This is a genomic window from Pseudomonas sp. 10S5 (genome assembly GCF_035019745.1).
Lineage (GTDB): Bacteria > Pseudomonadota > Gammaproteobacteria > Pseudomonadales > Pseudomonadaceae > Aquipseudomonas.
Genome location: NZ_JASJVL010000002.1, coordinates 230687 through 346029, shown reverse-complemented (window position 1 = coordinate 346029; position 115343 = coordinate 230687). Strand labels below are relative to the sequence as shown.

Here is a 115343-nt window from a genome sequence, read left to right as displayed (position 1 = left end):
CCAGACCCATACCGACCGAGGCATTGCGTTCGAAGTAGTGGCAAATGGTATTGCCAGTGCTTTAAAAGACGGTCAGGAGAAGCTCGGTATTAGCAGTGGTCTGATTCTTAGCTTCCTGCGCCACTTGAGCGAAGAAGAGGCCGAAAAAACCCTGGATCAAGCACTGCCGTTCCGTGACGCTTTTGTCGCCGTCGGGCTCGACAGCTCGGAAATGGGTCACCCGCCTAGCAAGTTCCAAAGAGTATTCGACCGTGCGCGAAGCGAAGGTTTTTTGACGGTTGCCCATGCAGGCGAAGAAGGGCCACCCGAATATATTTGGCAAGCGCTGGACCTGTTGAAGATTGAACGCATTGACCACGGCGTCCGGGCTATGGAAGACGACCTACTAATGCAACGCATCATCGACGAACAGATTCCGCTGACGGTATGCCCTCTGTCCAACACCAAACTATGCGTGTTTGACGATATGGCTCAACACAATATTCTCGAAATGCTAGAGCGAGGCGTGAAGGTGACAGTCAACTCAGACGACCCTGCTTACTTCGGGGGGTATGTGACGGAGAATTTCCATGCGCTGCATACCCATCTCGGCATGACCCAGGACCAGGCCAAGCGCATGGCGCAAAATAGCCTGGACTCGCGACTGGTCAAACCTTGATAGCGACGGATGTGTTCCCGTGAAAAAGGGAACACATCCCGAGGTAGCATCAGGCAGCGGACGCGATTTTGCTGATTTCACGTTGCCCGCTGGAAGAGACCTGCAAGGCGGTGGATTCTTCGGTAGTGCGCAACCACCCCAATTGAATAAACAATTGCAGCAAGCCCGCACCCAGGGCGCCGCCCAAGTGCGGTGTACGTTCACTCCAATCCGGACATGCGCACACGGTCTGGCGCTTTCGATGGGCCAGAGCGGGAACATAAATCCCACGCTGGGCAAACTGGGCGACGCCCTTGCTGGTGACTTCGATACGCTGCTCCTGCTGCTCGATCCACCCGGCTCCCAAGAGGCGTTGATACAGCTCAGCAGCTAACTCACCACCTAAATGATCCGCACAAATCCTTGCGCGTCGAAGCGGCAAGGGCGGCGTGGATAAAACAGGTTGCGACACACTTTTGCTCACGCGGTCGATACTGACCAAAGATGCGCTGGCCAATGCCTCGACCGCAGCCCCAACCTCGGGTCCAGCCAACCGGAAGAACCGCTTTCGGCCTCGCGCCTCCTGCTTTAATAAACCGCCAGTAGCCAAGCGCGCCAAGTGGGCACCTGCCGAAGACGTGGATAGACCCGCCAGCAGGGCCAGCTCATCCGCCGCACGGGCGGTCCCATCCATCAAAGCCCAAATCATTGCGCTGCGTTTTGGGTCAGCCAACAACGTGGCAATCTGGCTAATGCAAGGTGCATATTCCATGTATTCACTCCCTGTTGAAACATTCATCAATCGCACTGACATAGTGAACAGCAAATTGGATCCAGCCAAGACGCTAAGCCGCCAAAACGAGGGCTATATTTCACCGGAGTAGCGAAAACGTCATGTTGTAAAACCTATATGACGCAATATTTAAATCTCTGGCACCGATCACCTACTCATTAATCTAGCCTGCCGGAATTTGTCGTATAGATACGTCCTGCTTGATAGCTGACGGACTTGGCCGAGCACGTCAAGTATAAGCCCAGCGCTCTTTCACGAAACGGTGATTAAACTCGTCTTTAGCTCGACGCTGGCATCCTGCAGCCAAAGTCGGTCACTGTCACGCCTGAAGAAAAGAGCTTCCGAACAGGCTATCTGCTTTGAAAGCACTGCCGGCCGGACACTTTAGGGCCGTATGAAAAAACTTACCTGATAGACCCAAGGGAATTGCCTACAAAAGAAACACACAAAACGCGCAAGAAAATACGACGACTTAACGGAACCTTTAGCACCTGCACCTGTGATCTATGCTTTTTAGTGATGCAACTCTTTGCATGTCCCGTCAGACATTTCCTTACAGCAAGTAGTCTATGGAACATTAGTCATAGTGTTACGGGATAGAGGGGCTTCGTGCCGCTAATGCCGAGCAGCGCAACTTGAGCATTTCACGTAAAAGATTAACCGGTTTACTCAATTGCAACCGATGGGCGCACAGCAAGTTGAGCGGTGCCCACTCGCCTTGCAGCTCTGGCATTAACACTTTCAAGCGCCCGGCATGAACGTCAGCGGCGACATCCAGCCAGGATTTATACGCGACGCCGGCGCCCGCCACCGCCCACAACCGAACAACGTCGGCATCATCACTGAAACGATCCCCGTGCACCGTCAGGCTCATTTCTCGTTTGCCATCATGGAAGCGCCAATGGTCATGCACTCTATTGCCCAGCATAAAAAGCAAGCAATTATGCTGCGCCAACTGCTCCAGGTGCTGCGGCTCACCCTGGCGCGCCAGATAAGACGGTGCCGCACACAGCACGCGCCGGTTGTCAGGTGCTATAGGCAAAGCGACGAGGCTGGAGTCTTCTGGCTCGCCATACCGCAGAGCTATATCTACCGGCTGACGAAACAGATCGGCGATCCGATCACCCAATAATAGGCGCAAGGTTAGCTGAGGATGTTGACGCTGAAATTCATCGAGCCAAGGTAATAGAACATTACGACCAAAATCAGAAGGTGCAGACAACTGCAAAACGCCGCTCACTTGATCTTGGCTGCTGGCCAATAACCGACGCCCTTCCTCAAGACTACTCAAGGCTGCCCGTGCGTATTCCAGAAACCCGTCACCTTCAGCCGTCAGACGAAGACTACGGGTCGAACGCGCCATCAATCGTGCGCCCAGTTGCTGCTCGATACGCTTAAGCGCCGCACTGGCGACGGCAGCCGACATGTCCATAACTCGCGCGGCCGCGGACAAGCTGCCCAAGTCAGCAGCGCGAACAAACAATTGCAAATCATCAAAACGAAGCATAAAAACTCGGATTATCAATTAAAAATTGAAAGAGACTGCTGTTTTAGCGGGTTTTATCTTTTGAGGAAATAGCCAATCATCTGCGTCATTGCACTTTTCAGCGGCCCGAGCGCCCTCTAAGGAATCACCATGTCCCCGCCGTTAATCGTCATCGCCACGCTTATCGCTAAATCGGGTCACGAAGCAGACTTGGAAAAATGCCTGCGCACGATTCTGGAACCGACCCGCGCCGAGACCGGCTGCCTTAGTTACGACTTGCACCAAGACCTGGAGCACAGCGCATCTTTTTATATGATCGAGCGCTGGACCGACGATGCTGCCCTCCAAGCCCATTCCGCCAGTGCGCATATCCAAGCGTTCAGGGTCGAAGTGGGCAAGCACCTGGAAGCGTTCATTCTTAAGCGAGTTCAACATCTGGCCTGACGATCGATTCGTCAGTTGTCGTCTTACTGTCCCTTTTTCTGGAGCCTTCATGAAAGCTGTCGCTTATTACCATTGCTTACCCATTACCGATCCCGCGTCATTGCAAGACATCGAATTGGAAACCCCGGTCGCTGGCCTTCGCGACCTGCTGGTTGAAGTCAAAGCCATCTCAGTCAACCCGGTCGATACCAAGGTTCGGCAAAACGCGCAGCCGGAAGACGGCGCCGCTAAGGTATTGGGCTGGGACGTTGCGGGCATCGTCAAATCGGTGGGCGCGCACGTCACGCTGTTCAAGCCCGGGGACAAAGTGTTTTACGCCGGTTCAATCGCGCGCGCCGGGGCTAACAGTGAATGGCACGTAGTCGATGAGCGTATTGTCGGGCACATGCCCAAATCTCTGAGTTTTGCCCACGCGGCCGCCTTGCCGCTGACTGCGATCACCGCATGGGAATTGCTCTTCGAGCGTCTGCAGATAGGCGAAGGCCAAGCAGATAAAGGGCAAAGTTTAATAATTGTCGGAGCGGCGGGCGGCGTCGGTTCGATACTCACCCAATTGGCTCGCCAATTGACCGGACTGAAGGTAGTCGGCACTGCCTCCCGGCCTGAGACACAAGCATGGGTGCGTGAGCTAGGCGCGCACCATATCCTCGATCACAGCAAGCCGCTGAACGAAGAGCTGAGCCGCGCGAGACTTTCTCAGGTGACTCATGTTGCTAGCCTGACCCATACCGATAAACATTTGAATCAACTGGTTGATGCCTTGGCGCCGCAAGGACGTCTGGCGTTGATCGACGACCCGAAGTCGCTCGATGTTGGCCTGCTCAAACGCAAGAGCATCTCGCTGCACTGGGAGTTCATGTACACGCGATCATTGTTCGAAACGCCCGATATGATCGAGCAACACAAGCTGCTCAATCGCGTTGCAGAGTTGGTTGACGCTGGTACGTTGAAGACCACTTTTGGTGAGCATTTCGGCACCATCAACGCAGCGAATTTACGTCGAGCTCATGCTGTATTAGAGAGTGGTAAAGCCAAAGGCAAGATAGTACTAGAAGGCTTCTAATTGAACGAGGCGGCATACTGTTCATACAGACAGCGCCGTCAGTCAGACGCTTGACCGGGATCAATACGTTGTTCAGAAGCCGGATTACACTTGCTGAGTTTGCCAACCCTCGAGGAAGTCAGCAATGAAAGTTCTGATGAGTGAATCAGCAAGATCCCTGGAAGGAAACCAATGGCAGGTCCGTTTGGACCAACATGTCGTTAGCTTCCGCAGTGAGGCCGAAGCTCGTGCCTTTGTTCGCACGCTTGAGTCTCGGCTTCAGGCACCACACACATTTCCGACCTTACGGCAGCAAGCAGCGAGCTAGATCGGTTCGTTGTCTGTTGTCCCCTCTAAACGCGTGCTGCCTCTGTGGCAGATTTGTCACGGTTTCGTTGCAGTCGATGGGTCAATAAGGCTGCGGTGACCGCCAATATTCCGCACAAGCTAATCACCGTCGCCATAGGCATTGCAGTGCCGTCGTGCAGGATACCTACCAAGGCTGAAGCGGCGGCAGCAACGCTGAATTGTAGGCACCCGAGCAGGGCCGACGCGCTGCCCGCCCGCTTCCACTGGCCGCTCATCGCACACGCCGAGGCGTTAGGGATGATGCAGCCAAGGCTGGCAATACAAATGAACAACGGAATAAGCAATGGCCAGAGGGCTTCGGGGCGCAACGCCGCTACGCCCAACATGACCAACGCGGCGGTCAAGTACACCCACACCGCTCGCGCCAGCAAAAATGCAGGACCTCGTCGGCTCAATATTCGGGCATTAATCTGCGCTGTTAAAATGAAGCCCGCGGCGTTGGAGCCAAACAACCAGCCGTAATGTTCTGGTGGCACGCCATAAAGCTTAATAAAAACAAACGGTGAGCCCGACACATATGCAAACATCCCCGCAATGGCGATACCACCGGTCATAGCGTGGCCGATGAAAATCTTGTCACCCAACAACCGACGGTACTGTGTGAGAGCGCCTGTTAACGGGTGGCGCGGATGTTCTGCCGGCATGCTTTCAGGTAAGCCACGAAAAACCGCTAGCCAGCACAAGGCACTAAAAATGCTCAACACCAGAAAAATCGAGTGCCAGCCGTAAAGATTGACCAATAGCCCACCGAGCATTGGCGCGAGTATGGGTGCCAAGCCCATCACCAGCATCAACTGGGAAAAAACCTTTGCCGATTCAATCGGATTGCATTTGTCGCTGACGATGGCACGAGATAAGACCATACCCGCGCATCCACCTAACGCTTGCACAAATCGCGCTGCGATCAGCCATTCCAGGCTAGGTGCAAACGAACACGCCAACGAGGCTAGAGTGAATAGCCCTACGCCCACTAACAGAGGCGTTCGCCGACCAAAGCGGTCGGCAACCGGGCCATAAGCCAACTGACCAATAGACAGGCCTAGAAAGTAGGCGGCCAAGGTCATCTGCACGTGTTTTTCGTCAGTTGCAAATGCCAACGCAATGGCCGGAAAACCGGGCAGGTAAAAATCGATGGCCAATGGACCAAAAGCGCTCAATGCGCCCAGTATCAAGATCATTCTGAGGTTCATCGGTTTTCCAAAACTATGCCCCGCGCAACGGGCTAGTCTAACCGTCCTGAAACCTCAGAGCGTCCTCAACACCAAATTATTAAATCTTTTTCTCAGCCCATCGTTTAGACCGCTTGAGCGGTAGCCACGTACCCTTCGCTACTGATCAAACTGACAAGCGCTTGAGTGGCAACTGTACTTTGTACTTGCACCACCCCCGTGGCGAGATCCACCTTCACCTCAGCGGTGGGATCGACGCGATGAATGGCCTGTGTAACAGCTCGGACGCAGTGACCACATGTCATGCCTTGAACATTAAATAGTTGCATAGCGCTACTCCTCGTAAGATAGCGAGCATCTTCAACCTTTCCATAGCGGTAAGGTCAAGCGTATGTTTTATCTCCCGGGCTGGTATTCATCGCGCCGCTCGGCCAAGCTGCGTCATCACCGTATTTTCACGCAGGAGTATTTGCAATGCGCCGGGCAGCATGGAGTCTTTTCAGCATACTTGGCCTTATGGCTTCAGCACCTTGGGCGCAAGCCGAATCTCAGGACTATAGCGTACTGATCATCTCTCGTGAGCGGCTGGAAGTGTCCACGTCATGCGAAATAGGTATATACATCCAGGATCAGTTGGTAGGCCGCCTGTTTCAGGAAGAGTCCACCTCTTTCAATCTGGCACCCGGCAAAACTGATGTGCGTCTGCGCTTGCTGCCGGGACAAGCATCCGGTTGCGAGCCGGGCATGACCATCCCAAAAATCACCGTTATACAGCTACACGCCGGTGACATCGTTAAATACCAAATAGCCAATAGCCCAAGTGGCATGTACCTGAAACCTGCCTCTTTGGGATATTGAGCCCATTATTAAACCAGGGGACCCGATGAACATCGGTCAAGCGGCGAAAAACAGTGGTCTGAGTGCCAAAATGATTCGTTATTACGAGTCCACAGGCTTGCTCAAAGCCGCGCATCGCACTGACAGCGGCTATCGCGTTTATGGGCCAGACGATCTGCACACGCTGGCGTTTATCAAGCGTTCGCGAGATTTAGGGTTTTCGCTGGAAGAAGTTTCAAGGTTGCTGACGCTCTGGCAAGACAAAGGCCGGGAAAGCGGCGACGTGAAGAATTTGGCGCGTAAACACATCACCGAGCTAAATCAAAAAATCTCCGAAATGGCTAGCTTGCGCGACACCCTGCAAGAGCTGGTCGAACACTGCCACGGTGATCATCGTCCCGATTGCCCAATCCTCAAGGATCTTGAGTCCGGTGGGTGTTGCGACTGATACCGGAGCCAACACATCTGAAGCCGAATGTTAGCCATAAAAAATCCGGCCGAAGCCGGATTTTTATTAGCCTATCATTGCATCCAGGGTGGCGGCGGTTCTTCGGCTTTATTAGGCGGCGCCTCATCGGCAGCCCGACCGGCTTGACGACGGTCCTCATCCATACGTGCTGCTTCGATTTCTCGAAGAATTCCGCCAACATCAGCTTCTTCTTCTGGCTCGTCGAATTCGCCCGTCAATACCGTCGCAGGTGACAACGTGCCCGCCTCGTAAAACGACCACATTTCTTTCGCATACTTGGTGAGTCTCAGCTCTGGCGCAAAACGCCCGAAATAAGAGGCCATGTTGCCAACATCACGCTCCAGCATGCTGAACGCGTGATTGTTACCCGCCGCGTCGACCGCCTGTGGCAGATCGATAATCACTGGACCGTTTGGAGTCAACAACACGTTGAACTCAGACAAGTCACCGTGCACCAAGCCGGTACACAGCATCAGCACGATTTGGCTGATCAGAAACGCGTGATATTCACGTGCTTGATCCGGGTCAAGGGTCACGTCGTTCAGACGCGGTGCCGCATCGCCAAACTCATCAGCGACCAACTCCATCAGCAATACGCCCTCCAGGAAGTCGTAAGGCTTGGGAACCCGCACACCCGCAGCGGCCAAACGAAACAACGCTGCCACTTCGGCATTCTGCCAAGCATCTTCGGTCTCTTTGCGACCAAACTTGGAGCCCTTGGCCATTGCTCGGGCTTGCCGGCTATTGCGAACCTTACGACCCTCCTGATATTCCGCGGCCTGCCGGAAACTACGTTTATTCGCCTCCTTGTAAACCTTGGCGCACCGCAGCTCTTCGCCACAGCGCACCACATAAACAGCTGCCTCTTTACCACTCATGAGTGGGCGCAGCACCTCGTCGACCAGACCGTCCTCGATCAGGGGTTCAATGCGTTTTGGAGTCTTCATCAGCTTTTTTTGTGGGTCCTTCGTGGCCAAATACGCAATGGATGCTCGTTATACGGCAATCCTCGCACAGCGAGTAGTAGATGCCGACCTTTGACCTTCACGGATGTGGGAAAGGCTTCAATTATTTAACAGTTTTTATGCCGAGCAATGTATAGCCAACCATCAACCGGCAGGCCTGCGCAAGTCTCAGTTTTTGAACAGCTCCCCAGGAGTGAAGCCAAATAGGCTTTTGAAGGCAGCGATAAAGGCTGAAGTCGAATCATAACCGCAAGACAATGCCGTATTTGTCACGCTCTCACCGCCCTCCAGCACACTCAGCGACGACAGCAATCGTGCCCGCTGGCGCCAACCACGGAAACTTAAACCGGTCTCGCGCTGAAACAAACGCATCAGTGTTTTTTCCGACATTCCCAACCGTCCAGCCCAATCATACAAAGTAATGACTTGGCTGGGATCAGCGATCAACTCGTTGCACAACCCGAGCAATCGCGGATGGCGCGGCAATGGCAGCGAGAATTCGACCTCCGGCAGCTCCGATAGTTGATCGAGCAGCACCTTGACCAGACGCTCTTCGCTGCTATCACCCTGGGGATACCGTGAAGGCAGCAAGCAAAACGACTTAATTAGCTCGCGAGCCAGCGAGGTCACCTCCAAAACCCGGCAACGTTCTGGCGCCCATTTACAGTCTTCTGGACGCACATACAGGCTGCGCATTTCGGCACACGTCGAGGTAACTACATCATGCTCAAGCCCCGCAGGAATCCAGACACCCCACTGCGGCGGCGCGAAAAAACTACCTTCGGCAGTGTGCACGCCAAGGACGCCGCTAATGGCATACGCAAACTGTACCCAATCGTGCCGATGCGGCGGCGTCCATGAGCCCGCGCCCAAACTTTCGACACGGGCATACAACGGTCGCGGCAAAGCATCCAGCACCGGAACCTGGCGTTCGGCCCCATATTGTCCGTTAGTCGGCATCGATTGACCTTGTGTCGCAAGACGGCTACAGAACCCTTACGTTACCCTGCCGACATCATTTTTTACAAAAACTCTTTTTAGAATCCAGGCCGGCCACTCATATGCACATATTCATGCACCTTAAGCGCGTTGTGACCGACTGGTTCCTGTGCGGAATGCTACTTGCCACGCTGCTGGCTTATTTTTTCCCTGCCTTCGGCAGCGCCGGCGGCGCAATGCATTCCGAATACGTGATCAATATCGGCGTATTTCTGGTGTTTTTCTTGCACGGCGTGAATTTGTCCAGCGAACAGATTAGTCACGGCCTGAAGAACTGGAAGCTGCACGTAATGGTTCAGAGCTTTACGTTCATAGTGTTTCCACTGCTCTGGCTGGCTTGTAGCAAACTGTTTGGCTCGCACCTGCCCGCGCTGCTGATGCTGGGATTCTTCTACCTGTGCGCTCTGCCCTCGACCATTTCTTCATCCGTGGCGCTGACCGGTAGCGCAAACGGTAATGTTCCGGCAGCGATTCTCAATGCCAGCATGTCCAGCGTGTTCGGGATTTTCATGACCCCGTGGCTGGTGAGTTTGGTGGTGGGTTCCGGCGCTGGCGGGATCGACCTCGGCGCAACTTTGCTCGATCTCTGCGCAATGTTGTTGCTGCCACTGGTACTGGGCCAATTGGTGCGACCATTTTTGGGTAAATTTTTTACCCGACACAGGCGTTACACCAACATTGTCGACAAGGTTGTGATCCTGCTGCTGGTGTACTCGGCGTTCTGCAATTCCATGGTTTCAGGCATGTGGCAAAAACAAGGCGGTGCGGTAATTTTCAGTGCGTTCATCGGTAGCGCGCTGCTGCTGGCTGTCGTTTTATTCATGACCACCCGCACCGCTCGCGCGCTCAAGTTCAACCATGCAGATGAGGTGGCGGCGGTGTTTTGTGCAAGCAAGAAATCGTTGGCCGCCGGTGCGCCGATGGCCGCGTTAATCTTCGGTGCTGACCCAGGGCTGGGCCTGATTTTGCTGCCAATCATGATTTATCACCCGATGCAGCTGATCGTCTGTTCGGTTTTAGCTGAGCGCTATGCAGCGCAGCATCGGTTGCTGAAGGTGCAAGAAAGTGAGGCTGTGCTGGCCAGATAGTCCACGCGTATATTCCGATGCATTACCGCTCAATAATCGCCGTAACACCTTGTCCGCCCGCTGCGCAGATAGAAATTAACCCACGCCCCTGCCCGGCAACCGCCAACAGTTTCGCCAAGTTGGCGACGATTCTTGCGCCAGTGGCGGCGAAGGGATGGCCTGCCGCCAACGAGCTGCCTTTAACGTTAAGCTTGCCGCGATCAATCGACCCTAACGCGCAGTCCAGACCCAAGCGGGTTTTGCAGTAATCCTCGTCTTCCCAGGCTTTTAACGTGCAGAGCACCTGCGCAGCGAACGCTTCATGAATTTCGTAATAATCAAAATCCTGCAAACGAAGGTCGTTACGTGCCAAAAGGCGTGGAACGGCATACACCGGCGCCATCAATAACCCTTCAGCGCCGTTGGCAAAATCGACCGCCGCAGCCTCGCCATCACGTAAAAATGCCAATACCGGTAGCCCGCGTTCTTTGGCCCACTCCTCACTGGCCAACAGCACTAGGGAGGCACCATCGGTCAGCGGCGTCGAATTTCCGGCTGTCAGCGTGCCTTTAGGACCGCGCTCAAAAACTGGTTTTAGGCTGGCAAGCGTGTCCAGCGTCAGATCTGGCCGCAGGTTATGATCACGGGTCAACCCCATATACGGCGTCAGCAGGTCGTTTTGCCAGCCTTCGGCATAGGCGGCCGCCATTTTCACATGGCTTTCCAGCGCCAGTTTGTCTTGGGTATCACGGCCGACATTCCAGGTTTGCGCCATCAGTTCGCAATGCTGCCCCATGGACAATCCCGTGCGCGGCTCACCATTACGTGGCAGTTCAGGCTTGAGGTTGTGCGGACGAAGTCGCAGCAATGCTTTGAGTTTATCCGCGCCGGTTTTGCTGCGATTGAGCTGCAACAAAATGCGCCGCAGATCTTCGTTGACTCCAATCGGCGCATCCGAAGTAGTGTCTACGCCACCCGCGATCCCACAGTCGATCTGCCCCAACGCAATCTTGTTCGCCACCAGCAACGCGGCTTCCAGCCCAGTACCACAGGCCTGTTGCACGTCGTACGCAGGTGTTTGGGGCGACAGTCGCGAGCCCAGTACGCATTCGCGGGTCAGGTTGAAATCTCGCGAATGCTTGAGCACCGCACCAGCGGCTACTTCTCCAATGCGAAGACCGTGCAGATTGAATCGTTCAATCAAGCCTTCGAGTGTGGCGGTCAGCATGTCCTGATTACTCGCGGTGGCATACGCACCGTTGGAGCGGGCGAATGGGATGCGATTGCCGCCAACAATAGCGACGCGACGTGGCAGATTCATAAAGCTTCCTTGTTGTTGAATACTTTTTATTGAGCCTAATAGAGCACAGCTTAGGTCCGGTTGCAGCGAACGCCGTTGGGCCCAAGTGGTCAATTGTTTGAACCCCGACTCAAGGAGAGTGTTCCATGTCGTCCGACCGCTATATCGAATTCGCCAACTCTGACATCGGCCGTCGCTTGATTGGCGCAGTGGGCCTGCCCACTCCGGCGCGATTGGAACGCTGGCAAGCGGGGCGTTTGCGTCCGATTGAGGGCACATTGTTGATCAGCGCGGGGCCGCTGGCCGATCACGTCAGAATTTTCGCCCAGCGCCTTACCGACTCACTGTACAGCTTTGGCAGCGATCAACCGGATGCCACCGCCTGGACTGCCGACCAAGGCCCGAAACTCAAGGCTGTGCTGTTCGACGCCAGTACCATGACTCACACTGGCCAGCTCAAACAGCTGCGTGAATTCTTTCAGCCGGTCATGAAAAGTTTCGATCATAGCGCCCATGTCGTAATACTCGGCCGGGCACCGGTTGCCCTGACCGAAGATCCCTTAGCGGCCAGCACTCAACAGGCCATTGAAGGGTTCAGCCGTTCCCTCGCCAAAGAAATGCGTGATGGCGGCACAGTGCAATTGCTGCATATCGACGAAGGCGCGGAAAACCAACTCGAAGGTGCTCTTCGGTTTTTCCTATCACCCAAAAGCGCATTCATTTCAGGTCAAGTCATCCGCCTGAGCCCATGCGCAACTCATGTGCAGGACTGGAGCCGACCGCTTCGCGGGAAACGAGCGCTGATCACCGGCGCCGCACGCGGCATTGGGGCATCAATCGCCGAAACTCTGGCAAGAGACGGCGCAGAAGTGGTGTTACTGGACGTCCCTCAGGCCAAGGCCGACCTCGAAGCACTGGCTGCACGTCTGGGTGGGCAAAGTGTGACCTTGGATATTTGCGCCGAGAGCGCCGCACTGGAGTTGACCGAAGCCCTGCCGACTGGCATCGACATCGTGGTCCACAACGCCGGGATCACACGCGATAAAACCCTGGCAAACATGACGGCCGAATTTTGGGACTCCGTACTGGCGGTGAACCTCAACGCCCCACAAGTGCTGACCCAAGCCCTGCTGGACAGCGGCGCGTTGCGCGACAACGGCCGGGTCATCTTGATGGCCTCGATCAATGGCATCGCGGGCAATCGCGGGCAAACCAACTACGCAGCGAGCAAGGCCGGGCTGATTGGCATGGCCAAGTCCTGGGCGCCTCTATTGCAGCAGCGCGGCATCAGCATCAATGCTGTCGCACCTGGTTTTATTGAAACCAGAATGACCGAAAATATGCCCTTCACCCTGCGTGAAGCTGGTCGGCGCATGAGCTCCCTCGGCCAGGGTGGTTTACCTCAAGACGTTGCCGAAACCGTGGCCTGGCTCAGCCAACCAGGGACAGGCGCCGTAAGTGGTCAGGTGGTGCGCGTGTGTGGCCAGAGCGTTGTAGGGGCCTGATGCTTGCCTGTTCGATTTTGGAATAAAAGGAGATGACTTATGGCTTCACAATGGAGCTACCTCACCGCATCACCGGCATTGCCCAGGCTGTTCTTGCAAGCGGCGCTGCGACGTAAAGTCACTGGAACGGTGTTGCCAGAAGAAGGCTTGCGCTGTTGGGTGTCGGTCAATCGCCAACAGGTGGAAGCCTATCGCAAAGTATGCGGATTTCCGGACAGTAGTTTGATGCCACCTACCTACCTACACGTGCTGGCCTTTGCACTGCAAATGCAAATAATGACCGGCAAAAACTTTCCATTTCCGTTGCTAGGCCTTATTCACCTGCGCAACAGCATCAGCGTTCATCGACCGCTAGGCGGTATCGGCCAAGTGCGAGTGAGCGTTCACGTCGGCAACCTGCAACCCCATGCCAAGGGCGCAACATTTAGCCTGATCACCGAAGTTGAAGATGCACTGGGGTCACTTTGGGAAGAGGACTGCACCCTGCTTTGCAGAGGGATGCAATTGCCTGGTGAGCCACCAAGCGACTTCGAATCTGCGCCGTTGCCGCTCAGCGAGGTAACGCGTTGGCAGGCGCCTGCGGACATCGGTCGCCACTACGCAAAAGTGTCCGGCGACTACAACCCGATTCACCTGAGCGCCACCAGCGCCAAAATGTTCGGTTTCCCCACCGCCATTGCCCACGGCCTGTGGCTAAAAGCGCGAACTCTCGCCGCCTTGGACGACCACCTCCCCGCAGCGAATGTTCACATCAGCGCAGAGTTTCAAAAGCCGGTGCGGCTGCCCAGCGATGTTACGTTGTCAGCCAGCGCGGCCGGCTCCAGTGGGCAGTTTCGATTGACGGGGTCGAACCCTGATCTGGTGCACATGATCGGCAGTTGGCAGCCATTGACCTAGGCTCTTCGGTAGACGATGCCGTGCCGTGACAACCAAAGAAGGCCGATTGTTAGACTGCGGCATCGCATCACCCTTCTCGCCAACACGGTGGCTCCGTAATGGGGACTGCGTTTAAGCTACACGTCCTCAGGAGAACCCGATGAACCTCGACGACCTTACCCAACGCCTGCATAAGATTCGAGATCAAAATAATTGGCGGCAATTTCATAGCCCGAAAAACCTGGCAATGGCTGCCAGCGTGGAAATGGCTGAACTGGTGGAAATTTTCCAATGGCTCGGCGAAGACCAGTCACGCCAACTACCGCCTGATCAGCTAGAACATGCCGGTCAAGAAGTGGGCGATATTGTGATGTACCTGCTGATGCTGTGCAGTGAATTAGGGTTGGATATGGAACAGGTAGTACGCAGTAAGCTAGCCGATAACGAGCGGCGTTTTACACATGAGTGATCGACATTTCGATCTGCTGGCGACGCGCTTCGCCGATAAAATCTATGGCGGCGCAAAAGGCGCTATCCGTCTGGCGGTACTACAGGCTGACTTGCTTGAAGTGCTGCCGCCCGATCGGCCACTACGGGTGTTGGACATCGGCGCTGGACTCGGCCACATGTCGTTATGGTTGGCGGAACGCGGTCATGCCGTGACGCTGGCAGAACCGGCACTGCCAATGCTCGACGGCGCACGTCAGCGCTTTGCCGACGCCGGCCAGACGGCAACCTTTATCCAGATACCGTGGCAGGATCTCCTCGGCCAGCAGCATCAACCGTATGACTTGGTACTGTGTCACGCAGTCTTGGAATGGTTGGCAGAACCTCATGCGATTTTGCCAGTGCTACATCAACTGACCCAAGCCAATGGCTGGTTGTCGTTGGCATTTTATAACCGCGATGCGTTGATCTATCGAAATCTGCTCAAGGGCCACTTTCGCAAAATGCGCAAGAATGACATGGCCGGAGAAAAACAAAGTCTGACTCCGCAACGCCCCCTGGACCCGCGCGAATTGTCAGCGCAACTTGAAGGGACGTGGCGAGTCGAAGCTCAAAGTGGCGTAAGGGTTTTCCATGATTACATGCCGGTTGAGTTTCAGGCCAAGGTTGAACTCGCAGCGTTGCTGGAAATGGAATTAGCTCACCGTCGCCACCCGAGCTTTGCTGGCCTGGGCCGTTATCTGCATTGGTTATGCAGGCCATTGTGAGCTTTTAACCCACACGGTTTATTGCGGAGACCATCATGAATCGCCGGATCGCCACCCTTTTGCTGTGCTTGAGTATTAGCGCTTGCCAAAGCAACAACCCCTACGTTGCCAGTTCCAACCCTCTGCCTCCTGCGCCGCGGCCTGCTAACACGGCAGTGGACATGAGCGCTTATCCAGCGCCAACGATTGATTTTGGTCGATACCGCAATTGGTCCTGGGTTAACGGCCAGCGGCCCAGTGGATCACCCTTTGCCAGCTCGGAACAACTGGCCGATGCAGTGAGCAACGGGCTTGATCAACGCGGTCTGCGTCCAGCAATGAATAATCTTCCCGCAGACCTCGGTGTAGTGGCAGACGTGCATGTGGAAACGCGCGTGCGCCAGGTCCGTGACGACGCCTACGATAATGGAGCCGGAGTGGGCTATGGCCGTTATGGCGGCTACAACAGCGGCGGTTTTGGCGGGTATACCACGGTGCCAATTGTGCGCACGTATCAGGTTCAAGTATTGGTAGTGCGCATCAGCCTGTTTGACAACCGAAGCCATCAACCGGTATGGAGTGCTAGCGCTGAAACTGCTACCGGTGGCGATGAGTCAGGCCGCGCCAAAGCTTTGCGCCAAGCGGTCAATCAAGCACTGACGACCTATCCGCCTTCGTGATGCAAAAGGAGAAACGTCATGTTACGGCGCCTGTCCATATTATCTATTGCACTGTCGCTGAGCGCCTGCGTCGCCAATCAGGTCAACCGTGACTTTGACGTTACACGCGATTTTGGCGCCTACCGCAGCTGGACCTGGAAAGAGCCCAGCGTGCAATATCGTCCCGACGATCCGCGAATAAAGAGCGACTTGGCTGAACAACGTATTCGTCAATCGGTAAGTGACCAGCTGGATCAGCGAGGACTGCGCATGGCCGCACCAGGGAGCCAAGCGGACATTAAAGTACAAACCTATTTGATCGTTGAGAATCGCCAGCAAATGGTCAGCACCAACTACGGCGGCAGCCTATGGGGCGGTGGTTGGGGCGGATGGGGTGGCGGAATCACTGAAACCCGAAATGTCGATTACAAAGTCTCAACCCTGCAAATCGATTTGCTCGATGCCAGGGACGGCAAGCTGGTCAGGCGCGGCAGCACCGAACAAGTGGTTAATTCCAGCCAAACAACCGTTGATCTTGGATGAACTGGGCATTACTGAAAACACCGTGAAGTTATATGTTTCTAAAGTACTGCGCCTGACCGCATGCATAACCGTACTCAATTGGCCCTGGCCCTGTTGCCGAATAACGCGCAGCACTGTGTTACGGCACATTGAAAGTTGTCGAACACGCACGACCCTAAGCCCTGCCGCACGTTTTTAAAAACTTAAGGCAAATAGCCTCTATCCTCCACGGAACTCGCTGGCCTCTAAAGTAGCCCAAGCGACAGACTTCTTTTTTCTTCAGGGCATGCATATGCGGACAGAAAGCTTTTTCGAATGGCTCGGTCAGATGCTGGGCGCCATCATTCGGTTTGTGGTTGATGGATTGGATTGGCTATTCAAAATACTGGGGCATGCCGGAGGCAACTTTGTCGAGGGCCTGTCTCGCACGCTGGGCATGAACACCTCACTGATCAGCATCATCGCGCTGATCATCGGCTTGATGTTGCTGTACTCCGCCATTCGCGCCTTCATGCGCGCCTCAATTATCTCCGGCATCATCTGGATGGTTCTCGGCTTGTGGTTGTTGAGCTGGATTATTCATTGATCAGCGGCCAACCCCCGTTGATCCATCGCCAATGGATTAGCTAGCATCGAGTTAGGTGGGGCTCACGATGAGTGCAGGTTGTTACACTGCGCGCCTTCCAAGGAGCTTCCATGTCCAGCTTGATGACCGATTGGCGCGACCGCACAACCCATCGACGAGTTTGGGCGTTGGCCGCACCGATGATTCTCTCGAATATTTCCGTTCCCTTGGTGGCGTTGGTCGACAGCGCCGTTATCGGCCATTTACCTTACGCCCACCAACTGGGTGCGGTGGCAGTCGGCGCTACTCTGTATACCTTCCTCGCATGGGCGATGGGCTTTCTGCGAATGGGCACTACCGGGTTTGCCGCACAGGCCGCCGGACGCAATGATGGTGCAGCGCTCAGGCAAATCCTGTTGCAAGGATTGCTGCTGGCAATGATCCTGTCGGTGGTATTGGGCATCTTTGCGCTTCCGTTCAGCCACATGGCCCTGGACATGATGCAGCCCTCAGCCGATCTCAAAGCGCTGACCCTGGACTTCTTCCATACCCGTTTATTCGGCCTGCCCGCCGCGCTGGCTAGTTATGCATTAGTCGGTTGGTTCCTCGGCACCCAGAATGCCCGAGCGCCACTGGCGATCCTGCTGACAACCAATCTGGTGAACATCGCGCTGAATCTGTGGTTCGTCATGGGCCTGGATTGGGGAGTTGTCGGTTCGGCCCGAGCCTCGGTGTTGGCTGAATGGATCGGTGCTCTGCTCGGTCTGGCGTTGACGCACAAAGGCCTGCGCGCGTTTCCCGGCCAAGTAGCGTGGGCGGCGCTCAAACACTGGGAAAATTGGCGCCCCCTGCTGGCGGTCAATCGCGACATCTTCATCCGCAGCCTGGCGCTGCAGTCGGTATTTTTCCTGATCACGGTACAGGGCGCTCGGTTGGGCGATGCAACGGTCGCTGCCAATGCTTTATTGCTCAACGGTCTGCTGCTGACCGCCCACGCATTAGACGGGCTGGCCCACGCAGTCGAGGCATTGTGTGGTCACGCCATTGGCGCCCATGACCGCACTTCGTTGCGCCGTTCATTGACGGTTGCGGCCGGCTGGTCGTTGCTCGCAAGCTTGGCGTTCGCGATTTTGTTTTTGTTTGCGGGGCATTTGTTCATCGAGATGCAGACCAACATTCCCGAAGTCCGCGAAACGGCATTCGAATACCTGCCGTACCTGGCCGCGCTGCCGGTGGTTGCCGTGTGGAGCTACCTGCTCGATGGTTTATTCATCGGTGCTACCCGGGCGCGGGAAATGCGCAATGCCATGCTCCTGAGCGTGGCACTTATAGCGCCCTTCGCCTGGTTCGCCAAAGACTTGGGCAATCATGGGCTGTGGCTGACGTTCATTTTGTTCATGCTATTGCGCGGCATAACCCTGGGCGTGGTAGCCAGGGGCCTGAATCGCAGCGACGGCTGGTTTGCCGCTTCAGGTCACTGAGTGGCTAGAGGCTGGGTACGCAAGTCGGCGTGAATGAAATCGATTACGTCATCCAGCACTGGCGCCAGTGCGCGCAACGGTCGGGACATGGCGGCGACTAGAGTAGCGTGCCCGGTTCGAGAGAAGTACAACTCGCGTACAGGTACACCATCGGCTCGCAAACGCGCCGCCAGGCCACCGGTATTGCGGGTCGGATTTACCACCTTGTCACCTTTCGAAGCGATCAATAGCGCAGGCGGTGATTCTGGACTGACGTGATTGATCGGCTGAGAGTCAGGTGGCGAATTTGGAAAGAAAAACACCGGCTTGACGTCCTCGTTGTCGATAGGCAAGAAGTCATAAGGCCCGGCTAGGCCGATCCAACCGCTGAGCATCGACGGCTTGAGTCCGACTTTTGCGAGAAACACCGGATCGAGGGCAATCATCGCGGCGTTGTAAGCGCCCGAACTGTGGCCCATTACGTAGAGGTTCTCAGGGTCGCCACCATACTCATGCACGTGCTTATATGCCCAAGCCACTGCCTGAGCAGAATCCTCTAAGAAGGCCGGATAGCGCACTTGAGGGTACAACCGGTAATCGGCAATAACGACCACGATCCCCCGCGAAGCCAGCGCTTCACCGACAAACGTGTAATCGGTTTTTGAGCCGCTGTTCCAACTTCCGCCATAAAAAAATACAACCACCGGCGCATTAGCCGGTGCCTTTACAGGGGTATATACGTCCAGCTTGTTACGCGGATCGCTGCCATAAGCGATATCGGAAACTCGAGTAAAAGTGCTTTCAGGCGTTAGGGCATTGAGCACATTGATCGGTGAACACGCCGCCAGTAAGGCGGCCAACAACCCAGTCAGCACCGCTTTGAATACGTAGGGTGTCATTACACTGCCTCATGCTCATTAACGAAGGACCCGTCACGTATGGGCCGAAATCGGCGGTTCCGTAAAAGCCAGTAAAACTACGACCACCCACCCAGCCAATAGTTGGCAAGGTTCGCGAAACGCTGATGCGGATTATCGCCCGGAAGTATGGGCGGAACAGCGGCTGACGCAAACCTTGCACGCAACGTTAGCCAATTGTCGAGCACTGCACTGTCGCAGAAACCGTGGCGCAGCCCTTCATGAATATGGTCAAGGGTCTTACGGTAATTACTGCCGGTGGCGCGACTCCACACATACGCGTGACGCTCGATCAGGCACTGCTGCAGCTTTTTTTCCTGCTTCAAACCGAGTTCAGGCTCGATGGTCAGCGGCGTTACTTCAAGCGCTGGGTTAATGACCGACTGGACTCCTTGGGTGTCTTCTACCTTTGTCACCCAAGGACCGCCGTACCACATCAGCGACTCAATGGGCCCCAGCCAACGACTTAACTCCAACGCATCCATTTCGTCGAAAAAATAACTCGCAGTTTGGACGTTGTAATAGGTCAGCAAACTTTTGTAGTGGCCACCGAAACGTACAGTCAGCATACGGCGCAAATGGTCGAGCAATTGCTGCTTGGGCGCCGCGCAAACAATACGTAGACCTGGCCATGGTGCCGTCTCTTGCGGGAGTACATTGTTCAATGGGTCGCCCAATGGCAGGTGCACCAACAACGGTCCCTGATCACGAATCACGTGCAGGTCGGTGTCTGCGAGCAATTCGTCCCACCCGTGGCTATCGCCAAATTGCTGTTTGAATCGATCAGCCAGCCCCGGTACGCCAGGCGTATCGAGCAAAAGCCAATCGTGCTGAGGATCGGAAGAAGAACCCTGATGGGTGCGAATCATGACAAGCCCCGTCCATCAATACCGGTTCGCATCCGACAGTCGCATGGTTGTAATTGGCAATGAGCGAAACTCCCTCCAGACGGTTGCCAGCAGAGCACGATCAACGGATGACTGCCCTTTATGAGTTCCAGCAAATGCTGGGTATTGGTGTTCAATGCGCTCGCAGGTAGGACGTCGGTAGCATCAGTGACCGTCGCCGCTCCGAGCATTTCCAGGTTTATTTGTCGACTATGAAGCATCAAGCAATCGTTTTCAAAGCGCAGCGAGCTGTCTCCCACCGCGAACGTCAATTGTGTATCGTTTTCAAACGTCAGCGTGATTCCGCCTGTGATGGCGATTTTCTGACCAGCGCCGGCAAAGCTGTCCAGGTCAAGGCACAGTTCAAGGGAGGGCTGTTCGGCGCCCTCACTGATGGGCGCATCTACGCAGGCGTCAATAGGAGGTGTCGCGTCATAGTCCTCCAGATAGGCCGTGACCATGGGCAAATCAGGGTCGCCATCGACGAAACTCACCACCACGTCCATTCCTACCCGCGGCCGAGTGCTGAATTCGCCGCCCAAAGTAGATGACATGGGTATCCAGCAACTGGCGTAGTGGGCGCCCTGACCTTGCCACCCCCAATCAAACTGCACGCAAATACGGCCTGACGCGTCGCAATGTTCTTGACCAACGACCGGCCCCATCACCCGGGCGCGCTGCACGCCCAACATCTTTGGCCTAGGTTCCGGCGGAGCTGGACGAAAACCGATCTCCCAGGGTGTCGCCACGAAACGATTGCGATAGGGCAACGCGCTGACGTCGGCAGCCAACAGCTGATCAAGCATGTGAACCTGGTTGCCTTGGTGCTGGACTTCAGTCAGCAGCCAGAGATGATTCCATTCTTTGCGCGGATGTCCAGTTAATGGCAGCAACAAACTCGCGCCCAGGTAAGGTGAGGTACTTTCCCCCTCAGCCCGCTCCAAGGAGCGCTGGCCGAAAGGCTCGGCGTCGATGCTGCCCACGGAAAACCGATCAATCTGATGCCTTGTAGGCTCAGCCTTACCCGGTATCAGGCGCCGGGGAACGGTTTCAAAAAAACACGTCGGGCCTCGACGAAATCCACCTTGAGTATCCGCAAATACCAGTACGTGACGCTGCTTGGAGTGCTGAAAATGGTAATGAATACCCTCTTCATCACATAGCCGCTGAACGAACTGCAAATCAGACTCATGATGCTGTGCGCAGTAACTCCGCTCACGGTAGGCATGCTTTAGTTCGAAGCGATGCGCGTTAGCATGAATACCGTGCTCCTTGATAACCCGGGCAATAATTTGCGGGACTGACAGGTCTTGAAAAATGCGCTGATTGTAGCGATGCGCAAGACAGCCCAACCGTGGTCCCAAGCATAATCGGTAGTGATCGGAGCTCGAGTCTCGGTGGATATTAACCACACGTTGAATTTGCCCATTGATACCGGTTTGGGTCCCGGCGAAGCTCAGCCACGCCGAGCGATACATCAAGCTTTTTACGTTCAGAACGGAAGATTCGATGACCACGTCTAGTTCAAACGCAAAAGGCTGGCTGATCGCTTCCGTACCGGTAAACGAAAGCACAGTGAGTGGGTGATTCAGGTTCGGGATATCCAGACGAAAAAAAGGTGCGTTGACTGGATCGAACATCGGCTATTGCTCTACGAGGGAACGGCCGAGGATTCTCGCCGAGAGAACCATCGGAGTAGAGGGCCATATTGCAGAATAGGAAACCTCCTACAAAAAAACAGGACAAGACGGACAGGCATCCATCACACCTGAGCGTGCTGCCTGGGGAGCAGGCTCACATGTGATGGATATTCCTCCCCGCCGCGCAGCAAACACAACACCTATAAGAGCTGCCGAAGGCTTTAGGTCCGTACGACTTTTAACGGTCTAAAAAGCGACCGGTCCAGGTCCAATCGCAGCCAGCGGCAGCCCCTACAACTTTATTTTTAACCAATGTTATGTATTTGCGAATCAAGAAGACAAGTACGACGAGCGCGTCAGCCCCAAGCGCAGCGCATCCAAATATTGGGTGCGTTCACGAGGGGTAATTTTAGCGCTGGCGACTTTGTCGCGATATTGGTTCATCAACCCTTCAGGCGACAAGTGAACGTACCGCAGCATGTCTTCGATGGTATCGTGCGTCTCGATCCCGCCGTGATAAACGCTACCATCTGGCTTTTGGTAAATGTTCACTGAATCGGTATCACCGAACAGATTGTGCATGTCCCCAAGAATTTCCTGATAGGCGCCCACCAGAAAAATGCCTAACAAATAGTCTTCGCCTTCGTTGAGTGCATGAACCGGCAAGCTGGTTTCGATGCTCTGCTCGTCAACGTACTGTTTGATTTTACCGTCGGAATCACAGGTCAAATCCTGCAACACCGCACGACGCATTGGCTCTTCATCGAGACGGTGCAATGGCAGGATCGGCAACACCTGACCAATCGCCCAAGTATCTGGCAGGCTCTGGAACACTGAGAAATTACAGATGTACTTGTCAGCGAGCTTGTCGTTGAGTTCGTCCAGTACTTGACGATGGGAACGCTGGCGGGCTTTTAACGAGTTATGCAGGCGGCGGCACACCGCAAAGTAGCACTGCTCGGCCAGGGCTTTTTGTGCCAAGGTGATTTTGCCATCGGCGTATTGAGTGGCAATGTCGCTCATGTAGTGCGTAGCACGCCAATAAGTCTCAGTAACCATCTCGATATCAGTTGGTCCCAGCAAGTCGACTAGCCACTGCACAGTTTCAGGCAGGCCTTCTTTGTCCGCGATCTTTGGCACTTCGTCGTTGTGGCTTTCGACGTCTGTCACCTGAACCACCAACATTGCGTGGTGTGCGGTCAACGACCGACCGCTCTCAGAGAAAATATTCGGGTGCGGAAGCGCCTGCTCGTCGCAGAATTCCTTGAGCATGCCAACCACAACGCCGGCGTAATCGTCCATGTCGTAGTTGATTGAACTGGCGTTGCGCGAGTGAGTGCCGTCGTAATCCACACCGAGACCGCCGCCGACGTCAATATGATCGACCGGTAACCCGAGGTTGCGCAGCTCGCCGTAATAACGAATCGCTTCTTTGAAGCCGTGTTGATAGTCAGCCAGGTTGGCAATCTGCGAACCCATGTGGAAGTGCAGCAGACGTATGCCTTGATCCAGACCCGCCTTGCGGAAACGCTCGACAACTGACAACAGCTGCGCCGCCGACAAACCGAATTTGGATTTCTCGCCGCCCGTATCAGCCCATTTGCTAGAAGCCAAGGAAGACAAACGCACACGCAAACCGATCTGAGGGGCGACCTTGAGTTCGGCGGCCTCTTCAATCACCAACGCGACCTCGGACTCTTTCTCGATCACGATAAAAACGTTGTGACCCAGCTTCTGCCCCATCAATGCCAGGCGAATGAATTCACGGTCTTTATAACCGTTGCAGACAATCGTCCCACCTTTAGGCGCCAGCGCCAGCACGGCCATTAGCTCGGGCTTGGAACCCGCTTCCAAGCCGATGGACACATCCTGAGTGGCGATAATATTTTCAACCACAGCTTCTTGCTGGTTGACTTTGATCGGGTACAACGCGGTGTATTTGCTCTGGTAACCCAAGCGCTCGATGTTGGAATCGAATGCACCTGTCAGTTGACGAACCCGGTCCTGCAGGATGTCAGGAAAGCGCACCAGCAACGGCAAGGACAGGCCACTTTTACGCAGTGCGTCGACCTGCTCATACAAATCAATGGGAGAACTGCTCGGACCCTTCGGGCGAACTTCAACACGGCCGGCTTCGTTGATTGCAAAATAACCAGCCCCCCAATGACGAATCCCATAAACACTGCGGCTGTCCGCAACTGTCCATTGGCTGCCATCGTCTTTGCGTGTGCGTCGTACGGACATCGAAGTCCCCTATAAGAAGTCAAATGGCATCAGCCACGATGGGCTGGCGCAGTGTAAAGAGTGGAAATGACGATTTGGCGCTGACGCGTGTCAGCGTTGAAACGCCTTGGCGGAGGCTGAGGAATAGACCCGCTTTGAAACGCAGAGTTTAGAAAACGGATCTAGCCGCCTGACTTCTTGGCTTTGAACCCAAGCTTCGCCAACTCCGCCAGCAACAGCTCGACGTGATCACCTTGAATCTCGATCACCCCTTCCTTGATCGCACCGCCAGTTCCGCAGCGACGCTTGAGCGTAGTGGCCAAGTCCTTGAGTGGGTCTTCGGCCAGCGGCACACCGGTGATAGTGGTCACCGTCTTGCCGCCACGGCCCTTGCTTTCGCGGCGTACGCGGGCAATTCCGTCCCCTTCGGGAATAGTGGTTTGTTTGCATGCACAGGCATTCACGGGCTGACTACAGTCGGGGCAATGCCGTCCTGCGTCCGTAGAAAATACCAAACCGCCAAGGGCGGCGAAGGATGCGGCTTTTTTGGCCACCGGCAATCCTCTATTGGAGGACAAAGACGGGTCGGCTCCGGCGTTGCGGTAGACCGACCGCGAAGCCCCACTCAGGCAGGGGCAGCGCTACTGAACCAATCAATGGCTCAGCTTGAAAAGGTCGCGCAGTGTAACGGCAAAAAGTGCAGATGCTAAGCGCAAATATGCACCGATCATCATCTTTTATGCGTTACGCATAGACCGGCCTAAATAGCGCTTTAACGCAGCCAGGGAGTCCGGGCAATAAGGTTTGTGCTCAGTTTCCTGCAAGACCTCGTTAACCGGAATAAATCGCGCTTCAAGCACCTCTTCAGGCTGCAAGATCAGCGGACCGTCCCATACCGCACTGAACACTGCGCACCACAAACGGTTGCCCGGCTGGTCAAAAAAGAAACGCTCATGGGCAAGCAGTGGCACGCCGCTCACGCCCAATTCTTCTTCCAGTTCTCGCGCAGCTGATTGCGCATAGGTTTCATCGAAGAGCACCATCCCACCTGCCGCCACGTCCCAGTAACCTGGATAAATCGCTTTACTCAGAGTGCGCCGATTAACACAAAGCTCACCGGCCGAATTGAACAACAAAATATAGGTGCCTCGCCCGATCAGACCTTTTTTGCGCAAATGGGCCCGCTTGATGGAACCCAGCGGCAGGTCCTGCTCATCAACCCAAGCAATTTGTTCTGCATCAGAAGCGGCACGGTGAGCCGCCTCTCGAGGGGAGACCTGCATCATTTACCCCTGTGACAGTAATTGGCGCAGGTCGATCACTGCAGCGTTGGCCCGGGAAAGATAGTTGGCCATCACCAGCGAGTGGTTGGCCAAAACACCGAACGGACTACCATTAAGAATCATCGGACTCCACAGAGGCTCTTGCGATGCCTCCAGCTCACGGATGATCTGGCGGACGCTGACAGTCGCATTCTTCTTCGCCAGCACATCGGCGAAGTCAACTTCGACGGCACGTAATAACAGTGATAACGCCCAGGCTTGCCCACGCGCTTCGTAGAACACGTTGTCGATTTGCATCCATGGGGTTTCGACAATTTCCTCGTCAACCTGTGGCACTTCGCCTGGTTGGAGAGTCATAGTCGACTGCGTTTCGGTCTTCAACGTGCTGTTGAGCTTGACCCGACCGACGCTGGCCGACAACCGCTGCGACAGTGATCCCAGTCGGGTGCCTACGTCGCCCAGCCAGTTATTCAGATTGTCAGCGCGGGTATAGAACAATGCACCCTTTTGATTCGGGTCCGACAGCCGCGCTTGATAACGGCTCAGCGCATTTATACCGTCTCGATACTGCGACTCGGTAGAGGGCAGAATCCAGCTTTTGTTATCGAAGTTGAACAATGGCTCGGCTTTGGCCAAGTCGCTGTCTTCAGCCGACTGCGATTGTGAGCGGGCGAAATCCTTACGCAGCGCTCGACTCATGTCGCGCACCTGAATTAATACGCCATATTCCCAGCTCGGGATGTTGTCCAACCACAATCCCGGCGGGAAACGATCGTTAGATAGATAACCGCCTGGCTTGTCGAGCAATGTCGTCGCAACGGTCTTAAGCGTTTCGACGGTGGTGTAGCCCACCACCATCTGCTTGCCATCACGCTGAGCGGCCGCTTGGGCGTTCTGTTGAACCGGGAACAACTTCGGTTCGCTGCTCCAATAGCACCCGATCAGCACCGCCACCAGCAGATAAACAGCGAGTACGATGCCTAACGCACGGCTAAAAAAAACGCCCCCCCAGTAACCACGGGAGCGAGTCCCAACCGCGGGCTCGTCAACACGATCCCCTACGCTGCCAGCACGCTTCTTCCAGTCCAGCATGGCTATGTCCCTTCAATCACGAAATTCAATGGTTCGACCGCAACCTTACAGCAAGGTGCCTTGGTGTGGGAGTGAGACTAGCGATCTCATGGCCAAGCGCACTCACAGGCGATGGCACTTCGCCTCTAACGCTGCGCTACCGCAGAGGCTTTCTGAGCATGATTTAAAAATACGAATTTTACTCAATTTATAATTCTCCGACGCCTCTCTTCTGCTCAAACAGTTTTATCGTCCCTGTTAGTAATCTTTATATTACTCATGCCTCTCTAAAACGCCGGGGAGTGTGACCTCTGAGATATGTTTGTTAGCCGGAATTTTCGTTTAATACACACTAATAATTTGAAAAAACTTACAGAGGCCGTTGCTCGGACAGAAAACTCGATCAGTTTAAGAGAAGCTATACGATCGTATATACCCACCAAATTTTTGGCGCCAATTTTACCTACAGTTAGCAGTTAATTGACCTGCGACACACTAGATAGCGTGAAGAAGTGCTAGCATACCGCCACCAGTCAACCTCAGCGCACACCATAATCAGTAGCCAGGATATGACCGAGCCAGAAGACCCGAGTCGTGATCGACTCAAACATCACTTTGCCCAGCGGGTAACGCATCAGGCACGTCAAATTCTTGAGGTCTGGCAACGCTTGCAACAAAGTGAATGGTCGGCGGCCGACATGGCTGAACTTGCTGAGTCAACGCTTCGCTTACTACGTTTTGCCGAACGATTTGAACAACTCGAACATGTTCAACTGGCGCGCAGTATCAATCTGGCTCTCGCGGCGGTTGAAGCCAACCGCGGGCGCTTGAGCAGCGGCCTGATTACTGAACTCAATCAATTGATGCAGCGTCTCTCCCGTACAGGCCTGCGGCACGGCGATCGGCTGGAGCAAACCTCTCTGCCGCCGTTGCGCAAGCCGATCTATGTGATGCTACAAGAGCATGAGCGTGCCGATCGATTGGCCAAGCAGCTCGAGTTTTTTGGGCTTAGCGCTGTTGCATTGGAAAACATAGCCTCTTTTCACGCCAGCATGGCCGAGCGCCATCCCGCCGCGATTGTGATGGACGTGAATTTCGGCGGCCCCGGCCAAGGTTTGAAACTGGCGGCACAGGTCCAGGAAGGGTTGGAGTTCAAGCTGCCGCTGTTGTTTTTCAGTCACCTTGAAACCGACACGCCCACGCGACTTGCGGCGGTTCGCGCAGGTGGCCAAGAATTTTTGACCGGCACGCTTGAAGCTTCAAGCCTGCTGGAGAAAATCGAAGTGCTCACCTGCGTGGCGCAATACGAACCCTATAAAGTGCTGATCATTGATGACTCACGCGCCCAAGCCACTCACACCGAGCGGCTACTCAATAGCGCTGGCATTGTTACTCGCACATTGCTTGACCCCATCCAAACCATGGCCGAGCTCGCAGAGTTCCAGCCGGATCTGATCATTCTCGACATGTACATGCCGGGCTGCACCGGACCGGAATTGGCCAAAGTGATCCGCCATAACGACCGTTATGTCAGCGTACCAATCATTTATCTGTCGGCTGAAGACGATCTGGACAAGCAACTAGATGCAATGAGCGAGGGCGGTGATGACTTCCTGACCAAGCCAATCAAGCCGCGCCACCTGATCACCACCGTGCGCAATCGCGCGGCGCGGGCGCGCAACCTCAAGTCACGCATGGTCCGCGACAGTCTGACCGGCTTGTATAACCACACGCATATTTTGCAACTGCTCGAAGATTGTAGCTTTCGCGCGCGACGCGAAGGCAGGCCGCTGAGTTTTGCCATGATTGATATCGATCACTTCAAGCGCGTCAACGACACCCACGGCCATCCCATGGGTGATCGCGTTATTAAAAGCCTGGCACTGTTTCTCAAGCAGAGATTGCGCAAAACTGACTTCATCGGCCGCTACGGCGGCGAAGAATTTGCCGTCGTCATGCCGGACACTGATCTGCATAACGCTCACCGGGTGCTTGATGAGATTCGCCAGCGCTTCGCCGAAATCCATTACCCGGCGCAACCTTTGGATTTATCCTGCACGTTCAGTGCTGGCGTCGTAGAATTTTGCGACGGTGCCGACAGCCTGATGCTCGCGACCTTGGCAGACGACGCGCTATACCGCGCTAAAGATGCGGGGCGCAATCAAGTGCACGCCGGTCATCTCAAGCCCAACGCCAGCTTTCTTGAAGAGTTGGCCGACGCAGTGATTGCGCCGTAACGGCCTTCATGAATATAAAACCACCTCGACCGGTTCCCGGCTGATTGCAGCTTTTTTGCAACGACGATCTTGAGAATACGGGTAGATTTAGAAACTTGCCCTTACAACTCACGGCACAGCACGACGGGAAACAGTCCGCTATCATGCGCGAACTTTCGACATGCGAGACTGCTATGCGCCGCCTGCTTTGCCTGATGCTGTTGATCCTCGCCCTGCCCGCCGTCGGCGCGAGTTTGTTGGACAGTCGCCCGAGCACCACGCTGGGTGGTTCATTACTGAACAACAGCAGTGATTTTCTGCCAGTGCATGAAGCTTTTCGCCTGAACCTGATCGAAGTCACCGATAAATCGATCAAGCTGCGCTTCGTCCCCACCGAAGGCTATTACCTCTACCGCCATCGCTTTCAGTTCCGCGCAGAGCCCGCCGACATTGGTTTGGGCCAGGCACAACTGCCCCCCGGCGAAAAGAAACACGATGAGTATTTCGGCGACGTCGAGGTCTATCACGGCATTCTGGACGTCGACATCCCACGCAAACCTGGCGACAACCGCCCGTTCACCCTCGCGGTAACCTATCAAGGCTGCGCCGACAAAGGCCTGTGCTATCCGCCTGAAACCGAACGACTGGCCATTGGCGATGTTGCAGCAACAACCTCCGCTTTGCCTGCCTCCCTCCCCAGCAAAAACGCATGGAACTGGAAAGAACTGGCCCTGTTTTTCCTCGCTGGCATCGGTCTGACCTTTACGCCGTGCGTACTGCCGATGCTGCCGATTCTATCCGGCGTGGTATTGCGCGGTCAGATTGGAGGCGTGCGCGGGTTTAGCCTTTCGCTGGCTTACGTGTTGCCGATGGCGGTCTGCTTCGCGGTGTTGGGCGCGTTGATGGGCATGTTCGGCGCGAGTTTGAATCTACAGGCGCGCCTGCAATCGGCCTGGGTTCTGGTGCCCTTTGCGCTGTTCTTCGTGGTGTTTGCCCTGGCGATGTTTGACCTGTTTCAGGTGCGTTTGCCGCACTTCATCAGCAGCCATCTGCACCGCGTCGCAGGTCGCACGGAAGGCGGATCGTTGTGGGGCGCGGCTGTTCTAGGCGTGGTTTCCAGCTTGCTCGTTTCGCCCTGCGTTTCCGCGCCATTGGCGGGAGCGCTGCTTTATATAAGCGCCAGCGGCGATGCCTTGGGTGGCGCCATGAAATTGTTTGCCCTCGGCCTCGGCATGGGCGCCCCGCTAGTGATCGTCGCCACCGGTGGGGCCGCTTGGTTACCCAAAAGCGGACCGTGGCTGGTCACCGTTAAGAACATCATTGGCGTGCTGCTGCTGGCAGTCGCTATCGGCTTACTCAGCCGCGTTATTCCCGGCGAAATCACCTTACTGCTGCTGGGTCTGCTGGGGGCGGGGGTGGCCTTATTTCTTGGGGCGTTGGAGTTCTCACCGAAAACGCCCGCCGAGCGGTTAGCGCAGTTATTGGGCGTGTTCCTGCTGGTTTACGCGCTGGCGTGCTGGTACGGCGCGTTCAGCGGGCAAACCGACCCGTTCCGGCCGCTGGGAGGAACGCAACCGGCATTGATGGCCAATGGCGCGCCACCCGCCGCTGACGCCTGGCAAACCATCAGTTCCGCGACGGAGCTGGACCGGGCACTCAGCGAAGCGAAAGCCGCCGGTCAACCGCTGTTGCTGGATTGGTACGCGGACTGGTGCATCAGCTGCAAAGTGATCGAACACGACGTACTGCCCGACCCGGAGGTCAAGCGTCAGTTGGCCGGTTATCGATTGATCCGTTTTGATATGACTGAAAGCAACGCCGAGCAGCGCGCCTTACTTGACCGCTACCGCCTGTTTGGACCGCCCGCCTTGCTGTTCTTCGGTAAAAACGGCGCAGAGCAGGCCGAGGCTCGGGTAGTGGGTGAGATCAACGCCGCCGACCTGGTAAAGCGCATTAACAAGGCAAATGACCAAACCTAAAGGTCGAGTCATAAACTTCGCGCGAACATCGGTCATCGTGCTGGCTATTGCGGTTAACTGGACAGTCCACGGCAGATTGCGGCATAGTCGCTGCGCATCATGCTCGCTCACATAACAAGGAACAACAGATGGCGACGCTACTGGTTCTCCACGGACCTAATCTGAACCTGCTCGGCACTCGTGAGCCGGGCGTTTATGGCTCGGTAACCCTGGCGCAGATCAACCAGGATCTGGAACAACGAGCTCGTGATGGTGGCCATCATCTGCTGTATTTACAAAGCAACGCCGAATACGAATTGATTGACCGTATCCACGCGGCCCGCGATGAAGGCGTGGACTACATTTTGATCAATCCTGCAGCTTTTACGCACACAAGCGTCGCATTACGTGACGCGTTGCTGGCAGTGAGCATCCCATTCATCGAAGTGCATCTCTCTAACGTGCACAAACGCGAACCTTTCCGCCATCACTCTTACTTCTCCGATGTAGCGGTGGGAGTGATCTGCGGCCTTGGCGCCAGCGGTTATCGACTGGCCCTGGAGGCCGCCCTGGAACAGCTTGAACAACAAGCTATGCGCCCCTGACCGATCCTTGGGAGTTGACGATTCATGGATATCCGTAAAGTTAAAAAATTGATCGAATTGCTGGAAGAGTCCGGCATCGATGAGCTTGAAATTCGTGAAGGCGAAGAGTCTGTACGTATCAGCCGCCACAGCAAGACCCCTGCTCAGCAGTATTACGCGCCTGCACCAATGGCCGCTCCGGTTGCCGCGCCAGTCGCTGCTCCCGTTGTTGCAGAAGCACCGGCTGCGCCGAAATTGAATGGCACCGTGGTCAAGTCGCCTATGGTGGGTACGTTCTACCGCACCCCTGCACCGACCTCCCCTGCGTTCGTTGAAGTGGGCCAGACCATCAAGAAAGGCGACACCATCTGCATCGTCGAAGCCATGAAAATGATGAACCACATCCAGGCTGAAACGAGCGGAGTGATTGAATCCATTCTGGTAGAAAACGGTCAGCCGGTTGAGTACGACCAGCCGCTGTTCACTGTCGTTTGAGCCGCGGAGAAACAACGATGTTGAAACCTGCGAAGTTGCAAAAAGTTCTGATCGCCAACCGTGGTGAAATTGCCCTGCGGATCTTGCGCGCCTGCAAGGAAATGGGCATCAAGACCGTCGCGGTTTACTCAACTGCGGACAAGGATTTGATGCATTTGGGCCTGGCAGACGAAAGCGTTTGCATCGGCCCGGCTCCGGCCAACCTGTCCTACCTGCACATCCCGGCAATCATTGCAGCCGCCGAAGTCACGGGGGCCACAGCGATTCACCCCGGCTACGGCTTCCTGGCGGAAAATGCTGATTTCGCTGAACAGGTGGAAAAATCCGGTTTTGCATTCATTGGCCCAACCGCCGAAACCATCCGCCTGATGGGCGACAAGGTTTCTGCCAAAGACGCCATGAAGCGCGCAGGTGTACCGACGGTCCCAGGCTCTGACGGCCCGCTGCCGGAAGACGAGGAAATAGCGCTGCACATCGGCCGTCAGGTCGGCTACCCCGTAATCATCAAAGCCGCTGGCGGCGGTGGTGGTCGGGGCATGCGTGAAGTGCATCAAGAAGAAGACTTGATCGAGGCCGCCAAACAGACCCGAGCCGAAGCGGCCGCCTGGTTCAGCAACCCGATGGTCTATCTGGAAAAATTTCTGACCAACCCACGTCACGTGGAAGTTCAGGTGTTGTCCGATGGCCAGGGCCATGCGATCCACTTGGGCGACCGTGACTGCTCGCTGCAACGTCGTCATCAGAAGGTATTGGAAGAAGCACCAGCGCCGGGTATCGACGAAAAAGCACGGCAAGAAGTGTTTGCTCGCTGCGTCAAGGCCTGCATCGACATCGGCTACCGTGGCGCCGGGACCTTTGAGTTCCTGTATGAAAACGGCAACTTCTACTTCATCGAGATGAACACTCGCGTTCAAGTAGAACACCCGGTTTCGGAAATGGTCACCGGGATCGACATCGTTAAGGAGATGCTCAGCATCGCCGCTGGCAACAAACTGTCGTACACCCAAGATGACGTCGTCATTCGCGGGCATGCGATTGAATGCCGGATCAACGCTGAAGACCCAAAAACCTTCCTGCCAAGCCCTGGCATGGTCAAGCATTTCCATGCGCCGGGCGGAAATGGAGTAAGGGTCGATTCGCACCTCTACAGTGGCTACAAGGTTCCGCCGAACTACGATTCATTGATTGGCAAACTGATCACGTGGGGCGCAACCCGCGACGAAGCCATGGCACGCATGCGTAATGCCCTGGATGAAATCGTAGTCGACGGGATCAAGACCAACATCCCACTGCACCGCGACCTGACCCGTGATGAAGGCTTCTGCGAAGGCGGTGTCAACATTCATTACTTGGAACACAAACTGGCTAACGAATAACGGTCTCTATTGCTTGCGCAGTTGGTACCCAAAGAAAACCTGGCCTCGCAGCCAGGTTTTCTTGTCTCTAAGCCTGTTAATGTGGGCGAATAGGCTGAAAAAACCCTTGTAATAGGGTCACGGGGTGGAGGATTTGATTCATGCCAAGCAGCGAAACGTTAAAGTTATTGTGTTTACAAGTCAGTTTTCCTTAGCGCCATCTAAAAAATCTGCGCTCTGGTTGGCCCATTACTGCCAACAACGGCGTTGTTGTTTTTTGCCCTTCACCTTCGCGCTCAAGTAAACTTGCGCGCTTCTCGCAGCCAAGCGCTGCACATGTCATTTTTCATAGGTGCCCGCCATGCCTTGGCTGCAAGTCCGTCTCGCCATCAGCCCAGAACAAGCCGAAACCTACGAAGACGCTTTTCTTGAAGTGGGCGCCGTTTCCGTCACGTTCATGGATGCCGAAGATCAGCCAATTTTCGAACCTGAGCTGAACACCACGCCGTTGTGGTCACACACCCATTTGCTGGCGCTGTTCGAAGCCGATACCGACGCCGATCAAGTGCTGGCCCACCTGCAACTGCTCACCGGCGTCGAGCTGCCGGAGCACATGAGCGAAGTCATCGAAGACCAAGACTGGGAACGCAGCTGGATGGACAATTTCCAGCCAATGCGTTTCGGTCAGCGCCTGTGGATTGTGCCAAGCTGGCACGTCGCGCCGGAGCCTGACGCGGTAAATTTGCTACTTGATCCAGGCTTGGCCTTCGGCACCGGCACTCATCCAACGACGGCGCTGTGCCTTGAATGGCTCGACGATCAGGATCTTAAAGACTGCGACGTATTGGACTTCGGCTGTGGCTCGGGAATTTTAGCCATCGCTGCCCTGCTGCTGGGGGCGAAACAAGCGGTCGGTACCGACATCGACTTCCAGGCGCTGGATGCATCGCGAGATAACGCCGGGCGCAACCACATAGCACCCGAACGCTTTACGCTGTTCCTGCCCGAAGACCTGCCTCAAGAAAAAGCGGACGTACTGGTGGCCAACATCCTCGCCGGTCCACTGGTGTCATTGGCACCAACGCTCGCCAGTCTGGTCAAAGCTGGTGGCCGCCTTGCGTTGTCCGGGATTCTCGCTGAACAGGGCAAGGAAGTGGCCGCCGCTTACGCCGAAACGTTTGCCCTTGACCCGATTGCTGACCGTGATGGCTGGGTTCGCATCACTGGCCGTCGCCGTTAACCGTTGCTTGAAGCCGCGGGCTAGAATCAGCGCCTGCATGAACCGGATCGCCGCATGACCGACAGTTTTGTAACCCAGTGCCCGCACTGCCAGACCAGTTTCCGCGTGAGCCATGCTCAATTGAGCGTGGCCCGTGGCGTCGTCCGGTGCGGAGCGTGCCTGCAAGTTTTCAACGCTGCGAAACAGCTGCTCGGACAGCGTGCTGGCAAACTGGTCGAAGAGAGTCAGACCCCCTCTCCTGCGCCACCGACGACACCCAGGGCGCTGCCACCCGTTATTGCGCTTGACGAAAAGCCGACCGAGCAACCGGTTGAACGGCCATCCGATACACCCATCAAAGAGTGGAAGACTCCGTCGCACGATTTCGCCAGCCTTGACCTGGATAACCTTGATCTCGACGAAGCATTGGCCAAGCTTGAACAGCGAGAAATCCAGCTTCCGGAAACCTTTGGTCAAGCCGATCATTCCCGCAAGGGTGATTCAGCGATGAGCGCTCATCGCGACAACACAGAAGGCGAGAGTGAACAATACGCCAGCTTGCTAAACGATGACGCCGCCGACCGCGACCCTGAGCGGGAGTCGGCGGTGGATACCTCACACGAGGCGAAACTTACCCACGAGCCCTCTACACGTAACGAGCGCACCGAACCGTCGTTGTCCTACGCGCCCGGTGATTCGGAACACGAACCCAAGCCTCTCAATGCGGTGCCTGGAAATTCCGGGACCATCACTCACCACGGGGAAGCCGTTTACGATGAGTCGGGCGAGCGATTTTCGGCTGTTGATGACGAAGAGCTTCAACCGCTGAACGAACCGCCTCAGCGTCCTGGGCCTCGACTCAAGCGCAGTCGCACCGAGCCTGGCCTGCATGAAAATGTGCTGCGCAACAAACCTATCCTCGACCTCACGGATGACCCATTGCAGCTCGACTGGCAAAAACCCAAGCCTCGCTGGGGTCGTCGCTTTGCCTGGGGACTTCTGATTCTGCTGGCTGTCGCAGCGTTGGCCGGACAATACGTTTGGTATCACTTCGACGAGATGGCGCGACAGGATCAATACCGCCCCTGGTTTCAACTCGCCTGCCCTCAAGTCGGCTGCAACGTGCCATCCAAGGTGAACATAGACCTGCTCAAGAGCAGCAACTTGATCGTACGCAGCCATCCTGACTTCAAAGGTGCGCTGGTAGTCGATGCAATCATCTATAACCGAGCGTCGTTTTCACAGCCCTTCCCATTATTGGAACTGCGTTTTGCCGACCCCAATGGTCAGCTCATTGCCAGTCGTCGGTTTAAGCCAAGCGAATACTTGAGTGGCGAAATGGCGGGCAAGGCTGAAATGCCACCACAGACACCCATTCATATCGCGTTGGACATCCTTGATCCCGGTACCAAAGCCGTCAATTACAGCCTAAGCTTTCGATCACCTGAGTAGACCTCGGATAGCCCTCACAGGCGTTTGCCAGCCGGTCGATGGGCGATCACAGGTCGGCGAAAGATCGATAGATTAAAGCTAACCCGAGCGACAATTCCCGACCCGCTATTGGCGACACTTTTATGACATCCAGTGTTTGAGCCAAACTTGCGGCGATAAGAAAATAACTGCTCAGATTTTATCCAATTCAGCCTTTATCCAGTCATCGAGAGCGGGTATCATGCCAACCCTTTTTCATACTCTGGGTTCCGACTGAAAACTCGCTTCTGCACCTGAAAACGGACCTTCGGGCAGCGTGAACACGCAGCGACGAATGCAATGGTTTTCGCAAGAGCAGCGATGATCGGCCCCCTAACAGGCACACCTATGTCGGCGCTACGCATCGGCCCTTATACATTGCAAAACGGCTTGATTCTTGCCCCGATGGCTGGAGTTACTGACCAGCCCTTTCGCCAGCTTTGCCGCCAACTCGGCGCGGGGCTAGTGGTATCGGAAATGGTGACCAGCGACATGAGCCTGTGGAACAGTCGCAAATCGCGCCTGCGCATGATCCATGAAGGTGATCCTGAACCCCGTTCGGTCCAGATCGCCGGTGGGGACCCGCAAATGCTGGCAAACGCAGCACGCGCCAATGTTGAACTGGGCGCACAGATCATCGACATCAACATGGGTTGCCCGGCAAAAAAAGTTTGCAACAAGGCCGCAGGTTCCGCGTTATTGAAAGACGAACAACTGGTCACCGAGATCCTGCAAGCCGTGGTGGCGGCAGTTGATGTACCGGTCACCTTGAAGATACGCACCGGCTGGGACCGGTTGAACAAAAACGGCCTGACCGTAGCCAAGATCGCCGAACAAGCCGGGATTGTGGCATTGGCCGTGCACGGCCGAACCCGTGCTGATCTATACACCGGCGAAGCCGAGTACGACACCATTGCCGAGATCAAGCAGGCGGTGTCGATCCCAGTGTTTGCCAATGGTGACATTGATTCACCGGCCAAAGCCCGGTATGTGCTGCACGCCACCGGGGCAGACGGATTATTGATTGGCAGAGCCGCCCAAGGGCGGCCCTGGATTTTTCGCGAGATAGAACACTACCTGCGTACCGGCGAAATATTGCCCGCGTTACAGGTGAGTGAAGTGGAACGCATCCTGCTTGAGCACTTGGCTGCGCTGCACATTTTCTATGGCGATGTGTTGGGTGTGCGAATTGCACGCAAGCATGTCGGCTGGTATCTCGCAACCCTGCCGGGCGCCAGGGAGTTTCGTGCCCGTTTCAATCGTTTGGAAGATACGGAAACACAGTGCGCCGACGTTCGTGAGTTCTTCAGCGAGCGTTATGAGAGCCCGGAAACAGGGGACGAAAAAGAGGTGGCCGCATGACGATGATGACCGAGAATTTAGTGAGTGGAACAACACCCGTGAGCGAAAACGTAAATTTGAAACAGCACCTCAACACGCCCAGCGAGGAGGGTCAGACCCTGCGTGGCAGTGTCGAGAAAGCGCTGCATAATTATTTCGCCCACCTTGAAGGCGCTGCCGTCACGGATGTGTACAACCTCGTGCTGTCGGAGGTCGAGGCGCCGCTGCTCGAATGTGTGATGAACTACGTCAAGGGAAACCAGACCAAAGCCTCTGAATTACTGGGCCTTAATCGCGGCACCTTGCGCAAAAAACTCAAGCAGTACGATCTGCTGTAAGCATTAATCAAAAAGGCGACCCACCTCAGCGGGTCGCCTTTTTTGCTGACCCTTTTGCTTTAGATGGAAATTGAAATGACCGACCAGACTACCCGCCTGCCGATCCGCCGTGCGCTGATCAGCGTCTCCGATAAGACCGGCATCGTCGATTTCGCCCGTGAACTCGGAGCCTTGGGCGTCGAGATTCTCTCCACAGGCGGTACGTTTAAACTGCTGCAAGAGAACGGCATTGCGGCGGTCGAAGTCGCGGACTACACCGGCTTCGCAGAAATGATGGACGGCCGGGTCAAGACCCTGCACCCGAAAGTCCACGGTGGCATCCTTGGCCGCCGTGGCATCGACGACGCCATCATGGCCGAGCATGGGATCAAGCCAATCGACCTGGTCGCGGTCAACCTTTACCCTTTTGAAGCAACGATTGCCAAACCAGGGTGCGACCTCCCAACCGCCATCGAAAACATCGATATCGGCGGCCCAACCATGGTTCGCTCGGCAGCAAAAAACCACAAAGACGTAGCGATAGTGGTCAATGCCAGCGACTACTCCCACGTTCTGGAAAGCCTCAAGGCTGGTGGCCTGACGTACGCCCAACGATTTGACCTGATGCTCAAGGCGTTTGAACACACCGCCGCTTACGACGGCATGATCGCGAACTATTTGGGCAGCATAGATCAGACCACCGAAACCCTCAGTACCCAAGGCCGCAGCGCATTCCCGCGGACCTTCAATAGCCAATTCATCAAGGCTCAGGAAATGCGCTACGGCGAGAACCCGCATCAAAGCGCGGCGTTCTATGTAGAAGCCCATCCTGCCGAGGTCGGCATTGCCACCGCCACCCAGTTGCAAGGCAAAGAATTGTCGTACAACAACGTGGCGGACACCGATGCGGCACTGGAATGCGTAAAAAGCTTCGTCAAGCCGGCCTGCGTCATTGTCAAACATGCCAACCCTTGTGGCGTGGCAGTGAGCCCGGATGACGAAGGCGGCATTCGTCAGGCCTACGAGTTGGCCTACGCTACCGATAGCGAGTCAGCATTTGGCGGCATCATAGCCTTCAACCGTGAACTTGACGCCAAGACCGCTCAGGCCATCGTCGAGCGCCAGTTTGTTGAAGTGATTATCGCGCCGAGCGTTACTGCTGAAGCCCAAGCCATTATTGCCACGAAGATCAATGTTCGCTTGCTGATTAGCGGTCAATGGGCGACCGAGCGCAGCCCAGCCTGGGATTTCAAGCGCGTTAACGGCGGCTTGCTGGTTCAGAGCCGTGACATCGGCATGATTGGCAGCGACGACCTGAAAGTCGTCACCCAACGTGCCCCGAGCGAACAGGAAATTCATGACCTGATCTTCGCGTGGAAAGTCGCCAAGTATGTGAAGTCCAACGCCATCGTCTACGCAAAAAATCGCCAGACTATCGGCGTCGGCGCGGGCCAGATGAGCCGCGTCAACTCCGCGCGCATCGCCGCAATCAAAGCTGAGCACGCAGGTTTGTCAGTGCAAGGCGCTGTTATGGCATCGGACGCGTTCTTCCCGTTCCGCGACGGTATCGACAATGCAGCCAAGGTTGGAATTACCGCTGTCATCCAACCAGGCGGCTCGATGCGTGACAACGAAGTGATCGCTGCAGCCGATGAAGCAGGCATCGCCATGGTCTTCACCGGCATGCGTCACTTCAGGCACTGATTTCTATCCTATAAGAGCCAACTTGTTCGCTCTTGCCTGTAGTTTGCAGCCTCACTTATTCAAAGCAACAGGTGGTAGAGCACGTGCAACCTGCCTTTACTTGCCGCTTGTAGCTTGCAGCTTTCCGAAGGAGCTTTTATTTGAACGTTCTAATCATTGGCGCCGGTGGACGTGAACACGCGCTGGCGTGGAAAGTCGCGCAGGACCCACGTGTTGTGAAAGTTTTCGTCGCACCGGGCAATGCCGGGACCGCGACAGAGGCCAAATGCGAAAACGTCGATATCGACGTACTTGCCCTCGCTGAGCTGGCAAATTTTGCAGAAAAAAATGTATCCCTGACTATCGTCGGCCCTGAAGTGCCACTAGTGGCAGGCGTGGTCGATCTATTCCGCTCTCGTGGCCTGGATTGCTTTGGCCCCACCGCTGCTGCTGCGCAGCTGGAAGGTTCGAAAGCTTTTACCAAAGACTTCCTGGCGCGCCACAAGATTCCGACAGCTGATTACCAGAACTTCACCGAAGTCGAGCCCGCATTGGCGTACTTGCAGAAAGTCGGCGCTCCTATCGTGATCAAAGCCGACGGCCTCGCTGCGGGCAAAGGCGTGATCGTCGCCATGACCCTGGCTGAAGCTGAAGACGCTGTACGCGATATGCTCGCAGGCAACGCGTTTGGCGAAGCAGGTTCGCGGGTGGTGATTGAAGAGTTTCTTGATGGCGAAGAAGCCAGCTTCATTGTCATGGTCGACGGTAAGAACGTTTTGCCTATGGCCACCAGCCAAGACCACAAACGTGTCGGCGACGCCGACACTGGCCCCAATACCGGAGGCATGGGCGCCTACTCCCCAGCTCCGGTAGTGACCGCCGACGTTCACCAGCGCGTCATGGATTCGGTGATATGGCCGACTGTCCGCGGGATGGCCGAGGAAGGGAACATTTACACCGGCTTCCTCTATGCTGGTTTGATGATCGATAAGGCTGGAAATCCGAAGGTCATTGAATTCAACTGCCGTTTCGGCGATCCAGAAACCCAGCCAGTGATGTTGCGCTTGCAGTCTAGCCTGGTGTTGTTGATCGAAGCCGCGCTAGCCAAGGCTTTGGATAAAGTTGAAGCGCAGTGGGATCCTCGTCCAAGTCTGGGCGTCGTGCTGGCCGCTGGCGGTTATCCAGGTGATTACGTTAAAGGCGCTGCGATCAAAGGCTTGGATGTCGTAGCGGGTATGACCGGCAAAGTATTCCATGCCGGAACAACGTTGCAGGATGGCCAGGTAGTAACGTCAGGCGGGCGTGTCCTGTGTGCGACAGCACTGGGCGACACCGTGGGCGCCGCGCAGGAACAGGCTTACAGACTGGCGGCTGAAATTAGTTGGGACGGTTGTTTCTATCGCAAGGACATTGGCTATCGGGCCATTGCTCGCGAGCGTGGTGAAGATCTGGAATAAGGCATGCAGCCTCTCAGGCAGAACTCTCAAAGGGGACTGCCTGTCAATTCCAGCCCCGCGCATAGTTATCTGGCATTCACCTACGAAGGGATTTCGCCGTGCGCTGGCTCAGGATTGCCATAGGTTTCACCATTGGTCTGCTGACACTTCTCTGCATGCTTCCCGGCTATGCCGAGCAACGTGGTGGATGGTCGACGCTGGTCGATGATCAGGCCAGCCTGCAATTGAGCGACGTACGTTCGCCTCGGTACGTTAATCAATTTAGCCCTATTAACCTTGATCAAGTCTCCGCAGGAGACCGTAATAGCGCTGTCTGGTTGCACTATCGGCTGCTTCCCAATGAGCACGAGCAATTGCTTAGAGTTTTTGCTCCCGACTTGGCCAGTCTTGACCTTTACGTGCTTGATGGCGACAAGGTGATTACTCATTCGCGCACCGGCAACAACATTCCTCGCGATATCCAGTCATTGCATTCCACTGATTTTCTGATGCCGATGCCGCAGAGCATTGGCATGCTGGACATTTATCTGCGCTTGGTTTCAGAACAACAACTGCGACCAAACATTACCCTGCAGTCAGCCATTTCAATCGCGGCGGATGAGCGTCAACCTTTGTTGCTCGGCCTATTTTTAGGTTGTCTGGCGATGCTGATCCTGCAGAACATTACCCGGTTCACCCATACCCGCTCCCACGCCAGCTTGTGGCTGGCAGCGTGCGAAGCAATGCTGACGCTAAGCGCGATGTTATTGCTTAATCTTCTGGCATCCTGGGTGCCGAACTGGCACGTGGCCCAGACCCCCAACGCATATTGGGCGTTGGTTATGGCAGCACTCAGCGGCTTAATGTTTGCCTATCGCTTTTTCGCACCCTGTGGCTCGGTTGTTTTGAATCGACTGCTATTAGCCGACATGCTAATCATTGCATTAGCGGGCCTTTTGGAGTTATTCGTCAACAGCTTGCCGCTGAACCTAATTACCTATGGTTTAGTGGCGTTAGCCAGCCTGAGCATCCTGTTTGTCGCGGTATATCACTGGCAAAAGGGCTACAACCCGGCCCGCCTTTTTGTATTGGGAATGGTCATCTTCAACTTGGGCTGCCTGGTGATTCTGCCGGCCTTGCTGGGCCTGACAATGATCGCACCACAATGGCTAATCATTACTCTACTGGGTGTGTTCTGTGCATCGGGCCTATTGATGAGCGTGGCCCTGAGTGAGCGCCATCGCAGCATCACCGAAGATGAGTTCAGTGCTAGCCGCGATCTCGCCGCTAGCACGGCTGAAATTAAAGCCAAGGCTGAGTTTCTGGCTAAAATCAGCCACGAAATTCGCACCCCGATGAACGGTGTGTTGGGCATGACCGAGTTACTTCTGGGTACGCCGCTCTCGGTCAAACAACGTGACTATGTTCAAACTATCCATAGCGCAGGCAACGAGCTGCTGACACTGATCAATGAAATTCTAGACATCACCAAACTCGAATCTGGACAGATCGAACTCGACGACGTGCAATTCGATCTCAACGCATTGATCGAAGACTGCCTGAATATCTTCCGAGCCAAAGCCGAGCAGCAGAATGTCGAGCTGATCAGCTTCATTCAGCCCCAAGTCCCACGGGTCATCAGCGGCGATCCAACACGTTTGCGTCAGGCTCTGCTCAGCCTGCTCGAAAACGCGATGAAAAAGGCCGACGAAGGCGAGATCCTGCTCGTGGTTGCTCTGGATTCGCGTAGCGGCAAGCCACGTTTACGTATAGCCGTTCAGGACAGTGGCGAACCCTTGGCTCCCCATGAACGCGACACCCTTCTACACGCCGAACTGCATAGCAAGAATTTCCTCGCCACAACCAAATTAGGCGGTCATCTGGGGCTAGTGATCGCGCGCCAATTGATCATGCTGATGCATGGCGAGTTTGGCATTCAGACCAGCAATACCCATGGCAGCACCCTTTGGCTGACATTGCCCCTGGACCCGGATCGGCTGGAGCAACCGACTACCGATCTCGATGGCCCCCTCCAGGGCGCTCGGGTATTGGTGGTGGACGACAACGACACGTGCCGCAAAGTGTTGGTGCAGCAATGCAGCGCTTGGGGCTTGAATGTCAGCGCCGTGCCGTCGGGAAAGGAAGCGCTGGCGCTGCTGCGGACCAAAGCCCACCTGCGCGACTATTTCGATGTGGTGTTGCTCGACCAGAACATGCCAGGTATGACAGGCATGCAGCTTGCAGCGAAGATCAAGGAAGACCCGAGCCTGAATCACGACATCTTGCTGATCATGCTCACCGGCATCAGCAATGCACCGAGCAAAATCATTGCGCGTAATGCAGGGATCAAACGCATTTTGGCAAAACCGGTCGCAGGCTACACACTCAAGACCACGTTGGCGGACGAACTCAATCAACGTAGCCGGGGTGCCCTGACGGGTACGCCATACGCTTCCAGCAATCCTCTGATCAGCCCAATTAACGTACCGAGTGATTTCCGCATACTGGTCGCCGAAGACAACAGCATCTCGACTAAAGTCATTCGCGGCATGCTCGGCAAGCTCAACCTGCAACCGGATACCGCCAGCAATGGCGAAGAAGCTCTGCTTGCCATGAAAACCCAGCGCTATGACCTTGTGCTGATGGACTGTGAAATGCCAATCCTTGACGGTTTTTCTGCCACCCAACAATTACGTATCTGGGAGGTCGCCAATCAACGAGTTCGTACACCCGTGGTTGCATTGACCGCGCACATCTTGACGGAGCACAAGGAACGGGCGCGTCAGGCAGGCATGGATGGGCACATGGCCAAGCCCGTGGAGCTATCGCAGCTGCGCGAGCTTATTGAGCACTGGGTTGCGAAGCGCGTACAGAGTCAGCGGTATTCCGAGACACATTGACCGCCATCAGACGCTCATTGTTCCTTTACTCCCCTTGAGCTCATATTCCTCAGCGAGATAAGCCGCCACGCCTGATAGACTTCCTGTCGTCCTTTCCCAGTCGCGCGAGCTCAAGCCATGCTTCACGTGTTGTTCAGCGTTTACCTGAAAATGTTAGTGCTCTATAGCCCGTTCTTCGTTCTGTCGTGCTTCATCAGCCTCACGCGTGGTTACTCCAGCAAGGAGCGTCGTCGCCTTGCGTGGAAAGTCGCGCTGGCCACCTTGATGTCAAGCGTGCTGCTGTACCTGTTCGGACGATTGATTTTCTCGGTATTCGGTATCACCGTCGATGCCTTCCGCATCGGTGCAGGCAGTGTCTTGTTCATTTCGGCGCTCGGAATGGCTCAAGGTAAATCTGCTGTGCAAACTGACAATGTTCAGCAGGACGTCACTATTGTCCCGCTGACCATTCCGCTGACCGTCGGACCGGGCACCATCGGCGCATTGTTGGTCATGGGCGTCAGCCAACCCCACTGGGATGACAAACTCACGGCCATCCTCAGCATTGCCCTCGCCAGTTTGACCGTCGGCATCGTGCTGTATCTATCGAATCGCATCGAGAACATTCTGGGCGATCAGGGCCTGCAGATCGTCAGTCGGCTGATGGGATTGTTTGTGTGTGCGTTGGCAGCGCAAATTATCTTTACCGGGGTCAGAGGATATTTATTGCCTTAGGGCCCTTAGAGCTCAATGTCTTGAATAAAGCGCGTTGAATTCTGAATCAGCTTGGTGCGTATTTGATCGCGAGATGAGGCGTAATTATCACGACTAAACTCATATACACCGCCCACCAAGCGCAACACCAAATCCCGCGTATTGTTATTCCAGAACCATCCTTCATCGACTATTTCAAGTGCGTTGATCTGCAAGGCGCACAGGAAAATTCTGATCTGACCATCGCGGGTTCTATCGCACGGTACGATTTGAAAACTTCCGATGCGGCCCGCCCCTGTGCCCCGTTGAAAAAACGCTCGGGCGTAGTCGTTGACTCGTATGGCGCTAAACGATGCTTGAACCAAACCGGCAAGCTCGGCCGAGCCCTCGGCGCCCACGACTTTAAAAGTCAGGCGGTCCAATTCGTAGGGATCGGTGATTACCACAGGATCCCTCACGATGAGACTTTTCAACGCACAGCCGTGTCTGACCAATCTGTTGCGATAGTAATCCAGCCAACTTTTCCAGTGCACCCGTCGGTCATATGCCTGGCTGGCAAAAAAGTCCGCGTACAACAACATGTCCAACACGTCCTCCTTTTCCTGCGTAGACATACCCGCCACGAACGAGACCAAGTTATTGCCTGCTATCGCGATGCGAGTGTGCTCCTTGATCATTATTGATGCTCCTCAAGCGCCAGAATCAATGTCGACCTTCTGGCACCGAGAGCGGCAATGAATTGATCTCTAAACTGCGCATAGCGCAAATCAGACAGTTGCGCCGAAAACGACGCAAGCTCAAGATTGCCCACAATTTGATTACGATCTAACGGCTTGAAAAACGCATGCTCCACCCCTGACGCCAACGTTTTGAACGCGACAAACATTGAGGTCATCGAAGAGGCCCCATGCACAAAACTTAGCTGAAGTACCACCCTGGAGAGTGGATCACCGCCTTCGGCTCCTTCACACCGGAACGCGTATTCTCCAAGCAGAGAATGTGCGGCAGGGCTGAAGAAGCGTTGGGGTGAATCCATTACCAGGCACTCAGCGGTTTGAATAAGTGAACCCGGCACTCGTCTCTCAAGCTCATGTTTAAAGAGCGACCACACATCGAATTGCCCATGGTTCTGTATCGGATCACTGTCGTATTCGCGCGCAGACACGACCCAACCAAACGTCGCCATTGCCCTCAAATAGGTTTGATACCAAGCGTCAAACTCGGAGAACTTAGGTTTTTTTTTCGAAGCAGCCAGTTGGATATATAAGCTGGCGTCGAGAATATCTCGCTTATTCAACTCTCCTACCGACTCATCAAAAAACATCAACGCGCCGGCATTGATATAGTTTGTTGGCATTCCATTGCGCATCACGCTCTCCTTAGTGTCTCTACACGGGAAGTCCGCCGCAGGAACCTGCGGCGGGAGAAAGCTTTTTAAATTTCGTACTCTTCAATAGCCTGTTTGGCGTTAGTTCCGAGCTTGCGAAGAATGCTGTCTCGGACTTCAGCGTAGATATTCTGATTCAATACCAGACACGACTCCGCCCGAGAAATACTGACTGAGTTACTGTTCCAGTCCCAGAACAGTACATTTTTGGCGCTTAAGACGGATGAAAAATCTACTGACCCCATGGCCATCGCGACTTCACCATCCGCTGATTCAACACAAGAAGCGATACTGAAGGCTCCGCCGTTGTGACGGCGACTTTTTCCTTCAAAGAGCTTGAGCGGTTTATCACTGGCCTGAAGTGCTTCAAGCGCTTGCTGCGCAACGCCCACCAGTACCGCAGCGGTAGCACCTGGGACCGTTACCGCCGCAACCGCCGACGCAAGAATTTTAAGGCCTACCTGATCCATGGTGAACATGTGTTCGGAAGCCGTGTATTTGGAATATTCCCGGCGAGTGGGCACCCATCCACACGCGCGGATCATGACGTTCACGAACTGCTCGTACCATAGCGGCCCGCTCATGTTCGGGTGCGCCTTGTTGGCCACCAAGGTCGCGAACAATACCGCGTTCTTGATATCTTCCTTGCTCTGCTTCGACATACCCGCCACGAACGAAACAATGCTATTGGCAACAACCGCGGCACCTTCGGCTTTTTCATCCACCGCCAACGAACGGCGGGACCGGCGATGGGTGGGGTTAATGACCTCCGCCACGCGTGAATCACCCTCAGGCAACTGACAACTTGCAATATAATCCAGACGATCTTCAACACTGCTCGGGACTTTATCGTACTCATTCATGCGCAACTTCCTTTTAATTTAAGAGTTACCCTTCTTGGGCAGCCAATAAACTAGCGCATCTTGCTGATCTTTTTCATTCCCCATAACTGAATACACATTTAGTTAAATCCACTCTGCCGTCGCAGAGCACCTAAATACAAAGACTGGCGACTATTCAGCACCGTCTTGAAGATATCCACCTAACATCTGCCTGAGTTTTCCCATCAAACCAAAGATTTTTCTTACAAGAAAAATACCCGAAATAACAGGCACCCACACCGACTTACTGTAGGAGCGCGCTTGCACAACTCATTTGTACTGCGCACATAACTTCTACCAGCCACTCATGCCACCGGCTTTTCCCCATACCAGCGCGGCGTGTACACCCACTTACCGCCATCTGCGCGGGGAAAGATGCAGGTTGTGGATGAGCCGATCAACACCATGGTGCGCATGTCTACCTGATCTGGCGTCAGCTCACCCAATGCAATCACCCGCAGCGTTTGCCCTGGCCGCCCAATGTCGCGGCCCAAGGTCACGGGGGTGTCCGGCGTGCGATGTTGGCGGACGATTTCCAGTGCGCGGCCGAGTTGCCAAGGTCGGGATCGAGATATCGGGTTGTAGAACGCCAAAGCCAAGTCAGCTTGGGAAGCCAGCTCCAGACGTTTTTCAATCACGTCCCACGGTTTGAGGTTGTCCGACAGCGACATCACGCAGAAGTCATGCCCCAGCGGCGCACCGGCTTGCGCGGCGGTCGCCAAGGACGCGGAAACCCCCGGCAAAATTTCCAGATCAACCCTGTGCCACTCGGGGTTGGTTGACTCATGCAGCGCTTCAAGCACCGCTGACGCCATGGCAAATACGCCTGGATCGCCGGACGACACCACGACAACCGAACGCCCTTGCGCGGCCAGTTCAAAAGCATGCCGGGCGCGTTGCATTTCTTCGCGGTTGTCCGTGCAGTGCTGCACCTGATCGGCGCGAAATGGCCCGGCCATGCGCACGTAAGTTTCATAACCGAGAATATCGGTGGCCCGCGCCAGTTCAGCCTTAACCGCTGGCACCATCAATTCTGCCGCACCGGGACCGAGGCCGATCACCGCCAAACGACCGCGCCCACGACCGATGTTTAGCACGTCTAACGGCTTCGCAGCCGCCGCGATAGCGATGCTGTCACCGACGCAAATCGGCGCCAACACCTGCGGCACCGCGTGTTCTGCCAACGCGCAAACCGATGCCTGCGCAGCGACAAATCGCAACGGCACATTCAGCTCAGTCGCGGCTTGATGTAATTGAGGATTGGCCATCTCCGTATCGCTAGCCAGCAAACAGGCCAACGACTGAAGGGCGAGGCCAGCCTGATGCAAGGCAGCGCGAACGCTGGACGCTAATTCGGGCAGCGATGCACTTACCGCCACCAACACGCTGCGTGGGTAAATCAATAATTCATTGGCCGACGGTTCCCGCTCAGCGCTACTCACATGAATAGCCAGTCGCGCTTGGGCGTCTTCGGGCAACTGCGCGTCAGCCAACCACGGTGCAGAACCCTCGATACGCACGCGTTCGCCGCAAAGCAAATCCGAGACAAAGCGCTTACCCAACTCAAGATCAGCCAAGGCATAGCCACTGGGCGGATTCAGCAGGCAGGTGCCAAAACGCAGTTCGCCGCTGGTAGTAATCGCCGCAGCCACGTTCAGCCCTTTTGCAATCTCCCGAGCCATGATGTTCACGCCGCCCAGACCGCCCAATAAAGGCACGACCGCGCTGCCGTCTTCGGCCACGGCCAACACCGGCGGCTCGGCGCCCTTTTCCAGCAACAGCGGCGCCAAGGTACGAATCACGATCCCGGCGGCGCACAAAGCAATGATCGGCGTGCCCTGTTGATAGAGCTGGCGCAGGGTGCTGCCAAATTCGATGTAGGTGAGGTCCGCGCCATCGACCCGGCTTGCAAGACCATGAATCAACGAATTCGGGTACAGCCGTTGAATGCGGCGCGCGGTGTCGAGGCCGCCGTTGCCCAGAATCACAATGGCCGGTGCATGAGCAGTCATCAGCCTTGCCACCGTTCGCCGGGAACAATAATCAGCGAAAAGTACGGCGACGACATGGGTTCGACCTGATCCAACGGAACGATTTTCTGGTTGGACATGGTCGCGCGCTCAACATACAAAGCGCGCTCGGCCATGCCCAGCTCTTCCAAAACCTGGCGGACCTTAGTGAAGTTGCGGCCCAGCTTCATGATCACCGCCGCATCGGCATCCGCCAGACGCCGCTTGAGTTCATCGTGGGGCAGCACGCCGGATAACACCGACAAGCTTTGGTTGCGATAGACCAGCGGCGCGCCCAGCACCGAAGCGCCGCCCAGCATCGAGCAAACACCGGGCACCACTTCGGCTTCATAGCGTTCAGCAAGACGGTCGTGCAGGTACATATAAGAACCATAGAAAAACGGATCGCCTTCGCAGATCACCGCCACATCGCGTCCGGCATCCAGATGCGCCGCCAAGGCTTCGCTGGCCTCGTCGTAGAAGTCGCTGATGACTTGCTCATAGGACAACGGCGCTGGCAATGCTTCGGTGGTGACTGGGTAGACCAACGGCATCAAGGTTTGCGCGTGTTGCAGGTGCGCCTCGATGATGCCGAACGCGTTGCCTTTCTTACCCTTGGCGACGAAGTAGGCAACCACAGGGGATTCGCGAAGCAGACGCAGGGCCTTAACGGTTATCAGCTCGGGATCACCTGGGCCGACTCCCAGACCAATCAAACGACCGGGTTGCTGCATCATTCGATCTCCGTGGCCAAGGCGTTGACCGCAGCGGCCGCCATCGCGCTACCTCCGCGACGACCCTGCATGATCACAAACGGCACGCCCCGGCTGTTGGCCGCGAGCATCGCCTTGGACTCGGCCGCGCCAACGAAACCTACCGGAAAACCGAGGATCAACGCCGGTTTTGGCGCACCGGCATCGAGCATTTCCAGCAGGTAGAACAACGCAGTCGGTGCGTTGCCAATCACCACCACCGCGCCTTCCAGATACGGACGCCACAGCTCCAGTGCGGCGGCAGAGCGGGTATTACCCAATTCGCGAGCCAGCTCCGGGACGCCGTCGTCCTTGAGGGTGCAGATCACCTGATTGTTGGCAGGCAGGCGCGTGCGGGTTACGCCTTCGGACACCATACGGGCGTCACAGAGAATCGGCGCGCCAGCGGCCAAGGCATTGCGGCCAGCAGTACCGGCGCCGGGGGAATAGCGCAGGTCTTCGATAACCTCAACCATTCCACAGGCATGAATCACCCGCACGGCGAGTTTTTCCAGGTCGGCCGGGATCTTGTCGAGCCGGGCCTCGGCACGAATGATCGCGAAGGAGTTGCGATAAATCTCCTGGCCGTCGCGGATGTAATCAATCATCAGTACTGCTCCGTGAGTCGGCAGCGAATAACGCGCCGACTGCTTCTATAGTGAGGTCACGCGCCCGCAATGCGCCGAAACCCGGCTGCTGCGTGTCGCGAAAATAAAGGTCGTAATGTCCGGCGCGGGTCGCCAGCAAGGTCATCGGGGCGATATGCGCGGCGGCGCAGCTGCGTGAGCAGGCCGTCAGGTGTACCGGCAGGTTCAAGCCATGATGCTCCAACAAAACCGCCAGCTTAAAGGCGTCGGTTTTGGTGTCGGCCAAGCCTTTGACGCAGCCAGCTGAGCCGGTGCAGGCGATGATGTTTGCCAACGGCTGTTCGCGGTTGCAGATCAAGCCCGCCGCGTGCAGGCCGGCCATGACCGTTGAAGCGTGTTCGCCGCACACATTGGGCAGCAAAACGCTTTGCCACGGCGTCAGACGCAACGTCCCGTCGCCCCATTGCGCGGCCAATTGGGCAACGGCGCGCAGCATCGAGGCATCGAGCCGTCCCAATGGCACAGCGGCGCCGACCGCAACACGCCCAGCCACCGATTGTTGATACAGACCCAAATGCAGGTGTTCTATTAGGGACAACTTAGATTCTGTGGGGACGAATTTATTCGAGAAGCGGGCGGCGCGGTTTCTCTGGTAGACCGCGCTAATGCCTTCGCGAATGAGTTCGCGCCCACAGCGCTGCGCTACGGCCCGAAGAAACTCCTCAACCGGCATCGCTGCCAGCAGATGGCGCATCCGTGTTTGCTCCGGCCGCGCCGATTCAAGAAACGCGTCCAGCACCGCAATCACCAGCGCATGCCCCTCGGCTAACGCCACCGCAGCAAGCGGTGCATCATGCCCAGGACACCCCGCCAACCCGAACGCCAACAGGACTTCCCCGTCGACTTCCAGCGCCGACAACCACAGATCATGGGGGTGTTCACGCATCACCAGCGCTTCGCCTGCGTCCAGGGAGAGGGCGAATTTGGGCGACAGGTCATGAAAACGAGGTTCGTTCTCCAAGGTACCGAGAATCTGCGCAGCCAACGGTCGGCTGTCGAACAACTGCTGCGGGTCAATTCCGGCCGTCGGGCTCAGCATCAGGTTACGCACGTCGTCGCTCGCCGGGTTATTCGGCCCAAGGCCGGCGCTCAACAGAATGGCAATCAAAGCGTCCTGTTCGGCACCAATGCCGCGAATCTGCAGGTTGGCCCGATTTGTCGCCTCAATCACCCCCCCAGCGTAACGCTGCGCCGCTTCAGCCACGGCGGCGGCCTGAATCGAAGTGATAGAACCGCCGGCCAACTTGATACGGCAGATACCGCCGTCCAGCGCCGGGACGATACGCAACAACCCCGGGCAAGCCGAGGGGCGTAAAGGCGATGCGGACGTCGGCTGGTTCAAAGGGTCACCCAAACTGAATTTGAAAAACGCTACAGCCCTGTGGGCGCGGTATTATGCCTGCTTTGTCCGCAGGCATGAAAAGCCGCTCTGTCGGAACTGCTTATTTAAGTCGGTTGAGGAACATACATGGCGCCCTGGCTGACAGTCGTGGGAATCGGTGAAGAGGGCTTCAAAGGCCTGGGCAAGACGGCTCGCCACGCGCTGCTGGGCGCTACTCAGGTGTTTGGCGGTCAGCGTCAGCTGGATTTACTGCCTGCCTGTATTCGTGCCGAACGCACGCTCTGGCCCAGCCCGTTTTCTCTAATCCCGGTTCTAGACCAACGCGGCACGCCGATTTGCGTGTTGGCGAGTGGCGATCCGATGCTGTTTGGGGTCGGCGCCAGCCTTGCACGGCAGGTCGATGCCGAGGAAATGCGCGTGCTGTCCTCGCCGTCGTCCTATTCCCTGGCAGCTGCCCGCTTGGGTTGGCCGCTGCAAGATGTGGTCACGTTATCGGTGGTCGCCCGGCCATTGGCGGCGTTGAATGCTCAATTTCATAACGGTGTGCGCCTGTTGGTTTTGAGCAACGACGGCAGCAGTCCGGCGGCGATCGCGGAGCTATTGCGTGCCCGAGGTTACGGCCCCAGCCGCATGACGGTGCTGGAGCATTTAGGCGGCACGGATGAGCGTCGAGTCGAAGAGATCGCCAGCCAATGGAAAAACCTGCCCATTGCCGCGCTGAATGTGGTTGCCATCGAATGCCGCGCCGACGTCGACACGCCGCGTTTGTCGATGCTGGCCGGCCTACCCGACAGCGCCTTCAAACACGACGGCCAACTGACCAAGCGCGACATAAGGGCCATCACCTTGGCGCGCCTTGCACCTACGCCGGGTGAATTGCTCTGGGACGTCGGCGCGGGCTGCGGTTCTATAGGCATTGAATGGATGCGCGCGCACCCAAGCTGCCGCACGCTGGCTATCGAAGCCGATGAAGGCCGTCAGCTATTGATCGAACACAACCGCGATGCGCTAGGCGTGCCCGGCTTGCAATTGATTCGCGGTCAAGCTCCCAAGGTGTTGTTTGATCTGGAAACCCCAGATGCGATTTTCATCGGCGGCGGCGTCACTCGCCCCGGCGTACTCGACGTGTGCTGGCAAAAGCTGCGCTCAGGCGGGCGTCTGGTCGCGAACGCCGTCACCCTGCAAAGCGAAGCCACGCTGGTGGTCTGGCGCGAGCAGTTCGGCGGCGAACTGACCCGCCTGCATGTGGCCCAGGCCAAGCCGCTGGGTGAGTTCGACACCTGGCGCCAAGCCTTGCCCATCACCCTGCTCGAAGCGATCAAACCCTGATGCGCGCCGAGACCGCCGAACAACCCGCCCCCCTGCGCTCCGGTTACACCACCGGCAGTTGCGCGACGGCGACCTGTCTGGCGGCGGCGCGATTACTGTTAAATGGCGAAATCAACGACGCGGTAGAAATCGTGCTGCCCAAGGGCAAGCAGGTGCACATGCGCCTGGAGTTTTGCCGGGCGTTTGCCGACGGTGCCGAAGCCGGGACGATCAAGGATGCAGGCGACGACCCTGACGTCACTCATGGCGCCCTGGTATTTTCCCGGGTGCGGCTGATCGCGGAACCCGGCGTGCGGTTCAAAGCGGGTCCAGGCGTGGGCACGGTGACGCGCCCGGGTCTGGTACTTGCCGTGGGTGAGCCGGCGATCAACCCGGTGCCGCGCAAAATGATTACTGAACACTTGCTGCAACTGGCCCAGGCATCGAACTACACCGGTGGTTTCGAGGCGACCCTGTGTGTCGAGGGCGGCGAGACCCTGGCCTTGAAAACCATGAACCCGCGCTTGGGCATTCTCGGTGGGCTGTCGATCCTCGGCACCAGCGGCATCGTTCGACCGTTTTCCTGCGCGGCGTACATCGCGTCGATTCATCAAGGCATCGACGTCGCAAAAACCAACGGTTATCTGCACATTGCCGCCTGTACCGGCAACGCCAGCGAAGACACCATGCGCCGGGTCTACGACCTGCCGGAAATTGCCTTGATCGAAATGGGCGACTTTATCGGCGCCGTGCTCAAGCACCTGCGCAAAGTGCCGGTGGCCAAACTCAGCATCTGCGGCGGCTTCGGCAAAATCAGCAAACTGGCGGCGGGCCATATGGATCTGCACAGCCGCCACTCCAGCATCGACCTGCCGCAACTGGCCCATTGGGCCGCCTCCCTCGGTGCCAACGACGCGCTGCAACAGGCTATCCGTGGCGCCAACACCAGCCAGCAAGCGTTGGCCATGGCCAGCGCCGTCGGCATCGCGCTGGGTGATGAAGTGTGTCGTCACGCGCTGCGGTTTGCCCAAAGCGTGGTGCCCAGAGAAGTGGAAGTGGAAGTGTTCGCTATCGACCGCCAAGGCGGCATTGTCGGGCATGCCGGGGTCTCGGCATGAAGCGCCTGTTATTACTGGGCGGCGTGACCGACGCACTGGCCATCGCCCGTCGATTGGGGCCGCAGCATATCTACAGCCTGGCCGGTGTAGGCCGGGTGCCGACTGACTTGACCTGCCAGGTGCGTGTCGGCGGCTACGGCGGTGCCGAAGGATTAGCGCAGTTTATTCGCGATCAAGGCATCGATTTGCTGCTGGACGCCACCCACCCTTACGCCGCCCAGATCAGCCACAACGCTGCGCGAGCCGCGCAGCTCAGCGCTACCGCGTGTTGGGCCTTGCGCCGACCGGGGTGGCAAGCGCAAGTCACCGATGACTGGCGTGAAGTCGCTGATTGGCCCGAACTGATCACCGCCCTCGCCCGGTTCAAGCGACCGCTGTTCACCCTTGGCCGCGAGCCCTTGCAGCACCTTCATGAAATACCCGCCCAGCAGTTCTGGACCTTGCGCGCATTGGAGAACACCGTCACCGACATCCCCGGCAATGACCGTTGCGACGTCATCGCCGCACGCGGGCCGTTTTTGCTGGAGGGCGAACGTGAGTTGTTTGCGAGTCGAGACATCGACGTGCTGATCAGCAAAAACAGCGGCGGCAGCGCCACCGAGGCAAAGCTTGAGGTGGCGCGAGAGCGTGGGGTGCCGGTGTTGATTTTGCGTCGGCCGGTGTTGCCGAACGTGGACCTGGAATTTACGGAAGTCAGTGAGCTGCTGGAACAGTTAGCTCAGGTTGGATTTCTGTAGAAGCCAACGTGCTCACGAGGCGGCGTGTCAGGCATACGCTTCAAACCCCTGCACCAACACGTTGGCTAATACAGACTCGGGTGGATTTACCCACCCACCACGCCTTTGATTTGGTCCAGCCATCCCGATTTTTCTTCGGCGGGCAGGCTGTCGAACAGCTCTTTGGCCATTTCTGCGACCCTCGCCGTTTTTTGGGCCTTGAGCAGGGCTTTCAGCTCAGGCGTGGTGGCGGTTTCGTCGCTGAGGGCTTCAGGCAGTGGCAAGGCCTTGGCCAGTTTCAGCACGTCGCCGGTGTTTTTGGTAAAGGTCCTGAGGGCGCCGACGTCTTGCATCGGCAGGTCGATGTTCGTAACCGGGTCAAAGGCGCGCACTTGCGGCATGGCCAGCGCGTTGAGCTTGCCGCGAAACGCCGGAATCCCCAGCGACGGAATAATCAGCCCAATCAGGTAACGCGGGTCGTTGCGCTTGATGCTCAGGCCAACGCTGGCAAGCGCGATGCCGACCCCGATCACCTGCCCGGACCTGGCGATCAGCGATAACGACTTGTTGGATTGATCATCGAAGAACACTGCGCGAAAACGGAAATAATCGCCGAACACTTCACGCTCATTGAGCATCGCGTTCATGAACCAGGCGCGTGAGTCGTGGACTTGCTCGTCAAAAAAATCGGTAAGGGTCTGCGCTTTATCACTGAGGGGTTCAAAACTGCCGGGGGCGTAGAGCTTGTTGAAAGCTATATTGGCCGTTCGGCGCATTTTGACGTATTCCTCGGCTTCGTCTTGTTCGTTGATGAGGTACACCAGCCCTCCGAACAGCGTGTTGATCACCGTGCCAGCCGACGTCGCCTCGTTGGAGTCGGCGAACGCCCACTTCCCCGTATAGTCACGGCGAAACTCGCTCATCGCCATTTCCAGCTGATTCTGGTTGAGGATGGGTTCAAAGGACTTGTGCGTATTGAAGGTCATGGGCTGTGTAGCCCCGGTGCGCTGTTCGTAGGCCTGCTTGATCGCCAGATGGCTGTCGCGTTTTATCTGTTCTTGGTCTGACAGGGCCGACGGCTCTGTTCCGTTGTGCTGCGCCAGGTTCTCTTCGGACTGCCTGCCGTACAGCGCTTTGAAGGCGTTTTTTTCTTCGTCCGTCATGTCCTTGCCCTGAAGGTGCTGATAAACCGACGTCTCCCGCAGGCGGAAGGACGCGTACCGATTGATTCGCCAGGCAGTGATCAGGGCGGCTTGATGCTCCATGGCATCTTCCAGCGGGCCGGTTTGGTGGGCGTCGAGCCAGGTGTTGAAGCGGTGGGTTAGGGTGTCGGAGACTGCGAAGGCGAGATCCGTTTCCTCTGACATTTCCACCCAAGGCCACTTGCCTTTTTGCTCGGAGCTAATCGACTTCGAAGGTGCCTTTAGCGGCGCTCCTACTGCATAAGCCTCTGCATACATATGCTGCAATGGTATTTGCGACAGCACATCCTGAGGTCCGGCCAGCGATTTACCCTGTTCACCCGGCGGATACCCCCCGCCGACGTCGGAGTGCATGCCGGGGTAGAGGTATTCAAAGGTTCCGGCGCGGTAAGTCGAGGGGCAGTTCGGATCCTTAGGGTTGGTTTTGCGCCGGATAGAATCCACCGGGAAGCAGTTGCGTTGTTCGTGAGCCGCCACCAAGTGCACGCAGCGCTCAAGAAATTTCTCCGATTCGGGCAGCCGCAGGGTGTCATCCGCCCAGCCCATGTGGCCGTCGGCGAAGGGCATTGCATAGGCCATGCCGGTGGAGGCCACGGTGTCGAACAGCCCCATGAAAGCAATGCTGATGGGGATTCCGGCAAACAAATAACAGGTCTCACCGTCCACCTCGATCTTGGTCAGCGCTTCCAGCCAGTTGGCAAACGCCCGAGCCTCGGCAGCCCCTCGAGAGAAACCGTAGATCCACAGGCGCATGCCGATGATCCGGGGGATCGCACTGCGGGCGTGCAGGTTCTCGATCTTTTTTTGCAGCGCCAGCATCGGCGCTTGCAGCACTTGGCGGCGCAAGGCGTTTCCGTTACTAAACAGCCCGCCGGTTAATGAAGCGCTCATCTGCTGAACCAGTGCGTAAGCCTCTACGGGCTCTAGACGCTTTTCACCGCAGGCTCTGTGGAGAGTATCCAGCAAGCGGGTGAACGCCCAATCGATCCGATTCTCGCCTCCCGCAGCCCCGGTCAAGCCCAGCAATCGAGGCTCGAACTCACCAATTTCCTTGAATTCGGTGCCGACGCCCTGGATGTAGTAGCGGTAAAAACCTTATTGGTTGTCCCGGTTCTTGGCGCCGTTATCTTCCCCGCCCAAACTGGCATGGAACAGCCGCGCCACGTTGGTGGTGGTCGGCGGTTGAGCCCGCTTGTCCGAGGGCTCGTGGTTATTGGTGCCGTCAAAACACAGAGTGATGTTCAACACGTCCATGCATGAGGAAACTAAATAGGTATGGCCTCTGGCTCGGGTAGCCCGCTCAACCGCATCGGAAAACATAAGTTTGGGGCGATATTGCTTACGGTAATTGAGCCCGACGTCGTCGGAATTAAGAGGCAGCAGGCCTTCTTTCTTGAACCGTGGCGTAGGTGTTAACGGCGACGGCTGGGGGCGTTGCGATTTGGAATTCAAGGAGCTGGACATACGGGGGGCACTTCCATTTTGCGCGGGTAGGAAAAGGGGTAGCCGGGTTTACCCGGCAGCTCGGCAACGGCTGCAACGGCGATTTGGTCGCAGGGCAAAAAATGGACGTCAATCACCCCGAGTTCTTCATAGGGCGCGACCTCCACGACGGCGCGGTGGCGGGTATATTTGGACTGATGCTCTCTTCCGGCTCTGAACCATGCATCTGAATAACGGGGTTCAGGCCAATATCGTGAGGCTCCAACATTAGGATCCTTCTCCCACTCCACCACCACGGTCAGGCCGGGATGCCATTTGCGCGGCATGGCCACGCAGCACATCTGGCTGCCGCCACCGCCAAACGGGCCGATGTTCGGACCGCCGTTGCCGTTGACGTCGAAATGATTGATCGCCGCCGAGGTGTGGTTGTAGCCCTCGATGGGAATGCCGAGTCGGTCTGGCGGCGCTTTGCTGCACGCTTGCAGCGCAACGCAGGCAAGCACCGCAGCGGCTAAAAACACCGGCACGCGACGAACTAAACCGGTGTTCATGAAGCTGGGCATACGGGAGGTACTTCCATTTTGCGGGGATAAGAGAAGGGGTAGCCGGGTTTACCCGGCAGCTCGGCAACGGCGGAGACCGCGATTTGGTCGCAGGGCAAAAAATGGACGTCAATGACCCCGAGTTCTTCATAGGGCGCGACCTCCACGACGGCGCGGTGGCGGGTGTTGTTGGTTTTTGCTTTCTTCATCCGAGCATTCCAGGCATCAGAAAATCTGCGCTCTGGCCAATCTGCGTAGTCGTGTGGTGTTGGGTCCTTCTCCCACTCCACCACCACGGTCAGGCCGGGATGCCATTTGCGCGGCATGGCCACGCAGCACATCTGGCTGCCGCCACCGCCAAACGGGCCGATGTTCGGACCGCCGTTGCCGTTGACGTCGAAATGATTGATCGCCGCCGAGGTGTGGTTGTAGCCCTCGATGGGAATGCCGAGTCGGTCGGGCGGTGCTTTGCTGCACGCTTGCAGGGCGATGCAAGCGAGTACCGCAGCGACCAATATCACCAATACGCGGTGAGCCGAGCCGGGGTTCAAGAAGCTAGACATACAGAGGGCACTTCTATTTGGGACGGAACGTTAAAGGGTTCGTTGACGTGATCTGGAGCCGCTACGATTTCGGAAAAGTTGAACACCCCTAGGTTTCGCCGCCTTTTTGGGTAGGCGACTGTCAGGGTAAATGCGTTCTGAATGTTTAAGATCGGCATGGATGGACCCTCTTTTTGTAGTGCCAAAATTCTTTGGCACACATGCTCACGCAGGCCGACCCACGTCGTATGTAGGATGCATCCGCGACCGCCCTAGGAAATTTCCCAAACGCTATTTATAAAAAAACCGCCTTCGAGAACGCGGCGGTTTTTGAGTTGATGGCGGGTAGGTGTGGGGGCTCATTGGAGACAATAGAGCGACCCACCACCAGACGTTGTGCTCAGTGGATTCACTTTTACTGGCTGCTTTTCTACCTAAACCTGTCGCGAAGTGGCGGGCCCTGATACGACACAGGGAATTCTTCGCCTACAAGCGGGCTTTACTGGGGATCTGCGCCAACGTGCCGCGGCATCTCGCCACGGGCACTTTTTTTACTTATTCCGGCCATTCAGGCTAAATAGCGCCTTTGACGGCTTAATGAAACGGAAAGCACCCCATGTCTCGACGCCGGTTGGCATTTGCCTGGATTGCCTGCTTTGCAGTGCTGTTCAACATGCTCGCCATGCCGATGACCAGCGCCGCACCGAAAACCGTTGATGAAGCGTTGTTGTGGGGCAGTTTTTGTTCGGCAAGCGGCACTCGACTGGTGGCGATTTCACTGGGCAAAACTGAACAAAGCCCTGCGCAGAAAGACGATCATGCCGCCATGCAGCATTGCTGGTGCTGCGCAGGTTCGGCGCCGCTGGTGTCTGTGCCATCCGGCTTCACCCCGTGGTATGCGGTGCAAGTCGAAACGAAGCTAGCGCGCGACGTCCAATCCCCAACCGCATTGTCCCCACGCCAGCAATGGCCGAGCCTCAACCCCCGAGCGTCTCCCCGCGCCTGATCCGAAGCAAAAAAAAGCGCTGCTGACCGCAAAGTCCGGCGCACCGGAATCGTTCACGCTGGAGAATCACCATGATCAAGAAGATCCTCATCCTGGCCGCTTTATGTCTGCCGGCCTGCTTTGCCAATGCCCATGATTCCATGGTCGGCGAGTTGCACATCGCCCACCCGTGGTCCTTGGAGTTACCGCCCAATGCACCCACCGTTGCGGCGTATTTTGTGATTCACAACACTGGTAAAACCGCCGATCGCCTGCTCAGTGTCGACAGCCCTATCGCCGGTATGGCCGATCTGCATCAACACCTGATGCAAGACGGTTTGATGAAGATGCAACAGGTGCAAACCGTTGACGTCCCGGCCGGTGGCGAAGTGAAATTTCAACCCATGGGCTATCACGTCATGCTGATGGACCTGAAGGACAAATCGAAGCTGATCGACGGCCAGCATTTCCCGCTGACGCTGCACTTCGAGCAATCAGGCGCTGTCACCGTTGAGGTTGCCGTCCAAAAGCAGGCGCCCGACGCAGACGCCATGCACGACCATTAAATACCCTGAGCGATTGAAGTGAACCGCGCTTCGCCCCACGCCAGCTTCGTCCTGCGCCCCGGTAAACCCCGAGGCGCATGGCTGAGTCTGTTCGCCATGTTGATGATCTTTATCGGTCCGCTGATTTCTCAAGCGATGCCGATGGACCAGCACGCCGGAATGTCGATGTCGGCCTCCATGTCGATGCCTGCATCAGTGGACAAGGCAATTGAGGCGCCTTCATGCCACAGTGCCGAACACGCGTCGGTGGCGACCGATCATGTGATCTGGGCCAAATGTGGGTATTGCACGCTACTGTTCAGTTGCCCCGCGCTGCCGCAAGCGTTGGCGTTCGTTGCGTCTAATCCTCCCAAGCCGACCGGCTTTTTCAACGTGGCATCGCAACAAGGCCACGCGCGGCAGACCACCTTCCCCAATGCCCGCAGCCGCGCTCCGCCGCTCTCGACCACACGGTAAACCCTCAATAAAACGAACCGGTCCTCACCGCAAAGGTGACCGTACCGGTCGATACGTGTTTATCCCTGCCGGGAGCGTTGCACATGACTCAAACAAAGGTTTCTTTCTACAACCTCGCCTGGCGCTGGCACTTCTATGCCGGGCTGTTCGTTGCGCCGTTCATGATTCTGCTGTCGTTGACCGGGATTATTTACCTGTTCAAACCCCAGTTGGACAACGTGATGTACAGCGACTTGCTATACGTCACGCCGGGCCAACAATTGCTCAGTGCCGACGCGCAACAACAGCGGGTGCAAGCCGCTTTTCCACAGGCGCCTGTCAGCAAATACCTGCCACCGCTGAACGCGCAAGGCAGTGCGCAGTTCGTGATCCTGCAGGGGGGCCGAGAGCTGAATGTGTTTATCGACCCCTATCGCGGCGAGATCCTGGGTACTCAAGACGGCAAAAACAACCTGCAAGCCCTCGCCCGTTCACTGCACGGCAAATTACTACTGGGCAAAGTCGGTGACCGGATCGTTGAGTTAGCCGCCGGCTGGGCGATTGTGCTGGTGGTTTCGGGGTTGTACTTGTGGTGGCCACGCGGCGCCTCGATGGCCGGGGTGCTATGGCCACGCTTGAGCAAGCGGGGACGCCTGTTATGGCGTGATGTGCATGCGGTGACCGGTTTCTGGGGCGCAGTGTTTCTGCTGTTTATGCTATTGAGCGGCATGACATGGACCGGTGTGTGGGGCAAGCAATTCGCTGATGTCTGGAACACCTTCCCGGCGGTCATGTGGAACGACGTTCCTAAATCGGACCAACTGGCCGGTGCCCTCAATACGCCTACGCGCCAAACCGTGCCGTGGGCGCTGGAAAACACGCCAATGCCGGTGTCCGGCGAGCATGCCGAACACATGAACCAGGGGAGCGGGGTGTCAATGCCTGCGAACCCGACGCTGTCGCTGCAACAGGTGGTAAACATTGCTACCGAGCGGCACATCGAACCGGGCTATAGCATCACCGCGCCCACCAAGGCCGACGGGGTATTCACCATCGCCGTGTTCGCCGACGACCCTCGTAACGACGCCACGCTGCATGTCGATCAATACAGCGGCAAGGTGCTGGCCGACGTTGGCTGGAAGGATTACAGCAACGTCTCTCGCGCCACGGAATTGGGCGTGATGCTGCACGAAGGGAAGTTCTTCGGCTGGGTCAATCAACTGCTGATTTTGTTGATTTGCCTGATGGTGCTGCTCAGTTCGATTAGCGCACTGGTGATCTGGTGGAAGCGTCGCCCACAGGGTGGCCTGGGTGCTCCGCCGTTACGCCACGACCTGCCGCGTTGGAAAACCGCCATCGTGATCATGATTGTTCTGGGGCTGGCGTTTCCGTTGGTTGGCATTTCGCTGGTGACTGTTTGGGCGCTGGATTGGCTGGTGCTCTCACGGTTCCAGCGCCCCATAGCAAAACTCGGCTGATCTAAACCCCATGACCGCTCTCACGCTGAAAAACATCGCTTGGTCGTCCCATGGCCATCAACCATTCCTTCTGCGTGAGGTCCAGTTGAGTGTGGCGGCAGGCGAATTCGTGGGCTTGATCGGGCCTAACGGCAGCGGCAAAACCAGCTTGTTGCGCTGCGCCTATCGCTTCAGTCGACCGACCACAGGTGAGGTGCTGCTGGACCAGGGCAATGTCTGGCAGCAGTCACCCCGCTGGTGCGCTCAGCGAATAGCAGTGGTGTTGCAGGAGTTTCCCGACGCCTTTGGCCTGACCGTCGATGAAGTGGTTGCCATGGGCCGCACGCCGCACAAAAGCATGTTCGAGACCGATACCGTGCTGGACCGGCATATCACCCAACAAGCGCTACTGGCGGTGGGCATGCACGGCTTCGAAAACCACACATTTGCCACGCTGTCCGGCGGCGAGAAGCAGCGTGTGATTCTCGCTAGGGCCTTGGCGCAGCAACCCACCGTAATGATGCTCGATGAACCGACCAACCACCTTGATCCGCGCTTTCAAATCGAGCTGTTGCAATTGATCAAACGCTTGAACATCGGGGTGCTGGCCAGCCTCCACGACCTCAATCTCGCCGCCGCGTTTTGTGACCGGCTGTACGTCATTGATCGCGGGCGCATCGTCACCAGCGGCACTCCGACTGAAGTGCTCACGGTGACGTTGCTGCGCGAAGTATTTGGCGTCCAAGCATTGGTCGACACCCACCCACTGTCCGATCACCCACGAATCACCTGGATCACTCACCCATGAAGTTGTTTTTTCTGCTGCGCGTCAGCCTGGCTGTCGCCCTGCTCTCGACCAACGCCCACGCGTGGGCCGAAACCACCCACTACCCGCTGACCATTCAAAGCTGCAACCGTGAGGTGACCTTCGATAAAGCGCCGCAGCATGCCCTTAGCCACGACATCAACATGACGCAGATGATGCTCGCCCTCGGTTTGAAATCGAGCATGGTCGGCTACAGCGGAATCACTGGCTGGAAATCAGTCACGCCGCAGATGGCGACAATACTCGACGGTCTGCCGGAGCTGGCGAGCAAGTACCCGTCGGTGGAAACCCTGCTCAATGCCAACGTCGATTTCTTTTTTGCCGGTTGGGATTACGGCATGCGCGTTGGCGGTGACCTCACCCCGCGGACCCTCGCCCCACTGGGGATCAAGGTGTATGAGCTGAGCGAATCCTGCGCGTTTGTGATGAAGCGCCCGATGGCGAGCCTTGAAGACATGTACAACGACCTGCGAAATCTCGGCAGAATTTTCGACGTGCAGGATCGCGCCAATCAGTTGATTGGGCAGATGCAGATGCGGGTCGCGACGATCAAAGCGAGCCTGCCCGCTGACCGCCCACGGGTATTTCTCTACGACAGTGGCGAGGACCGGGCCATGACCTCGGGCCGACTGGCAATGCCCCAAGCGCTGATCGAAGCGGCAGGCGGGCGCAACATATTGGACGACATCGACGCCAGCTGGACGCGGGTCAATTGGGAGAGCGTGGTGGAACGCAACCCCGAAGTGATCGTCATCGTTGATTACGGCGAAGTCACCGCCGAACAGAAAGAACGCTTCCTGCTGAACAACCCGGCGTTGCAATCCATGGACGCGATCCGCAATAAGCGCTTCATCGTGATCCCATACGTAGCAGCCACGCCGGGAATCGACAATATCGAGGCCATCGAAACCTTGGCCGCAGGCTTTCACGGCAAGCCGCTATGAATGGAACGCGCGCCTATAACCTGCTGATGCTGGGTCTGGGCTTGGCGCTGTTAATCTCCTGCGTGTTGTCGCTGGGTTTTGGTGCCGCACCGGTGCCTGCGCAAATCGTCTGGCAGATCCTTCTGCACAAGCTGTTCGGAGGGGGCCCCGACATGCCGACCTGGAGTGCTGGCCAGGAACACATTGTGTGGCTGATCCGCGTGCCGAGGATGTTGCTCGGTGCGTTGGTTGGCGCGGGCTTGGCGCTGACCGGTGCCGTGCTGCAGGCCGCGACCCGTAATCCACTGGCCGACCCGCATCTACTCGGCGTGACCTCCGGCGCGACACTGGGCGCGGTGATCGTGGTGGTGCACGTCGGCGAGGTCATCGGCCTGATGACCCTACCCCTCGCCGCTTTCATTGGCGCGCTGTGCAGCATGTTGATGGTGCTTGCCATCGCCAATCGCCATGGTCGACTGGACAGTGACCGACTGCTGCTGTGCGGCATTGCGGTGTCGTTCGTGATGATGGCGCTGGCCAATTTACTGCTGTTCATGGGTGATCATCGCGCCAGTTCAGCGGTGATGTTCTGGATGCTAGGCGGTTTGGGTCTGGCGCGTTGGGAACTGCTCGGGATTCCAGCGTTGAGCATGTTGATCGGGCTGGCCTTGCTGTTGAGCATGGCGCGTGCGCTCAACGCCCTGATGGCAGGCGAGCAAACCGCAGTCACATTAGGACTGAACGCACGCAACGTGCGGATCAGGGTTTTTTTGATTGCATCACTGATGACTGGCGTGATGGTTTCAATCAGCGGCTCAATCGGGTTTGTGGGCCTGATGGTGCCTCACGTCGCCCGCCGTCTGGTGGGTGCCGAGCACCGTCGACTGCTTCCGGTCTGCGTGTTGATGGGCAGCATTTTTCTGGTCTGGGTCGATGTGGCGGCGCGCACCTTGATCGCCCCGGAAGATCTGCCCATCGGAGTCGCGACGGCAGCCATCGGCGGTTTGTTTTTCATCGGGCTGATGCGTAAGCGCTAAGCCCGTCAGACAGCTCCTACCTACAAAACGCCAAACTCGGTCTCTCGGATGTCTACCGACTGACAGACACGAACTGTTTGCAGTGACTTCATGGTCAGGTACTCGCGTGCAACTGCACCGAGGCATCTCTTTTTATTACCCATGAAAATGACCAGACCATGACGATCCAGCAACCCGCCTCACCTGTCACCTTACAGGGGACTCACACGCCAACTGCCACTGCCCCAAAGCTATTTCCACCCAGCCTCCTCGACACGGTGGAAATTGAGTTTCATAAAATTCTCAACCGTAATCATCCCAATCTGTTGATTGACATCCACACAACGTGGTTGAGTTCGTACGAACATAAACAGGGCAACATTCCGCCATTCACTAAATTCCCGACACAGCGCCCTACGCCGCCCATACAGTGGATTCGCAAGATCACGCACTCAATCACCGTGCGCGACAGCCTGATCGATTTTTTTCTAGGGGCCCTGGAGCTGAAAGAAGACCGCACCGGCTGGTTTATCGCGGCGGATTCAGTTGCCGTCACCCATCAAATTACGGCGCTCAATTATCGGCAGCTTCATGCTATTTACACTGAGCTGTCCGAAACGCTGAGCACCCTCTATCAACACTCTCTGCTCAGTTACTGGGGCGTGATTGAGGCAGCTAAAACAACCCGCATGGCGTTATTCATAGAAGAACGTGTATTGGCGTTGCGGATGGAAGCGCGGGCAGGCATGGATCAGAAGCACTTGACCAGTCAACAGGTTTCCATGCTGGAGACCATGCTCCAATACCGCCAAAGCTATAGCTCGACTTCGGTAAAAAAACACGGCGTTTTCAGCTTGGCGCTGGCGCTTGGCGACATCCCCCCTTTGAACTTCGCCGGGGTTTTTATTCTTAGCCACGCCTGCACGCTCAACAAGCCCACTGTTGGAGACGGGCGGCTGGGGCCGGTACTGATGTATTCACCTAATAGCGGTTTAGAGGGGTTCGATTCGTTTCCGCTACTCATCCAGTCGCTATCGAAACGAATGACCGATACGGCGCAAAAACAATGGCTGCTGAAAAATGTGTCAATGGAAGATCCCGACACCATTGCATCGCTCGAAGCGACAACCATCACCGCTCAAGCCTGGACGTTCTCACCCATCGAAGGGGATTTTTTAAACGTCCAGTTTCTGGCTCAGATTGCCAAGCAGCAAACGGATTTTGAACACTGCGTCAAAACGGCGAAAGTGCAGAGGCTTAAATCGAACGCCTTTCTGAAAGTCCTGTCGCGCTCACTTGACCCAGGCTATCAATTCAACAACTTTCTAAACTTGAACTGGAACGACAGGTACATTCTTTACAGCTCGATGCCTAAATGGTGGAGGGCAATGAGCGCCGAGAAAAAAGACCTTTGGCTTATCGCCGCTAAAAAATTGGGTCAGTCGATTATCGAACTGAATCAGTTGACGGAGGATAACCTGGTCAACCCGCAACTCTCGGACCAGACGCTCGAAGGCTATTACACGGCCACCGTGATCAAAGACGCCCTGGCCGACAAGCATGTATTGCTCAACCCTGACGACATCAACATTGACGTCACCTATCGCCCTCCTCTGCTGCCCCCCTATGCCCCAGGCTTGGCACTACCGCCGTCGGATGAAGACAGCATTTTTAAACGCTATACGCTCAGTTCATTAGCCGCTGAAAAGCCCGGCATGCTCAAGCTCTCGAGTGCCCAAAGCATTGTTGTGACTGACGGCAACGGGGGGCCCATCAATGGCCTCGACGCATTATTTGTACGCGAGCTGGTGTCGCGAATCGACAGCGGCTCCACGATTGATCAATTTCTGATTACGCGACTTCAGACCTCGGCGTATGCAAAATCACTGCATGATTTGGCGTTAAGACTTGGCCAAATACAGCTTAACTTAGGCTTGTTCGGCGCTACGCAAGACATACCTCAACTCTGCCAGCGCTGGATCAAAGCCGTCGTAGATGCCCCCGAGGCAATAGCTGACCGGCAGGTAGGTCGTAAAAAAATCCTGGTGCAGTTTCTGGCTATTACCGATGTGCCATTGTCGAACGTGCTAAAGATTGGACCGCAAGCCGACGGCGAGGAAGGTGTAGTGCTGTGCACCCTGAATGCGCCAGATGGCATTGTCTTTCGCTGGTTCGCTGACATGGAAAGCGTAAAGACTCGCTTCCTGGAGAACCCCACATTTACCCGCTACCTTTTGCTTCAACTTCCAATCGCCAAGCGACCGCTGGCAATGAGAGCCATCAAACTGGATCAATGGCAAAAACACTACCACCTTCCAAATGTGTTCAAGCTGATACCTACGACGCTTCCGGTGCCCGAATTGATCTGGAACCCCTTGAGTCTGATTGAGCAAACCCGGGATTTTATAGATGAAAGCCACGGTATTAAAATCAAACACCTGATCGTGGATGGGACAGCAAACCTGTGTAATGCACGTGAAATCGTGACCGACGAACACCATACCGCCATGCACTTGGCAACCAACGTGATGCTGCTGTTTTTACCGCCGCCCATTTCTATCCCCATAACGTTAGGCCTGGCCATGTACACAGCCTGGAACGGGTTCAGGTACATCGAAGAAAACAACTACGAAGGTGCGGCGAAGGAGCTTCTCATCGCCCTCGACTACCTGGTGTCGAGTGGGATCAGCAAGCTTGAACTTACTCGGAGCGCGGCACTACCGCTCAAACTGTTCAGACCCGCCCCTCGACCGCTCACCCGCTACACCGGTGCTGACGGCGAGGTGCACATCGGCGTTCTGTCAAAGAACCGCACAATGGCAACATCGAGCGACGCAGGAGCGGACATTGTGTTCGATGCGCTCAAATACCGCCGTATTGAAATCCATGATGAAGCGTTTTACATCGGCCCCCACGCCAACCTGTTCGGCGAAATGAACCTCTACCGTCGGCTGCGCGAGAACACACAGTTGCAGACGCAGCGTGGGGAATTTGCGGTGCCCGACCAAAGCGGCAATTGGACTAAAGCACCGTATCAAGGCCAAGGCACCAGCCCGAAAATATATGAGGAAGCCAGCCACGAGCTGGGACAGTTAATCGCTCAGTGGCCTGCCTCAGCAGAGGCATTGACGCCAGCACAACGTCTGCGCTTTGAAACTGATTACCTGTCGATGGCGAAATCGAATGCTGAGTCATTCCCAGAGGTGGCAGCCTATTGCGAAGGTGGCTCTGCCGAAATAAATAGCGCATTAAGAACGGGCATCGAAACCGAGGAATCCATTGCCTTTAGCCGAGAGTTTTATCAGTTGGATGAGTATCACGGCCTGGCTTACCGAGCGGCTTATGTGTCCACTTTTAGCCTTGAGAAGCTCCAAGGCCAAGTGGGGACTATTTTTGCCGACACAGGAATTCAGTCCGCGTCTGTCAGCCCGCTAAATGCCCTCCAATGGGCGAACGATGAGTTTGTCCGCCAAAGCGCAGGCCCGGATACCCACGCGATTTTCCTGATTTTCGATGACTCGGTGTCGAAGAAAAACATGTTCACCAACTTCTTGGGAGACCATGTAGGCATAGCCCCGAATACACCGCTCCAACTAATGGCATTCAAGAAAATCAACAACATCAATTACGCTTACTTCTCTGCACCAGAACAGATCCCCACGGACTATGTAAATATATTCACCGGTCGACGGGCTGCGTTTTTTTAACTAAACAGTTGACCGCACCATATCGGCGCAGCGTCGCGCACCACCCACTTATTTGAGGTCCATGGCGGTGCGCGACGATTGGAAAGTACGACCATTTCGTACCATTTTGCGACGTTTTCAGATTTGGCCCAGCCTTTGCTAAAGATCTTTCAGACACTCGGTTCCACCCATCGAACCTGCCCTCTGAAAAATCCAAGAATGGAGATCGCCAAATGAAGCGTCGCAGTCTGATCAAAGCGTTCACGCTGTCTGCCTCTGTTGCTGCACTGGGCATGAGTTGGACACTCCAGGCCGCAGAGACCATCAAGGTCGGCATTCTGCATTCGTTGTCCGGAACCATGGCGATCTCTGAAACGTCCCTCAAAGATATGGCATTGATGACCATCGACGAAATCAATGCTAAAGGCGGCGTGAACGGCAAGCTGCTCGAAGCTGTGGTCGTCGACCCAGCCTCTAACTGGCCGCTGTTTGCTGAAAAAAGCCGACAGCTGCTAACCCAAGACAAAGTAGCCGTGGTGTTCGGTTGCTGGACCTCGGTGTCGCGTAAATCAGTATTGCCCGTGTTTGAAGAGCTCAACGGCTTGCTGTTTTACCCTGTGCAGTACGAGGGCGAAGAGATGTCGCCGAATGTTTTCTACACCGGCGCTGCGCCTAATCAGCAGGCCATTCCTGCGGTTGAGTACTTGATGAGTGAAGAAGGCGGCAGCGCCAAGCGATTCTTCTTGTTGGGCACTGACTACGTTTACCCGCGCACCACTAACAAAATCCTGCGTTCGTTCCTCAAATCCAAAGGGGTTGCTGACAAGGACATCCAAGAGGTTTACACCCCGTTCGGTCACAGCGATTACCAGACCATCGTCTCGAATATCAAAAAATTCTCTGCCGGTGGCAAGACCGCTGTTATCTCCACCGTCAACGGCGACTCCAACGTGCCGTTCTACAAAGAACTCGCCAATCAGGGCCTGAAAGCCACCGACGTACCGGTTATAGCCTTCTCGGTCGGCGAAGAAGAACTGCGCGGTATCGACACCAAGCCATTGGTCGGTAACCTCGCTGCCTGGAACTACTTCGAGTCGGTACAGAACCCGGTCAACACCCAGTTCGTCGCGGACTGGAAAGCCTATGCCAAGAAGCACAACTTGCCGGGCGCTGACAAAGCCGTCACCAACGACCCAATGGAAGCCACCTACGTCGGCATCCATATGTGGGCCCAGGCTGCTGAAAAAGCCAAGTCTACAAATGTCGACAAAGTTCGCGAAGCCATGGCCGGTCAAACCTTTAATGCACCATCAGGCTTTGTGCTGACCATGGATAAAACCAATCATCACCTGCACAAGCCAGTAATGATCGGCGAAATCCAGGCCGACGGTCAGTTCAGCGTTGTATGGCAGACCAAAGAGCCGATCCGCGCTCAGCCGTGGAGCCCGTACATTCCTGGCAACGACAAGAAGCCGGACTATGCGGTGAAGAGCAACTAAGTCGTACCGATCAGGCTGTGTGTGCCTGATCCATTGCCTTCGCAGGCAGGCCTCTCCCGCAGGATATGCAATGTAACGGCGGGAGCAGGCTTGCCTGCGAATGGACCTTCAGTCCACGCAAGGCCAAAGATATGCCAAATGCCCTGTACCGCTTCATCTTCGCCTTGGCCGTGCTGCTGCCGTTTACAGCCCACGCCAGCGATGCCACTGACTTCGTTGCGGCAAGCCCGGTGCAACAAGCCAAACTGCTGGAAGCCTGGGCTGCCCAACCTGACCCCGCACGCGTCGAGCTGATCAATGCCTTGGAGCAAGGCCAGCTAACGATCGACGGCCAACCCCAAGTGCTGCACCTGAACAACCGCCTGCGGGGTTTGATTGATTCCGCATTGGCCAGTCATCAACTGCTCGCTGCCAACGCCAAACTGCGTCTGGGCGCTGCGCAACAGCTACAAAAAAACGCCAAACCGGCGCAACTCGATTTCCTCAACCATCAACTCACCACCGAAACCAATGCCGAGGTGCGCACCGCGTTGACCTTGGCCCTGGCCAATTTACAGTTGGTGGACACCAACCCCACCGTGAGACTTGCCGCCGTTCGCCTACTCGGTGAAACCGGTGACCCGCTGGCCAAGACGCGCCTGGAAAGCCTGCTCGAACCTGCGGTTGAGACCGACGCTGGTGTGCGCACTGCCGCCGAAACCAGCCTGGCGCAGGTCAAACGCAAGCTGCTGGTAGGCGAAGTCCTCGGCGAGGCTTTCAGCGGTCTGTCTTTGGGATCAATTTTATTACTGGCAGCGTTGGGCTTGGCGATCACCTTTGGCTTGCTGGGCGTGATCAACATGGCCCACGGCGAAATGCTGATGCTGGGCGCCTATTGCACCTACGTCGTGCAGTTGATGTTTCAGCGCTACGCCCCCGGTGCCATTGAGCTTTATCCATTGCTCGCGCTGCCGGTGGCGTTTTTTGTCACGGCGTTGATCGGCATGCTGCTGGAACGCACGGTGATTCGCCATTTGTATGGCCGCCCGCTGGAAACCCTGCTCGCCACCTGGGGTATCAGCCTAATGCTGATCCAACTGGTGCGCCTGGTGTTCGGGGCGCAGAACGTCGAAGTCGCCAACCCTGAATGGCTGTCTGGCGGCATTCAAGTGCTGCCGAATCTGGTGCTGCCGTACAACCGCATCGTGATCATCGCCTTCGCCTTGTTCGTGGTGGTGCTGACCTGGCTACTGCTGAACAAGACTCGCCTGGGCCTTAACGTGCGGGCGGTGACTCAGAATCGCAACATGGCCGCCTGCTGCGGCGTGCCCACCGGTCGAATCGACATGATGGCCTTCGGGTTGGGCTCAGGCATCGCAGGATTGGGCGGAGTTGCGCTGAGCCAAATCGGCAACGTCGGCCCGGACCTGGGCCAGAGCTACATCATTGATTCGTTCCTGGTGGTGGTACTCGGCGGCGTCGGGCAATTGGCGGGCAGCGTGATGGCGGCTTTCGGCCTCGGCATTGCGAACAAGATCCTCGAACCCCAGATCGGCGCCGTGCTCGGCAAAATCCTGATTCTGGCGCTGATCATTCTGTTTATCCAAAAACGTCCGCAAGGGCTCTTCGCACTCAAAGGGCGGGTAATTGACTGATGAACCAGCCTCTTTTAGTCACCGCTGCAGGCAAAGCCGGCGCAAAAATCACCCTGGCGATCGGTGCCGTGATTGTGATGCTGTTAATCGCACTGGCGCTGCTGTCGTTGCTGCCGCCAGAAAACAGTCTGCAAGTGTCGGCCTACACCTTGACGCTGGTCGGCAAAATCCTCTGTTACGCCATCGTTGCGTTGGCACTAGACCTTGTCTGGGGTTACGCCGGATTGCTGTCGCTGGGCCACGGTTTGTTCTTCGCCCTCGGCGGTTATGCCATGGGCATGTACCTGATGCGTGAAACCTCGGGCGATCAGTTGCCTGCGTTCATGACTTTCCTGTCGTGGACCGAGCTGCCGTGGTACTGGACCGGAACCAATCACTTTCTCTGGGCGATGTGCCTGGTGGTATTGGCGCCGGGATTGCTGGCGTTGTTCTTCGGGTTCTTTGCCTTCCGTTCACGGATCAAGGGTGTGTACTTTTCGATCATGACCCAAGCCCTGACCTTCGCCGCAATGCTGCTGTTCTTTCGCAACGAAACCGGTTTCGGGGGCAACAACGGCTTCACTAATTTTCGCAGCATTCTTGGTTTCAGCATTACGTCGCAGGGCACTCGGGCGACACTGTTTCTGCTAACCGTGGTGTTACTGCTCGGGTGTTTGTTTATCGGTTGGCGCCTGGCGCTGAGCAAGTTCGGTCGGGTATTGACTGCGTTGCGTGACGCGGAAAACCGCTTGATGTTCTGTGGCTACGATCCTCGCGGTTTCAAGCTGTTTGTCTGGGTATTGAGCGCCGTCATGTGTGGTTTGGCTGGAGCGTTGTATGTACCGCAAGTCGGCATCATCAATCCCAGCGAAATGTCGCCGACCAACTCCATCGAAGCGGCGGTATGGGTAGCGCTCGGCGGACGGGGCACCTTAATTGGCCCGTTACTGGGCGCTGGAGTGGTCAACGGCATGAAGAGCTGGTTCACCGTGGCATTCCCGGAATATTGGCTGTTTTTCCTCGGCGCGCTGTTCATCATCGTGACCTTGTACCTGCCTAAAGGCGTGATTGGCCTGTTGAAAAAAAAGGGGGAGCAATGAAAACCACTCCGACCCCAGTCTTCATGCTCGAACCGATCCTGGCCCCCAATTCAGACGCCGGCACCAGCCGCGATGCCATTGGCTTCGGGCAAATGACCGGCGAGGGTCTAAACACCCGGCACGGCACCATTCTTACCCTGGAAGACATCAGCGTCAGTTTTGATGGCTTCAAAGCCCTGAACAACCTGAACCTGTACATCGGCGTGGGCGAATTGCGCTGCATCATCGGCCCTAACGGCGCGGGTAAAACCACGCTGATGGACGTGATCACCGGCAAGACGCGGCCCAGCCACGGCAAAGCCTGGTTCGGTGAAACCCTGGACCTGACGATAATGAGCGAAGTACATATCGCCCAAGCCGGTATTGGTCGCAAGTTTCAGAAGCCCACCGTGTTCGAAGCCTTGAGCGTGTTCGAGAACCTTGAACTGGCGCAGAAAACTGACAAGTCCGTCTGGGCCAGCCTGCGCGCACGGTTGACTGGCGAGCAGCAAGACAGCATTCATCAGGTGCTGGAAACCATTCGTTTGACCGGCTCGATGCACCGGCCTGCGGGGTTGTTGTCCCACGGGCAAAAACAGTTTCTGGAAATCGGCATGTTGCTGGTTCAAGACCCGCAACTGCTACTGCTCGACGAACCCGTGGCGGGCATGACCGACGCCGAAACCGAATTCACCGCCGAGCTGTTCAAAAGCCTGGCGGGCAAGCACTCGTTGATGGTGGTGGAACACGACATGGGCTTCGTTGGTTCCATCGCCGACCACGTCACCGTTTTGCACCAAGGCAGCGTATTGGCCGAAGGCTCGCTGGAAGATGTGCAGGCCGATGAACGGGTTATTGAGGTTTATCTGGGAAGGTAACGCAGATTCAAGCTGCAAGAGAATGCGGCCCGATTTTGATCTCACTTGCGGCTTGCAGCTTGCCGCTCTTGAGCCAGTGAGGAACGAACATGCTCCAAGTCGACAAGCTCCATCAGTATTACGGCGGCAGTCACATTCTTCGCGGTTTGTCCTTTGAGGTGAACATCGGCGAAGTGACGTGCCTGCTCGGGCGTAACGGCGTGGGTAAAACCACGTTGCTCAAAGTTTTGATGGGCCTGCTGCCGTCCAAAGAAGGCGCGGTGCAGTGGGAAGGCCAAACCATTACCGGGTTCAAGCCGCACCAGCGTGTGCAGGCCGGGATTGCCTACGTGCCACAAGGCCGTGAAATCTTCGGCCGCCTGACGGTGGAAGAAAACCTGTTGATGGGCCTGTCGCGCTTCCCTGGCTGTGAAGCGAAAGAAGTCCCGGCGTTTATCTACGAGCTGTTCCCGGTGTTGCTGCAAATGAAGCAGCGACGCGGCGGCGATTTGTCTGGCGGTCAGCAACAACAATTGGCCATCGGACGCGCGCTGGCGAGCCGCCCTCGCCTGCTGATTCTCGATGAACCCACTGAAGGCATCCAACCCTCGGTGATCAAGGAAATCGGCGCGGTGATCAAGAAGCTCGCGGCACAAGGGGACATGGCCATTCTGTTGGTCGAGCAGTTTTATGATTTTGCCGCTGAGCTGGCCGATCATTACCTGGTGATGTCCCGTGGCGAGATCGTTCAGCAAGGCCGTGGCGAAGACATGGAAGCGCAAGGGGTGCGTGGTCTGGTTACAATTTGATGCGCTAATCCGCTAAGGTGCGACTTCTCTAACATGACACGACCATGAACCTTCCTGCCCACACCGCGCTGTTTACCCCCAGTTGGCATGCCGAGCTGGAGTTGGGCTATGGCCGTTTTGGTGAAAGCACGCGCCCGACCTTGCGCCGCCATCAAGGCCCGCTGCGGGTGCAAAAGCATCTGTATGCCGAAGGCCCTGAGGTGTGTCAGCACATCATCGTGCATCCGCCGGGCGGGATCGCGGGCGGTGATCGGCTCGATATTTCGGTGCATGTCGGCGCCGATGCCTGGGCGCAATTAACCAGCCCCGGCGCGGCCAAATGGTATAGCGCAGCCGGCCCGGCATTTCAGCAACTGGAACTGAGCGTCGAAACGGGCGCCACGCTGGAATGGCTGCCGCAAGAAACCATCGTCTTCAGCGCCGCCCAGGCAGAACTCTCCACACACATTGAGCTACAAGGCGATGCCCGCGCGTTGTATTGGGACGTGGTTGCCTTGGGTCGCCCAGCCAGTGGCGAGCGTTTTGATCTGGGGTATTTTCAATCACGGGTCGAGATCCGCCGCGACGGACGTTTGTTGTGGCATGAACGTCAGAGGATCAAGGGTAACGATGGCCTGTTGGACTCACCCATTGGTTTAGATGGCAAATCGGTCTTGGCCACATTGTTAGTGACGGGCGAAGCCAGCAGCGAGTTGCTGGAAGCCTGCCGGAATCTGGCGGATAACCTGCCGGTTCGCGGCGACCTGACCCAACTACCCGGCCTGTTGGTCGCCCGCTGCCTGGCCGACGAAGCCCTGCACGCCCGCGCCTGGCTGATAGAACTATGGAAGCTGTTGCGCCCCGAGTTGCTGGGGCGTGCAGCGGTTGCACCGAGAATATGGAGTACCTGATGCACTGCGTCGCGATATTCGCGAATGAATTCGCTCCCACACAGCCTGCACAGGGGAATCGCGCCTCTCAATTGATATGACACGGAACCGAACATGGACCTGACCCCCCGCGAAAAAGACAAGCTGCTGATATTCACTGCCGGGCTGGTGGCCGAACGGCGCTTGGCCCGAGGCGTGAAGCTGAACTACCCAGAAGCCATGGCTTACATTGCAGCCGCGTTATTGGAAGGCGCCCGCGATGGCCGGACGGTTGCCGAACTGATGCACTTGGGAACCACCTTGCTGACCCGTGAGCAGGTGATGGAAGGTATCCCGGAAATGATCCCGGATATTCAGGTTGAAGCCACATTTCCAGACGGGACCAAACTGGTCACCGTCCATCAACCGATTGCCTGAATTCAAGATGCGAGTTTTTCAATGACATACCCCATTCGTGACGCACTGGAAGCCGATCTTTTAGGCATTCTTGATATCTACAACGACGCTGTGCTCAACACCACGGCCATTTGGAATGAACAAGCCATCGACCTGGCTAACCGTAAAGCCTGGTTTGACGCTCGGCGGGTTCAGGGGTATCCGATTCTAGTGATCGTCGACGCTCAAAATGAAGTGCTCGGCTACGCTTCATTTGGCGACTGGCGCCCATTCGATGGTTTTCGCCACACCGTCGAACATTCGGTGTATGTGCGCGCCGATCAGCGAGGCAGTGGCTTGGGGCCGCAACTGATGCACGCACTGATCGAACGCGCCCGGCGCTGCGATAAGCACATCATGGTTGCGGCCATAGAAAGTGGTAACGCTGCATCCGTGGCCCTGCATGAACGCCTCGGTTTTTCGATCACCGGTCAAATGGCCCAAGTCGGCACCAAGTTCGGTCGCTGGCTGGACCTGACCTTCATGCAACTGAACCTGACACCCGGCGCTGCGCCTTCAGCGCCTCGTTCAACGCCCTTATAAAAAGGAGATCCACTCCATGAACGCCGCCCAGTTACGTCGTGTTAACGCCGAAAGTTTCCCCCACTATCGCCAAGGTCTAGTTGATCTGTTGCTGGACGCCGTGAAGCAAGGCGCATCCGTGGGCTTCTTGGCCAGCCTAAGCGCTACAGAAGCGGCGGTTTATTTCGATGGCGTGCGGGCAGAGCTGGAAAAAGGCGAGCGACTATTGTGGGTGGTGGTTCAGGAGGAACAGGTTCTGGCCAGCGTGCAGTTGTCTTTGTGCCAAAAGCCCAACGGCTCGAACCGTGCCGAGGTGCAAAAGCTCTTGGTACTCAAACCGGCGCAGCGGCGGGGCTTGGGCGGGCAACTGATCAGCGCGCTGGAACAGGCCGCGCAACAGCATAAACGTGGATTGCTGTACCTGGACACCGAGGCAGGGTCACCTGCCGAGACCTTCTACCGCTCAGCAGGCTACATCAACATCGGAAAACTACCTGACTACGCCTGCAACCCAGACGGGGAGTACAAGCCGACTGCTATCTATTTCAAAACTCTGTTGAGGAAAACCGAATGATCCCTGGTGAATATCAGATCCAGCCTGGCGACATCGAGCTCAATGTCGGACGCCGCACGCTCCGTCTGAACGTTGCCAACAGCGGTGACCGGCCGATCCAGGTCGGCTCGCATTTTCATTTTTTCGAAACCAACGACGCACTGACCTTCGACCGCACCGCCAGTCGCGGCATGCGCCTGAACATTCCCGCGGGGACCGCCGTGCGCTTCGAGCCAGGTCAATCGCGGGACGTGGAGTTGGTTGATTTGGCCGGGCATCGCCGGGTATTTGGGTTTGCTGGGCGGGTGATGGGGGCTCTATGAGTGGTGAGATTCAAAAGCAGCCTGATTTTGAATTTGATTTTACCTGCGGCTCGTAGCTTACAGCTCGCCGCTCTGCCCGCTATTCGAGGAACGAGAAATGAAGATCAGCCGACACGCCTACGCCGACATGTTCGGTCCTACCGTCGGCGACCGCGTGCGGTTGGCCGACACCGAGCTATGGATTGAGGTCGAGCAAGACTTCACCGTCTATGGCGAAGAAGTGAAGTTCGGCGGCGGCAAGGTTATTCGTGACGGCATGGGCCAAGGCCAAATGATGGCCGCAGAGGTAGTCGACACGCTGATCACCAACGCGTTGATCATCGATCACTGGGGTATCGTCAAGGCCGATGTCGGCCTGAAGAATGGCCGCATCGCCGCCATCGGCAAGGCCGGAAATCCAGACATCCAGCCCGGTGTGACCATCGCCATCGGCGCGGCCACCGAAGTCATTGCGGGGGAAGGCATGATCCTGACCGCTGGCGGCGTCGACACCCACATCCACTTCATCTGCCCGCAGCAAATCGAAGAAGCGCTGATGAGCGGCGTTACCACCATGATCGGCGGCGGCACCGGTCCAGCCACTGGCACTAACGCCACCACCGTGACACCGGGCCCTTGGCATTTGGCGCGCATGCTTCAATCCGCCGATGCGTTCCCCATGAACATCGGCTTCACCGGCAAAGGCAACGTCAGCCTGCCGGGACCGCTGATTGAACAGGTCAAGGCCGGCGCCATTGGTTTGAAGTTGCACGAAGATTGGGGCACCACCCCCGCCGCCATCGACAACTGCCTGAACGTGGCCGATCAATACGATGTGCAGGTGGCGATCCACACCGACACGCTAAACGAGTCCGGTTTCGTCGAAACCACGTTAGCCGCGTTCAAGGGCCGTACGATTCACACCTACCACACCGAAGGTGCGGGCGGCGGGCATGCCCCAGACATCATCAAGGCCTGCGGTTTGCCGAACGTGCTTCCCAGCTCAACCAACCCCACGCGACCGTTCACCCGCAACACCATCGACGAACACCTGGACATGTTGATGGTTTGCCATCATCTGGACCCGAGCATTGCCGAAGACGTGGCCTTCGCTGAAAGTCGTATCCGCCGCGAAACCATCGCCGCCGAAGACATCCTGCACGATCTGGGCGCGTTTTCCATGATCAGTTCCGACAGTCAGGCTATGGGCCGGGTCGGCGAAGTGATCATGCGCACCTGGCAGACCGCCGACAAAATGAAGAAGCAGCGCGGCCAATTGCCAGAAGACGGCCCCGGCAACGACAACTTCCGCGCCAAACGCTACATCGCCAAATACACCATCAACCCTGCAATTACTCACGGCATTAGCCATGAAGTGGGTTCCATTGAAGTGGGCAAGTGGGCAGACCTGGTGCTGTGGCGCCCGGCGTTTTTCGGAGTAAAGCCGAGCTTGATACTCAAGGGGGGTGCCATCGCCGCCAGCTTGATGGGCGATGCCAACGCGTCCATCCCCACCCCGCAACCAGTCCACTACCGCCCAATGTTCGCCAGCTACGGCGGCTCGCTGCACGCCACCAGCCTGACATTCATCAGCCAGGCCGCAATGGATGCCGGTATTCCGGAATCCCTGGGTTTGAAAAAAACCATTAGCGTGGTTAAGGGATGTCGAAATGTGCGGAAGTCAGACCTGATCCATAATCATTACCTGCCCACTATTGATGTGGACCCGCAGACCTATCAGGTCAAGGCCGACGGCGTATTGTTGTGGTGTGAACCCGCTGAAGTTTTACCGATGGCGCAACGCTACTTTTTGTTCTGATCGGCGGATGACCAAGGAGCCAACGAGTCAGAGATGGGCCGTGTCTGATACACCCCACCGACCCTCTCGCCAAGGGTTGGCTCCTAAACGCAGATTTTTTCACACTCGGCAAAAGAGCTACTATGCGACCCCGTTCATCGTATCTGCCAGCAGGTAACCTTTCATGCGCCTTTCTCAGTTCATCGTCCTGAACGTGGACCGAATAGTCGACGAGTGGGAAAAATTCGCGAAAACTATCCAACCGGCGGCAGACAACATGGGCCGTGAATCCCTACGTGATCACGCCAAAGCGATCCTTCTGGCGTCTGCCAGAGACATGAACACCACCCAAACCAACCTTGAGCAGACGGCAAAATCCAGAGGTGAAGGGCCGGAAAAATCCCCAACGCTGGACCAGGCCGCCGCCAGCCACGGTGAGTTGCGGCATACCGTGGGCTTCGATTTGGTGCAAATGACCTCCGAGTTTCGTCATTTGCGTGCCAGCGTCATTCGCCTGTGGGTTAGCAGCTTGAAGTCGCCGGACCTGACATATTTTCAGGACATGATTCGTTTTAACGAAGCCATCGACGAGGCGCTGGCCGAATCGACTGCCGCCTATGCCGAGCAAGTCGGACGATCAAGGGATATCTTTCTGGCAATCCTGGGCCATGACCTTCGCGCGCCATTGCAGGCAGTCAGTATGTCCACCGAGCTGCTGATCCGTAAGGTTGGCCTGGACGATGCTGCACTGTCCTACATAGCGCGCATTAAAGGTGGCACGCGACACATGGGAGCGATGGTCAAGGATTTGCTCGAGTTCGTTCGCAGTCGCTTGGGTGCAAGCCTGCCGATTCAGCGTAAACCCATGGAGTTGGCCAGTGCCTGCCGCGAGGCCATTGAGGAAGCTTGTGCCGGGCAGCCCGAGTGCGACCCTACGTTTGACGTCAGTGGTGACACCCATGGCGAATGGGATCGTGGACGCATCGATCAGCTGTTGCAGAATCTGATCGGCAATGCACTTCAGCACGGTTCTAACAATCATAAGATCCGGCTGACATTGAGCGCAGACGAAACCAGCGTGACGCTGGTGATGCAAAATTTCGGCGAGCCGATTGCAGAGGACGCGATGGGCACCCTCTTCGATCCGCTGGTACGCAGCGCCAGCGAAGAGCTGGGACATCCATCAACCAGCCTTGGATTGGGGTTGTTCATCGTCAAGGAAGTGGTCAGTGCGCACAACGGCTGTATTACGGTGACGTCGAACCGGGATGACGGGACGACGTTTACCGTGGTATTGCCCAAGAGTTAGGTCGCGTAGAACCAAAACCTGTGGGCGTCGATTTGCCGACGAAGGCGTGAGTACAGACAGCACAGGTTCAGCGGTGAGTACACTGGCGGCTTCGCACGCAAGCCTGCTCCCACAGGATTTCGGCACATCGCATGATGTCTGGACTAAAAATCAATCCAGCAAAAACCGCCCCAGCCTTTGTTTGAGCATGAAGTTTTCAGCCCGTAAGCGTTCAACTTGACTCAACAGGTCAAGCGCCAAGGCCACGCCGTCCCATTCAAGCTCCAGATCATGCTGCAACTTGATGGCCTGTCGGGCGACGGCCAGGGCATGGGCGTCGAACAACCAATCATCGGGGCGCTGCCCCTGAGGTTCGAGGATGCCGTGTTCGACAATTTCGATCACGAAGGCGGCCGGCATCTCGGTCACCTGACAGAATTCCTTCATATCCAGCTCTACGATCAGGGTGCTGCTCATGATCAGTTACTCCATTGGGCTCTCGGATCGAATGCGGCGGTATCGGCCAGGCTCTGCCAAAGTGCTTTGGCGGCCTCGTCGGTGGTTTTCGGCATCACGACCTTTAACTGCGCATACAAATCGCCGCGCTGACCTTGCTTGTCGAGCAAGCCATTGCCTTTGACGCGCAGGCGTTGGCCGCTCTGGCTGTCGGGACGAATGGTCAGATTGATCTTCCCGGTGAGGGTCGGCACCGCCACTTTAGTACCCAGCGCGGCTTCCCACGGTGCCAATGGCACGGTGATGATCAAGTCATGTCCTTCAACATCGAACATCGGGTGCGGCGCAAAACGGATGATCAGGTATAAATCGCCATTTTCGCCGCCGCCAACACCCGGTGCGCCCTGTCCTTTGAGGCGAATACGCTCGCCGTCAGCAACACCGGCGGGGATTTTCACGTTCAGGGTTTTGGTGATATCTGCCATTCGCTGACCATCAGCGCCATGTTGGGCCACCTTGAAACTGACTTGTTTGGACTCGTTAGACAGGGTCTCTTCGAGAAAGATCGGTAATTCCATTTCTACATCCTGTCCACGACGACCCGCGCTACGCGGGCGACCTTGCTGTGCCCGACCACCAAAGATCGAACTGAAAAAATCCGAGAAATCGCCAGCGTCCTCACCGTAGCCGCCACTGGGCGCACCGCTACGGTTCTGCCAGCCCGGCGGCCCCTGAAACGGCCGACCCTGCTGGCCATACTTGCGCAGCTCTTCATATTCGGCGCGCTTCTCCGGGCTTTTGAGTACCTCATAAGCCTCGGAAGCTTCTTTGAATTTTTCCTCTGCACCCTTTTCTTTACTGACGTCAGGGTGATACTTGCGTGCCAACTTGCGGTACGCGACCTTGATCGCTTTGTCGTCCGCAGTCGGTTCCACCCCAAGAATCTTGTAGTAGTCTTTGAAGTCCATGTAACGGTCACCATCCCCAATTATCCAGCGCAGCCTCAAAAGGCCCATGCTCAGCGCGTAGCATGCTCTTTTTCGGATTTAACTGCACCTAAACGACGTTTCACCCTACGCATCTGTGGTGGGCTGACATACACTGCGCGGCCGTTTTTTTGACTGGAACATGAAGCACATGAAAAACGAATCTCCAGCCCGTGCCTGCGGTATCGACTTCGGCACGTCCAATTCCACTGTTGGCTGGCTACGGCCGGGCATGGAATCGCTCATCGCGCTGGAGGACGGCAAAATCACCCTGCCGTCGGTGGTGTTCTTCAATATGGAAGAGCGTCGTCCCGTGTATGGCCGCCTGGCGTTGCACGAGTATTTGGAAGGCTACGAAGGCCGCCTGATGCGCTCGCTGAAAAGCCTGCTCGGTTCCAAGCTGATCAAACACGACACCAGCGTGCTGGGCACAGCCATGCCGTTCAAGGACTTGCTGGGGTTGTTCATTGGCCAACTGAAACAACGTGCAGAAATCACCGCCGACCGTCCCTTCGACGAAGTGGTGCTGGGTCGCCCGGTGCACTTTGTCGATGACGACGCCGCTGCCGATCAGGAAGCCGAAGACACTCTGGTGGAAGTCGCGCACAAAATTGGCTTCAAGGAAGTGTCGTTTCAGTACGAGCCTATTGCAGCGGCGTTCGACTATGAGTCGACCATCGAACGTGAAGAGCTGGTGCTGATCGTCGATATAGGCGGCGGTACATCGGACTTCTCCCTGGTGCGCTTGGCGCCGGAGCGTCGCTTTGTCGCTGATCGGCATGACGACATTCTCGCCACCGGCGGTGTTCACATCGGCGGGACCGACTTCGACAAGCAACTCAGCCTTCAGGGCGTAATGCCCCTGTTCGGCTACGGCAGCCGGATGAAAAGTCAGGCGTACATGCCGACCAGCCACCACATGAACCTGGCGACCTGGCACACGATCAACGCGGTGTATTCCCAGAAATCGCAAATCGCCTTGGCCAGCATGCGCTACGACATCGTCGACACGGGCGGTATTGATCGCCTGTTCAAGCTGATCGAGCAGCGCGCCGGACATTGGTTGGCGATGGAAGTGGAAGAAACCAAGATCCAGTTGACCCATGAAGAAAGCCGCCATGTACCGCTGGACCGCATACAACCGGGCTTGAGCGTCGAACTGAGCCGCGCATTGTTTGAGTCGGCCATTGAGGCGCTGCTGACCCGCGTACGCAACAGCGTATCGAAGTTGCTGAACGATGCCGGCGTAAGTGTCGACTTGGTGGACACGGTGTTTTTTACCGGGGGTTCAAGCGGGATTCCAGCGTTGCGCAACAGCGTCTCGGCGATGCTGCCCCATGCCCGCCATGTAGAAGGCAACATCTTTGGCAGCATCGGCAGCGGCTTGGCGATTGAAGCCAAAAAGCGTTACGGCTAAGTTGATTCGGTCCCACAGTGACAGACTGGATGTGGATTGCCTGGAGATCCGTGGGACCGAATTTATTCGGGAATGGATTTCACATCTAACTCATCAGCGTCTGATATGACGCCTTCCCGAATGAATTCGGTCCCACAGGGTGACGTGTGTGTGGCCGTGTTAAACCAACCCTGCCCGACGCAACTCACTTTTCAAATATGCATAGTAAATCGGCCCCGCCACCACGCCTGGCAAGCCGAAGGCTGCTTCGAAGATCAGCATCGCCAGCAACAATTCCCATGACTTGGCGCTGATTTGGCCGCCAACGATCCGTGCGTTAAGAAAATACTCAAGCTTGTGGATGACAATCAGATAACCCAACGCCGCGATGGCAACCCAAATCGACAACGACAAGCCGACGATGAAGATCAGCGTGTTGGACATCAGATTGCCCACCACCGGCAACAAGCCAAGCAGGAAGGTCAGGATGATCAAGGTTTTGGTGAGCGGTAGGTGAATCCCGCACAGCGGCAACACGATAGCGAGGAAGACCGAGGTGAATGCAGTATTGAGCAGAGCAATCTTGATCTGGGCAAACACAATATTGCGAAACGCTTCGTTGAGCAGGTCCAGACGTTCGAACAGCGCGGCCGACAAGGGCTTGCGTTTATGTCCGACAACCACTCGCTGCAACGCGACGATTGCACCCAGCACCATACCGATCAGCAGCGTGACAAAGGTATGCGCAGCGCCTTTGCCCAACAACTGCAAATCGCCCACATGCTTGGTCATCCAGGCGCCTAGCGAGATGCGGAACTCGTCAGCGCTAGCAGGTAGATAGCTGTCGATGAAGGGTGGCAACTGACCGCGGGCGCGATCAACTACCGTCATGAATTTACCCAATGACGCGCCTGGATTTTCGGCTTCATGCAGGAAAAAGCTGATGGCACTGGCAAACAGCAACGTCAGCACACTGACCACCAACGTACCCAACAGCGCCACGGCTAACCAACGTGCACGCTCGCCGGCAATCAGCAATTGCAGCTTCGGGGTGAGCATGTTGACCAGCTGAAAAACCAGCAGCCCAGCCAGCAGACTCGGCAGAAGTTTGAGCGGTATAGCCGCCAGTAACCCGACACACACAATGATCAAACTGGCCAACAACACATGACGCGGGGAAAACGTTGGCATGACAGCCTCAAAAACGAACGGCGCGAAAAGGTGGGCAGTCTGCCAGCGTTCCGAGTTGAGGACCAGTGCTCAAAAGGGCGCTGCCGACGATCAACCGATCACTTCTTCAGGCAGGTGCTCATGAACGCTTTGCGCGCATCTCCTTTCAAGGTTTTTGCCTGGGGGTCGGCGTTGCAGTCTTTCATCTTCTGCTGCTGCGCCGTTACAGGCTTGACGGCCGCCGCTGGCGCGGCTTTGAGGCAATTACTCATAAACGCTTTTCGTGCATCGCCGGTGAGAGTTTTTGCCTGAGGATCGGCATTGCAGGTAGTCATTTTGCTCTGCTGCGCGGTCTCGGCAAATCCTTGTGCGCACATCAACAAACCCATCACCAATAAAGGAACACGTAGCATTTTCATGGAGTTATATCCTGATGACCCACGCCGATCAGCGTGGCTTCGCTCAAGTGTAGCCAAGGCTGAGAGATACGTTACGGGATGTAATTGGCTGCTCTCAGGCTTTTTTGGCTTGCCGCCGATACTGTTCAGGCGAGCAACCGGCCTGGCGCTGAAACATCGAGATAAACGCCGAAGCGCTGCTGTAGCCCATGTCATAACCGATTTCCTGCACGCTGCGACGGCCCTCCAGCGCTTCAATAGCTTTCAGAAATCTCAAGCGCTGGCGCCAGTCACCAAAGCTCATGCCTAACTCACGCACGCATTGCCGCGCCAGCGTTCGCTCGCTGACATGCACTTGATTGGCCCACTCGACCAAGGGTCGGTTATTGCCCGGCTCAGCCTGTAAAGCTTGAAGTACCGACGCCAAACCAGGGCTATGCGCATAAGGCAGGTAACGCGTTTGCACCGGCGCTACACGCAACTGATCCACGATAACCTGCGCCAGCCGCTGGTCGGCTTCGCTTTGGGGGATCTTCACGTCACGATCAGCAAAGTCGTTGAGGATCGCCTTGAGAACGTCGCTGATCACCAAGGTGCAGGGTTCGTCCGGCATGTGGGCGCTGTGTTCGAGGGAAAGATAGACCGAGCGGTAAGTAACGGCCTCGCGGTTGTAACAGCTGTGCTCAGCCCGCGGCGCAATCCACACAGCATATTGCGGCGGCGACATAAAGCGCTGCCCAGCGATCTCGATTTCCATCACCCCGTGCTTTACAAAGTTGAGCTGCCCCCAAGCATGGCTATGGGGCGCGCTGTGGGTGTCGGCCCCGAACTCGTCGTGCCTTAGGTAAACAGGGCAAGGCAGGCCGGAAAAATCGGGAATGCTCAGGAGTTTGGGTTTCATACTGTCTGCCGCTGGGTGAAAATTGTCCGAAACGGAGTATAGCCATCGAGACAGACAGACGGATAATTCAGCCTCATTTACGTGGGAGACTCCCATCCAATACCTATTTCCATTGCTGACAATCGTTATCTGGTCAGCCAACAATGTGGTCAACAAACTCACAGTGGGGGTGATCTTTCCAGCCGAGATCGGCTTTTACCGCTGGTTGCTGGCGGGTATTTTGTTTACCCCATTTTTGCTAAGGCCGGTTATCAAGAATTGGGACTTGATCAAACTCAACCTGAAAAAAATCTTCGTGCTGGGCGTGCTGGGCATGGCGGTTTACCAAAGCCTGGCGTACTTCGCCGCGTCGATGACCACCGCCACCAACATGGGCATCATTTTGTCGTTGATGCCGATGATCGCTCTGGGGTTGTCAATTACAACCCTGGGCACTCGCCTAACAACCGGTGCCTTGGTAGGCGCAGTGCTGTCGTTCAGTGGAGTAACAGTGGTGGTATCGGCCGGCAGCCTTACCGCCTTGATGGAACGGGGCCTGAACCTGGGCGACGCAATGATCCTGATCGCCACGTTCGCTTACGCGGTTTACAGCACGCTCTTGAAAAAATGGCAGATGCGTCTGCCACCTCTGCAATTGTTGTATTTGCAGATTTGGGTCGCCGTGGCGGTTTTGTTTCCCATGTTTATGTTGTCGCCTAAGGCCGGGCTTAACCCAAGTAATATTCCGCTGATTTTGTACGCGTGCATCCCGACCTCAATGCTCGCTCCGCTGCTGTGGATGCATTCTATTCATCGCCTGGGCCCAAGTCGCACCTCCATGTTTCTCAACCTGATGCCACTCACGACGGCGCTGATCGCCTCGGCCGTGCTGGGCGAGCATCTGGCCTCCTATCACTTGATCGGCGGCGCATTAACCTTGTTCGGCGTGGTGCTGGCGGAACGCTGGACTACACCGCTGGGCCTGGCACAAAAAGCGTTATAGGCCCGCTGCTTTAAGGCGCTTGGCATGTTCGGTAAACAGGCGCACTGGTTCTGCGCCCTTACCCACTAGGCCCAACGACTGATTGACGATGTCAAAGTGGTCGAGGGGGTAATCGTCGCCAACGACGGTGCCCAAGTGCGAGCTGAAGCGCCCGACCATGCCGTCGCACTGCCCGACTTCGCGGGTAAAAGTACGGGCAAACAGACGGCAACTGCGATTTGTCCCGTCGATCCGATTGAACCCACCGTCGGTGAGCCCCGGTTGCAACGTGCCGGACCAAGAGTAATAACGCACGCCATTGACCAACTCCGGCCCCTGCCCGCCCCACGTTTGCGGTAATCCTTGTGGGTAGCGGCTGTTAAACAACGCCACGCCGGTAGTGGTCAGCGATTGATGCGATGCGTCGATGTCTACTGGAAACCTGGGGCCGTGATAGCCGGTTTCCAACAACGCCATCAACCACGCCAACAGCCGCAGCGCAATGTTGAGCAAACGCCCCCTGGGAGTACCGGCGGGGAAACTTCGCTCCAGATAGTCGGCTAACTCCGATCCATGATTGGGCCCCGCCACACTGGTGACGGACGCCACAAGATCCGGGCGCTTAGCGGCGGCGTAACGAATGGTCAAGGCGCCCTGGCTGTGGCCGATCAAATTGACCTTGGCCGCCCCTGTTTCCAGCAGAATCTTTTCGATCTGCTGCAATAATTGTTCGCCGCGCACCTCGCTGGAGTTGATCGAGGACACCAAGACCGGGAACACCTTTGCGCCGCCGCGACGCAAGGTCGTCACGATGCCGTACCAGTAGGGGTACAGCACCAAACGAACGAACCCCAGCAACCCTGGAACCATGATCAACGGATAGCGCGTAGCAAATTTTTGCGTCATGGCACGGTCCTTTTGCATGAGGGTGGCGATTCAACCTTAGCCAACAATATCGGCTGATGCCTGAACGCCATCTTTAAATCGAACTCTCTCTACCTTCCGTCGCTCAAAGCTTCATCGGGCCGACCATGGCCCAGTCATCAGGAGCCTTCCCATGTACAAACAAACCTTGGCAACCTTAAGCGTTCTTGCCGTTCTGGCGGGTTGTTCGACCACCACCCAAAACCCGGTGGATTTCGTCACTTATCGCAACGAGCCGTTGGTCAAGCAAGTTGAAAAAGGCATGAACGAACAACAGGTTCTGACGATTGGCGGTGAACCGTCTTCCCGACAGCACCGCAAAGCCCATCCCGGTAGCTGCAACAATTACGTGCTTAACCACGAAGGCAGCAAACAAACCTATTACGTGGCGTTCGACGGCAATGGCAAGGTCGACAGCAAAGGCTTCATGACCTGCGACCAGCGCGAGGCAAACGAACGCGCCATGTAAGACCCGCGCCTGCGGTGCTCCAAACAAAAAGCCTGACGCCGCGCGCCTCGGGCTTTTGTGTTTTTCTGTCGGGCCTGCGATAAAACTTTCTCGCGCCTCATCACTCACAACTAGGTACCGATCATGCCGGAGCGACCGTTGATCCTTGACGGGCGGCTTATAGAGCGAGACGGAAACCGGATCAGCCCTGGAGATGAATGATGAGCGATGTGCAGCAATTAACCGATGTAAATACCCTGCGCCAACGCGCGCGTCAGAACGTGGAAAACGGTGCCGTGACCGAGGGCTACAGCGCTAACCGCGAAGAAGTGGTTCGTTTGCTCAACGCATCGTTGGCCACTGAGCTGGTCTGCGTCCTGCGTTACAAACGCCACTACTACATGGCCACCGGCCTGAAAGCGCACGTGGCCGCCGAAGAGTTTCTGGAACATGCGGGGCAAGAAAACGAACACGCCGACCTGCTCGCCGAGCGCATCGTACAACTGGGCGGCGAACCAGAATTTAACCCGGACCTGCTGTCGAAAAACTCCCACGCGCAATACGTTGCTGGAAGCACGCTGAAAGAGATGGTCTACGAAGACTTGGTCGCCGAGCGAATCGCCATCGACAGCTACCGCGAAATCATCCAATACATCGGCGATCAAGATCCGACATCACGACGGATCTTCGAAACTATATTGGCGCAAGAAGAAGAACACGCCGATGACATGGCCGATCTTTTGAAAGATATGTAAGTCGTTTGAAGCGACGCCCAGTTGGTTTTCGCTGATCGAAAATAACTGGGCGTTTTTTGTGTTTGGGATAGTGCCTTCGGCCGACTCAGAAAGACGATTTAAAACTTGGTAATCCGTGAGCTGAGCACCACGTATGGATACTCAGAAAGCACGTTCTTGAGTTCCACCCACACCTCCGAAAAGAGATTAAAAGGCCGGTTTGAATCCGGGCAGACCGTTTTCCTCGCGCCATTTTTTTACGGTCTCAGTGATACCCACTGGTGTGCATTCTTCGTCAGACTCCGGGTAGTAAATCAAATCCATACCGGCGGGGTGCCCGGTCAGTTGTTCAAATTGGCGCAGTAACTCATTTAAACGAACGTCATTTCTGTCCGCATTATTCTCTTCGAAAATTGTTTCCACGAACTTCATAAACTGAAACTCGGTGTAATCCGAGAGGCTATTTTTCATCAGAAAGCCGACTTGAGACCTGGTACGCCATTGGCCAGGCACCACGTCTGAATCTCTTGAACGACACCTTCCGGCGACTCATCTGCACCTGGCTGCGGGTAATACAAAAGGTCTGACCCGGCAGGGTGAGGGAGCAATTTTGTTGAAATGGAATAACAACTCGGCATGTCAACTTTCTGTTTCAACATCCTCAATCGCTTTTATCAGCTCTTTAAACTGATATTCGGTGTAGTCAGACAGTCCGTTTTTAACATTCATATGGTGTCAAAAAGGCGGTTTAAAACCTGGCAACCCATTGGATAAGCACCACGTTTGGATACTCCGGACGACCCCTTCAGCGGAGCTATCTGCACCCTCTTCAGGGTAGTAAATCAAGTCGGAGCCTCCAGCGTCTGCTGCCAAGCTGTTGAGATGGACGATCAACTGAGCTTGAAAGTCCTCGGACCCCTCACAGTCCTTTATTGCTTGAATCACCTTCGCGAACTGGTATTCGGTGTATTCAGAAAGTGCGCTTTTGAGATCCATCACTGTGTCTTCTTATGAATGCTTATGTGGTTTTTAGGAGTGTTGATTCGTAGATTATCAGCGTCATAGACCGCACCACCATCAGTAACTCGCACTTGGTGGTGAAGCTCGAAAGAGAATCTTTTTCCTGCCTGATCCCTAATGCGGGCTGCTGGCGCCAAGCCTCTCGTAAGCCTTTTAATGTTGTCTGGGTTGAACTGCTCACTCAACTCCAAATCATTCCCCACTTCAATCCAAAACGCCTTCCTGAACATATCGAAGCTGGAGAACTCGCGATCCCTGAGTTTGTCTGCAATTCGGGTGGGTACGGGAACGCCCAGCCCTACACTTGCTCCGGCAAGCCAAATGCCAGTCACATCTTCGCCTATTCCAGTGGCTACACCCGGCGCACCACGCAGATTCAATGATAGGTAAATCGGCGAAAATTCCGGCCTGCTTGGGAACCAAATAATCGCGTCTTGATAATCGGGTGGGTGCGCCGGGTGCGAGTACATTTTCTCGGCATCTTCGGCCACTGGAAAGACGTACACGCCCCCTAACTGCGGGGAGCCCTCCAGGGCGGGAATGCCCAGCACCCATTTCCTTTCACTCACTGACGAAGCTCCCTGAAATCAAGGTGCGACGTTAATGTTTTCGCGGTGAATAATCTTTAGGACGAGTCAGAATCTGTCGTTCAACTAATAATCAATCGGTCTTATCAAATAAGGTATAACCCATTGAACAAATATAAATGTGCAGCGCCAAAATTCGTGGGACCGAATCGCTTTGACCTACTTCACCGTTTTCGGCGCTTTGCCGGCTTTCATCTGCTCCAACAACGGTGCGCATTGGTTGGGTTCTCCGCCACTCGGAGCCACCAGAGCCAACAACCCGGCAGCAGGTCCAATGACCGCGCCGAGCAGCACCATGCCCGCGCCACGCAGGATCAATGGGCCGGACTGTACGCCCGCGTCGGGTTTGCCGAAGGTGCCGCGCACGTATAGCGGCGAGCGCAGGGAGAACACGCGGAAGCCTTTGGATTCTGGATTGATCTTGAGGTCCAGTTGCTCGCTGCTGAAGTTTGCGGTGCCGTTGATGTAGACGATGGCGTTTTCAGTGTCGAAGACAAACAGTTTGGTGGTTGCCAAGCCGTCCTTGATGCCCATGTCAGCAGCGGCGCAATTGATCTTCACTTCCTTATCGCCAAACATTTTGCCGACCACATAGTTGCCGACGTTGAGTCCGGCGATTTCCATCAAGCTGCGGCTGATGGCGCCGTCGTTGACCAGCATCTTCACTTCGCCATTGGACGCGCCTAGCAGCGCCGAGACCGAATTGCCTTTGCCACTAATGTCCGCATCGCCATTCAACTCACCAAAGCTGGTTTTCATTGGCTCAAAGGTCGGGAATAGCTGCTTGAGTTTGAAGTTGCGGGCAGTGATTTTTGCCCGCCCCTGAAGGGGTGTAGAGCGGCCGTCCAGCCGGATGTCGGCATCCAGCTTGCCACCTGCTACGCCAAAGCGCAGAGGTTGCAGGTTGAGTCGGCCGTCGTCGAGTACGACGTGGGTGTACAGATCGGTGAATGGCAAGCTGGTGCTCTGGACGATTTTCTTGCCTGTGAACTCAACGTCGGCATCCATGACCCGCCAACGATCGGTGTGGAACTCTTCGACCGGTAGCACTTTGCCCTCTGGCTGTTTGCTGTCTCCACCGCGTTTTTTCTGCGCGGCGTTGGAGTCAGCACCAATCAAGGGCGCCAGGTCAGTGAACAGCAACTGCTCGGACACCAGCGCACCTGTCAACTTCGGGCGCGGTTGGCTGGCAACGTAGCCAAGATCGCCGTGGATATCACTGCTGCCGATCTTGCCATTGAAGCCCTCATAGCGGAACGACGCTCCAGCGGCATCGTGCAACTTCGCGATCAGGTGACCGTCGGTTGAATACGCCGGTGAGTCCGGCAAGTTAACCCCCGTCAATGGGTACAGATTGCCCAAACTGCTGCCCGCCAGCTTCAGGCGTAAATCCAGCGCGCCGAGGTTTTCAGGGTCAGTCAACGTGCCAGCCAACACAATTCGGGTGTCGGCGATTTGCACATCAGCCTGAACCGGAAACGGCTGTGCGGCATCTTTGAGCGCCAGCAAGCCGCCGACTTTGCCGTTGCCGCTGAGTTTTTGATCGTGGTATTGGCCTTTAACGGTCAAGGCGAAGGCGTAGTCCTGCGGCGCGGTGCCTTTGTCCTGCGCTTTCTTCGCTTCGCTAGTGCCGACAATGTCGCTAAACGGGATGGGTTTGCCTAATGGATCGATCACTAGGTCCAGCTGTGTTTTCAGGCTTTGGTCATTGAGGCTGACCAACCCTTTGTCGAATTTAATCGCGCCGATGTCCAGCACCCATTTCGACGGTTCGGCGTTAGGGTCGGCCTTAGGTAAATCAAACGTCCAATTGGCGCGGCCATCGGCCAAACGCTCAAGCTTCGCGTCCGGCGCGGTCAGGTCAATCCTGGGGATAACCACTTGGTGTAGCAGCAGTGGCAACGGCGCCAGGCGGAATTCGACCCGTTTAAGGGTGACCATCTGCGGATTTTTCGACCAGTCGGGATTACCCAAGGTCAGGTCTTCGGCGACGAAGTGCGGCCATGGCAACCAACCCCGCCAGCCGCCCTGATCAGGTTCACGCTGCCACAGCACTGCGAGGTTACCGTTGATCGCAAAGGGCCGATGCAGGGCGTCAGAGACTTTCTCGTTAAGCGTGGGTTTGATTCGATTCCAGTCAAACGTGACGATCACAATGGCCAGAATGGCCACCAGCAGCACAAGGATAATGCCCGTCCAGTTCACAATTTTACGGCGACGCGTCATTACATGACTCTCCAGATGTCTTCTACTTCCTGCCAGCGATGGCGCATCTGCCCTAAGCGTAGACGGTTCGACTATTTAGAGCTTTGTCCTTCGACTGGAAAAAGCGCCGCAGGTTTTGACCCGGATGAAAATAAGCTGAAATGAGCCGGTAACCTATTAGATAGACGCTCTCGGTACGGGCAAAAAAATCGAAAATCCCCAAAACAGAGCGAAAAAATTAGCACAGGCCTCAGCGCCCAAGGGCTGTGACGACGAATCAATTTCATCGATTATTAGAATCATTTTTACGAACTTTCATATCGACATCTCGGGAGTAAGATGCGCGCCTCAAAGTTTTAATGCCCTCGCGTGGAGCACTCTTATGAAACACCCACTGCTGCTGAGCCTGACCCTTTCGTTGATTGCGTCCTGCGCTTTTGCGATGCCCGTCAGCGAACAGGCAGTCTCCGCTCAGGCCAAACCGGTCTTGGCAGCTACCTTTAATACACTGGCTGAAGGCGATTCAGATCACGCCAACAAACAGAGTGGCCGCATCGCCGATACCGGCACAGGTCGTTTGATTCAGCAATACCAGCGTGTGGCTGAAGGTGGTTCTGATCGTTTGCTCGAACAGCATCGCCGCCAGAGCTGATTTGACGGCATGTCCACAAACCCGGCTAATTGCCGGGTTTGTGCTTTTCAGCCTTTGCTTCACGCAACTACAGCGCATTTGTTAAAGTGCCGCGCAGTCCCCTCTCAGATATCACCCGCCCATGCTGCCGCGTGCCGAACAGAAACAACAAACCCGTCATGCCTTGCTCGACGCGGCTCATAGTTTGATGGCGAGCGGCCGGGGATTTGGCAGCCTGAGCCTGCGTGAAGTCGCGAAAACCGCCGGTATCGTACCGACCGGGTTCTACCGTCACTTCGAAGACATGGACCAACTGGGCTTGGCGCTGGTCTGTGAAGTGGGCCAGACCTTTCGTAAAACCATTCGTTTGGTGCGTCACAACAAATCCGTTGTGGGCGGCATCATCGAAGGCTCGGTGAAAATATTTTTGGAGGTGGTGGCCGCCAACCGTTCGCAATTTCTGTTTCTGGCCCGCGAACAATATGGTGGCTCGCTGCAAGTGCGCCAAGCCTTGGGTGCCTTGCGCGAAGGTATCAGCGCTGATTTGGCCGCCGACTTGGCATTGATGCCCAAATTACAGCACCTGGACGCTGACGATTTATCGGTAATGGCTGACCTGGTGGTGAAAAGCGTGTTTGCCATGCTCCCGGAATTGATAGACCCTCCCGCAGAAACCCTCGCCGATCACCTCACCCCTCGCGCCAAAATCACTCAGCAATTGCGCTTTATCTTTATCGGCGCCAACCACTGGCAAGGGCTTGGCAGCACCGAGTGACCCCTACCGGTGCACCCCAATAATCAAAGCCCCCACTTGATGCATTCCATTACTCTGTGTTTAAGCGCCATCGCCGTGTGTAGGCGCATTCCTATATTGGCAAGACCCTTGCTCTAACTACTCCATCGAAATCTAGCTGGAAGCATGCTGATGCTGGTGATTCACCGAAGAATCGATTCTCAAGCTGACTGGGCTGCCGAACTGCATTTGAACTTCGAGGCGCGCAGCAAAAGCCGCCTGCGTTGCGTCAGTGCCGAAGGCGAAGACGTCGGGCTGTTCCTGGAGCGTGGTCAACCACCATTGCGTGATGGCGAATACCTGCAAGCGGAGGACGGCCGTATCGTTCGCGTTTGCGCACGCCCCGAACAGTTGATGCACGTCACCTGTACGAATGCCTATGAACTAACCCGTGCGGCGTATCACTTGGGCAACCGACACGTCGCGTTGCAAGTGGGCGACGGTTGGCTGCGCTTGCTGGACGATTACGTGCTCAAAGCCATGCTTGATCAACTGGGTGCCACCACCGAAGCCATCGAAGCGCCCTTTCACCCTGAACACGGTGCGTATGGTGGTGGCCATCATCACTCTCGGCCCGGTGAAGAAGATTTCAATTACCCACCGCGCCTGCATCAATTCGGCGTGCGCACGTGAACAACGCGTGGGCGCTGCTGCGCTTGGCCAGTCCGCAATTGCCGATTGGTGGTTACAGCTACTCGCAAGGTCTGGAAATGGCAGTCGAGAACGCACTGGTCAATGACACCCGCAGCGCCGGACGCTGGATCGGCGATCAACTGCTGTTAAATCTGGCCCGTTTTGAAGCACCGTTGTTACTAGCGCATTGCACAGCGGCGGCCGAGGAAGACTGGCCGCAACTGCTGCAACTGAGTCAGGAACACCGCGCCAGCCGGGAAACCCGTGAGTTGTTTCAGGAAAGCCGGCAGATGGGTTACTCCCTGCACCAATTGCTCAGCGGCTTACCAGAACTGGACGCCCCCGCACGAACCTTTTTCGAGCAATTGCCTGAGCCGCATTTCGCTTTGGGCTGGGCGCTGGCTGCCCGTGCGTGGGGGATTAGCCCGCAGGACGCCTTGGCCGCCTGGTTGTGGAGCTGGCTGGAAAACCAATTGGCGGTGTTGATGAAGACCTTGCCGCTGGGCCAGCAAGCCGCGCAACGCTTGACCAGCGAGTTACTGCCGCTGCTGCAACAGGCGCAGCAGCAGGCTACGAACATAGACCCCGAACACTACGGCAGCGCTGCATTTGGTTTGTCATTGGCGAGCATGGCCCATGAACGTCAATACAGTCGCCTGTTTAGATCCTGATCTTTTTTATACAGCGCCTTGCTCAACAATTACTTGAGAGCCGTTACCGCTCACTGGAGAACGTTATGAACAGCCAACCTCTGCGTATTGGCATCGGTGGCCCGGTCGGGTCCGGCAAGACAGCCCTGACCCTCGCGCTGTGCCTGGCCCTGCGTGACCGCTACAACCTGGCCGTGGTCACCAACGACATCTACACCCGCGAAGACGCTGATTTTCTGGTGCGCAACGAAGCCTTGGCGCCGGAACGGATTATCGGCGTTGAAACCGGTGGCTGCCCGCACACGGCGATTCGCGAGGACGCCTCGATCAATCTCGAAGCGGTAGACCAATTGAACCGGCGCTTTCCGGGGCTGGATGTGATCATTGTTGAATCGGGCGGTGACAACTTATCCGCGACGTTTAGCCCTGAACTGTCGGACCTGACGATCTATGTGATCGATGTGTCTGCCGGTGACAAGCTACCGCGCAAGGGTGGGCCAGGCATTTGTAAATCCGATTTGCTGGTGATCAATAAAGTCGACTTGGCACCCCTGGTGGGTGCCTCGCTGGAAATGATGGACCGCGACACCAAGAAGATGCGCGGTGAAAAGCCGTTCGTGTTCAGCAATCAAAAAACCGGTCTTGGGCTGGAACAAATCATCGCGTTCATTGAGCGCCAAGGCTTGCTGACTGAAGCGGCTTGATTGCCTCTGTGGGAGCGAATTCATTCGCGAAGGCCACGACGCGGTATTGCTGACAAACCGCGTCGCCCGCTTCCCGAATAAATTCGGTCCTACAGAAGTATCTGCGGCCCCGCAGCAACTTGTTAGCGAGCCGTTTCACCATTGCGTTACCATGTCGCGCAAACGCCCTTGCCGTGACGCCAGCCGATGCCCGATGTTTCCAGCTCCGCCTCCCAGTCTGAACTGACTGCCGTTTTCGCCGCCATCCAGCTGCATTTCAAGCAGGTCATCGTGCCGCTTTGGCTGGGCCCTGGCTGGAATCCGCAACTGGCGTTGCCGTATGAGGCGGTCGACGCTAATCATCAGCCGTTGGCGCCTCAGCGCTATCGCGCGATGGCCTGTGCACGCCAGCTGTATTTGTTTTCCAGCCTGATTGATCAACCTTCTGTGCCCGAAGCCAAACTGCGTGCGGCCGCGCTGTTTCGGTCCTTGCAACAGCATTTCCACGACGCCGAACACGGCGGCTGGTTTTACAGCATCGACCCACAAGGCAAGCCGCTGGATCAGCGCAAAGACCTGTACACCCACGCCTTCATCATCTTTGCCTGCGCCCACTATTGGGCCAAAGTACGCGAGCCATTGGTGGAGTCGGTACTCAACGCTGCACTGACGGTAGTAGCCGAACGTTTTGCCGATGGCACAGGCTTGTATGAAGCGAGTCTTGGTCAGGACTGGTCCTCGCTAGACAGCGGCCCGTTGCAAAATCCACTGATGCACTTGGCCGAAGCCTTTCTGGCGACCGTGTCGGTCCGTGAAGACGCAGCCACGCAAGCCGCCCTGACGCAGTTGGTGAATGCCATGCAAATTCGTTTCGTTGATCCGCTACACGGCGTGATGCTGGAAAAGCCGCTGGGTGCTGTGGATAACTGGTTCGAACCCGGTCATCAATTTGAATGGTTCTTTTTGTTGGAGTCGTCGCCACTTCTGCAGGACAGTCTGTTGCATAGGTCATTGACCCGAGCGTTTGACTACACCGAGCAACGCGGCATCGACCCAATGACTGGCGCGGTTAAAGCAATGCTGGATGTGGAAGGCACTGTGCGCGACGGCACCCAACGTATTTGGGCACAGGCGGAATACCTGCGAGCATTGGCGTTGCGCCCTGACAGTGGTGCGGCAGTGGCTCGGCAGTTGAACGCGTTGCAACAGCGCTTTCTGCACGCGACGGGCTGGAACGAATGTCTGGACGCCCAAGGCAACGTCAGCCGCAGCGATATGCCATCGACCACGCCCTACCATCTGGCGACCTGCTATAGCGGGTTGGCTGGGTATTTCAACCGCTGAAAACCTTCGCGAATGAATTCGCTCCCACAGGGGGGCTGTTTACGGATACAAAACTCTGTAGGACCGAATTTATTCGGGAAGCGGGCGACTCGGTGTCGCTGACTCAGCCGCGCGTGCGGTCAATCGCAAAGCCGGCCCAAGTCTGGCTGACCGGCATCAATTCCAGGCTGTTGACGTTGACGTGCGCCGGGGTGTTCATCAGCCAGAAAATCGTGTCGGCGATGTCTTGCGGCTGGATGGCTTCGGCACCCGCGTACGTCGCGTCATAACGCTCTTTGTCGCCCGCAAAACGCACCAGCGAGAACTCGCTTTCGCACAGGCCCGGCTCAAGGTTGGTCACCCGCACGCCTGTACCAATCAAATCGCAGCGCAGGTTCAACGAGAACTGCTTAACGAACGCTTTGGTCGCGCCATAGACGTGGCTGCCCGGATACGCGTAGTTACCGGCGATTGAACCCAAATTGATAATCGCCGCACCGCGACCGTGAGCAATCAAGCGCGGCAGCAGCAAGCGGGTGGTGTACATCAGGCCTTTAACGTTGGTATCGACCATGGTGTCCCAGTCGTCCAGATCGCATTTCGGCGCAGGATCAACACCCAAGGCCAGACCAGCATTGTTGATTAATCCGCGAATGGTCGAGAACTCTGCCGGCAAACCGGCGATAGCGTTCTCCATGGCCGCACGGTCGCGCACATCCACTACCAGGCCGTGGACCTTGGTCTGTTTCGACAATTCAGCGCACAACACATTCAGACGCTCTTCACGGCGACCCGTCAGCACAAGCGACCAGCCTGCTTCGGCAAATTTACGGGCGCAGGCTTCGCCGAAGCCGGAAGTGGCACCGGTAATGAATACAGTAGACGTCATTTCTTTCTCCTGATGCGGCGCTAAAGCAGCACAGCCATGATTACGATAAGGACAACAGACCGGCAGAATGCCCGCACGGGCGTATGACCAGCAAGCGCCGGATGCGTCATCGACATGCCCAGCTGCTGTACGAAAAACACCCTATTTGTGCAGAGCCTTATTCCATATGGGCTGCACTGAGTTTTACCCACCTTATCCACAGCACAACCCACAATATTTGGGGGCAACCGCAAACGACCGCCGATTCTAAAATATCGGAGCCGCGCCGGTTCCTGGGAGGTTTTTTTACTTGACCCTGCGCATCACACATGACGCCTTAAAAAAGCATCTGTCTCGCAAAAAAAACAATGAAGGCGCCATGCCAGTAACGACGGCCTCCGGAACCACCTTTCCAGTGCTTGTCCACTGACTTATCCACAGGCTTCACCGATCGAAAGACTGTATGAACAAACAGACAAAAAATCATTGACAGAACGCAGCGGAGCTAACGGAAAAGCCACTGATCAAAAAACAACCAGACCGTTGTAAGCCACGTATTACAAGGGTTGCAGCCAGCTACTCCCATGTTACCCACAGTTACCTCCACAGCAATCTTGGACAAGTCAAAAACGTGACAAAACAACTATTTGCAGCGTCTTTATGCCGCAATTTAAGAGCTTGCTAAAAATGTTTTCCACAATTCAAAAAAAACGCGCCTTGGGTGAAATTCCCAAAGCGCGTAGTTATATTCGCGGTGCAAACAAACCTGATCAGTGACCGCCAAGGTAGGCGTTTCTGACCTCGTCATTGCTCAACAATTCTTGTCCGGTGCCGGTCAGACGAATCTCGCCGTTGACCATCACATAGGCCCGATCCGAGAGCCGCAACGCGTGGTTGGCGTTCTGTTCAACAAGGAAGATGGTCATGCCCGACTTCGCCAGCTCGCGCAGCGTTGAGAAGATCTGTTTGACCACAATCGGCGCCAAGCCCAGCGACGGCTCGTCCAGCAACAGCAGCTTGGGGCGGCTCATCAATGCGCGGGCAATGGCGAGCATCTGCTGCTCGCCTCCAGACATGGTCATCGCCCGTTGATTGCGGCGTTCTTTAAGTCGGGGAAACAGCTCAAACATGCGCTGCATGTCTTGCGAAGCGAACTTGTCACCGATGGGGATGGTGCCCATCAGCAAGTTTTCCTCGACGCTCATATCTGGAAACACGCGCCGTCCTTCCGGCGACTGTGCAATGCCGTGGGAAGCGATGTAGTGCGAGGACTTCTGGGTGATGTCGACGCCTTGGTAAATAATCTGTCCACTGGCAGCCCGTGGCTGGCCGAAAATCGACATCAGCAACGTGGATTTACCGGCGCCGTTTGAGCCAATCAGGCTGACGGTCTCGCCCTCATCGATGTGCAACGAGACTTTCTTCAGCGCCTGGATCGGCCCGTAAAACACATCGATATTTTTCAATTCGAGGATGGGTACGCTCATACCAACTCCTCTTCATCAGCGCCCAAGTAAGCCGCAATTACTTTTGGATCATTGCGAATCTGTTCCGGCCCGCCAACGGCAATCACGTTGCCGTGGTCAAGCACGACGATATCGTCCGAGATGCCCATGACCATGCCCATATCGTGTTCGATCAGCACGATGGTCATGTCGTGTTCGTCGCGCAGCAGACGGATCATGCCGCTCAGCGCTTCGGTTTCCTGTGGGTTGAGGCCTGCAGCCGGTTCATCCAGGCAAATCACCTGTGGCCTGGTGCACATGGCCCGGGCGATCTCCAGGCGGCGTTGTTGACCGTACGACAATTCGCCGGCCAAACGGTTGGCGCAGTCCACCAGATTCACCACTTCCAGCCAATAGAAGGCGGTGCTCATGGCATCATCTTCGGCCTTTCGATAGCTCTTGGTGTTGAGGATACCGGCCAGCAGGTTGCGGTTGACCCACATGTGCTGGGCCACCAACAGGTTTTCGATGACCGACATTTCCCTGAACAGACGAATGTTCTGAAAGGTTCGAGCCAGACCAGAGCGGTTTACCAAGTGCGTGCCGCCGAACATTTTGTAGTAGACGCGGCTGAGAAAGCTTTTCGGGGAAACAAAATCAATCGCTTTGAACGATTCGCCCAACAGCTTAATGACGTTGGTACGTTCGCCGCGGACATTGAGTTCGATCTTGCCGCCAGTGGCTTTATAAAACCCGGTCAGGCAGTTGAAAACCGTAGTCTTGCCAGCGCCGTTAGGGCCGATCAGAGCAAAGATTGAGTTACGACGCACCTTAAGGCTGACATCACTGAGTGCTTTGATGCCACCAAAGTGCATCATCAGGTTCTCGACCGAGAGAACGATTTCGTCACTCATGGCGCCGTCCTCTTATTGATCAAAACGCCTTTACGCGGTGTCACCCCGGTACGGCTGATGCGGATCAAACCCCGTGGACGCCAGATCATCATCAGCACCATCAAGATACCGAACAGCAACACGCGGTATTCGGAGAAGCTACGCAACAGCTCCGGCGCGACCGTCAGTACGAAGGCCGCGATGACCACACCGACGGTAGAGCCCATGCCGCCCAGTACAACGATGGCCAGGATCAGCGCGGACTCAAAGAAGCTGAACGAGGTCGGGTTAACGAAGCCCTGGTAGCTGGCGAAAAACACCCCGGCTAAACCGGCAGTCGATGCCCCGATAGTGAACGCCGAGAGCTTGACCAGCACGTGGTTCAGGCCCATGGAGCGGCAGGCAATCTCATCTTCGCGCAAGGCTTCCCACGCACGGCCAATCGGCATGCGGGTCAGACGGTGTTTGATGTACAGCACCGCCATCACGACCAGAAACAGGACGATGTAGATGAACAGGTATTTAAGGTTCGGGTTGTAATCGAAGTGGAAAAACTCGTGAATTGGAATGCCGCCGTCTTTAGCCTTGCGGCCAAATTCCAGGCCGAAGATCGTCGGCGAAGGAACCGGTACGCCGTTTGGTCCGCCGGTAAAACCTATCCAGTTGGTCAGTACCAAACGGATGATTTCACCGAAGCCCAAGGTCACGATGGCGAGGTAATCGCCGTGCATTCGTAATACCGGAAATCCGAGAATACAGCCCGCTAACGCCGCAGCGATGGCCGCCAATGGCAACGCCGACCAAAAGCCAAGCCCGAGGTATTGATAACCCAGCGCCAAGCCATAGGCACCAATGGCGTAGAACGCGACATAACCCAAATCGAGCAAGCCAGCCAGGCCGACCACGATGTTCAAGCCCAAGCCCAGCAGCACGTAAATCATCCCGAGGATGACCACCGTCAGCAGGTACTTGTTGGCGAAGATCGGGAAGATGATGACCACCGCAATCACGATAGGCAGGATCCAATACAGCTTGGATTTGTGATCCGGGGGCAGTACATGCACACCGGAGCCACTGGTTTCAAAGCTTTGGGAAACCGCTATGCCCTTGGGGGTTTGCAGAAACAGGCTGATCACAAAACGCCCCAGCATCACTGCCGCGACCAGCCACGCCACGCGGGTGGGTTGCAGGTTGAAGCTGTAGCCGTCGAGCACGATGCCGACGATAGGACCGAACACAATCAGAGCCAGTAACCCGGCAACCACCGCGTCGATCAGGCTACGTTTGATATCCATTGGTTTGACAGGAGGAGCTGAACTAGTTGAGGACATACGCTTATACCTTCGCCACGAGTGGGCGACCCAGCAGGCCTTGAGGACGGAAAATCAGGATCAATACCAACAGGCCGAAACTGAACACGTCTTTGTAGTCGGAGTTGATCAAACCGGAGAACTGCGACTCGGCAACCCCCAGGATCAAACCGCCCAGCATCGCACCCGGCAATGAACCAATACCGCCCAGTACTGCGGCGGTGAACGCTTTGATGCCGATGATGAAGCCTGCGTAGAAGTCGAACGTGCCGTAATTCATGGTAATCAACACGCCCGCCAATGCGGCCATGGCGGCACCGATGATGAACACGTAGGAAATGACCCGATCGGTGTTGATGCCGAGAATTGAGGCCATCTTGCGATCCTGTTGGGTCGCGCGGCACATCCTGCCAAGCCGGGTGTACTTGATGATGTAGGTCAGCACGCCCATGCCGACGAACGCGGCAATGAGAATGAAGATCTTGGTATAGGTGATTTGCACGAAGCCCGTGCCGACGTTAAATCGCCACGCGCCTTCGAGCAAGGTGGGGACGCCTTGTTGCCGCGCGCCCTGAGCGATCTGCGCATAGTTTTGCAGGATCAGCGATATACCAATGGCGCTGATCAGCGGCGCAAGTCGCGTCGAGTTGCGCAGCGGTTTGTAAGCGACCCGCTCGATGACGAATCCATAAACGCCCGTGACCACGATGGTGAACACCAATGTGCCCAGAATCAGGAAGGGAAAGGATTCCACGCCGAAGAAAGAAAGGACGGCCAGGCCGATAGCAGCCAGGTAAGCCGAGATCATATATACGTCGCCATGGGCGAAATTGATCATACCAATGATGCCGTAAACCATCGTGTAGCCAATGGCGATCAAACCGTAGACTGACCCGAGGGTCAGACCGTTGACCATTTGTTGCAGGAAAATACCGTCCATCACGCACTCTCTCGAACTTGAGAGGCCACCCTGACACGACACCGAAACGCCCTCGTGAGGCGCTTCGAGCCGCAAGCATGTGGCTCAGAAGAAATCCGGGGCTGCAGGATTGCAGGTACCCACTTACAAGAAGGGCCTGGAGCTTTTACAAGCAACAGGCCCGACTATGCGTTTAACTTACTTCTGCTTTTCAAGCTGGTGGTATTTGCCGTTTTTGTCCCACTGGTAGACCACGTAATCGGACACTTTCAGGTCGCCTTTAGCGTCCCAGTTTTTTTCGCCCATTACAGTTTTTACCGGGTGAGCTTTCAGCCATTTAGCAGCGTCTTCGCCTTTGTTCGACTTGGCGCCATTGAAGCCAGCGGCCAGTGCCTGAATCGAAGCGTAAGCGTATAGGGTGTAGCCTTCTGGCTCATAACCGGCTTTGCGGAACTGATCAACAACCGCCTTGCTGTCTGGCAGCATGCGTGGGTCAGCGCCGAAGGTCATGTACACGCCGTCGACGAACTGTGCGCCGCCAGCGGTGGTGACCAATTCGTCAGTCACGATGCCATCATCCGACATGAACTTGACGTCTTTAAGACCTTGCTCACGCAGTTGACGCACCAGTGGACCGGCTTCTGGGTGTAGGCCACCAAAGTAGACCACGTCAGCACCAACCGAACGGATCTTGGTCACCAGGGCGCTGAAATCTTTCTCGCCACGGGTCAAGCCTTCTTCAAGAACCGGCTTCACGCCACGCTTGGTCAACTGCATCGCAGTCGCGTCAGCCAGGCCTTTACCGTAGGTGTCTTTGTCGTTGATGACGGCAACTTTCTTGCCTTTGAGGACGTCAACGATGTAATCACCGGCGACAATGCCTTGTTGATCATCACGGCCGCACATACGGAACATGGCGGTCAAACCACGCTCGGTCACAGTTGGGTTGGTGGAACCCGGCGTGATCGCGATCACGCCAGCGTCGGCGTAGACCTCAGAAGCTGGAATAGTCGATGACGAGCAGAAGTGGCCCACGACGCCCGCAACTTTGTCCTGGTCAACCAGTTTATTGGCCACCGCGACCGCTTGTTTCGGCTCGCAGGCATCATCGCCTTGGACCAAAACGATTTTATCCCCATTTACGCCGCCAGCTGCGTTGATCGCATCGGCCGCGGCCTGAGCGCCCTTCATGTATTGAAGACCGAACGAAGCGTTAGCACCTGTCATCGGACCGGCGACGCCAATTTTGATATCCGCGGCCTGAACAAACGAAGAAACACCCAATGCAGTAGCAACTGCGAGTGCTAGAAAACCTTTCCTGTAAAACGTCTGTGACATGGTGATGGTGCTCCTGAGGTTTTTAGTTAGCACAGCGACTTCAGCACAAGCTTTCATTCAGCTACAAGCTCAGAGCAAGTGGCGTGCCATAGGGTTTTTATTCTTAAAAAAGTCGCAATTTTGTTCGATCACGACGTTCTCAGTCCCACTTTACGGGGCGTGCAACCGTCTAAAACGCAGCAGGTGCAACCTTCTCAAAAAATAGAGCAACCTGCACCAATAATAATTGCAACCCACCTCCATGACTGCGTGCAACCGGACTGTAACAGTATGCGTCACCGAACTGCACACCTAAGGTGCGCGACCGCTACAGGACGCACCATCACAGGGTAATGGGTGCGCGATAAAAGCGCTTGATGAAGAACAAAAAGATTGCATTAAATCACTATGCGCAAGCACTGGCCCGCGTGATACAGCGAAAAGCCTGCTTCATATAACGCACTGCGAAGTCCAACGCCAGCCAAAGGTTTCATCGAAGCGAAAGGCACAGGTAGCGCTTTGGGATCGCCGTGGCATAGGTAATCCGCGAAGGCCTTGCCTACGACTGTTCCAGTCGTGTTGCCGCGACCGTTATAACCCGTGACCGCAACCAGGCCCGGTGCAGGTTCAAATAAACGCAACAAGTGATCTGGCGTAAAGGCAATGGTGCCCGTCCAAGTGCACTCCCACTCAACCGGCTTCAAGTAAGGAAAATAGTGCTGTTGAACCCGGTCGGCCCATGCCTTGAGGAACCAGGCAGGTTTTTGATTGCCGTTGCCCAAACTGCCAAGCAGCAGACGCCCATCGGCATCGCGACGGATACTACTGAGCACTTGGCGCGTGTCCCATGAACCTTGGCCGCCAGGCAAAATCTGCCGCGCAGCGTCTTCCGTCAGCGGCGCCGAAGCGACTTGATAGTAATAACCGGGGAAGAAATTACGCCGCAGTTCGGTCCATTCACCTAGGGTGTAGGCGTTTGACGCGATAACGACTTTCTCCGCAAGTACGGCACCGTGCTCAGTGATTACGCACCAACGATCACCTTGACGTTCGAGACGTGTCACCGGCGAGTGATCAAAAACCCGACCACCGAGACCAACAACTGCTTGGGCAAGGCCACTGGTGTAAGCCATGGGATTGAAAGTACCCGCACGACGGTCCAGCAACGCAGAGGATATTTTCGGGGTGCCGGTGGCTTCCTGACACGCCTTGCCGGTCAGCAACTCCACTGGCGCGCCTCGGCGCTTCCATTGTTCTTCGCGGCTGCGTAGATCGGCGCCGCCACGAGCGTTGTGCGCCATGTGTAGCGTACCTTCGCGGCGCAATTGGCAATCGATGCTGTACTTATCGATCACGCTAAACACCAATGATGGCGCAGCACCGAGCATTTGATTGAGTTGGCTGCCAACTTCTTTGCCGAAGCCCGCTTCGATGTCATCTGGCGGTATCCACAAACCCGCATTGACCAGCCCGACGTTGCGCCCGGACCCACCGTGACCAGTGCGGTGGGCTTCAAGCACGGCGACAGTCTTGCCTTGTTCCAATAAGTGAATCGCCGCTGACAATCCGGTAATGCCTGCGCCAATCACGCAAACATCTACCGTGACCTCGCCTTTAAGCGCCTTGGCCTCAGGTCGTTGCGGTGTCAATTTTTCCCACAGACATTCTTCGCGTAGCGGCATCGCAAAACCCCGGAAAGATACATAGCCTAAATAGTGCGTTGCCAGATCCGGCGTCGTGCCGAGATCCGGTGGGAGCGAACTAGTTCGCTCCCACCGGTATTGGCCAATTTGACCTATCAGTCGAAGGTAATCCCTTGCGCCAGCGGCAGCTCCAGAGAGTAGTTCACGGTCGCGGTTTGGCGACGCATGTAGCCGCGCCACGAATCAGAACCTGATTCACGGCCGCCGCCGGTTTCTTTCTCACCGCCGAACGCGCCTCCGATTTCAGCACCGCTTGGACCGATGTTGACGTTGGCGATCCCGCAATCACTGCCCAGCGCTGAAATGAACTGCTCAGCCTCACGCACGTCGGTGGTGAAAATGCACGACGACAGGCCCTGTGGCACGGCGTTGTTCAAACGCACGGCTTCGGCGAACTCTTCGTAACCGACCACGTACAGAATCGGGGCAAAGGTTTCGGTACACACCACGTCGCTTTGCTCAGGCATTTCGACGATGGAAGGGGTCACGTAGTACGCGTTCGGGAATTCCTCAGCCAACACCCGCTTGCCGCCGAAGACTCGACCGCCTTCGCTCAACGCCTGCTCTAGCGCGTCCTGCATGTTTTCGTAGGCACCTTTATCGATCAGCGGACCGACCAGATTACCTTCCAGCGGGTGACCGATACGCACTTTGGCGTAAGCGGTTTTCAAGCGGCTGACGATTTCAGCTTTGACCGATTCGTGAGCAATCAAGCGGCGCAAACTGGTGCAGCGTTGACCGGCCGTGCCGACGGCGCTGAACAGAATCGCGCGGACAGCCAGGTCGAGGTCGGCGCTTGGGCCGAGGATCATCGCGTTGTTGCCGCCCAGTTCAAGAATGCTGCGGGCAAAACGTGCGGCGATTTTCGGAGCCACTTCACGGCCCATGCGCGTGCTGCCGGTGGCGCTGATCAACGCGACACGCGGATCATCCACCAAGGCTTCGCCCGCCTCACGGCCACCGATAACGACTTGGCTCAAGTAAGCCGGTGCGTCCGGGAAGTGTTTCAACACGCTTTCGAACAACGCCTGACACGCCAAGGCGGTCAGCGGAGTTTTTTCCGAAGGTTTCCAGATCACCGCATTGCCGCAAACCAGCGCCAGCGTAGTGTTCCAGGCCCAAACGGCGACGGGGAAGTTGAACGCGCTGATCACGCCCACAACGCCCAGCGGGTGCCAGGTTTCGCGCATGTGGTGGCCAGGACGCTCGGAAGCAATGGTCAAACCGTACAGCTGGCGCGACAGACCGACCGCGAAGTCGCAGATGTCGATCATTTCCTGTACTTCACCCAAACCTTCCTGAGTGATCTTGCCCGCTTCCCACGACACCAGCTCGCCCAGCTCGGCTTTGTGCTTACGCAGCGCTTCACCGAACAAACGAATCAGCTCGCCACGGCGCGGAGCCGGCACTTTACGCCAGGCTTCGAAAGCGTTTTCGGCACGGGTCACGTGCTGTTCCACTTCCGCTCGCCCTTCCCAATGCACGGAGGCTACTTGGCTGCCGTCGACGGGTGTGTGCACGGCTTGGTTGCCATTCTGGTACAGCGAGGCATCGACACCGAGACGGTTGAGCAAGTCGGTAATCATGGTTTCTCCTGGTTTCTATAAATGAAAAAGCCGAAATAGGGGAGCACAAACAAAAGCGGCTAAAGCGTCAGCCTCTACTAATAGCTGGCCTGAGACGTAGGAACAAACGACCATTACGCGAGATATCATTCCGTTTATTCATGCTGCCCTTCGCGCGTGCCCTGGCAGCGTAGAAAAACCATAGGCCAGACCATGCTCAACAAACGTCATCTGCCGTCCATCACCGCATTGCAATGCTTCGAAGCGGTGACCCGGCACCTGAGTTTTACCCGTGCCGCTGAAGAACTCCATCTGACCCAAAGCGCCGTCAGCAAGCAAGTCGCCCAACTTGAAGACCTTGTGCAGCACCTGCTGTTTCGACGCGTGCGTCGCCGCTTGCAACTGACCCCGGCCGGCGCACTGTACCTGGGCGAGGTGCGCAAGATACTGATGCAGGTGGAAATGTCCACACACTACTTGCGCTCGTATGGCGGCGAAACCGAAGTCTTGCGGGTGTCCACCCCGCCGACCTTCGGTGCTCGCTGGCTGGTACCTCGGCTCAAAGGCTGGCGGTTGCGCCATCCGCATATTCACCTGGATCTGGTCAGCGAACAGGGCCCCGATGACTTGATTCAAGGCCGCTGCGACTTGGCGTTCTATTTTGGCCAAGGCGCGCGTCCCGGCGCTGAATCGATGAAACTGTTCAACGAAGAATTGATAGCAGTGTGCGCACCCGGTAGCTTGCCAGCCATCCCGTTCACTGATCCAACGCAATTGAGCGAATTGGTCCTGCTGCAAAGTGGCTCACGCCCACAAGCCTGGCATGAATGGTTCGACAGCCAGGGTTATCAAACCGAATACAGCTACCACGGCCCGCGTTTTGAAACCTTTTACATGTGCATTCGCGCAGCACAAGTCGGCTGTGGCGTCGCGCTGCTACCGCGATTTCTGGTCGAAGAAGAGCTGGCAGAAGGCAAACTGGTCATCCCTTGGCCCCACGCCTTGCCCAGCCACGACGCCTATTACATGGCTTACTCCGAGCACACGGCTGAGGTGCCCAAGATCCGAAATTTTGTACGCTGGATGACTGAACAATTGGATAACCCGGTAACTTAGGGGCGACAATGCGGACCCAGCCTCGGTTGCGACCCCAACCCCACCGGCAGCACTGGAGACCTGACAAAAATGAGTGAGAGCGCCTTCTCCGATCGTATCGTGCAGAACCTGCTCGACACCGACTTTTACAAGCTGACCATGATGCAAGCGGTGCTGCACAACTACCCCAACGTGGATGTGGAGTGGGAGTTTCGCTGCCGTAATGGCGAGGATCTGCGGCCTTATTTGACCGAGATCCGCCATCAGATCGCCCTGCTGTGCGAGCTGTCCATGAGCTCCGAACAGTTGGTTTTTCTTGAGCGCATCAGTTTCATGAAGCCTGATTTTTTGCGCTTTCTTGGCCTGTTTCGCTTCAACATGCGCTATGTGCAAACCCACATCGAAGACGGCGAGTTGCGTATTCGCCTGCACGGGCCATGGCTGCACGTGATCATGTTCGAAGTGCCGTTGCTGGCAATCGTCAGCGAAGTGCGCAACCGTATTCGCCATCCCGGCACGATGCTGGTGCAGGCCCGCGATCAGCTGTACCGCAAGTTCGACTGGTTGCTGGCCAATGCCGCCAGCGATGAACTTGCCGGCTTGAAAGTGGCCGACTTCGGCACCCGCCGACGCTTCTCGTACCGTGTGCAAGAAGAAGTAGTTTCGGTACTCAAGCAGGACTTCCCCGGTCAATTTGTCGGCACCAGCAACGTCGAATTGGCACGCAAACTGGACCTGAAACCTCTGGGAACCATGGCCCATGAATGGATCATGGCCCACCAACAATTGGGCCCACGACTAATCGACAGTCAAATCGTCGCGCTGGATTGTTGGGTACGCGAATACCGGGGGCTGCTGGGCATCGCACTGACCGACTGCATCACCACCGACGCGTTTCTCAACGACTTTGATCTGTACTTCGCCAAACTGTTCGATGGCCTGCGGCATGACTCCGGGGACCCGATAGTGTGGGCTGAAAAATGCATAGCGCATTATCGGAACCTCGGTATTGATCCGATGAGCAAGACACTGGTCTTCTCCGACGGCCTGAATTTGCCCAAGGCCCTGGAGATATTCCGCACCCTGCGCGGTCGGATAAACGTCAGTTTCGGCATCGGCACGAATTTGACTGCCGACATTCCGGGCATTGAGCCCATGAGTATTGTGCTTAAAATGACCGCCTGCGCTGGCCAAGCCGTGGCCAAAATCTCCGATGAGCCTGGCAAGACCCAGTGCAAAGACCCGAACTTCGTCGCGTACCTGCGGCACGTGTTCAAAGTGCCGATCAGCCCTGTTGCCGAGCTGCCGGCGTTAAATACTTCCGTTTCCGCACACATTGTTGAGGAGTGAATCATGCACGCCGTACAACTCCAAATTGCCGAAGAGCTCAAGGTCCAACCACCGTTCGCCGACCAACATGCGCTTGAAGCCGAAGTCGCGCGGCGGGTCGCTTTTATCCAGCAGTGTTTGCAAAACGCCCAGCTTAAAACACTGGTGCTGGGTATCAGTGGCGGCGTTGACTCATTGACGGCGGGTTTGCTCGCCCAACGTGCGGTCGAGCAATTGCGCCAAAGCACTGGGGACAAGAGCTACTGCTTCATCGCGGTACGCTTGCCGTATCAAACCCAGCTGGACGAGCATGAAGCCCAAGCCAGCCTTGAGTGCATCAAGCCAGACGAGTCGCACACGGTGAATATTGGCCCTTCAGTGCAGGCCTTAACCGCACAAATCAAAGCGTTCGAAGGCCAGCATGCCAGCGCTGTGGACTTCGTGACGGGGAACACCAAGGCGCGGATGCGCATGGTCGCGCAATACGCGATTGCCGGTGCGCGCCAAGGGTTGGTGATCGGTACTGACCATGCAGCGGAAGCGGTCATGGGTTTCTTCACCAAGTTTGGCGACGGCGCCTGCGACATCGCGCCGCTCAGTGGTTTGGTGAAAAATCAGGTCCGGGCCATCGCTCGCAGCTTCGGCGCACCGCAGTCGCTGGTGGAAAAAGTGCCGACCGCCGACCTTGAAGACCTGGTGCCGGGCAAACCGGACGAAGCTTCACATGGCGTCACCTATGCCGAGATCGATGCATTCCTGCACGGTGAGCCGGTGCGTGAACAGGCATTCACTATCATTCGAGACACCTACCGCAAGACTCAGCACAAGCGGGAACTGCCGTTCGCGCCATGAATCAAATTGCCTGATAAGCCAATTCGCCGCCATATCTATGGCTGAACAATAGAAAACGGAATGAACCCGCCGTTTTATTTCGTTTGTGCCGTTCGGCCATCGACGCTTTCATAGGCGCCTACATCCACTGTCAGAGCTGGTCGCTATGTCCTCCTTCGAAAGCCTGTTTTCCCTCGTCGCATCCGTTGTCGGCCAACCCGCTGCACGGTGGATTGAAGCCCACGTTGACGTGCCGACCGGCTTGCACGCCTTCAGTTGGAGTGACACTGAAGTGCACCGGGTTTGGCTGGCCGAAGCGCTAAATCTTTGCCTGTTTCACAAATTGGTGGAGGCTGTGCCTTTAGGGCGGGTATATGTCGAAGAACAAGCCGAGCAGCGGCGCAAAGTGGTATTCGATCATGGCGCAATTCGCACGGTGGATTGGTTCGCCAACGGCGAACTGCCCCGTGGCCGTCTTGCCTTTGCCCGGCTGCTCGAACCGTTAGGCTTTACCGATGTGCGCACGTACCCGCTGACCAAACTGAACATGACCGGTTGGGGTTATCGCCAACAGGATCTGCCGCAAGACATTGCGCAGTTTTTCGTTTCCGAATTACACCCCGGTCGTTTCAGCGAAGCCTTTCAAGCGGCCGCTGAACGCGTCGTCAGTTCAAGCCATGATCCGCTGAACAACGAGCAATTAAGCATCCTCAAAGGCCTGCAACTGACCCGTCACTGCTCGTTGAGCGAGGCGTATTGCCTGTTACCGGGTTTGTGCGCAGCTTTCGCCCGTCAGCATGGGGTGGTGCGGCATGCGGACTATCAGCAATTGCTTAGTGAGAGTGCGGAAATGGCTTGGATTGCCACTGAGGGCAACAGCTTCAATCACCTGACTGATCGGGTGGTTGATCTGGATGCGGTGGTTACAGAGCAACTGCGCCGGGATCGGCCGATGAAGGCCAGTATCGAAGTGTCTGCCTCAGGACGAGTTATGCAAACCGCTTACAAAGCGTGCACGGTGAGCCGGGCTATGGCGGATGCAAGCGGAAAATTGCACGATCATCCGGTGCCCGGGTCGTTTGTCGAATTCATTCAGCGCAAGTTAGACCCAATGGATAACACGCTTGATTTGAGTTTTGACAGCAGTAACGCCCAAGGCATCTTCAAGATGACCGAATCGAAGTAGCGAGGCGGATCTTGTAGGAGTTGCCGAAGGCTGCAATCGCAGCTTTCGACAAGCCCTCACAGGAACTTTGTGTTCAGCAAAACCCCATCACTTAACCGCAACAGTGCCTTTCATCATGCTGTTGTGACCTGGGAACGAGCAAAAGAACACATAATTTGATCCCGCAGCCAGTTTCGAGACGTCGAAGGTCACCGAGTCTTTTTCGCCCGCTGCGATGACTTTAGTGTGAGCGATGACACGGTCATCCCCATCTTTCAAATAGTTCTTGTCGATGCCCGCGCTCATGCCGTCGGCCGCGATCCCAGCCATATCAGTGTCTTTGCTCAACACCCAGTTATGGCCCATCACGTTTTTCGGCAAGCTGCCGGAGTGGGTCAAATTCACAGTGAAGGTTTTGCAGCTCTTGTCGATATTGATCTCTTTGGTGTCGTAGCTCATCTGGTCCGTTGAATCAATATTAACCTTGCACTCCGCCGCCAACAGATGGCCACTGGCGAGTGTCAGCAGGGATACAGCGACAAGTTTACGAAACATGATGAATCTCCAAGGCAGGACTTAAAAGTATTTTGGAATAAGAGGAACGTCTACAGAAAGACTGCCTGATTCCAGCTCAAGTTCCAATGACCTGCGTCAACGCAACGCAGGTACGGCTTGCCACTATCGACACTATCGAAAGAATCAACCGGCCAGTTGAGCGAGGGCGCAATAACATGGCGTCATCACTCAGGAGCCACATCATGCACCTCAACAGCTTTTTCCGCAGTCTACTCGCCGCTTATGCCTGTGGTGCAAGTGGCACCTACCAGCACCCTTACGAGCGCTTCCAGCGAGACTAGTCCTTGGACTGGCCGGGCCAAGTCTTTACTCTGAGCGCATTAATGACCAAGGAGTAGGCTATGTCTTTGAAGTCCATATGTGTGTTTTGTGGCGCCAGTGCTGGCACTCACCCTGCTTACCGTGAAGCGGCCATGGCCTTGGGGCGAGCGTTAGCTGAGCGCCAATTGACATTGGTGTATGGCGGCGGCGCGGTCGGTCTGATGGGCATCGTTGCCGATGCCGCACTGGCTGCCGGTGGTGAAGTTATCGGCGTGATTCCTGAAAGTCTACGCAGCCTGGAAATTGGCCACAACAGCTTGACCCGTTTGGAAGTCGTCGACGGAATGCACGCGCGAAAAGCCCGTATGGCCGAACTCAGCGATGCCTTTATCGCCCTTCCCGGCGGTTTGGGCACACTTGAAGAGCTGTTCGAAGTTTGGACCTGGGGCCAATTGGGTTATCACGGCAAACCGCTAGGCCTGATGGACGTGAACGGTTTCTACAGCAAGTTGGCGGGTTTTCTCGACCATGTCGTCAGCGAAGGGTTCGTGCGCGAAGATCATCGCAATATGCTGCAGATCAGCGATTCTCCCACTGACCTACTGGACACGCTCGACGCCTGGAAGCCCGTTATTGCTCCCAAGTGGGCAGGTCAAAAACCTACCTGATCGGACTGTCAAAGGGTATTCATGGACCGTTGAGCGCACAACGCCGTGTGTGCGCTGCCGTTCTCAGGCAGAATAGCGGCATTTCCCGCCTATACAGAGGATCGCCCATGGCTAAACCTAACTATTCCTTCGCCAAACGTCAGAGAGATCTGGCAAAAGAGCAGAAGAAAGAGGAAAAGTTGCAGAAGAAAACGGCTGCTCTGACCGAAACCGGCGCAGAAGGCGAGACCGTTGAAGGCCAAGAGCCTGCCGACGAGGCAGAGGCAACTACCGAACCAACACCTGCCAACTGATTGCCGCTGGGCTTCGCCAACTGACGGGGCCTGTACGCCACGTCTGTCGCTTAAGCGGCAGACGAGGGCAGACCTCTAAATATCCGCCATCAGCGTCAAACAGCCCCAGCGCTGATAGGAATGACCGTCACCTGAACTTCCGGGTCATGGTTGCCCCCCCCCAGAATTACCCCACGTAATGGCGATACATCCGAGAAATCGCGGCCCCAGGCCAAGCTGATGTGCTCAAGTGTCGGCTGTACATTGTTGGTCGGATCAAAGTCTACCCAGCCCAACACGGGGCAATACACTGACACCCAAGCGTGCGATGCGTCTGCCCCGATCATTCGCGGCTGTCCAGGCGGTGGCTGAGTCAGTAAGTAGCCGCTGATATAGCGCGCCGCCAACCCACGCGAACGCAGGCACGCCAGCATTAGGTGAGCGAAGTCCTGACAGACGCCACGTCGGTTCTCCAGCACTTCGACCAATGGCGTCGCAACCTGAGTTGCCTCATCGTCGAATGTAAACTCAGTAAAAATTTTCTCCATCAACGCTTGTACGCACAGCAGCAGCGGGCGATTGAGAGGAAAACAACTGTCGGAGTAATCAACGAACGTTTGCTTTAAATGCACGTACGGCGATTCGAAGCGATAGCGACACGCTTCAAGAATTGCGGGCGATAGCGCCTTACCGCTGTAGGTCAGTGCACTGCTGGTGGCGTTCCAACCCGCAGATAGATTGAAATCCAGCCATGGCCGCGCCAAGACTTCGACCCGTAGCCGCGCGTTTACCTGCAATTCATCGTGGGGCCGCTCGAACGCCAGACGAGTCAGCGGATTGCCAAACACGTCTTGTTCATCACGGCGACTGGTCGGTACAGGACTGATCAGCAGTTCTTGTTGGGTACACCGTTGCCAGGTGCAAGGTCGTGGCCACAAATGCGCTAGCTGCTGGGCCAGAGACACAGGGCTGTCGTATTTGTAATGAGTGTCATGAAGAATCTGGTAATGGGCACTCATCACACGGACACCGTGCGCTGGCTGACATCGTCTACGTGGGCGAAATGGCGCAGGGCTAAACGATCGGAAACTTGCCCGCTGGTTTCGCCGATGGTTTGCAGTAAATCGGCCAGCCCCTCCAGCACAGCGCTGACGCTATTTTTTCCGAACAGTGGATTCTCCAGACTGCTTAGATCGAACGCGGACAGGCGTTGAATCAACAGCGCCAGCCTTATATCACGCGGCACGCCGAAGTCTTCGTTCAGACGGTTCAAGGAGCGGCTCACCCACTTCAACTGGAACAATACCGCGTGCGGATTTTGTTCATCCAGCAATAGTAAGTCGAGCACAGGAATGAGCTGCGGCATCGCCAAATACCGAGAGCGGTAGGTGATGCTGCTGTTTCCTAACTCAAGGAGCCATTCAAGACCGGCCTGATCGTTCACTGCTGCATCACGCAGGAAAGCCGCCACACTGATACTGAGAAATTGAAGCCGCTCAATACGTCGACCAATCATCAAAAAGCGCCAGCCTTCGTCACGGGTCATGTCGTCCATGGCAAAACCCGACAAGGCTGCAAACGACATCACTAGGCGGTTAAGAAAATCGAGAAGCTCGCCGAAGTCGGGTTCTTCAGTCTCCAGGCTAAGGGATTCTCGTTGTAGCTCCACCAGCGTCTGCCAATTCTCTCGAGACAGTTTGCCGCGCACTTGTGAGGCGGCCCACTGTAGACGTTGTAAATTGGCGCGCAGGCTTTGCGACCAATCCTCGCCCAGCAAGGCCGCGAGCAAGCGGTCGGGCAGATCTCCTTCTTCAGGCAGTAACCGTAGAGTTTCCCCTAGCTCAACCGCCGCTTGCAGCGCCAAGGGATCATCACCATCAACGTGACGGATCAGCATGATTCGCAGCAAACGCGCGCTGTTATCGCAACGTTCACAGTAGCGACCAAACCAAAACAGATTTTCCACCACCCGCGAAGGCAAATAGGGATCACGTCGAATAAGGTCACGAACACCCAGTGCCCGCTGAGTTTTCCAAGGCTTAATGCCTTCTGCACGCTCGCCCAAGACCCAAGTGTCTTTGCTCGCACCACCGCGTTGCATAGACACTACATCGGCATCAGCTTCGGCCGCGACACGGGTCAACCCACCTGGCAGCACTTCATAGCCGTCAGCGCTAGCGACCGCGTACACACGCATGCCGATGGCTCGCGGTTGCAACTGCTTACCATCAGGCTGCCAGACCGGCGCATGGGATAACTGCGCCAGCTCTTGTGCAACGTAGGCGTAAGGCCGGGCCTGCATCCGAGCGGCTAACGCTTGACGTTGCTCATTACTCAGATCGCGCCCAAACACCGAGGCAAAGCTTTGTGAAGGAAAAGCCGGTTTGATCAGCAGGTCTGGGAGCTTTTCCAGTGCCTGGGCCAGGACCGGGGGCTCGCCACACCACCATGTCGCGACAGACGGCAGAATCAGCTCCTCGCCAAACAGGTGCTGATTGATTTTCGGCAAGAACCCCAGCAACCCCGGCGACTCTAGAACGCCGCTACCCAAGGCGTTGGCAACCAGTACCCGGCCTTGGCGAACAGCTTCGAGCAGTCCCGGAACGCCAAGTGCCGAGTCGGTACGCAACTCTAGCGGATCGCAAAAGTCGTCGTCCAAACGACGCATGATCGCGTGAACTCGACGCAGACCGCTGAGAGTCTTGAGATAAACCGTGGCGTCGCGAACAGTCAGATCCCCGCCTTCAACCAGTGGATAACCCAGCTGTCGAGCAA

Annotated in this window: 114 protein-coding genes and 1 pseudogene (2 of these 115 running past the window's edge); 68 read left to right on the top strand and 47 right to left on the bottom strand. The window is 56.2% G+C overall.

Translation table 11 applies throughout. The annotated features are described in order from the left end of the window. Positions 1-658 carry the 3' portion of an adenosine deaminase gene (locus tag QN378_RS03075; protein WP_322206674.1) on the top strand. The gene continues 296 nt to the left of window position 1, outside the view, so the window shows 658 of its 954 coding nt (coding positions 297-954); its start codon lies beyond the left edge, outside the window; its stop codon occupies positions 656-658. Between the two features lie 49 nt (positions 659-707). Here the strand turns inward: QN378_RS03075 and QN378_RS03070 are convergent, their stop codons facing one another. Then, on the bottom strand, positions 708-1409 hold the full coding sequence (locus QN378_RS03070) for a helix-turn-helix transcriptional regulator (RefSeq protein ID WP_322206673.1): 702 nt from the start codon (positions 1407-1409) through the stop codon (positions 708-710). 610 nt (positions 1410-2019) lie between these two features. After that, the gene (locus QN378_RS03065) at positions 2020-2937 is read right to left on the bottom strand and encodes a LysR family transcriptional regulator (protein WP_322206672.1); all 918 of its coding nucleotides are present in this window, start codon (positions 2935-2937) and stop codon (positions 2020-2022) included. A gap of 129 nt (positions 2938-3066) precedes the next feature. On the opposite strand from QN378_RS03065, the gene QN378_RS03060 reads away from it, so the two are divergent. The 3 genes from QN378_RS03060 (at position 3067) to QN378_RS03050 (ending at position 4730) form a co-directional block, all read left to right on the top strand. Next, complete coding sequence (locus tag QN378_RS03060; protein WP_322206671.1) at positions 3067-3360, top strand: putative quinol monooxygenase; 294 nt, start codon at positions 3067-3069, stop codon at positions 3358-3360. 49 nt (positions 3361-3409) lie between these two features. Then, positions 3410-4423, top strand: a complete 1014-nt coding sequence (locus QN378_RS03055) for a zinc-binding alcohol dehydrogenase family protein (RefSeq protein WP_322206670.1) — start codon at positions 3410-3412, stop codon at positions 4421-4423. Between the two features lie 124 nt (positions 4424-4547). Continuing rightward, a complete protein-coding gene (locus tag QN378_RS03050; RefSeq protein WP_322206669.1) occupies positions 4548-4730 on the top strand; it encodes a hypothetical protein in 183 nt (60 codons plus the stop codon). Between the two features lie 25 nt (positions 4731-4755). On the opposite strand, the gene QN378_RS03045 is transcribed toward QN378_RS03050, so the two are convergent. After that, the gene (locus QN378_RS03045) at positions 4756-5961 is read right to left on the bottom strand and encodes a Bcr/CflA family multidrug efflux MFS transporter (protein WP_322206668.1); all 1206 of its coding nucleotides are present in this window, start codon (positions 5959-5961) and stop codon (positions 4756-4758) included. A gap of 104 nt (positions 5962-6065) precedes the next feature. Then, positions 6066-6269, bottom strand: a complete 204-nt coding sequence (locus QN378_RS03040) for a heavy-metal-associated domain-containing protein (protein ID WP_322206667.1) — start codon at positions 6267-6269, stop codon at positions 6066-6068. Between the two features lie 145 nt (positions 6270-6414). On the opposite strand from QN378_RS03040, the gene QN378_RS03035 reads away from it, so the two are divergent. Together QN378_RS03035 and cueR are read left to right on the top strand one after the other, a co-directional pair. Further along, positions 6415-6798, top strand: coding sequence for a hypothetical protein (locus QN378_RS03035; protein ID WP_322206665.1), 384 nt, complete (start codon positions 6415-6417; stop codon positions 6796-6798). Positions 6799-6823: 25 nt separating this feature from the next. Further along, on the top strand, positions 6824-7225 hold the full coding sequence (gene cueR, locus QN378_RS03030) for a Cu(I)-responsive transcriptional regulator (RefSeq protein WP_322206664.1): 402 nt from the start codon (positions 6824-6826) through the stop codon (positions 7223-7225). A 74-nt stretch (positions 7226-7299) separates the two neighbouring features. Here cueR and QN378_RS03025 read toward each other — a convergent pair whose 3' ends face one another. After that, the gene (locus tag QN378_RS03025; protein WP_322206663.1) at positions 7300-8193 is read right to left on the bottom strand and encodes a PA4780 family RIO1-like protein kinase; all 894 of its coding nucleotides are present in this window, start codon (positions 8191-8193) and stop codon (positions 7300-7302) included. Positions 8194-8379: 186 nt separating this feature from the next. Next, positions 8380-9171, bottom strand: a complete 792-nt coding sequence (locus QN378_RS03020) for a helix-turn-helix transcriptional regulator (RefSeq protein WP_322206661.1) — start codon at positions 9169-9171, stop codon at positions 8380-8382. Positions 9172-9272: 101 nt separating this feature from the next. On the opposite strand from QN378_RS03020, the gene QN378_RS03015 reads away from it, so the two are divergent. Next, complete coding sequence (locus tag QN378_RS03015) at positions 9273-10298, top strand: bile acid:sodium symporter family protein (protein ID WP_322206659.1); 1026 nt, start codon at positions 9273-9275, stop codon at positions 10296-10298. A 22-nt stretch (positions 10299-10320) separates the two neighbouring features. Here QN378_RS03015 and QN378_RS03010 read toward each other — a convergent pair whose 3' ends face one another. After that, the gene (locus QN378_RS03010; protein ID WP_322206658.1) at positions 10321-11598 is read right to left on the bottom strand and encodes an acetyl-CoA C-acetyltransferase; all 1278 of its coding nucleotides are present in this window, start codon (positions 11596-11598) and stop codon (positions 10321-10323) included. A 125-nt stretch (positions 11599-11723) separates the two neighbouring features. Between QN378_RS03010 and QN378_RS03005 the strand changes: the two genes are divergently transcribed. The 9 genes and pseudogenes from QN378_RS03005 to QN378_RS02965 all read left to right on the top strand — a co-directional run bounded on the left by QN378_RS03005 (position 11724) and on the right by QN378_RS02965 (position 18378). Continuing rightward, on the top strand, positions 11724-13082 hold the full coding sequence (locus tag QN378_RS03005) for a 3-oxoacyl-ACP reductase (protein ID WP_322206657.1): 1359 nt from the start codon (positions 11724-11726) through the stop codon (positions 13080-13082). A 39-nt stretch (positions 13083-13121) separates the two neighbouring features. Continuing rightward, on the top strand, positions 13122-13979 hold the full coding sequence (locus QN378_RS03000; RefSeq protein WP_322206656.1) for a MaoC family dehydratase: 858 nt from the start codon (positions 13122-13124) through the stop codon (positions 13977-13979). A gap of 139 nt (positions 13980-14118) precedes the next feature. Further along, positions 14119-14427: a nucleotide pyrophosphohydrolase gene (locus QN378_RS02995; protein WP_322206654.1), complete on the top strand. Its 309-nt coding sequence runs from the start codon at positions 14119-14121 to the stop codon at positions 14425-14427. Then, positions 14420-15172: a methyltransferase gene (locus tag QN378_RS02990; protein WP_323548918.1), complete on the top strand. Its 753-nt coding sequence runs from the start codon at positions 14420-14422 to the stop codon at positions 15170-15172. Before QN378_RS02995 ends, QN378_RS02990 begins: the two co-directional genes overlap by 8 nt. Before the next feature lie 35 nt (positions 15173-15207). After that, positions 15208-15831: a DUF4136 domain-containing protein gene (locus tag QN378_RS02985; RefSeq protein ID WP_323548916.1), complete on the top strand. Its 624-nt coding sequence runs from the start codon at positions 15208-15210 to the stop codon at positions 15829-15831. 18 nt (positions 15832-15849) lie between these two features. Next, entirely contained in the window at positions 15850-16353 is a 504-nt protein-coding gene (locus QN378_RS02980; RefSeq protein ID WP_323548915.1) for a DUF4136 domain-containing protein, read from the top strand. After that, a pseudogene (locus QN378_RS02975) lies at positions 16352-16485 on the top strand (DNA-binding response regulator); the annotation flags it as partial. The gene QN378_RS02980 and the pseudogene QN378_RS02975, both read left to right, overlap by 2 nt. Positions 16486-16624: 139 nt before the next feature. Continuing rightward, the gene (locus tag QN378_RS02970; protein ID WP_322206650.1) at positions 16625-16918 is read left to right on the top strand and encodes a hypothetical protein; all 294 of its coding nucleotides are present in this window, start codon (positions 16625-16627) and stop codon (positions 16916-16918) included. A 110-nt stretch (positions 16919-17028) separates the two neighbouring features. Beyond that, positions 17029-18378: an MATE family efflux transporter gene (locus QN378_RS02965; protein ID WP_322206649.1), complete on the top strand. Its 1350-nt coding sequence runs from the start codon at positions 17029-17031 to the stop codon at positions 18376-18378. On the opposite strand, the gene QN378_RS02960 is transcribed toward QN378_RS02965, so the two are convergent. The 7 genes from QN378_RS02960 to QN378_RS02930 all read right to left on the bottom strand — a co-directional run bounded on the left by QN378_RS02960 (position 18372) and on the right by QN378_RS02930 (position 26399). Further along, entirely contained in the window at positions 18372-19256 is an 885-nt protein-coding gene (locus QN378_RS02960; RefSeq protein WP_322206648.1) for an alpha/beta hydrolase, read from the bottom strand. The two genes, QN378_RS02965 and QN378_RS02960, sit on opposite strands and share 7 nt — an antisense overlap. 77 nt (positions 19257-19333) lie before the next feature. Continuing rightward, positions 19334-20143: a DUF4123 domain-containing protein gene (locus QN378_RS02955; protein WP_322206647.1), complete on the bottom strand. Its 810-nt coding sequence runs from the start codon at positions 20141-20143 to the stop codon at positions 19334-19336. Next, complete coding sequence (locus tag QN378_RS02950; RefSeq protein WP_323548914.1) at positions 20140-21801, bottom strand: contractile injection system protein, VgrG/Pvc8 family; 1662 nt, start codon at positions 21799-21801, stop codon at positions 20140-20142. The genes QN378_RS02955 and QN378_RS02950 overlap by 4 nt, the downstream gene beginning before the upstream one ends. 330 nt (positions 21802-22131) lie before the next feature. After that, positions 22132-24045 carry an arginine decarboxylase gene (gene speA / locus QN378_RS02945; protein WP_322206645.1) on the bottom strand — a complete coding sequence of 638 codons (1914 nt, stop codon included), beginning with the start codon at positions 24043-24045 and terminating at the stop codon, positions 22132-22134. A gap of 161 nt (positions 24046-24206) precedes the next feature. Continuing rightward, a complete protein-coding gene (locus tag QN378_RS02940) occupies positions 24207-24578 on the bottom strand; it encodes a translation initiation factor Sui1 (protein ID WP_322206644.1) in 372 nt (123 codons plus the stop codon). 183 nt (positions 24579-24761) lie between these two features. Beyond that, positions 24762-25307 (bottom strand): NUDIX hydrolase, encoded by a 546-nt coding sequence (locus tag QN378_RS02935; RefSeq protein ID WP_322206643.1) that lies wholly within the window; start codon positions 25305-25307, stop codon positions 24762-24764. A 3-nt stretch (positions 25308-25310) separates the two neighbouring features. Further along, positions 25311-26399: a DUF2333 family protein gene (locus tag QN378_RS02930; protein ID WP_322206642.1), complete on the bottom strand. Its 1089-nt coding sequence runs from the start codon at positions 26397-26399 to the stop codon at positions 25311-25313. A gap of 548 nt (positions 26400-26947) precedes the next feature. Between QN378_RS02930 and QN378_RS02925 the strand changes: the two genes are divergently transcribed. The 13 genes from QN378_RS02925 to QN378_RS02865 all read left to right on the top strand — a co-directional run bounded on the left by QN378_RS02925 (position 26948) and on the right by QN378_RS02865 (position 44066). Next, entirely contained in the window at positions 26948-28615 is a 1668-nt protein-coding gene (locus QN378_RS02925; protein WP_323548913.1) for a PleD family two-component system response regulator, read from the top strand. Positions 28616-28788: 173 nt separating this feature from the next. Continuing rightward, positions 28789-30573: a protein-disulfide reductase DsbD gene (locus tag QN378_RS02920; protein WP_322206640.1), complete on the top strand. Its 1785-nt coding sequence runs from the start codon at positions 28789-28791 to the stop codon at positions 30571-30573. Between the two features lie 128 nt (positions 30574-30701). Further along, on the top strand, positions 30702-31157 hold the full coding sequence (gene aroQ / locus QN378_RS02915) for a type II 3-dehydroquinate dehydratase (protein WP_322206639.1): 456 nt from the start codon (positions 30702-30704) through the stop codon (positions 31155-31157). 24 nt (positions 31158-31181) lie between these two features. Further along, positions 31182-31631, top strand: a complete 450-nt coding sequence (accB, locus tag QN378_RS02910) for an acetyl-CoA carboxylase biotin carboxyl carrier protein (RefSeq protein WP_322206638.1) — start codon at positions 31182-31184, stop codon at positions 31629-31631. A gap of 17 nt (positions 31632-31648) precedes the next feature. Further along, on the top strand, positions 31649-33007 hold the full coding sequence (gene accC, locus QN378_RS02905; RefSeq protein WP_322206637.1) for an acetyl-CoA carboxylase biotin carboxylase subunit: 1359 nt from the start codon (positions 31649-31651) through the stop codon (positions 33005-33007). A gap of 340 nt (positions 33008-33347) precedes the next feature. Further along, positions 33348-34226, top strand: a complete 879-nt coding sequence (prmA, locus tag QN378_RS02900; protein WP_322206636.1) for a 50S ribosomal protein L11 methyltransferase — start codon at positions 33348-33350, stop codon at positions 34224-34226. A gap of 54 nt (positions 34227-34280) precedes the next feature. After that, positions 34281-35657, top strand: a complete 1377-nt coding sequence (locus QN378_RS02895) for a DUF3426 domain-containing protein (RefSeq protein WP_322206635.1) — start codon at positions 34281-34283, stop codon at positions 35655-35657. 366 nt (positions 35658-36023) lie between these two features. Continuing rightward, positions 36024-37037 (top strand): tRNA dihydrouridine synthase DusB, encoded by a 1014-nt coding sequence (dusB, locus tag QN378_RS02890; protein ID WP_322206998.1) that lies wholly within the window; start codon positions 36024-36026, stop codon positions 37035-37037. Beyond that, on the top strand, positions 37034-37354 hold the full coding sequence (gene fis, locus QN378_RS02885) for a DNA-binding transcriptional regulator Fis (RefSeq protein WP_322206634.1): 321 nt from the start codon (positions 37034-37036) through the stop codon (positions 37352-37354). The genes dusB and fis overlap by 4 nt, the downstream gene beginning before the upstream one ends. A 75-nt stretch (positions 37355-37429) precedes the next feature. Then, positions 37430-39037, top strand: coding sequence for a bifunctional phosphoribosylaminoimidazolecarboxamide formyltransferase/IMP cyclohydrolase (purH, locus tag QN378_RS02880; protein ID WP_322206633.1), 1608 nt, complete (start codon positions 37430-37432; stop codon positions 39035-39037). Positions 39038-39177: 140 nt separating this feature from the next. Beyond that, complete coding sequence (gene purD, locus QN378_RS02875; protein ID WP_322206632.1) at positions 39178-40473, top strand: phosphoribosylamine--glycine ligase; 1296 nt, start codon at positions 39178-39180, stop codon at positions 40471-40473. Positions 40474-40571: 98 nt separating this feature from the next. Beyond that, positions 40572-43352 carry a hybrid sensor histidine kinase/response regulator gene (locus QN378_RS02870; protein ID WP_323548907.1) on the top strand — a complete coding sequence of 927 codons (2781 nt, stop codon included), beginning with the start codon at positions 40572-40574 and terminating at the stop codon, positions 43350-43352. A 117-nt stretch (positions 43353-43469) separates the two neighbouring features. Beyond that, positions 43470-44066, top strand: coding sequence for a MarC family protein (locus tag QN378_RS02865; RefSeq protein ID WP_322206630.1), 597 nt, complete (start codon positions 43470-43472; stop codon positions 44064-44066). Between the two features lie 5 nt (positions 44067-44071). On the opposite strand, the gene QN378_RS02860 is transcribed toward QN378_RS02865, so the two are convergent. The 7 genes from QN378_RS02860 to cobG form a co-directional block, all read right to left on the bottom strand. After that, entirely contained in the window at positions 44072-44722 is a 651-nt protein-coding gene (locus QN378_RS02860) for a hypothetical protein (protein WP_322206629.1), read from the bottom strand. Continuing rightward, positions 44722-45414 (bottom strand): hypothetical protein, encoded by a 693-nt coding sequence (locus QN378_RS02855; protein ID WP_322206628.1) that lies wholly within the window; start codon positions 45412-45414, stop codon positions 44722-44724. Before QN378_RS02855 ends, QN378_RS02860 begins: the two co-directional genes overlap by 1 nt. Before the next feature lie 65 nt (positions 45415-45479). Next, positions 45480-46295: a hypothetical protein gene (locus QN378_RS02850; RefSeq protein WP_323548904.1), complete on the bottom strand. Its 816-nt coding sequence runs from the start codon at positions 46293-46295 to the stop codon at positions 45480-45482. Positions 46296-46618: 323 nt separating this feature from the next. Then, positions 46619-48325 (bottom strand): precorrin-3B C(17)-methyltransferase, encoded by a 1707-nt coding sequence (gene cobJ, locus QN378_RS02845; RefSeq protein ID WP_323548903.1) that lies wholly within the window; start codon positions 48323-48325, stop codon positions 46619-46621. After that, positions 48325-49056 carry a precorrin-2 C(20)-methyltransferase gene (locus QN378_RS02840; RefSeq protein WP_322206997.1) on the bottom strand — a complete coding sequence of 244 codons (732 nt, stop codon included), beginning with the start codon at positions 49054-49056 and terminating at the stop codon, positions 48325-48327. The genes cobJ and QN378_RS02840 overlap by 1 nt, the downstream gene beginning before the upstream one ends. After that, positions 49056-49682 carry a precorrin-8X methylmutase gene (locus QN378_RS02835; RefSeq protein WP_322206625.1) on the bottom strand — a complete coding sequence of 209 codons (627 nt, stop codon included), beginning with the start codon at positions 49680-49682 and terminating at the stop codon, positions 49056-49058. Before QN378_RS02835 ends, QN378_RS02840 begins: the two co-directional genes overlap by 1 nt. Beyond that, positions 49675-51063 carry a precorrin-3B synthase gene (gene cobG, locus QN378_RS02830; RefSeq protein WP_323548901.1) on the bottom strand — a complete coding sequence of 463 codons (1389 nt, stop codon included), beginning with the start codon at positions 51061-51063 and terminating at the stop codon, positions 49675-49677. Before cobG ends, QN378_RS02835 begins: the two co-directional genes overlap by 8 nt. Positions 51064-51189: 126 nt before the next feature. Between cobG and cbiE the strand changes: the two genes are divergently transcribed. From cbiE to QN378_RS02815, 3 genes are read left to right on the top strand one after another with little or no spacing between them, the layout of a single operon-like run. Further along, entirely contained in the window at positions 51190-52392 is a 1203-nt protein-coding gene (gene cbiE, locus QN378_RS02825; RefSeq protein WP_323548899.1) for a precorrin-6y C5,15-methyltransferase (decarboxylating) subunit CbiE, read from the top strand. Continuing rightward, the gene (locus tag QN378_RS02820; RefSeq protein ID WP_323548897.1) at positions 52392-53489 is read left to right on the top strand and encodes a cobalt-precorrin-5B (C(1))-methyltransferase; all 1098 of its coding nucleotides are present in this window, start codon (positions 52392-52394) and stop codon (positions 53487-53489) included. The genes cbiE and QN378_RS02820 overlap by 1 nt, the downstream gene beginning before the upstream one ends. Then, entirely contained in the window at positions 53486-54226 is a 741-nt protein-coding gene (locus QN378_RS02815; RefSeq protein ID WP_323548895.1) for a cobalt-precorrin-6A reductase, read from the top strand. Before QN378_RS02820 ends, QN378_RS02815 begins: the two co-directional genes overlap by 4 nt. An 86-nt stretch (positions 54227-54312) precedes the next feature. Here QN378_RS02815 and QN378_RS02810 read toward each other — a convergent pair whose 3' ends face one another. From QN378_RS02810 to QN378_RS02795, 4 genes are all read right to left on the bottom strand, one after another. Then, complete coding sequence (locus QN378_RS02810) at positions 54313-56298, bottom strand: DUF2235 domain-containing protein (protein WP_323570701.1); 1986 nt, start codon at positions 56296-56298, stop codon at positions 54313-54315. 204 nt (positions 56299-56502) lie between these two features. Further along, positions 56503-56871 (bottom strand): hypothetical protein, encoded by a 369-nt coding sequence (locus QN378_RS02805; protein ID WP_323548891.1) that lies wholly within the window; start codon positions 56869-56871, stop codon positions 56503-56505. Further along, positions 56856-57413, bottom strand: a complete 558-nt coding sequence (locus tag QN378_RS02800; protein WP_323548889.1) for a DUF3304 domain-containing protein — start codon at positions 57411-57413, stop codon at positions 56856-56858. The genes QN378_RS02805 and QN378_RS02800 overlap by 16 nt, the downstream gene beginning before the upstream one ends. Continuing rightward, entirely contained in the window at positions 57398-57955 is a 558-nt protein-coding gene (locus QN378_RS02795) for a DUF3304 domain-containing protein (protein WP_322206616.1), read from the bottom strand. Before QN378_RS02795 ends, QN378_RS02800 begins: the two co-directional genes overlap by 16 nt. A gap of 595 nt (positions 57956-58550) precedes the next feature. Between QN378_RS02795 and QN378_RS02790 the strand changes: the two genes are divergently transcribed. The 20 genes from QN378_RS02790 to QN378_RS02695 all read left to right on the top strand — a co-directional run bounded on the left by QN378_RS02790 (position 58551) and on the right by QN378_RS02695 (position 79473). Continuing rightward, positions 58551-58940 (top strand): DUF2946 domain-containing protein, encoded by a 390-nt coding sequence (locus tag QN378_RS02790; RefSeq protein WP_322206615.1) that lies wholly within the window; start codon positions 58551-58553, stop codon positions 58938-58940. Between the two features lie 71 nt (positions 58941-59011). Continuing rightward, positions 59012-59485, top strand: a complete 474-nt coding sequence (locus QN378_RS02785; RefSeq protein ID WP_322206614.1) for a copper chaperone PCu(A)C — start codon at positions 59012-59014, stop codon at positions 59483-59485. Between the two features lie 51 nt (positions 59486-59536). Continuing rightward, positions 59537-59941: a DUF2946 domain-containing protein gene (locus QN378_RS02780; protein ID WP_322206996.1), complete on the top strand. Its 405-nt coding sequence runs from the start codon at positions 59537-59539 to the stop codon at positions 59939-59941. An 83-nt stretch (positions 59942-60024) separates the two neighbouring features. After that, positions 60025-61398 (top strand): PepSY domain-containing protein, encoded by a 1374-nt coding sequence (locus tag QN378_RS02775; RefSeq protein ID WP_323548888.1) that lies wholly within the window; start codon positions 60025-60027, stop codon positions 61396-61398. Between the two features lie 10 nt (positions 61399-61408). Continuing rightward, on the top strand, positions 61409-62185 hold the full coding sequence (locus QN378_RS02770) for an ABC transporter ATP-binding protein (protein ID WP_323548886.1): 777 nt from the start codon (positions 61409-61411) through the stop codon (positions 62183-62185). Beyond that, positions 62182-63147, top strand: a complete 966-nt coding sequence (locus tag QN378_RS02765; RefSeq protein WP_323548885.1) for an ABC transporter substrate-binding protein — start codon at positions 62182-62184, stop codon at positions 63145-63147. The genes QN378_RS02770 and QN378_RS02765 overlap by 4 nt, the downstream gene beginning before the upstream one ends. After that, positions 63144-64163: an iron ABC transporter permease gene (locus QN378_RS02760; protein ID WP_322206610.1), complete on the top strand. Its 1020-nt coding sequence runs from the start codon at positions 63144-63146 to the stop codon at positions 64161-64163. The genes QN378_RS02765 and QN378_RS02760 overlap by 4 nt, the downstream gene beginning before the upstream one ends. Positions 64164-64321: 158 nt before the next feature. Next, the gene (locus tag QN378_RS02755) at positions 64322-67849 is read left to right on the top strand and encodes a dermonecrotic toxin domain-containing protein (protein WP_323548884.1); all 3528 of its coding nucleotides are present in this window, start codon (positions 64322-64324) and stop codon (positions 67847-67849) included. A 212-nt stretch (positions 67850-68061) separates the two neighbouring features. Next, complete coding sequence (urtA, locus tag QN378_RS02750; RefSeq protein WP_322206608.1) at positions 68062-69327, top strand: urea ABC transporter substrate-binding protein; 1266 nt, start codon at positions 68062-68064, stop codon at positions 69325-69327. Positions 69328-69458: 131 nt separating this feature from the next. Further along, on the top strand, positions 69459-70961 hold the full coding sequence (gene urtB / locus QN378_RS02745; protein ID WP_323548883.1) for an urea ABC transporter permease subunit UrtB: 1503 nt from the start codon (positions 69459-69461) through the stop codon (positions 70959-70961). After that, complete coding sequence (gene urtC, locus QN378_RS02740; protein ID WP_322206606.1) at positions 70961-72040, top strand: urea ABC transporter permease subunit UrtC; 1080 nt, start codon at positions 70961-70963, stop codon at positions 72038-72040. Before urtB ends, urtC begins: the two co-directional genes overlap by 1 nt. After that, on the top strand, positions 72037-72897 hold the full coding sequence (urtD, locus tag QN378_RS02735) for an urea ABC transporter ATP-binding protein UrtD (RefSeq protein WP_322206605.1): 861 nt from the start codon (positions 72037-72039) through the stop codon (positions 72895-72897). The genes urtC and urtD overlap by 4 nt, the downstream gene beginning before the upstream one ends. A gap of 89 nt (positions 72898-72986) precedes the next feature. Then, positions 72987-73685, top strand: a complete 699-nt coding sequence (urtE, locus tag QN378_RS02730; RefSeq protein WP_322206604.1) for an urea ABC transporter ATP-binding subunit UrtE — start codon at positions 72987-72989, stop codon at positions 73683-73685. 44 nt (positions 73686-73729) lie between these two features. Further along, positions 73730-74575: an urease accessory protein UreD gene (locus tag QN378_RS02725; protein WP_322206603.1), complete on the top strand. Its 846-nt coding sequence runs from the start codon at positions 73730-73732 to the stop codon at positions 74573-74575. A gap of 93 nt (positions 74576-74668) precedes the next feature. Next, a complete protein-coding gene (locus QN378_RS02720) occupies positions 74669-74971 on the top strand; it encodes an urease subunit gamma (protein WP_322167456.1) in 303 nt (100 codons plus the stop codon). Positions 74972-74992: 21 nt separating this feature from the next. Then, positions 74993-75532, top strand: coding sequence for an N-acetyltransferase family protein (locus QN378_RS02715; protein ID WP_322206602.1), 540 nt, complete (start codon positions 74993-74995; stop codon positions 75530-75532). 16 nt (positions 75533-75548) lie between these two features. Then, positions 75549-76085 (top strand): GNAT family N-acetyltransferase, encoded by a 537-nt coding sequence (locus QN378_RS02710; RefSeq protein ID WP_322206601.1) that lies wholly within the window; start codon positions 75549-75551, stop codon positions 76083-76085. Beyond that, entirely contained in the window at positions 76082-76387 is a 306-nt protein-coding gene (locus QN378_RS02705) for an urease subunit beta (RefSeq protein WP_322206600.1), read from the top strand. Before QN378_RS02710 ends, QN378_RS02705 begins: the two co-directional genes overlap by 4 nt. 97 nt (positions 76388-76484) lie before the next feature. After that, positions 76485-78185: an urease subunit alpha gene (ureC, locus tag QN378_RS02700; protein WP_322206599.1), complete on the top strand. Its 1701-nt coding sequence runs from the start codon at positions 76485-76487 to the stop codon at positions 78183-78185. Between the two features lie 163 nt (positions 78186-78348). After that, positions 78349-79473, top strand: a complete 1125-nt coding sequence (locus tag QN378_RS02695) for a HAMP domain-containing sensor histidine kinase (protein ID WP_322206598.1) — start codon at positions 78349-78351, stop codon at positions 79471-79473. Positions 79474-79623: 150 nt separating this feature from the next. On the opposite strand, the gene QN378_RS02690 is transcribed toward QN378_RS02695, so the two are convergent. Further along, complete coding sequence (locus QN378_RS02690) at positions 79624-79929, bottom strand: chaperone modulator CbpM (RefSeq protein WP_322206597.1); 306 nt, start codon at positions 79927-79929, stop codon at positions 79624-79626. 2 nt (positions 79930-79931) lie between these two features. Continuing rightward, the gene (gene cbpA / locus QN378_RS02685) at positions 79932-80876 is read right to left on the bottom strand and encodes a curved DNA-binding protein (RefSeq protein WP_322206596.1); all 945 of its coding nucleotides are present in this window, start codon (positions 80874-80876) and stop codon (positions 79932-79934) included. Between the two features lie 169 nt (positions 80877-81045). Between cbpA and QN378_RS02680 the strand changes: the two genes are divergently transcribed. Continuing rightward, on the top strand, positions 81046-82311 hold the full coding sequence (locus tag QN378_RS02680) for an Hsp70 family protein (protein WP_322206595.1): 1266 nt from the start codon (positions 81046-81048) through the stop codon (positions 82309-82311). Positions 82312-82470: 159 nt separating this feature from the next. Here the strand turns inward: QN378_RS02680 and QN378_RS02675 are convergent, their stop codons facing one another. From QN378_RS02675 to QN378_RS02665, 3 genes are all read right to left on the bottom strand, one after another. Continuing rightward, on the bottom strand, positions 82471-83481 hold the full coding sequence (locus tag QN378_RS02675) for a hypothetical protein (protein ID WP_323550899.1): 1011 nt from the start codon (positions 83479-83481) through the stop codon (positions 82471-82473). 98 nt (positions 83482-83579) lie between these two features. Beyond that, positions 83580-83879 carry a PsiF family protein gene (locus QN378_RS02670; RefSeq protein ID WP_322206593.1) on the bottom strand — a complete coding sequence of 100 codons (300 nt, stop codon included), beginning with the start codon at positions 83877-83879 and terminating at the stop codon, positions 83580-83582. A 94-nt stretch (positions 83880-83973) separates the two neighbouring features. Then, positions 83974-84759, bottom strand: coding sequence for a helix-turn-helix transcriptional regulator (locus QN378_RS02665; RefSeq protein ID WP_322206592.1), 786 nt, complete (start codon positions 84757-84759; stop codon positions 83974-83976). 94 nt (positions 84760-84853) lie between these two features. On the opposite strand from QN378_RS02665, the gene QN378_RS02660 reads away from it, so the two are divergent. Continuing rightward, the gene (locus QN378_RS02660) at positions 84854-85741 is read left to right on the top strand and encodes a DMT family transporter (RefSeq protein ID WP_322206995.1); all 888 of its coding nucleotides are present in this window, start codon (positions 84854-84856) and stop codon (positions 85739-85741) included. Here the strand turns inward: QN378_RS02660 and QN378_RS02655 are convergent. After that, entirely contained in the window at positions 85736-86626 is an 891-nt protein-coding gene (locus tag QN378_RS02655) for a triacylglycerol lipase (RefSeq protein ID WP_323550900.1), read from the bottom strand. The genes QN378_RS02660 and QN378_RS02655 overlap by 6 nt on opposite strands. A 151-nt stretch (positions 86627-86777) precedes the next feature. On the opposite strand from QN378_RS02655, the gene osmE reads away from it, so the two are divergent. Both osmE and QN378_RS02645 read left to right on the top strand, forming a co-directional pair. Next, positions 86778-87113: an osmotically-inducible lipoprotein OsmE gene (gene osmE / locus QN378_RS02650; protein ID WP_322206590.1), complete on the top strand. Its 336-nt coding sequence runs from the start codon at positions 86778-86780 to the stop codon at positions 87111-87113. Positions 87114-87313: 200 nt separating this feature from the next. Continuing rightward, positions 87314-87847 carry a ferritin-like domain-containing protein gene (locus QN378_RS02645; protein WP_322206589.1) on the top strand — a complete coding sequence of 178 codons (534 nt, stop codon included), beginning with the start codon at positions 87314-87316 and terminating at the stop codon, positions 87845-87847. 186 nt (positions 87848-88033) lie between these two features. Here the strand turns inward: QN378_RS02645 and QN378_RS02640 are convergent, their stop codons facing one another. From QN378_RS02640 to QN378_RS02620, 5 genes are all read right to left on the bottom strand, one after another. Further along, the gene (locus QN378_RS02640) at positions 88034-88297 is read right to left on the bottom strand and encodes a bacteriocin immunity protein (RefSeq protein ID WP_322206588.1); all 264 of its coding nucleotides are present in this window, start codon (positions 88295-88297) and stop codon (positions 88034-88036) included. Beyond that, on the bottom strand, positions 88297-88464 hold the full coding sequence (locus QN378_RS02635; RefSeq protein WP_322206994.1) for a bacteriocin immunity protein: 168 nt from the start codon (positions 88462-88464) through the stop codon (positions 88297-88299). The genes QN378_RS02640 and QN378_RS02635 overlap by 1 nt, the downstream gene beginning before the upstream one ends. Before the next feature lie 97 nt (positions 88465-88561). Continuing rightward, a complete protein-coding gene (locus tag QN378_RS02630; protein WP_322206587.1) occupies positions 88562-88822 on the bottom strand; it encodes a bacteriocin immunity protein in 261 nt (86 codons plus the stop codon). Beyond that, positions 88822-89415: a colicin gene (locus QN378_RS02625; RefSeq protein WP_322206586.1), complete on the bottom strand. Its 594-nt coding sequence runs from the start codon at positions 89413-89415 to the stop codon at positions 88822-88824. Before QN378_RS02625 ends, QN378_RS02630 begins: the two co-directional genes overlap by 1 nt. A 177-nt stretch (positions 89416-89592) precedes the next feature. Beyond that, complete coding sequence (locus tag QN378_RS02620) at positions 89593-91659, bottom strand: AsmA family protein (protein ID WP_322206585.1); 2067 nt, start codon at positions 91657-91659, stop codon at positions 89593-89595. A 361-nt stretch (positions 91660-92020) separates the two neighbouring features. On the opposite strand from QN378_RS02620, the gene QN378_RS02615 reads away from it, so the two are divergent. The 6 genes from QN378_RS02615 to QN378_RS02590 all read left to right on the top strand — a co-directional run bounded on the left by QN378_RS02615 (position 92021) and on the right by QN378_RS02590 (position 96372). After that, entirely contained in the window at positions 92021-92290 is a 270-nt protein-coding gene (locus tag QN378_RS02615; protein ID WP_322206584.1) for a hypothetical protein, read from the top strand. A gap of 121 nt (positions 92291-92411) precedes the next feature. Continuing rightward, a complete protein-coding gene (locus QN378_RS02610) occupies positions 92412-93044 on the top strand; it encodes a TetR family transcriptional regulator (protein WP_322206583.1) in 633 nt (210 codons plus the stop codon). A 150-nt stretch (positions 93045-93194) separates the two neighbouring features. Next, positions 93195-93695 carry an urease accessory protein UreE gene (ureE, locus tag QN378_RS02605; RefSeq protein WP_322206582.1) on the top strand — a complete coding sequence of 167 codons (501 nt, stop codon included), beginning with the start codon at positions 93195-93197 and terminating at the stop codon, positions 93693-93695. Beyond that, positions 93692-94366, top strand: a complete 675-nt coding sequence (locus tag QN378_RS02600; RefSeq protein ID WP_322206581.1) for an urease accessory protein UreF — start codon at positions 93692-93694, stop codon at positions 94364-94366. The genes ureE and QN378_RS02600 overlap by 4 nt, the downstream gene beginning before the upstream one ends. Before the next feature lie 65 nt (positions 94367-94431). After that, a complete protein-coding gene (ureG, locus tag QN378_RS02595; protein WP_322167416.1) occupies positions 94432-95049 on the top strand; it encodes an urease accessory protein UreG in 618 nt (205 codons plus the stop codon). A gap of 186 nt (positions 95050-95235) precedes the next feature. Further along, positions 95236-96372, top strand: a complete 1137-nt coding sequence (locus tag QN378_RS02590; RefSeq protein ID WP_322206580.1) for an AGE family epimerase/isomerase — start codon at positions 95236-95238, stop codon at positions 96370-96372. Positions 96373-96475: 103 nt separating this feature from the next. Here QN378_RS02590 and QN378_RS02585 read toward each other — a convergent pair whose 3' ends face one another. From QN378_RS02585 to QN378_RS02550, 8 genes are all read right to left on the bottom strand, one after another. Beyond that, entirely contained in the window at positions 96476-97240 is a 765-nt protein-coding gene (locus QN378_RS02585) for an SDR family oxidoreductase (protein WP_322206579.1), read from the bottom strand. Positions 97241-97989: 749 nt separating this feature from the next. Then, entirely contained in the window at positions 97990-98706 is a 717-nt protein-coding gene (locus tag QN378_RS02580) for an ABC transporter ATP-binding protein (RefSeq protein WP_322206578.1), read from the bottom strand. Then, positions 98703-99578, bottom strand: a complete 876-nt coding sequence (locus tag QN378_RS02575; protein ID WP_322206576.1) for an ABC transporter ATP-binding protein — start codon at positions 99576-99578, stop codon at positions 98703-98705. The genes QN378_RS02580 and QN378_RS02575 overlap by 4 nt, the downstream gene beginning before the upstream one ends. Continuing rightward, the gene (gene livM, locus QN378_RS02570; protein WP_407074086.1) at positions 99575-100852 is read right to left on the bottom strand and encodes a high-affinity branched-chain amino acid ABC transporter permease LivM; all 1278 of its coding nucleotides are present in this window, start codon (positions 100850-100852) and stop codon (positions 99575-99577) included. The genes QN378_RS02575 and livM overlap by 4 nt, the downstream gene beginning before the upstream one ends. Positions 100853-100892: 40 nt before the next feature. Beyond that, positions 100893-101807: an ABC transporter permease subunit gene (locus QN378_RS02565; RefSeq protein WP_322206574.1), complete on the bottom strand. Its 915-nt coding sequence runs from the start codon at positions 101805-101807 to the stop codon at positions 100893-100895. Positions 101808-101984: 177 nt separating this feature from the next. Then, positions 101985-103124, bottom strand: a complete 1140-nt coding sequence (locus tag QN378_RS02560; RefSeq protein WP_322206573.1) for an ABC transporter substrate-binding protein — start codon at positions 103122-103124, stop codon at positions 101985-101987. A 377-nt stretch (positions 103125-103501) separates the two neighbouring features. Continuing rightward, complete coding sequence (locus tag QN378_RS02555; RefSeq protein WP_323550903.1) at positions 103502-104785, bottom strand: FAD-binding oxidoreductase; 1284 nt, start codon at positions 104783-104785, stop codon at positions 103502-103504. A 116-nt stretch (positions 104786-104901) separates the two neighbouring features. Continuing rightward, positions 104902-106392, bottom strand: coding sequence for an aldehyde dehydrogenase family protein (locus QN378_RS02550; RefSeq protein WP_322206571.1), 1491 nt, complete (start codon positions 106390-106392; stop codon positions 104902-104904). A gap of 192 nt (positions 106393-106584) precedes the next feature. Between QN378_RS02550 and QN378_RS02545 the strand changes: the two genes are divergently transcribed. The 4 genes from QN378_RS02545 (at position 106585) to QN378_RS02530 (ending at position 110812) form a co-directional block, all read left to right on the top strand. Then, the gene (locus tag QN378_RS02545; protein ID WP_322206570.1) at positions 106585-107487 is read left to right on the top strand and encodes a LysR substrate-binding domain-containing protein; all 903 of its coding nucleotides are present in this window, start codon (positions 106585-106587) and stop codon (positions 107485-107487) included. A 69-nt stretch (positions 107488-107556) separates the two neighbouring features. Next, positions 107557-108816 carry a nicotinate phosphoribosyltransferase gene (gene pncB / locus QN378_RS02540; protein ID WP_322206569.1) on the top strand — a complete coding sequence of 420 codons (1260 nt, stop codon included), beginning with the start codon at positions 107557-107559 and terminating at the stop codon, positions 108814-108816. 3 nt (positions 108817-108819) lie between these two features. Next, the gene (gene nadE, locus QN378_RS02535) at positions 108820-109647 is read left to right on the top strand and encodes an ammonia-dependent NAD(+) synthetase (protein WP_322206568.1); all 828 of its coding nucleotides are present in this window, start codon (positions 108820-108822) and stop codon (positions 109645-109647) included. A 145-nt stretch (positions 109648-109792) separates the two neighbouring features. After that, positions 109793-110812 carry a 2-oxoadipate dioxygenase/decarboxylase family protein gene (locus QN378_RS02530; protein WP_322206567.1) on the top strand — a complete coding sequence of 340 codons (1020 nt, stop codon included), beginning with the start codon at positions 109793-109795 and terminating at the stop codon, positions 110810-110812. A gap of 87 nt (positions 110813-110899) precedes the next feature. Here the strand turns inward: QN378_RS02530 and azu are convergent, their stop codons facing one another. After that, the gene (gene azu / locus QN378_RS02525) at positions 110900-111346 is read right to left on the bottom strand and encodes an azurin (protein WP_322206566.1); all 447 of its coding nucleotides are present in this window, start codon (positions 111344-111346) and stop codon (positions 110900-110902) included. 362 nt (positions 111347-111708) lie between these two features. Here azu and QN378_RS02520 point away from each other — a divergent pair, with 362 nt between their 5' ends. Both QN378_RS02520 and QN378_RS02515 read left to right on the top strand, forming a co-directional pair. After that, complete coding sequence (locus tag QN378_RS02520; RefSeq protein WP_322206565.1) at positions 111709-112296, top strand: TIGR00730 family Rossman fold protein; 588 nt, start codon at positions 111709-111711, stop codon at positions 112294-112296. Positions 112297-112403: 107 nt separating this feature from the next. Then, a complete protein-coding gene (locus QN378_RS02515; protein WP_322206564.1) occupies positions 112404-112589 on the top strand; it encodes a hypothetical protein in 186 nt (61 codons plus the stop codon). Between the two features lie 95 nt (positions 112590-112684). Here QN378_RS02515 and QN378_RS02510 read toward each other — a convergent pair whose 3' ends face one another. Next, positions 112685-113587 (bottom strand): transglutaminase family protein, encoded by a 903-nt coding sequence (locus tag QN378_RS02510; protein ID WP_322206563.1) that lies wholly within the window; start codon positions 113585-113587, stop codon positions 112685-112687. After that, positions 113587-115343 carry the 3' portion of a circularly permuted type 2 ATP-grasp protein gene (locus QN378_RS02505; protein ID WP_322206562.1) on the bottom strand. It continues 730 nt past the right edge of the window, so 1757 of the gene's 2487 nt are visible here — the last part of the coding sequence; its start codon lies off the right edge, out of view; its stop codon occupies positions 113587-113589. The genes QN378_RS02510 and QN378_RS02505 overlap by 1 nt, the downstream gene beginning before the upstream one ends.

Bases quoted from the DNA above. Each gene is read 5' to 3' on its own strand.
- QN378_RS03070 (WP_322206673.1), bottom strand. From the start codon at position 1,409: ATGGAATATGCACCTTGCATTAGCCAGATTGCCACGTTGTTGGCTGAC.
- QN378_RS03065 (WP_322206672.1), bottom strand. From the start codon at position 2,937: ATGCTTCGTTTTGATGATTTGCAATTGTTTGTTCGCGCTGCTGACTTG.
- QN378_RS03060 (WP_322206671.1), top strand. From the start codon at position 3,067: ATGTCCCCGCCGTTAATCGTCATCGCCACGCTTATCGCTAAATCGGGT.
- QN378_RS03055 (WP_322206670.1), top strand. From the start codon at position 3,410: ATGAAAGCTGTCGCTTATTACCATTGCTTACCCATTACCGATCCCGCG.
- QN378_RS03050 (WP_322206669.1), top strand. From the start codon at position 4,548: ATGAAAGTTCTGATGAGTGAATCAGCAAGATCCCTGGAAGGAAACCAA.
- QN378_RS03045 (WP_322206668.1), bottom strand. From the start codon at position 5,961: ATGAACCTCAGAATGATCTTGATACTGGGCGCATTGAGCGCTTTTGGT.
- QN378_RS03040 (WP_322206667.1), bottom strand. From the start codon at position 6,269: ATGCAACTATTTAATGTTCAAGGCATGACATGTGGTCACTGCGTCCGA.
- QN378_RS03035 (WP_322206665.1), top strand. From the start codon at position 6,415: ATGCGCCGGGCAGCATGGAGTCTTTTCAGCATACTTGGCCTTATGGCT.
- cueR (WP_322206664.1), top strand. From the start codon at position 6,824: ATGAACATCGGTCAAGCGGCGAAAAACAGTGGTCTGAGTGCCAAAATG.
- QN378_RS03025 (WP_322206663.1), bottom strand. From the start codon at position 8,193: ATGAAGACTCCAAAACGCATTGAACCCCTGATCGAGGACGGTCTGGTC.
- QN378_RS03020 (WP_322206661.1), bottom strand. From the start codon at position 9,171: ATGCCGACTAACGGACAATATGGGGCCGAACGCCAGGTTCCGGTGCTG.
- QN378_RS03015 (WP_322206659.1), top strand. From the start codon at position 9,273: ATGCACATATTCATGCACCTTAAGCGCGTTGTGACCGACTGGTTCCTG.
- QN378_RS03010 (WP_322206658.1), bottom strand. From the start codon at position 11,598: ATGAATCTGCCACGTCGCGTCGCTATTGTTGGCGGCAATCGCATCCCA.
- QN378_RS03005 (WP_322206657.1), top strand. From the start codon at position 11,724: ATGTCGTCCGACCGCTATATCGAATTCGCCAACTCTGACATCGGCCGT.
- QN378_RS03000 (WP_322206656.1), top strand. From the start codon at position 13,122: ATGGCTTCACAATGGAGCTACCTCACCGCATCACCGGCATTGCCCAGG.
- QN378_RS02995 (WP_322206654.1), top strand. From the start codon at position 14,119: ATGAACCTCGACGACCTTACCCAACGCCTGCATAAGATTCGAGATCAA.
- QN378_RS02990 (WP_323548918.1), top strand. From the start codon at position 14,420: ATGAGTGATCGACATTTCGATCTGCTGGCGACGCGCTTCGCCGATAAA.
- QN378_RS02985 (WP_323548916.1), top strand. From the start codon at position 15,208: ATGAATCGCCGGATCGCCACCCTTTTGCTGTGCTTGAGTATTAGCGCT.
- QN378_RS02980 (WP_323548915.1), top strand. From the start codon at position 15,850: ATGTTACGGCGCCTGTCCATATTATCTATTGCACTGTCGCTGAGCGCC.
- QN378_RS02970 (WP_322206650.1), top strand. From the start codon at position 16,625: ATGCGGACAGAAAGCTTTTTCGAATGGCTCGGTCAGATGCTGGGCGCC.
- QN378_RS02965 (WP_322206649.1), top strand. From the start codon at position 17,029: ATGTCCAGCTTGATGACCGATTGGCGCGACCGCACAACCCATCGACGA.
- QN378_RS02960 (WP_322206648.1), bottom strand. From the start codon at position 19,256: ATGACACCCTACGTATTCAAAGCGGTGCTGACTGGGTTGTTGGCCGCC.
- QN378_RS02955 (WP_322206647.1), bottom strand. From the start codon at position 20,143: ATGATTCGCACCCATCAGGGTTCTTCTTCCGATCCTCAGCACGATTGG.
- QN378_RS02950 (WP_323548914.1), bottom strand. From the start codon at position 21,801: ATGTTCGATCCAGTCAACGCACCTTTTTTTCGTCTGGATATCCCGAAC.
- speA (WP_322206645.1), bottom strand. From the start codon at position 24,045: ATGTCCGTACGACGCACACGCAAAGACGATGGCAGCCAATGGACAGTT.
- QN378_RS02935 (WP_322206643.1), bottom strand. From the start codon at position 25,307: ATGCAGGTCTCCCCTCGAGAGGCGGCTCACCGTGCCGCTTCTGATGCA.
- QN378_RS02930 (WP_322206642.1), bottom strand. From the start codon at position 26,399: ATGCTGGACTGGAAGAAGCGTGCTGGCAGCGTAGGGGATCGTGTTGAC.
- QN378_RS02925 (WP_323548913.1), top strand. From the start codon at position 26,948: ATGACCGAGCCAGAAGACCCGAGTCGTGATCGACTCAAACATCACTTT.
- QN378_RS02920 (WP_322206640.1), top strand. From the start codon at position 28,789: ATGCGCCGCCTGCTTTGCCTGATGCTGTTGATCCTCGCCCTGCCCGCC.
- aroQ (WP_322206639.1), top strand. From the start codon at position 30,702: ATGGCGACGCTACTGGTTCTCCACGGACCTAATCTGAACCTGCTCGGC.
- accB (WP_322206638.1), top strand. From the start codon at position 31,182: ATGGATATCCGTAAAGTTAAAAAATTGATCGAATTGCTGGAAGAGTCC.
- accC (WP_322206637.1), top strand. From the start codon at position 31,649: ATGTTGAAACCTGCGAAGTTGCAAAAAGTTCTGATCGCCAACCGTGGT.
- prmA (WP_322206636.1), top strand. From the start codon at position 33,348: ATGCCTTGGCTGCAAGTCCGTCTCGCCATCAGCCCAGAACAAGCCGAA.
- QN378_RS02895 (WP_322206635.1), top strand. From the start codon at position 34,281: ATGACCGACAGTTTTGTAACCCAGTGCCCGCACTGCCAGACCAGTTTC.
- dusB (WP_322206998.1), top strand. From the start codon at position 36,024: ATGTCGGCGCTACGCATCGGCCCTTATACATTGCAAAACGGCTTGATT.
- fis (WP_322206634.1), top strand. From the start codon at position 37,034: ATGACGATGATGACCGAGAATTTAGTGAGTGGAACAACACCCGTGAGC.
- purH (WP_322206633.1), top strand. From the start codon at position 37,430: ATGACCGACCAGACTACCCGCCTGCCGATCCGCCGTGCGCTGATCAGC.
- QN378_RS02865 (WP_322206630.1), top strand. From the start codon at position 43,470: ATGCTTCACGTGTTGTTCAGCGTTTACCTGAAAATGTTAGTGCTCTAT.
- QN378_RS02860 (WP_322206629.1), bottom strand. From the start codon at position 44,722: ATGATCAAGGAGCACACTCGCATCGCGATAGCAGGCAATAACTTGGTC.
- QN378_RS02855 (WP_322206628.1), bottom strand. From the start codon at position 45,414: ATGCGCAATGGAATGCCAACAAACTATATCAATGCCGGCGCGTTGATG.
- QN378_RS02850 (WP_323548904.1), bottom strand. From the start codon at position 46,295: ATGAATGAGTACGATAAAGTCCCGAGCAGTGTTGAAGATCGTCTGGAT.
- cobJ (WP_323548903.1), bottom strand. From the start codon at position 48,325: ATGACTGCTCATGCACCGGCCATTGTGATTCTGGGCAACGGCGGCCTC.
- QN378_RS02840 (WP_322206997.1), bottom strand. From the start codon at position 49,056: ATGCAGCAACCCGGTCGTTTGATTGGTCTGGGAGTCGGCCCAGGTGAT.
- QN378_RS02835 (WP_322206625.1), bottom strand. From the start codon at position 49,682: ATGATTGATTACATCCGCGACGGCCAGGAGATTTATCGCAACTCCTTC.
- cbiE (WP_323548899.1), top strand. From the start codon at position 51,190: ATGGCGCCCTGGCTGACAGTCGTGGGAATCGGTGAAGAGGGCTTCAAA.
- QN378_RS02820 (WP_323548897.1), top strand. From the start codon at position 52,392: ATGCGCGCCGAGACCGCCGAACAACCCGCCCCCCTGCGCTCCGGTTAC.
- QN378_RS02815 (WP_323548895.1), top strand. From the start codon at position 53,486: ATGAAGCGCCTGTTATTACTGGGCGGCGTGACCGACGCACTGGCCATC.
- QN378_RS02810 (WP_323570701.1), bottom strand. From the start codon at position 56,298: ATGAGCGCTTCATTAACCGGCGGGCTGTTTAGTAACGGAAACGCCTTG.
- QN378_RS02805 (WP_323548891.1), bottom strand. From the start codon at position 56,871: ATGTCCAGCTCCTTGAATTCCAAATCGCAACGCCCCCAGCCGTCGCCG.
- QN378_RS02800 (WP_323548889.1), bottom strand. From the start codon at position 57,413: ATGCCCAGCTTCATGAACACCGGTTTAGTTCGTCGCGTGCCGGTGTTT.
- QN378_RS02795 (WP_322206616.1), bottom strand. From the start codon at position 57,955: ATGTCTAGCTTCTTGAACCCCGGCTCGGCTCACCGCGTATTGGTGATA.
- QN378_RS02790 (WP_322206615.1), top strand. From the start codon at position 58,551: ATGTCTCGACGCCGGTTGGCATTTGCCTGGATTGCCTGCTTTGCAGTG.
- QN378_RS02785 (WP_322206614.1), top strand. From the start codon at position 59,012: ATGATCAAGAAGATCCTCATCCTGGCCGCTTTATGTCTGCCGGCCTGC.
- QN378_RS02775 (WP_323548888.1), top strand. From the start codon at position 60,025: ATGACTCAAACAAAGGTTTCTTTCTACAACCTCGCCTGGCGCTGGCAC.
- QN378_RS02770 (WP_323548886.1), top strand. From the start codon at position 61,409: ATGACCGCTCTCACGCTGAAAAACATCGCTTGGTCGTCCCATGGCCAT.
- QN378_RS02765 (WP_323548885.1), top strand. From the start codon at position 62,182: ATGAAGTTGTTTTTTCTGCTGCGCGTCAGCCTGGCTGTCGCCCTGCTC.
- QN378_RS02760 (WP_322206610.1), top strand. From the start codon at position 63,144: ATGAATGGAACGCGCGCCTATAACCTGCTGATGCTGGGTCTGGGCTTG.
- QN378_RS02755 (WP_323548884.1), top strand. From the start codon at position 64,322: ATGACGATCCAGCAACCCGCCTCACCTGTCACCTTACAGGGGACTCAC.
- urtA (WP_322206608.1), top strand. From the start codon at position 68,062: ATGAAGCGTCGCAGTCTGATCAAAGCGTTCACGCTGTCTGCCTCTGTT.
- urtB (WP_323548883.1), top strand. From the start codon at position 69,459: ATGCCAAATGCCCTGTACCGCTTCATCTTCGCCTTGGCCGTGCTGCTG.
- urtC (WP_322206606.1), top strand. From the start codon at position 70,961: ATGAACCAGCCTCTTTTAGTCACCGCTGCAGGCAAAGCCGGCGCAAAA.
- urtD (WP_322206605.1), top strand. From the start codon at position 72,037: ATGAAAACCACTCCGACCCCAGTCTTCATGCTCGAACCGATCCTGGCC.
- urtE (WP_322206604.1), top strand. From the start codon at position 72,987: ATGCTCCAAGTCGACAAGCTCCATCAGTATTACGGCGGCAGTCACATT.
- QN378_RS02725 (WP_322206603.1), top strand. From the start codon at position 73,730: ATGAACCTTCCTGCCCACACCGCGCTGTTTACCCCCAGTTGGCATGCC.
- QN378_RS02720 (WP_322167456.1), top strand. From the start codon at position 74,669: ATGGACCTGACCCCCCGCGAAAAAGACAAGCTGCTGATATTCACTGCC.
- QN378_RS02715 (WP_322206602.1), top strand. From the start codon at position 74,993: ATGACATACCCCATTCGTGACGCACTGGAAGCCGATCTTTTAGGCATT.
- QN378_RS02710 (WP_322206601.1), top strand. From the start codon at position 75,549: ATGAACGCCGCCCAGTTACGTCGTGTTAACGCCGAAAGTTTCCCCCAC.
- QN378_RS02705 (WP_322206600.1), top strand. From the start codon at position 76,082: ATGATCCCTGGTGAATATCAGATCCAGCCTGGCGACATCGAGCTCAAT.
- ureC (WP_322206599.1), top strand. From the start codon at position 76,485: ATGAAGATCAGCCGACACGCCTACGCCGACATGTTCGGTCCTACCGTC.
- QN378_RS02695 (WP_322206598.1), top strand. From the start codon at position 78,349: ATGCGCCTTTCTCAGTTCATCGTCCTGAACGTGGACCGAATAGTCGAC.
- QN378_RS02690 (WP_322206597.1), bottom strand. From the start codon at position 79,929: ATGAGCAGCACCCTGATCGTAGAGCTGGATATGAAGGAATTCTGTCAG.
- cbpA (WP_322206596.1), bottom strand. From the start codon at position 80,876: ATGGACTTCAAAGACTACTACAAGATTCTTGGGGTGGAACCGACTGCG.
- QN378_RS02680 (WP_322206595.1), top strand. From the start codon at position 81,046: ATGAAAAACGAATCTCCAGCCCGTGCCTGCGGTATCGACTTCGGCACG.
- QN378_RS02675 (WP_323550899.1), bottom strand. From the start codon at position 83,481: ATGCCAACGTTTTCCCCGCGTCATGTGTTGTTGGCCAGTTTGATCATT.
- QN378_RS02670 (WP_322206593.1), bottom strand. From the start codon at position 83,879: ATGAAAATGCTACGTGTTCCTTTATTGGTGATGGGTTTGTTGATGTGC.
- QN378_RS02665 (WP_322206592.1), bottom strand. From the start codon at position 84,759: ATGAAACCCAAACTCCTGAGCATTCCCGATTTTTCCGGCCTGCCTTGC.
- QN378_RS02655 (WP_323550900.1), bottom strand. From the start codon at position 86,626: ATGACGCAAAAATTTGCTACGCGCTATCCGTTGATCATGGTTCCAGGG.
- osmE (WP_322206590.1), top strand. From the start codon at position 86,778: ATGTACAAACAAACCTTGGCAACCTTAAGCGTTCTTGCCGTTCTGGCG.
- QN378_RS02645 (WP_322206589.1), top strand. From the start codon at position 87,314: ATGAGCGATGTGCAGCAATTAACCGATGTAAATACCCTGCGCCAACGC.
- QN378_RS02640 (WP_322206588.1), bottom strand. From the start codon at position 88,297: ATGAAAAATAGCCTCTCGGATTACACCGAGTTTCAGTTTATGAAGTTC.
- QN378_RS02635 (WP_322206994.1), bottom strand. From the start codon at position 88,464: ATGCCGAGTTGTTATTCCATTTCAACAAAATTGCTCCCTCACCCTGCC.
- QN378_RS02630 (WP_322206587.1), bottom strand. From the start codon at position 88,822: ATGGATCTCAAAAGCGCACTTTCTGAATACACCGAATACCAGTTCGCG.
- QN378_RS02620 (WP_322206585.1), bottom strand. From the start codon at position 91,659: ATGACGCGTCGCCGTAAAATTGTGAACTGGACGGGCATTATCCTTGTG.
- QN378_RS02615 (WP_322206584.1), top strand. From the start codon at position 92,021: ATGAAACACCCACTGCTGCTGAGCCTGACCCTTTCGTTGATTGCGTCC.
- QN378_RS02610 (WP_322206583.1), top strand. From the start codon at position 92,412: ATGCTGCCGCGTGCCGAACAGAAACAACAAACCCGTCATGCCTTGCTC.
- ureE (WP_322206582.1), top strand. From the start codon at position 93,195: ATGCTGGTGATTCACCGAAGAATCGATTCTCAAGCTGACTGGGCTGCC.
- ureG (WP_322167416.1), top strand. From the start codon at position 94,432: ATGAACAGCCAACCTCTGCGTATTGGCATCGGTGGCCCGGTCGGGTCC.
- QN378_RS02590 (WP_322206580.1), top strand. From the start codon at position 95,236: ATGCCCGATGTTTCCAGCTCCGCCTCCCAGTCTGAACTGACTGCCGTT.
- QN378_RS02585 (WP_322206579.1), bottom strand. From the start codon at position 97,240: ATGACGTCTACTGTATTCATTACCGGTGCCACTTCCGGCTTCGGCGAA.
- QN378_RS02580 (WP_322206578.1), bottom strand. From the start codon at position 98,706: ATGAGCGTACCCATCCTCGAATTGAAAAATATCGATGTGTTTTACGGG.
- QN378_RS02575 (WP_322206576.1), bottom strand. From the start codon at position 99,578: ATGAGTGACGAAATCGTTCTCTCGGTCGAGAACCTGATGATGCACTTT.
- livM (WP_407074086.1), bottom strand. From the start codon at position 100,852: ATGGATATCAAACGTAGCCTGATCGACGCGGTGGTTGCCGGGTTACTG.
- QN378_RS02565 (WP_322206574.1), bottom strand. From the start codon at position 101,807: ATGGACGGTATTTTCCTGCAACAAATGGTCAACGGTCTGACCCTCGGG.
- QN378_RS02560 (WP_322206573.1), bottom strand. From the start codon at position 103,124: ATGTCACAGACGTTTTACAGGAAAGGTTTTCTAGCACTCGCAGTTGCT.
- QN378_RS02555 (WP_323550903.1), bottom strand. From the start codon at position 104,785: ATGCCGCTACGCGAAGAATGTCTGTGGGAAAAATTGACACCGCAACGA.
- QN378_RS02550 (WP_322206571.1), bottom strand. From the start codon at position 106,392: ATGATTACCGACTTGCTCAACCGTCTCGGTGTCGATGCCTCGCTGTAC.
- QN378_RS02545 (WP_322206570.1), top strand. From the start codon at position 106,585: ATGCTCAACAAACGTCATCTGCCGTCCATCACCGCATTGCAATGCTTC.
- pncB (WP_322206569.1), top strand. From the start codon at position 107,557: ATGAGTGAGAGCGCCTTCTCCGATCGTATCGTGCAGAACCTGCTCGAC.
- nadE (WP_322206568.1), top strand. From the start codon at position 108,820: ATGCACGCCGTACAACTCCAAATTGCCGAAGAGCTCAAGGTCCAACCA.
- QN378_RS02530 (WP_322206567.1), top strand. From the start codon at position 109,793: ATGTCCTCCTTCGAAAGCCTGTTTTCCCTCGTCGCATCCGTTGTCGGC.
- azu (WP_322206566.1), bottom strand. From the start codon at position 111,346: ATGTTTCGTAAACTTGTCGCTGTATCCCTGCTGACACTCGCCAGTGGC.
- QN378_RS02520 (WP_322206565.1), top strand. From the start codon at position 111,709: ATGTCTTTGAAGTCCATATGTGTGTTTTGTGGCGCCAGTGCTGGCACT.
- QN378_RS02515 (WP_322206564.1), top strand. From the start codon at position 112,404: ATGGCTAAACCTAACTATTCCTTCGCCAAACGTCAGAGAGATCTGGCA.
- QN378_RS02510 (WP_322206563.1), bottom strand. From the start codon at position 113,587: ATGAGTGCCCATTACCAGATTCTTCATGACACTCATTACAAATACGAC.